General features: G+C 44.9%; 103 protein-coding genes, 1 tRNA gene and 4 pseudogenes (1 of these 108 running past the window's edge). 31 read left to right on the top strand and 77 right to left on the bottom strand.

The features are described 5' to 3' along the window. From pglX to D1155_RS07060, 6 genes and pseudogenes are all read right to left on the bottom strand, one after another. Positions 1 to 888: pseudogene (pglX, locus tag D1155_RS07085) on the bottom strand (BREX-1 system adenine-specific DNA-methyltransferase PglX); its annotated part reaches 663 nt to the left of the window's first position; the annotation flags it as partial. Positions 889 to 900: 12 nt separating this feature from the next. Further along, on the bottom strand, positions 901 to 1,752 hold the full coding sequence (locus D1155_RS07080; RefSeq protein WP_160201688.1) for a hypothetical protein: 852 nt from the start codon (positions 1,750 to 1,752) through the stop codon (positions 901 to 903). Further along, positions 1,712 to 2,032, bottom strand: coding sequence for a type II toxin-antitoxin system RelE/ParE family toxin (locus D1155_RS07075; protein ID WP_160201687.1), 321 nt, complete (start codon positions 2,030 to 2,032; stop codon positions 1,712 to 1,714). The genes D1155_RS07080 and D1155_RS07075 overlap by 41 nt, the downstream gene beginning before the upstream one ends. Positions 2,033 to 2,034: 2 nt before the next feature. Further along, entirely contained in the window at positions 2,035 to 2,301 is a 267-nt protein-coding gene (locus D1155_RS07070; RefSeq protein WP_160201686.1) for a type II toxin-antitoxin system Phd/YefM family antitoxin, read from the bottom strand. Positions 2,302 to 2,417: 116 nt separating this feature from the next. Continuing rightward, positions 2,418 to 2,561: a DUF2130 domain-containing protein gene (locus D1155_RS07065; RefSeq protein ID WP_160201685.1), complete on the bottom strand. Its 144-nt coding sequence runs from the start codon at positions 2,559 to 2,561 to the stop codon at positions 2,418 to 2,420. A 104-nt stretch (positions 2,562 to 2,665) separates the two neighbouring features. After that, on the bottom strand, positions 2,666 to 3,403 hold the full coding sequence (locus tag D1155_RS07060) for a hypothetical protein (protein WP_201759554.1): 738 nt from the start codon (positions 3,401 to 3,403) through the stop codon (positions 2,666 to 2,668). Here D1155_RS07060 and D1155_RS15960 point away from each other — a divergent pair. Further along, entirely contained in the window at positions 3,337 to 3,618 is a 282-nt protein-coding gene (locus tag D1155_RS15960; RefSeq protein WP_201759549.1) for a helix-turn-helix transcriptional regulator, read from the top strand. The genes D1155_RS07060 and D1155_RS15960 overlap by 67 nt on opposite strands. A gap of 115 nt (positions 3,619 to 3,733) precedes the next feature. On the opposite strand, the gene tyrS is transcribed toward D1155_RS15960, so the two are convergent. The 5 genes from tyrS to prfA all read right to left on the bottom strand — a co-directional run bounded on the left by tyrS (position 3,734) and on the right by prfA (position 8,586). Beyond that, complete coding sequence (gene tyrS / locus D1155_RS07050) at positions 3,734 to 5,062, bottom strand: tyrosine--tRNA ligase (RefSeq protein WP_160201683.1); 1,329 nt, start codon at positions 5,060 to 5,062, stop codon at positions 3,734 to 3,736. A gap of 56 nt (positions 5,063 to 5,118) precedes the next feature. Beyond that, positions 5,119 to 5,748 carry a uracil phosphoribosyltransferase gene (gene upp / locus D1155_RS07045; protein ID WP_160201682.1) on the bottom strand — a complete coding sequence of 210 codons (630 nt, stop codon included), beginning with the start codon at positions 5,746 to 5,748 and terminating at the stop codon, positions 5,119 to 5,121. 30 nt (positions 5,749 to 5,778) lie between these two features. Beyond that, entirely contained in the window at positions 5,779 to 6,210 is a 432-nt protein-coding gene (gene rpiB, locus D1155_RS07040) for a ribose 5-phosphate isomerase B (RefSeq protein ID WP_160201681.1), read from the bottom strand. A 5-nt stretch (positions 6,211 to 6,215) separates the two neighbouring features. Beyond that, a complete protein-coding gene (locus D1155_RS07035; protein ID WP_243151038.1) occupies positions 6,216 to 7,223 on the bottom strand; it encodes an L-threonylcarbamoyladenylate synthase in 1,008 nt (335 codons plus the stop codon). Positions 7,224 to 7,521: 298 nt separating this feature from the next. Continuing rightward, on the bottom strand, positions 7,522 to 8,586 hold the full coding sequence (prfA, locus tag D1155_RS07030) for a peptide chain release factor 1 (RefSeq protein ID WP_160201680.1): 1,065 nt from the start codon (positions 8,584 to 8,586) through the stop codon (positions 7,522 to 7,524). A gap of 209 nt (positions 8,587 to 8,795) precedes the next feature. Between prfA and D1155_RS07025 the strand changes: the two genes are divergently transcribed. After that, entirely contained in the window at positions 8,796 to 10,157 is a 1,362-nt protein-coding gene (locus tag D1155_RS07025) for an amidohydrolase family protein (protein WP_160201679.1), read from the top strand. A gap of 399 nt (positions 10,158 to 10,556) precedes the next feature. Here the strand turns inward: D1155_RS07025 and rpmE are convergent, their stop codons facing one another. The 3 genes from rpmE to D1155_RS07010 all read right to left on the bottom strand — a co-directional run bounded on the left by rpmE (position 10,557) and on the right by D1155_RS07010 (position 13,636). Further along, on the bottom strand, positions 10,557 to 10,754 hold the full coding sequence (gene rpmE / locus D1155_RS07020; RefSeq protein ID WP_160201678.1) for a 50S ribosomal protein L31: 198 nt from the start codon (positions 10,752 to 10,754) through the stop codon (positions 10,557 to 10,559). A gap of 133 nt (positions 10,755 to 10,887) precedes the next feature. Continuing rightward, on the bottom strand, positions 10,888 to 12,339 hold the full coding sequence (pepV, locus tag D1155_RS07015) for a dipeptidase PepV (protein ID WP_160201677.1): 1,452 nt from the start codon (positions 12,337 to 12,339) through the stop codon (positions 10,888 to 10,890). A gap of 16 nt (positions 12,340 to 12,355) precedes the next feature. Further along, positions 12,356 to 13,636: a cytosine permease gene (locus D1155_RS07010; RefSeq protein WP_160201676.1), complete on the bottom strand. Its 1,281-nt coding sequence runs from the start codon at positions 13,634 to 13,636 to the stop codon at positions 12,356 to 12,358. Between the two features lie 291 nt (positions 13,637 to 13,927). Here D1155_RS07010 and D1155_RS07005 point away from each other — a divergent pair, with 291 nt between their 5' ends. Beyond that, positions 13,928 to 14,959 carry an aminopeptidase gene (locus D1155_RS07005; RefSeq protein WP_160201675.1) on the top strand — a complete coding sequence of 344 codons (1,032 nt, stop codon included), beginning with the start codon at positions 13,928 to 13,930 and terminating at the stop codon, positions 14,957 to 14,959. Between the two features lie 91 nt (positions 14,960 to 15,050). Here D1155_RS07005 and D1155_RS07000 read toward each other — a convergent pair whose 3' ends face one another. From D1155_RS07000 to D1155_RS06960, 9 genes and pseudogenes are all read right to left on the bottom strand, one after another. Further along, a complete protein-coding gene (locus tag D1155_RS07000; RefSeq protein ID WP_160201674.1) occupies positions 15,051 to 16,211 on the bottom strand; it encodes a PucR family transcriptional regulator in 1,161 nt (386 codons plus the stop codon). 101 nt (positions 16,212 to 16,312) lie between these two features. Beyond that, a complete protein-coding gene (locus D1155_RS06995; protein WP_160201673.1) occupies positions 16,313 to 17,089 on the bottom strand; it encodes an enoyl-CoA hydratase/isomerase family protein in 777 nt (258 codons plus the stop codon). Then, positions 17,089 to 18,285 carry a CoA transferase gene (locus D1155_RS06990; RefSeq protein WP_201759548.1) on the bottom strand — a complete coding sequence of 399 codons (1,197 nt, stop codon included), beginning with the start codon at positions 18,283 to 18,285 and terminating at the stop codon, positions 17,089 to 17,091. Before D1155_RS06990 ends, D1155_RS06995 begins: the two co-directional genes overlap by 1 nt. A gap of 117 nt (positions 18,286 to 18,402) precedes the next feature. Continuing rightward, positions 18,403 to 19,802, bottom strand: a pseudogene (locus tag D1155_RS06985) (amino acid carrier protein). Positions 19,803 to 19,863: 61 nt separating this feature from the next. Then, positions 19,864 to 21,396: pseudogene (locus D1155_RS06980) on the bottom strand (amidohydrolase). Between the two features lie 90 nt (positions 21,397 to 21,486). Further along, positions 21,487 to 22,752 (bottom strand): hydroxymethylglutaryl-CoA reductase, degradative, encoded by a 1,266-nt coding sequence (locus D1155_RS06975; protein WP_160201671.1) that lies wholly within the window; start codon positions 22,750 to 22,752, stop codon positions 21,487 to 21,489. Between the two features lie 4 nt (positions 22,753 to 22,756). After that, a complete protein-coding gene (locus D1155_RS06970) occupies positions 22,757 to 23,737 on the bottom strand; it encodes a hydroxymethylglutaryl-CoA lyase (protein WP_160201670.1) in 981 nt (326 codons plus the stop codon). A gap of 192 nt (positions 23,738 to 23,929) precedes the next feature. Then, the gene (locus tag D1155_RS06965) at positions 23,930 to 25,081 is read right to left on the bottom strand and encodes a sigma 54-interacting transcriptional regulator (RefSeq protein ID WP_160201669.1); all 1,152 of its coding nucleotides are present in this window, start codon (positions 25,079 to 25,081) and stop codon (positions 23,930 to 23,932) included. Beyond that, complete coding sequence (locus D1155_RS06960) at positions 25,069 to 25,347, bottom strand: hypothetical protein (protein WP_160201668.1); 279 nt, start codon at positions 25,345 to 25,347, stop codon at positions 25,069 to 25,071. Before D1155_RS06960 ends, D1155_RS06965 begins: the two co-directional genes overlap by 13 nt. A gap of 546 nt (positions 25,348 to 25,893) precedes the next feature. On the opposite strand from D1155_RS06960, the gene D1155_RS06955 reads away from it, so the two are divergent. Next, complete coding sequence (locus D1155_RS06955; RefSeq protein ID WP_160201667.1) at positions 25,894 to 26,574, top strand: hypothetical protein; 681 nt, start codon at positions 25,894 to 25,896, stop codon at positions 26,572 to 26,574. A 61-nt stretch (positions 26,575 to 26,635) separates the two neighbouring features. On the opposite strand, the gene D1155_RS06950 is transcribed toward D1155_RS06955, so the two are convergent. From D1155_RS06950 to D1155_RS06930, 5 genes are all read right to left on the bottom strand, one after another. Further along, positions 26,636 to 27,862, bottom strand: coding sequence for a Fic family protein (locus tag D1155_RS06950; RefSeq protein ID WP_160201666.1), 1,227 nt, complete (start codon positions 27,860 to 27,862; stop codon positions 26,636 to 26,638). 129 nt (positions 27,863 to 27,991) lie between these two features. Beyond that, complete coding sequence (locus D1155_RS06945) at positions 27,992 to 28,888, bottom strand: ABC transporter permease (RefSeq protein ID WP_160201665.1); 897 nt, start codon at positions 28,886 to 28,888, stop codon at positions 27,992 to 27,994. Next, positions 28,885 to 29,799, bottom strand: a complete 915-nt coding sequence (locus D1155_RS06940) for an ABC transporter ATP-binding protein (RefSeq protein ID WP_160201664.1) — start codon at positions 29,797 to 29,799, stop codon at positions 28,885 to 28,887. Before D1155_RS06940 ends, D1155_RS06945 begins: the two co-directional genes overlap by 4 nt. Next, positions 29,783 to 30,229, bottom strand: a complete 447-nt coding sequence (locus D1155_RS06935) for a hypothetical protein (protein WP_160201663.1) — start codon at positions 30,227 to 30,229, stop codon at positions 29,783 to 29,785. The genes D1155_RS06940 and D1155_RS06935 overlap by 17 nt, the downstream gene beginning before the upstream one ends. A gap of 13 nt (positions 30,230 to 30,242) precedes the next feature. Continuing rightward, on the bottom strand, positions 30,243 to 30,680 hold the full coding sequence (locus D1155_RS06930) for a LytTR family DNA-binding domain-containing protein (RefSeq protein ID WP_160201662.1): 438 nt from the start codon (positions 30,678 to 30,680) through the stop codon (positions 30,243 to 30,245). A 231-nt stretch (positions 30,681 to 30,911) separates the two neighbouring features. Here D1155_RS06930 and D1155_RS06925 point away from each other — a divergent pair, with 231 nt between their 5' ends. Then, the gene (locus D1155_RS06925) at positions 30,912 to 32,141 is read left to right on the top strand and encodes an ATP-binding protein (protein WP_160201661.1); all 1,230 of its coding nucleotides are present in this window, start codon (positions 30,912 to 30,914) and stop codon (positions 32,139 to 32,141) included. A gap of 315 nt (positions 32,142 to 32,456) precedes the next feature. Here D1155_RS06925 and D1155_RS06920 read toward each other — a convergent pair whose 3' ends face one another. From D1155_RS06920 to hslO, 5 genes are all read right to left on the bottom strand, one after another. After that, on the bottom strand, positions 32,457 to 34,025 hold the full coding sequence (locus tag D1155_RS06920; protein ID WP_160201660.1) for a ClC family H(+)/Cl(-) exchange transporter: 1,569 nt from the start codon (positions 34,023 to 34,025) through the stop codon (positions 32,457 to 32,459). Position 34,026: 1 nt separating this feature from the next. Next, entirely contained in the window at positions 34,027 to 35,541 is a 1,515-nt protein-coding gene (locus tag D1155_RS06915) for a DUF1846 domain-containing protein (protein ID WP_160201659.1), read from the bottom strand. Positions 35,542 to 35,712: 171 nt separating this feature from the next. Then, the gene (locus D1155_RS06910; RefSeq protein ID WP_160201658.1) at positions 35,713 to 36,126 is read right to left on the bottom strand and encodes a DUF1934 domain-containing protein; all 414 of its coding nucleotides are present in this window, start codon (positions 36,124 to 36,126) and stop codon (positions 35,713 to 35,715) included. Beyond that, positions 36,095 to 37,138 carry a D-alanine--D-alanine ligase family protein gene (locus tag D1155_RS06905; protein WP_201759547.1) on the bottom strand — a complete coding sequence of 348 codons (1,044 nt, stop codon included), beginning with the start codon at positions 37,136 to 37,138 and terminating at the stop codon, positions 36,095 to 36,097. Before D1155_RS06905 ends, D1155_RS06910 begins: the two co-directional genes overlap by 32 nt. Positions 37,139 to 37,153: 15 nt before the next feature. Then, a complete protein-coding gene (hslO, locus tag D1155_RS06900) occupies positions 37,154 to 38,068 on the bottom strand; it encodes an Hsp33 family molecular chaperone HslO (protein ID WP_160201657.1) in 915 nt (304 codons plus the stop codon). A gap of 156 nt (positions 38,069 to 38,224) precedes the next feature. Here hslO and D1155_RS06895 point away from each other — a divergent pair, with 156 nt between their 5' ends. From D1155_RS06895 to D1155_RS06880, 4 genes are all read left to right on the top strand, one after another. Further along, positions 38,225 to 39,532 (top strand): trypsin-like peptidase domain-containing protein, encoded by a 1,308-nt coding sequence (locus tag D1155_RS06895; RefSeq protein WP_160201656.1) that lies wholly within the window; start codon positions 38,225 to 38,227, stop codon positions 39,530 to 39,532. Positions 39,533 to 40,036: 504 nt separating this feature from the next. Continuing rightward, positions 40,037 to 40,696, top strand: coding sequence for a TetR/AcrR family transcriptional regulator (locus D1155_RS06890; RefSeq protein WP_160201655.1), 660 nt, complete (start codon positions 40,037 to 40,039; stop codon positions 40,694 to 40,696). Between the two features lie 6 nt (positions 40,697 to 40,702). Beyond that, positions 40,703 to 41,953: an MFS transporter gene (locus D1155_RS06885; protein WP_160201654.1), complete on the top strand. Its 1,251-nt coding sequence runs from the start codon at positions 40,703 to 40,705 to the stop codon at positions 41,951 to 41,953. Positions 41,954 to 42,074: 121 nt separating this feature from the next. Further along, positions 42,075 to 42,782 (top strand): GntR family transcriptional regulator, encoded by a 708-nt coding sequence (locus tag D1155_RS06880; protein WP_160201653.1) that lies wholly within the window; start codon positions 42,075 to 42,077, stop codon positions 42,780 to 42,782. 581 nt (positions 42,783 to 43,363) lie between these two features. Here the strand turns inward: D1155_RS06880 and hypB are convergent. From hypB to D1155_RS06860, 4 genes are read right to left on the bottom strand one after another with little or no spacing between them, the layout of a single operon-like run. After that, the gene (gene hypB, locus D1155_RS06875; RefSeq protein ID WP_160201651.1) at positions 43,364 to 44,035 is read right to left on the bottom strand and encodes a hydrogenase nickel incorporation protein HypB; all 672 of its coding nucleotides are present in this window, start codon (positions 44,033 to 44,035) and stop codon (positions 43,364 to 43,366) included. A gap of 8 nt (positions 44,036 to 44,043) precedes the next feature. Beyond that, positions 44,044 to 45,093 (bottom strand): DUF5692 family protein, encoded by a 1,050-nt coding sequence (locus tag D1155_RS06870; protein WP_160201650.1) that lies wholly within the window; start codon positions 45,091 to 45,093, stop codon positions 44,044 to 44,046. A gap of 36 nt (positions 45,094 to 45,129) precedes the next feature. Beyond that, complete coding sequence (locus tag D1155_RS06865; RefSeq protein ID WP_160201649.1) at positions 45,130 to 45,474, bottom strand: hydrogenase maturation nickel metallochaperone HypA; 345 nt, start codon at positions 45,472 to 45,474, stop codon at positions 45,130 to 45,132. Position 45,475: 1 nt separating this feature from the next. Beyond that, positions 45,476 to 48,244, bottom strand: a complete 2,769-nt coding sequence (locus D1155_RS06860; RefSeq protein ID WP_160201648.1) for an FAD-dependent oxidoreductase — start codon at positions 48,242 to 48,244, stop codon at positions 45,476 to 45,478. A 567-nt stretch (positions 48,245 to 48,811) separates the two neighbouring features. On the opposite strand from D1155_RS06860, the gene vanR reads away from it, so the two are divergent. The 6 genes and pseudogenes from vanR to proC all read left to right on the top strand — a co-directional run bounded on the left by vanR (position 48,812) and on the right by proC (position 54,638). Then, on the top strand, positions 48,812 to 49,510 hold the full coding sequence (vanR, locus tag D1155_RS06855; RefSeq protein ID WP_160201647.1) for a VanR-ABDEGLN family response regulator transcription factor: 699 nt from the start codon (positions 48,812 to 48,814) through the stop codon (positions 49,508 to 49,510). Positions 49,511 to 49,817: 307 nt separating this feature from the next. Further along, positions 49,818 to 50,594: pseudogene (locus D1155_RS06850) on the top strand (HAMP domain-containing sensor histidine kinase); the annotation flags it as partial. A gap of 137 nt (positions 50,595 to 50,731) precedes the next feature. Further along, positions 50,732 to 51,553, top strand: coding sequence for a glycopeptide resistance accessory protein VanW (vanW, locus tag D1155_RS06845; RefSeq protein ID WP_160201646.1), 822 nt, complete (start codon positions 50,732 to 50,734; stop codon positions 51,551 to 51,553). Between the two features lie 3 nt (positions 51,554 to 51,556). Further along, a complete protein-coding gene (gene vanG / locus D1155_RS06840; protein ID WP_160201645.1) occupies positions 51,557 to 52,606 on the top strand; it encodes a D-alanine--D-serine ligase VanG in 1,050 nt (349 codons plus the stop codon). 18 nt (positions 52,607 to 52,624) lie between these two features. Beyond that, entirely contained in the window at positions 52,625 to 53,350 is a 726-nt protein-coding gene (locus tag D1155_RS06835; RefSeq protein WP_160201644.1) for a M15 family metallopeptidase, read from the top strand. Between the two features lie 493 nt (positions 53,351 to 53,843). Next, positions 53,844 to 54,638 carry a pyrroline-5-carboxylate reductase gene (gene proC, locus D1155_RS06830; RefSeq protein WP_160201643.1) on the top strand — a complete coding sequence of 265 codons (795 nt, stop codon included), beginning with the start codon at positions 53,844 to 53,846 and terminating at the stop codon, positions 54,636 to 54,638. 56 nt (positions 54,639 to 54,694) lie between these two features. On the opposite strand, the gene D1155_RS06825 is transcribed toward proC, so the two are convergent. From D1155_RS06825 to D1155_RS06790, 8 genes are all read right to left on the bottom strand, one after another. Beyond that, entirely contained in the window at positions 54,695 to 55,882 is a 1,188-nt protein-coding gene (locus tag D1155_RS06825) for an amidohydrolase family protein (RefSeq protein ID WP_160201642.1), read from the bottom strand. Between the two features lie 104 nt (positions 55,883 to 55,986). Then, positions 55,987 to 56,556: a stage II sporulation protein R gene (locus tag D1155_RS06820; protein WP_160201641.1), complete on the bottom strand. Its 570-nt coding sequence runs from the start codon at positions 56,554 to 56,556 to the stop codon at positions 55,987 to 55,989. A gap of 55 nt (positions 56,557 to 56,611) precedes the next feature. Then, on the bottom strand, positions 56,612 to 58,240 hold the full coding sequence (locus tag D1155_RS06815) for a LysM peptidoglycan-binding domain-containing protein (RefSeq protein ID WP_160201640.1): 1,629 nt from the start codon (positions 58,238 to 58,240) through the stop codon (positions 56,612 to 56,614). Positions 58,241 to 58,394: 154 nt separating this feature from the next. Next, complete coding sequence (locus tag D1155_RS06810; protein ID WP_160201639.1) at positions 58,395 to 59,063, bottom strand: GntR family transcriptional regulator; 669 nt, start codon at positions 59,061 to 59,063, stop codon at positions 58,395 to 58,397. 14 nt (positions 59,064 to 59,077) lie between these two features. Then, on the bottom strand, positions 59,078 to 60,022 hold the full coding sequence (gene ispE / locus D1155_RS06805; RefSeq protein WP_160201638.1) for a 4-(cytidine 5'-diphospho)-2-C-methyl-D-erythritol kinase: 945 nt from the start codon (positions 60,020 to 60,022) through the stop codon (positions 59,078 to 59,080). Positions 60,023 to 60,075: 53 nt separating this feature from the next. Further along, the gene (locus D1155_RS06800) at positions 60,076 to 60,954 is read right to left on the bottom strand and encodes an Ig-like domain-containing protein (RefSeq protein ID WP_160201637.1); all 879 of its coding nucleotides are present in this window, start codon (positions 60,952 to 60,954) and stop codon (positions 60,076 to 60,078) included. Beyond that, the gene (tadA, locus tag D1155_RS06795; RefSeq protein ID WP_201759546.1) at positions 60,951 to 61,427 is read right to left on the bottom strand and encodes a tRNA adenosine(34) deaminase TadA; all 477 of its coding nucleotides are present in this window, start codon (positions 61,425 to 61,427) and stop codon (positions 60,951 to 60,953) included. The genes D1155_RS06800 and tadA overlap by 4 nt, the downstream gene beginning before the upstream one ends. 138 nt (positions 61,428 to 61,565) lie before the next feature. After that, positions 61,566 to 62,408 carry a hypothetical protein gene (locus D1155_RS06790; protein WP_160201636.1) on the bottom strand — a complete coding sequence of 281 codons (843 nt, stop codon included), beginning with the start codon at positions 62,406 to 62,408 and terminating at the stop codon, positions 61,566 to 61,568. 777 nt (positions 62,409 to 63,185) lie between these two features. Here D1155_RS06790 and D1155_RS06780 point away from each other — a divergent pair. From D1155_RS06780 to D1155_RS06745, 8 genes are all read left to right on the top strand, one after another. Then, on the top strand, positions 63,186 to 63,842 hold the full coding sequence (locus D1155_RS06780; RefSeq protein WP_160201635.1) for a CvpA family protein: 657 nt from the start codon (positions 63,186 to 63,188) through the stop codon (positions 63,840 to 63,842). Between the two features lie 85 nt (positions 63,843 to 63,927). After that, positions 63,928 to 65,208 (top strand): dihydroorotase, encoded by a 1,281-nt coding sequence (locus D1155_RS06775; RefSeq protein WP_160201634.1) that lies wholly within the window; start codon positions 63,928 to 63,930, stop codon positions 65,206 to 65,208. Further along, entirely contained in the window at positions 65,189 to 65,917 is a 729-nt protein-coding gene (locus D1155_RS06770) for a dihydroorotate dehydrogenase electron transfer subunit (protein WP_160201633.1), read from the top strand. Before D1155_RS06775 ends, D1155_RS06770 begins: the two co-directional genes overlap by 20 nt. Beyond that, on the top strand, positions 65,911 to 66,822 hold the full coding sequence (locus D1155_RS06765; RefSeq protein WP_160201632.1) for a dihydroorotate dehydrogenase: 912 nt from the start codon (positions 65,911 to 65,913) through the stop codon (positions 66,820 to 66,822). The genes D1155_RS06770 and D1155_RS06765 overlap by 7 nt, the downstream gene beginning before the upstream one ends. 191 nt (positions 66,823 to 67,013) lie before the next feature. After that, entirely contained in the window at positions 67,014 to 67,712 is a 699-nt protein-coding gene (gene pyrF, locus D1155_RS06760; protein ID WP_160201631.1) for an orotidine-5'-phosphate decarboxylase, read from the top strand. Between the two features lie 34 nt (positions 67,713 to 67,746). Continuing rightward, on the top strand, positions 67,747 to 68,385 hold the full coding sequence (pyrE, locus tag D1155_RS06755; protein ID WP_160201630.1) for an orotate phosphoribosyltransferase: 639 nt from the start codon (positions 67,747 to 67,749) through the stop codon (positions 68,383 to 68,385). Positions 68,386 to 68,394: 9 nt separating this feature from the next. Continuing rightward, positions 68,395 to 69,315, top strand: coding sequence for an aspartate carbamoyltransferase (gene pyrB / locus D1155_RS06750; protein ID WP_347560977.1), 921 nt, complete (start codon positions 68,395 to 68,397; stop codon positions 69,313 to 69,315). Positions 69,316 to 69,346: 31 nt separating this feature from the next. Further along, positions 69,347 to 69,763 (top strand): aspartate carbamoyltransferase regulatory subunit, encoded by a 417-nt coding sequence (locus D1155_RS06745; protein ID WP_160201628.1) that lies wholly within the window; start codon positions 69,347 to 69,349, stop codon positions 69,761 to 69,763. 468 nt (positions 69,764 to 70,231) lie between these two features. Here the strand turns inward: D1155_RS06745 and D1155_RS06740 are convergent, their stop codons facing one another. The 6 genes from D1155_RS06740 to deoD all read right to left on the bottom strand — a co-directional run bounded on the left by D1155_RS06740 (position 70,232) and on the right by deoD (position 75,561). Then, positions 70,232 to 71,527, bottom strand: a complete 1,296-nt coding sequence (locus D1155_RS06740; RefSeq protein WP_160201627.1) for an ATP-binding protein — start codon at positions 71,525 to 71,527, stop codon at positions 70,232 to 70,234. 142 nt (positions 71,528 to 71,669) lie between these two features. Further along, entirely contained in the window at positions 71,670 to 72,440 is a 771-nt protein-coding gene (locus D1155_RS06735; protein ID WP_160201626.1) for an ABC transporter permease, read from the bottom strand. Further along, entirely contained in the window at positions 72,437 to 73,339 is a 903-nt protein-coding gene (locus D1155_RS06730; protein ID WP_160201625.1) for an ABC transporter ATP-binding protein, read from the bottom strand. The genes D1155_RS06735 and D1155_RS06730 overlap by 4 nt, the downstream gene beginning before the upstream one ends. Continuing rightward, entirely contained in the window at positions 73,339 to 73,539 is a 201-nt protein-coding gene (locus tag D1155_RS06725) for a PLDc N-terminal domain-containing protein (protein WP_160201624.1), read from the bottom strand. The genes D1155_RS06730 and D1155_RS06725 overlap by 1 nt, the downstream gene beginning before the upstream one ends. After that, the gene (locus D1155_RS06720) at positions 73,536 to 74,663 is read right to left on the bottom strand and encodes a helix-turn-helix transcriptional regulator (protein WP_160201623.1); all 1,128 of its coding nucleotides are present in this window, start codon (positions 74,661 to 74,663) and stop codon (positions 73,536 to 73,538) included. The genes D1155_RS06725 and D1155_RS06720 overlap by 4 nt, the downstream gene beginning before the upstream one ends. A 184-nt stretch (positions 74,664 to 74,847) precedes the next feature. Further along, positions 74,848 to 75,561 carry a purine-nucleoside phosphorylase gene (deoD, locus tag D1155_RS06715; RefSeq protein ID WP_160201622.1) on the bottom strand — a complete coding sequence of 238 codons (714 nt, stop codon included), beginning with the start codon at positions 75,559 to 75,561 and terminating at the stop codon, positions 74,848 to 74,850. 693 nt (positions 75,562 to 76,254) lie between these two features. On the opposite strand from deoD, the gene ansA reads away from it, so the two are divergent. Further along, entirely contained in the window at positions 76,255 to 77,268 is a 1,014-nt protein-coding gene (gene ansA, locus D1155_RS06710) for an asparaginase (protein ID WP_160201621.1), read from the top strand. Between the two features lie 117 nt (positions 77,269 to 77,385). Here ansA and D1155_RS06705 read toward each other — a convergent pair whose 3' ends face one another. From D1155_RS06705 to D1155_RS06640, 13 genes are all read right to left on the bottom strand, one after another. Continuing rightward, positions 77,386 to 78,681 carry an ATP-binding protein gene (locus tag D1155_RS06705; RefSeq protein WP_160201620.1) on the bottom strand — a complete coding sequence of 432 codons (1,296 nt, stop codon included), beginning with the start codon at positions 78,679 to 78,681 and terminating at the stop codon, positions 77,386 to 77,388. A 159-nt stretch (positions 78,682 to 78,840) separates the two neighbouring features. Further along, positions 78,841 to 79,995 carry a BTAD domain-containing putative transcriptional regulator gene (locus D1155_RS06700; protein WP_160201619.1) on the bottom strand — a complete coding sequence of 385 codons (1,155 nt, stop codon included), beginning with the start codon at positions 79,993 to 79,995 and terminating at the stop codon, positions 78,841 to 78,843. A gap of 43 nt (positions 79,996 to 80,038) precedes the next feature. Further along, positions 80,039 to 81,586 carry an amidohydrolase gene (locus tag D1155_RS06695; RefSeq protein ID WP_207709517.1) on the bottom strand — a complete coding sequence of 516 codons (1,548 nt, stop codon included), beginning with the start codon at positions 81,584 to 81,586 and terminating at the stop codon, positions 80,039 to 80,041. 16 nt (positions 81,587 to 81,602) lie between these two features. Next, positions 81,603 to 83,240 (bottom strand): amidohydrolase, encoded by a 1,638-nt coding sequence (locus D1155_RS06690; protein WP_160201617.1) that lies wholly within the window; start codon positions 83,238 to 83,240, stop codon positions 81,603 to 81,605. 20 nt (positions 83,241 to 83,260) lie between these two features. Continuing rightward, the gene (locus tag D1155_RS06685) at positions 83,261 to 84,439 is read right to left on the bottom strand and encodes a M20/M25/M40 family metallo-hydrolase (protein ID WP_160201616.1); all 1,179 of its coding nucleotides are present in this window, start codon (positions 84,437 to 84,439) and stop codon (positions 83,261 to 83,263) included. A gap of 5 nt (positions 84,440 to 84,444) precedes the next feature. After that, on the bottom strand, positions 84,445 to 85,887 hold the full coding sequence (nhaC, locus tag D1155_RS06680; RefSeq protein WP_160201615.1) for a Na+/H+ antiporter NhaC: 1,443 nt from the start codon (positions 85,885 to 85,887) through the stop codon (positions 84,445 to 84,447). A gap of 545 nt (positions 85,888 to 86,432) precedes the next feature. Continuing rightward, complete coding sequence (locus tag D1155_RS06670; RefSeq protein WP_160201613.1) at positions 86,433 to 86,570, bottom strand: hypothetical protein; 138 nt, start codon at positions 86,568 to 86,570, stop codon at positions 86,433 to 86,435. Positions 86,571 to 86,616: 46 nt separating this feature from the next. Beyond that, positions 86,617 to 86,692, bottom strand: a tRNA-Thr gene (locus D1155_RS06665). Positions 86,693 to 86,743: 51 nt separating this feature from the next. Further along, on the bottom strand, positions 86,744 to 90,067 hold the full coding sequence (locus tag D1155_RS06660) for a PD-(D/E)XK nuclease family protein (RefSeq protein WP_160201612.1): 3,324 nt from the start codon (positions 90,065 to 90,067) through the stop codon (positions 86,744 to 86,746). A 16-nt stretch (positions 90,068 to 90,083) separates the two neighbouring features. Next, positions 90,084 to 90,725 (bottom strand): HAD-IIIA family hydrolase, encoded by a 642-nt coding sequence (locus tag D1155_RS06655; RefSeq protein ID WP_160201611.1) that lies wholly within the window; start codon positions 90,723 to 90,725, stop codon positions 90,084 to 90,086. A gap of 15 nt (positions 90,726 to 90,740) precedes the next feature. Beyond that, positions 90,741 to 92,912, bottom strand: a complete 2,172-nt coding sequence (locus D1155_RS06650; RefSeq protein WP_160201610.1) for a Tex family protein — start codon at positions 92,910 to 92,912, stop codon at positions 90,741 to 90,743. Position 92,913: 1 nt separating this feature from the next. Continuing rightward, positions 92,914 to 94,021 (bottom strand): peptide chain release factor 2 gene (gene prfB, locus D1155_RS06645; protein WP_160201609.1). Its coding sequence is split into 2 segments (ribosomal slippage): positions 92,914 to 93,954 and positions 93,956 to 94,021, totalling 1,107 coding nucleotides; the frame shifts between segments, so codons are not numbered across the junction. 472 nt (positions 94,022 to 94,493) lie between these two features. Next, the gene (locus D1155_RS06640) at positions 94,494 to 94,880 is read right to left on the bottom strand and encodes a helix-turn-helix domain-containing protein (RefSeq protein ID WP_160201608.1); all 387 of its coding nucleotides are present in this window, start codon (positions 94,878 to 94,880) and stop codon (positions 94,494 to 94,496) included. Positions 94,881 to 95,043: 163 nt separating this feature from the next. Here D1155_RS06640 and D1155_RS06635 point away from each other — a divergent pair, with 163 nt between their 5' ends. Further along, positions 95,044 to 95,433 carry a pyridoxamine 5'-phosphate oxidase family protein gene (locus tag D1155_RS06635; RefSeq protein WP_160201607.1) on the top strand — a complete coding sequence of 130 codons (390 nt, stop codon included), beginning with the start codon at positions 95,044 to 95,046 and terminating at the stop codon, positions 95,431 to 95,433. 53 nt (positions 95,434 to 95,486) lie between these two features. Here the strand turns inward: D1155_RS06635 and D1155_RS06630 are convergent, their stop codons facing one another. The 3 genes from D1155_RS06630 to D1155_RS06620 form a co-directional block, all read right to left on the bottom strand. Beyond that, positions 95,487 to 96,047, bottom strand: a complete 561-nt coding sequence (locus D1155_RS06630) for a 5-formyltetrahydrofolate cyclo-ligase (protein WP_160201606.1) — start codon at positions 96,045 to 96,047, stop codon at positions 95,487 to 95,489. 496 nt (positions 96,048 to 96,543) lie between these two features. Then, positions 96,544 to 99,303, bottom strand: coding sequence for a preprotein translocase subunit SecA (gene secA, locus D1155_RS06625; protein WP_160201605.1), 2,760 nt, complete (start codon positions 99,301 to 99,303; stop codon positions 96,544 to 96,546). 8 nt (positions 99,304 to 99,311) lie between these two features. Further along, positions 99,312 to 100,598 carry a hemolysin family protein gene (locus D1155_RS06620; protein WP_160201604.1) on the bottom strand — a complete coding sequence of 429 codons (1,287 nt, stop codon included), beginning with the start codon at positions 100,596 to 100,598 and terminating at the stop codon, positions 99,312 to 99,314. Between the two features lie 168 nt (positions 100,599 to 100,766). Here D1155_RS06620 and D1155_RS06615 point away from each other — a divergent pair, with 168 nt between their 5' ends. After that, the gene (locus D1155_RS06615) at positions 100,767 to 101,741 is read left to right on the top strand and encodes a biotin--[acetyl-CoA-carboxylase] ligase (RefSeq protein WP_160201603.1); all 975 of its coding nucleotides are present in this window, start codon (positions 100,767 to 100,769) and stop codon (positions 101,739 to 101,741) included. 284 nt (positions 101,742 to 102,025) lie between these two features. Here the strand turns inward: D1155_RS06615 and D1155_RS06610 are convergent, their stop codons facing one another. The 5 genes from D1155_RS06610 to cobT are packed head-to-tail and all read right to left on the bottom strand — an operon-like array spanning position 102,026 to position 105,498. After that, positions 102,026 to 102,652, bottom strand: a complete 627-nt coding sequence (locus D1155_RS06610) for a histidine phosphatase family protein (RefSeq protein WP_160201602.1) — start codon at positions 102,650 to 102,652, stop codon at positions 102,026 to 102,028. A gap of 13 nt (positions 102,653 to 102,665) precedes the next feature. After that, positions 102,666 to 103,046: a bifunctional adenosylcobinamide kinase/adenosylcobinamide-phosphate guanylyltransferase gene (locus D1155_RS06605; RefSeq protein WP_207709516.1), complete on the bottom strand. Its 381-nt coding sequence runs from the start codon at positions 103,044 to 103,046 to the stop codon at positions 102,666 to 102,668. An 18-nt stretch (positions 103,047 to 103,064) separates the two neighbouring features. After that, positions 103,065 to 103,823 carry an adenosylcobinamide-GDP ribazoletransferase gene (locus D1155_RS06600; RefSeq protein WP_160201600.1) on the bottom strand — a complete coding sequence of 253 codons (759 nt, stop codon included), beginning with the start codon at positions 103,821 to 103,823 and terminating at the stop codon, positions 103,065 to 103,067. Further along, complete coding sequence (locus D1155_RS06595) at positions 103,820 to 104,365, bottom strand: bifunctional adenosylcobinamide kinase/adenosylcobinamide-phosphate guanylyltransferase (RefSeq protein ID WP_160201599.1); 546 nt, start codon at positions 104,363 to 104,365, stop codon at positions 103,820 to 103,822. Before D1155_RS06595 ends, D1155_RS06600 begins: the two co-directional genes overlap by 4 nt. Further along, a complete protein-coding gene (cobT, locus tag D1155_RS06590; protein WP_160201598.1) occupies positions 104,365 to 105,498 on the bottom strand; it encodes a nicotinate-nucleotide--dimethylbenzimidazole phosphoribosyltransferase in 1,134 nt (377 codons plus the stop codon). The genes D1155_RS06595 and cobT overlap by 1 nt, the downstream gene beginning before the upstream one ends. A 342-nt stretch (positions 105,499 to 105,840) precedes the next feature. On the opposite strand from cobT, the gene D1155_RS06585 reads away from it, so the two are divergent. From D1155_RS06585 to D1155_RS06575, 3 genes are all read left to right on the top strand, one after another. Further along, positions 105,841 to 106,767, top strand: coding sequence for a DMT family transporter (locus tag D1155_RS06585; protein WP_160201597.1), 927 nt, complete (start codon positions 105,841 to 105,843; stop codon positions 106,765 to 106,767). A 198-nt stretch (positions 106,768 to 106,965) separates the two neighbouring features. Continuing rightward, positions 106,966 to 107,535 (top strand): HDIG domain-containing metalloprotein, encoded by a 570-nt coding sequence (locus D1155_RS06580; RefSeq protein WP_201759545.1) that lies wholly within the window; start codon positions 106,966 to 106,968, stop codon positions 107,533 to 107,535. Positions 107,536 to 107,538: 3 nt separating this feature from the next. Beyond that, the gene (locus tag D1155_RS06575; protein ID WP_160201595.1) at positions 107,539 to 108,090 is read left to right on the top strand and encodes a phosphoribosyltransferase family protein; all 552 of its coding nucleotides are present in this window, start codon (positions 107,539 to 107,541) and stop codon (positions 108,088 to 108,090) included. A 50-nt stretch (positions 108,091 to 108,140) separates the two neighbouring features. Here the strand turns inward: D1155_RS06575 and D1155_RS06570 are convergent, their stop codons facing one another. After that, the gene (locus D1155_RS06570; protein WP_160201594.1) at positions 108,141 to 108,914 is read right to left on the bottom strand and encodes an arginine deiminase-related protein; all 774 of its coding nucleotides are present in this window, start codon (positions 108,912 to 108,914) and stop codon (positions 108,141 to 108,143) included. 170 nt (positions 108,915 to 109,084) lie between these two features. Beyond that, positions 109,085 to 109,843, bottom strand: coding sequence for a class B sortase (srtB, locus tag D1155_RS06565; protein WP_160201593.1), 759 nt, complete (start codon positions 109,841 to 109,843; stop codon positions 109,085 to 109,087). Between the two features lie 93 nt (positions 109,844 to 109,936). On the opposite strand from srtB, the gene D1155_RS06560 reads away from it, so the two are divergent. Both D1155_RS06560 and D1155_RS06555 read left to right on the top strand, forming a co-directional pair. Continuing rightward, positions 109,937 to 110,308: a hypothetical protein gene (locus tag D1155_RS06560; protein ID WP_160201592.1), complete on the top strand. Its 372-nt coding sequence runs from the start codon at positions 109,937 to 109,939 to the stop codon at positions 110,306 to 110,308. A gap of 22 nt (positions 110,309 to 110,330) precedes the next feature. Then, positions 110,331 to 111,857 (top strand): phosphomannomutase/phosphoglucomutase, encoded by a 1,527-nt coding sequence (locus D1155_RS06555; RefSeq protein WP_160201591.1) that lies wholly within the window; start codon positions 110,331 to 110,333, stop codon positions 111,855 to 111,857. 27 nt (positions 111,858 to 111,884) lie between these two features. Here the strand turns inward: D1155_RS06555 and D1155_RS06550 are convergent, their stop codons facing one another. The 3 genes from D1155_RS06550 to D1155_RS06540 all read right to left on the bottom strand — a co-directional run bounded on the left by D1155_RS06550 (position 111,885) and on the right by D1155_RS06540 (position 115,201). After that, on the bottom strand, positions 111,885 to 112,736 hold the full coding sequence (locus D1155_RS06550; protein ID WP_160201590.1) for a hypothetical protein: 852 nt from the start codon (positions 112,734 to 112,736) through the stop codon (positions 111,885 to 111,887). 539 nt (positions 112,737 to 113,275) lie between these two features. After that, complete coding sequence (gene buk / locus D1155_RS06545; protein ID WP_160201589.1) at positions 113,276 to 114,346, bottom strand: butyrate kinase; 1,071 nt, start codon at positions 114,344 to 114,346, stop codon at positions 113,276 to 113,278. A 3-nt stretch (positions 114,347 to 114,349) separates the two neighbouring features. Beyond that, positions 114,350 to 115,201, bottom strand: a complete 852-nt coding sequence (locus tag D1155_RS06540; RefSeq protein ID WP_243153692.1) for a deoxyribonuclease IV — start codon at positions 115,199 to 115,201, stop codon at positions 114,350 to 114,352. Positions 115,202 to 115,343: the final 142 nt, after the last annotated feature.

The following is a 115,343-nucleotide window of genomic DNA, read 5'->3' as shown; positions in this document are numbered from 1 at the left end:
CGCCACTGGGCTTCCCGGTATCTTGGCGAAGTTGGCTTGCTGGGATTCATAGCGATTTTCTCCCGCAAGAAACATATCTTCCTTCCCCTGCTGCGTCGTTGGCTCTATCAAACGGCAATAAGTGCCTTTGAATCCTTTAATCTGCCTTTTCTGCATAACAAAGCTGGTGGTCTGAACTACTTCTCCACCTATTTCCTCAAACGCTCTTGCTCCTAAGTGCGCCATATTAATCGTGTCAACATTTAATAGCTTTCCACGCAGTTTTTCATAGCTGGACAGGAACATCCACGCATGCTGTGTAATCATTGCCTGATATCTGTTCACCGCTGTCATTTCTTTGCACCGTTCTATAAACACCGCAAACAAATCGCTCTTACTATCCGGATAATGATCTTTCACATATTTACTCAGCCTTGCGTCCATACCGCTTCCACCCATATACGGCGGATTGGTAATTACCGCATCAAACTTTCCGGACAAAATTTCTGCCTGCATGATAATTGGTTTCAGATGCGACAGGGCCTGATCATGAACAAGCTGATCCAGCAGATTTTCCGGCACTACAGTTTCCAGTTCGGAAAGCCTACTGTAGATTCTAACAAAATCAAGGCTTTTTACAGTAAGAATACTTCCATATTCCTTCCCATCGTCAAATACCGTTTTTAGATAAGTCAAATCTTCCTGCAATGCTTTATCTCCATTTGCCACATAGGAAATCATCTCACCGGTCATAAACTTCGTTTCTTCAATTGCCATCACCTTTGGTTCAAGGTCGCCGTTTAAAGCTCTGCGGTTATACTTTCTTGCTTCCATCATCACGGAGAAATAAGCAAGCTGTCCTGCCCGGTCGTCAATGTCAAGTCCATAAAGATTATTTTCCACAATACTCTTTGCCGCATCTCATTCAGACCAGCCGCAGGAGGTATAGATTTTCATCAGCACGTCAAAAGCAGCGACCAATATATGCCCGCTTCCCATGCAAGGGTCTATCACCTTAATTTCTTCCGGCTTAATGTTCTGGTACTCCCTACGGATTTCCAAAAGCTGCGCCTCTACTTCCGGTTCCTGTTCTGCCTCTTCCAGATAATATTTCCACTCCGCTTTTAGGCTGTCATTTGGATGACCTTCCAGCCAAAGACGTCCCAGTGAATTTTCTACCATGTAGCGCACAATCCAGTTAGGCGTAAAGAGTTGGGTTGCCGCAGGAATTCTGTCCTTACTGATTTTTGTATTCTTTTTCAGCTTTGCAAAGGTATTATCTTTCAGCTCCGAATTATAATACTGATACAGCCACCCGATAATCTGCACCTGATCGGTCCAGTCCTCTTCCGGGATTTCCGAAATCATCCTGCCGATGACGCTGTCTGCTTTCAGAAGTCCGCTTGGAAACAGCAGCTCTGTATAGTTATCGATTTTCTCAAACATGTAAGGCAGGCACTTGTTCAAAGCATTGCACTGGGTCAACAGCAGATACTTATAAAGCTCCTCGTTGTTCTGCTCTTCCAGATAGCCATACACCTTCTCCCGATCCAGTCCGTCCAGCTCCAAATTCATCGCTTCCTTCAAAATCGCAGGACGAAACTCTCCGCTGTCATCTGTGAACACACGAACACGAGAAGGCAGATAACCGTTGACCTCCATAAAACGCAGTGCAATAAAACGATTGAACCAGATGAGGAGTTTTCTCCTCGCTTTGTACACTGCCTGTTCCTTATGATTGTGCCAGCCAACTATAATCTCTTCTGCAGTCAATCACATAATCCACATAGACACGATTGTCTTGAATCTGATAAAGTATCAAATACCATTTGTCCACAAACATTTTATGGTACTTATTCGGTGTAATATACGGTCCCTCAAAACAAGGAAACCGTTGGGGCATTTGTTCAAGAGAGCGCATCGCTGCAATCAGTTCTTTCCTTTTACTGCTTGCCGCTTCTCTGTTAACTTGGCCCATAAAACGAATATGCATTCCTATCATCTGTTTCGCTTTATCAGAAATGATGACTTGATATTTTGTTTCTTTACTCATATTTAAGCCTCTGAGATGATATCATCAAGATAAGAATCCAGTTCATCAAGAGTGCATCCTATTCTCCCTGCAATTCTATCTTCTTCTGCCGCTAACAATTCCTCTCTTAGCTTCAGCATCTTTTCTCGTCTATTGTATGTTTCTATATCCATAACGACTAAATCGCCTTCCCCATTCTTTGTAAGGAATACTGGCTCTGCTGTCTTTCTGCACATGTCAGCAATCTCGTTGTAATTTTGACGAATTGCTGCAGACGGACGAATATTCATAGTGGCGCCTCCTCTATTTTGATAGCTATATTCTAATCATATTATACTCATTTCATACAACGAAGTCAATGTGCTCTGAAAAATCTTCGTCGTTAAAATATACTTTAAAATCATCGTTATTCATGACTTTTCTCCAGCGAAATAAAATGCTGCGGTCTGATGACGTACATCTTCGGATAGCGATAGGAAACGTCCACAATGCCCTGATTATAAAAAGCACTGTCACTTTCAAGGAGCGAAACCAGCACCACAAATCTCACATTTTTCTATAGCACCATCATATTCTTTTCCACATACTTTACAAATTTTCATACTTAAACCTCTTTCCACTTTATCAACTTACCTGATCTATTGCTGTATATCCCTATTCATACTCCTTAAGCATTTTCTTGTACTTCTGAAACACTGCAAGCCAGTTCTTGCGCTCTCCATCAGAAAGCTTTCCCCAAATGTAATTGCCATCCTCGTAATGATAAATGCGCACCTTTACATTCTTCTGCTTAAAAATCTTAATTAGCTTATCAATCTGCGCATCTCTCCGTTTCGTATTGCTTGACAGCGTTGCACTCCAATAATTAGTTCGGAAATATAATCCTTTCTTGTAGCTGTAATATCCATGTGCATCATCATAGCCTATATCAAAAGTCGTAGTCCTGCTGCTGGTATAAAACCTGATTGAATCGTAATACAGATAATCACCCCAAAGATCTACATACTGTGCTGTTCCCTTTACACGAAGACTCAGCTTTGCTGTTTTTCCATCCTTCTGGATATCAATATATGGTTGAAAGGTAGTTCCCATTAAGCAATCCTCTGACTTTGCCAAACCTAGAGGAACTTCAACCCTCTTTCCATACAGTCTCGCATGCTCACCAATGTCTTCATTCTTATATTTGATATTCTTTGTCGCAAGGGATTTTGCCAGCGTTGTCATTTCCTTATAGGTCGGCTCTTTATAAATACTTCTGTAAGTATCCGCTCTGAAATGAAACCGAACTTTTGTCTGAGGCTTTACCATGATACGGTAGTCACCCTTTGGCAGTCCAGTCAGTTCAAAAGTTCTATGATAAGTATTCGTTCCATCGTCGGAAGTGTCCACCATATAGAATTTCTCATAATTTCCAAGAAGAAAAACAGTTGTCGCAGGAAGTTGTCAGCGGTTTTGCGGATATCGGAAGAACGCATCTATCCGCAATTGAAAGAGGTATCAGAAAACCTACGTTGGAAACACTTTTTCGCATTGCGGAAGCGTTAAAAGTTCCGCCCAGCGCGTTGGTAGCAGAAATCGAAGAAGCTGTCAAAAAGGCCGCGAACTAAGCCATCCATACTTTTCCATCCATCTTAAGTAACAGCACCCATGAAACACAAGGAGCCGCCCGCATAAACGAATCCTTTCGTTCACGCAGGCGGCTCACCGCACATCATCCTCTATTTATTTAATTACAACCTTATGGAATTTCTTCTTGCCCTTCTGAATCAGCAGTTCGCCGTCCTTAAACAGATCAGCCGTTACGTTCATCTTTGGATTGGTTACTTTTTCACCGTTTACGGAAAGTCCACCCTGTTCGATGGTTCTGAAGCCTTCACCATTGCTCGGCACAAGACCCAGCTCTTTAATCAGAGAAACCAGACCTTTACCATCACCGTCAAAATCAGCAGCAGCCATTTCTGTGGTCGGGATGTTAGCAGCATCACCGCCGCCTCCAAAGGCAGCTCTAGCGCCTTCCTGGGCTTTTCTGGCTTCCTCTTCGCCGTGTACCAGCTTGGTAACCTCGTAAGCCAGCACTTCCTTCGCCTTGTTGATTTCCGCGCCTTCCAAAGCTGACAGCCTGTTTACCTCTTCCATCGGCAGGAAGGTCAGGAAACGCAGACACTTGTTCACATCAGCATCGCCGACATTTCTCCAGTACTGATAGAACTCATATGGGGAAGTTCTCTCCGGTGACAGCCACAGCGCACCTTTCTGGGTTTTGCCCATTTTCTTACCCTCACTGTTAGTCAGCAGTGCAAATACCATACCTTCTACATCAACACCGCACCATTTTCTGGACAAGTCCTTACCTGCCAGAATGTTTGACCACTGGTCGTTGCCGCCGAACTGCATTTTCAGTCCGAAGTCTCTTGCCATAACGGTAAAGTCATAAGCCTGCATGAGCATGTAGTTCAGTTCAAAGAAAGTCAAACCGTCGCCGATTCTCTGCTTATAACAGTCTGCTCGCAGCATATTATTCACATTAAAGTGTGTTCCTACTTCTCTTACGAACTCAACATAGTTGAGCGGTCTCAGCCAATCTGCATTGTTAATGCTGATTGCCTTGCCCGGAAGCGGTTCTCTGTTCTGATGACCCGGCGCATATACACCGTTGTTGCCCTCGTATTTCCATTCATCGTCAAAATCAAGGAACTGATCAAACAGCTTTTTAAAAGCTGCGCAGTTATCATCAATAGTATTTACAGTCATCATCTGACGCATGTCCTGTCTGCCCGACGGGTCGCCTACCATACCGGTCCCGCCGCCCAGCAGTACAACCGGTGTATGTCCATATTTCTGCATGTACATCAAAATGATAACCTGCATAAAGTGTCCGATATGCAGACAGTCTGCAGTCGGGTCAAAACCGATATAGAATTTGATCTTTTCTTTGCCCAGTAACTCTCTAACTGCCTCTTCATCGGTTACCTGCTCAATGAAGCCTCTTTCTTTCAGTACATCGTAAACATTATCAAACTTGCTTACGGAATCAGGAATAAAATTTTTCATGGTAAATATCCTCTCTTCTTAGAATTTTGCCCTGGAATTTCATTAATAATCGCCCTTTATTTTGTGCCGAACAGTCTGTCGCCTGCATCCCCTAGCCCCGGAATAATGTAAGCGTGTTCGTTGAGTCTCTCGTCTTTCGCTGCGATGTAGATATCCACATCCGGATGTGCCTTTTGCAGTACCTCAATGCCCTCCGGTGCTGCAATCAAACACATGAATGTGATATTCTTCCCGCCTCTCTGCTTGATAAAATCAATAGCAGCTGCCGCACTTCCACCAGTTGCCAGCATAGGATCTACGACAAAAATCTGCCTTTTATCAATGTCAGTCGGCAACTTGCAGTAGTATTCCACCGGCTCATGGGTGTCAGGATCACGATAAAGACCCACATGTCCAACTTTCGCATTTGGAACAAGTGCCAGCATACCGTCTACAAAACCAAGACCTGCGCGAAGAATCGGTACGATAGCAATATCTTCCCCTTCCAGCATATTTACCTTAGTGCTGCAAAGCGGTGTTTCTATCTCTACTTCTTTCAGCGGCAAATTTCTGGTCGCCTCAAAACCCATCAGCATGGCGATTTCCTTTGCCAGTTCTCTGAAATCTTTGGTGCTGGTATCTGTCTTTCTCATCAGCGCAACCTTGTGCTGAATCAGTGGGTGGTCAAAAATATATACTTTGCTCATTCTCTTACCTCTCTTTCTGCTGCTTTGCGGTTACATCTCGTCCAGCATCGCTGTTCTTCTCTCGTGACGACCGCCTTCAAATTCAGTATCCAGCCATGCGTCAACAATCTCAACAGCGAGCTCCGGTGCAGTGGTTCTTCCGCCCAGCGCAAGGATGTTGGCATTGTTGTGCTGTTTGGTCAGCTTTGCCATCTCTACAGAAGTGCAAAGCCCGCAACGAATGCCCTTCACTTTATTGGCAGCGATGGAAATGCCTATGCCTGTCCCACAGACGACAATTCCAATATCCGCCTTTCCGGAAGCCACCGCTTCCCCGCATGCCTTTCCGTACACGGGATAATCCACGGACGCTTCGGAATCAGTTCCGAGGTCCACTACTTTAAATCCCCTTTCTAATAAATGTTTCTTTACAATATCTTTCAACGCGAACCCGCCATGGTCGCTGGCAACTGCAATAATCATATGTATTAAACCTTTCTAATATTATATCCTGCGGACTTCAGCATTCTATTCATGACAGAAAAGCCAATGCCCTCTTCCGGCAGCGCCGATGCCAAAATCATATCAGCGCCTTCTCTGTCCGCTTCTCTTAGCCGTGCAAAAAACTGGTGCGCCGCAGCTTTCTGGTCTTTTTCGTCAAAGGAAATGACGCAGACCTTCTTGCCCTCCGCTCTGTATTTTTCAGCCTCCCTGCAAATGACCTCCTGCACAGCCTGCGGGCTTCCTTCAAAGACCGTCATCTGTGCTTTCGGAGCATAGTGCTTATATTTCATGCCCGGTGCTCTGGGCTTAAAATCTTCATTATTAAATGTATCCGGTCGCTGATTCAAAGTCGGATCAAGTGCTACCGGCTTTTTCAGCGCTTCTTCAAAATCCTCTCTGGTAATAATGCCAGGTCTTAGAATCATAGGCTGTTCACCCGTCATATCGATGACAGTGGATTCAATTCCCACCTGGCAGTCGGTGCTTTCTATGATCGCATCCACTCTTCCATAGAGATCCTCTTTGACATCTTTTGCCGTCGTTGGACTGGGCTTTCCGGAGAGATTTGCGCTGGGCGCTGCAACAGGACACTGCGCTGCGCTAATCAAAGAAAGCGCCACGGGATGATCCGGCATACGAATCCCTACCGTATCAAGCCCGCCTGTAGTCGTATCAGGTATCAGGGAAAGCCTTGGCACAATCATGGTCATGGGACCCGGCCAGAAATGCTCCATCAAAAGCTGCATATCAGCGGTGACTTCAGGGGTCAGTGCAAGCAAATCGTCCTTTGACGATATGTGGACAATCATAGGATTGTCAGAAGGTCTACCCTTTGCCGCATACACCTTACCCACAGCTTCTGCATCGAGGGCATTGGCACCCAGTCCATAGACCGTTTCTGTAGGAAATGCAACCAGCCCTCCCGCTGCCAAAATATCCGCTGCCGCTGCAATATCTTCAGTTGTATCTTTTAGTAATTTTGTATTCATCATAGTTTCATGCCCGCATAGCTGACAACGCTGCGGGCGAATTTAGCAAGCCTGCAGACGCAGTGAAATTCGTTCGCAGCTAGGCGCCGGATTTGGTGAGGCTCGGAGCGTACAAATGGTACGTGAGAAATGAATCAAATTCGAGCAACAATGTTGCGGGTGGATTTAGTAAGTCTGCAGACGCAGTGAAATTCGTTCGCAGCTAGGCGCCGGATTTGATGAGGCTCGGAGCGTACAAATGGTACGTGAGAAATGAATCAAATTCGAGCAACAACGCTGCGGGCGGATTTAGCAAGTCTGATTAGAAGTTCTTCATTTTCTCTGCCTGATCACTAGTAATCAAGCCATCGATGATTTCATCTAAATCACCATCTAAAATTGCATCCAGTCTGTACAGAGTCAAACCAATTCTATGCTCGGATACTCTGCCCTGCTGGAAGTTAAAGGTTCTGATTCGCTCACTTCTGTCGCCGGAACCAACCTGGCTCTTTCTGGCCTCAGAAATCTCTTTGTTCTGTTCCTGTAGTTTCAGGTCATAGAGTCTTGCTTTCAAAACCTTGAAGGCTTTTTCTTTGTTCTTAATCTGGGACTTTTCATCCTGACAGGTTACTACAAGTCCAGTCGGCTCATGGGTCAGTCTGACTGCAGAATCTGTGGTATTTACGCACTGACCGCCGTTACCGGAAGCGCGGTACACATCCACTCTGACATCGTTTGGATTCAGATCCACTTCCACATCGTCGACTTCAGGCAGAACAGCTACCGTTGCTGCAGAAGTATGAACACGACCTGCAGACTCCGTTTCTGGCACGCGCTGCACTCTGTGTACGCCGCTCTCGTATTTCAGTCTGGAATATGCACCCTTACCCTTAATCAGAACTACGGCTTCCTTAATACCGCCGATTCCAGTGTCGTTAACATCCATCAGTTCTGTCTTCCATCTGTGGCGTTCTGCATATCGCATATACATTCTAAGAAGATCCTGTGCAAATAATGCGGCTTCGTCACCGCCAGTGCCTGCCCTGACTTCCAGAATTACGTTCTTTTCGTCGTTAGGGTCTTTTGGCAGCAACAGAACTTTCAGTTCTTCTTCGTTCTTTTCAATCTGTTCCTCTAAATCGTTGATTTCCATCTTTGCCAAATCACGCATCTCTTCATCTGTCTCGTTTTCAACGAGATCCTTGGCATCGCGGAGACCTTCTTTTGCTTTCTTGTACTCTTCGTACTTCTTAACAATCGGCTCCATCTCGCCCATTTCCTTGATGTATTTCTGCCAGACCGGCTGATCATTTATGACCTCCGGATCAGAAACCTTCAGGGACAATTCCTGATATTTCTCAACAATAAAGTCTAACTTATCAAACATATCTATCTCCTCAAAATAAAAATTTCCATATCTATCTAAACATATATTGTACCACAAACTGCAATTTCCTACAATTGAAAAATACCCAAAGCTGCCAATTATTTCTGTGCAGCCTTTGTCGATGTCTTTGCCATGATGCAAGCTATTTCCCCATTGACTTTCTCATATTACAAGAGTACAATGTTTGCAAACTGAAAGAGAGAGGCTTCATGATGATAAAAAGTACACTAATCAAAAGCGGAACGGTGGTCGACCCTGCGCAAGCAATCGAAAAAATCACCAATATATATATAGAAGATGGAAAAATCGTCGAACTTACAGATGAATCGCCAAATGCCGATTTAGTCATCGACGCTGCCGGCAAAATCGTCTGCCCCGGTTTTATCGACATTCACATGCACGAAGATGACTACGATCCAAAGACAGACACCACTGCCGTAAGCATGGCAGAATCAGCACTTCATATGGGAGTAACACTGGATATCGGCGGCAACTGCGGCAACAACGCCTGCGATCCGGATCACTATCTGGATATTACCGATCGAGACGGTGCGCCGGTAAATCTCGGTCTTTTAGCCGGTCATACCTATCTAAGGAGACGCAGCGGAAAGCAGGATAAGTATCGCTCCATTGACGAAAACATCTTAAAGGAAATGACTGCTGTATGCGAGGATTTTCTGGATAAAGGCTGCCTCGGGATTTCTTTCGGGGTAAAATACGTGCCAGGTACAACACCAGAAGAAATCGCTGCTCTTGCTAAACTCTGCCGCAAAGGTGATAAAATCGCAGCTTCCCATGTTCGTCAAGACGTCAACGAAGTATTTGCTGCAGCAGACGAGCTGGCTGCCATAGGCGAAAGCTGCGGGATTCGCGTACAATTTTCTCATATAGGCAGTATGGGCGGCTATGGACAAATGTCGCAGCTTCTTGAAAATATCAGAAATTACCGTGCAAAGGGAATTGACATGCTTTGCGACTGTTACCCTTACAGTGCTTTCAGTACTGGAATCGGCGAAACCACCTATGATGACGGATTCCTGGAACGTTACCACGCTGACTACGACAGTATTCTCATTGCCAGCGGAAAATATGCAGGCAAGCGCTGTACCAAAGAAATCTTTGATGAGCTGAGGGCAACTGCACCGGACACAGCTACAGTCGGCTATTTTATGCGAGAAGAAGATATCGAAATGGCGCTGACTTCACCGCTGATTATGCTGGGCAGCGACGGAATCAGAACCGATGGCATGGGACATCCCCGCGCTTCCGGCTCCTTCGCACGTTTCATTGCAAATTACATCCGTCCGGGAAAAATCAGTCTTTCTGAGGGAATCAGCAAAATGACAACCATGGCAGCAAATCGTCTACATCTGCCGAACAAGGGAAATTTCTTGCCGGGCAGCGACGCTGATATTACCATTTTTGATCTGGAAAAAGTGCAAGACTGCGCCACTTACGAAAACGGACAAATTCCATCCAAAGGATTTAGCTATGTCCTCATCGGTGGCGAAATTGCTCTGCAGAATGATAAAATCGTAAATAACCGATTAGGAAAAGCTGTAAGAAAATAAAGCCGGAACGAGGTCCTGCTGAATGTGCTATTCTATATAGGAACCAAACGAAACCCAAATCCGCTTTGCAGAAAAAAGCAAAAAATCTCCCCAAAAAAGCACTCCAAGCGTTTTGACGAACGCCTGTAGTGCAGTACCTTTTGTTTTTGGAGCAAAAATACGACTTAAAACGGATAATATGCAAAGAGAAGTTTAAGATTTAGGTGAAATGTTCCTCTTGTTGGCTTGTCACATGCCTTGCCGCCTGAAAGTTTTCCTTTTTTTGAAAGAAGAAAGGGTATAGTTCTGCAATGAAGAAATTCTTTTTATGTGTTCTATTTGATGCTAACACAGACATTCTAATGCATAAAACTAAAAAGCCGGAGACAAATCTCCGGCTTCTGGTTTTTCTGATTATATTTACAGGTTGTACTTGTTCTTGAACTTTTCAACACGTCCACCACGGTTGATGAACTTCTGCTGTCCTGTAAAGAACGGATGACATGCTGAGCAAACGTCAAGTCTCATTTCTTCTTTTACGGATTTCGTAACAAAAGAATTACCACATGCGCAAGTTACTTTACATTCCTTATAATCAGGATGGATTCCTTCCTTCATGCTTCTTACCTCTTTCCTGCTCAGGCAATGCCCGTGCATAATTTATCTGTATCTACTACAGCTTTTATACTATATCACACTTGTTTGCAGGATACAAGTAATTTTTGCAGAAAATTTCTCAGGAAATCGCAGATTATTTTATTGTCTTACAAAGCTCAAGCAAAGCATTTGCATAGATTTCCGTAATTCTCTCGTAATCAGCAACACTGTAGTGCTCATTGGCTTCGTGAGCAAGCTCCTCCTGATCCGGAAACACCGGTCCAAAAGCAATGGCGTTAGGAATTGCCCGCGCATAGGTTGCTCCGCCCAGAGAAATCGGCTGAGACTGCATATCTCCGGTCGCGTCCTGATATACCTTCATGAGCGTTTTTACAATCTCGCTGTCCTTTTCAAAATAGATTGGATCCATGCAGACGCCATATTCCAATTTTCCGTTCAACGCTCTGGTAAGCGGCTTCAGTTTCGCATCAACATCTTCAAAGGTTTTGGTTACCGGATAACGGATGTTCATCGTCAACGTCAACGCATCTTTTTCCATTTTCATCAAACCTACATTGACAGTCATCAAGCCGGAAGCCTCATCTTCCCACCCAATTCCCATCCTTTCTCCGTTATAGTCAAGACCTATATAAGTATGATACTTCTCAATCAAATTCTGCTGCACAAAAATGTAACGCTCTCCCTCACTCAGAAGATACAAAATTTCCATCAAAGCAGAAATCGCATTGACACCCTTTTCCGGTGTCATCGCATGGGCAGCTCTGCCCTTTACTTCAACAAAAACTTCGCCCTCTTTCGTCAAACAAACACCGGTTTCCGCCCCAAGCTTTTCTGCATGTGCGCTGATTTCTTCTATCAATTTTTCTGCCCGGATGCTCTCATCTGTCCATGAGATTTTACATCTTGCGCCAGTAGGCACTACGTTTGCACGTTCACCGCCGCAGAGCTCCTGCAGAGAAAGCGAAGCTTTAGCCGCACCGCCTTCATTTATAACCGGGTAAGATAAATCCGCATTGATCAGCCCTTTCTCACAGAAAATCACAGGAAAGTTAGCATCCGGAACAATGGATATTTCCGGCAGCTCCGGTTTCCCTTCCAGATATCTGGCGATGCTGTTCCACTCTACTTCCTCATCTGTACCAATTACCATTTTCAGTCTGAAATCAGGCGGAAGCAAATTGTTCTCCTTGATATACTTCATTGCGTACATACAGCAAACCATTGGTCCTTTATCGTCAATGGAGCCTCGTCCGTACATTTCTCCATCCTTGATGATTCCCTTAAAAGGCTCAGTTTCCCAGCCTTCACCGGCGTCCACTACATCGGCATGACAGAGAATTCCAATCAAATGATTCCCCTCTCCCAGCGTAATCTCCCCGATATAGTTGCCGATATTTTCAGTGTGAAGTCCCATTTCTTCACCACGCTGCAAAATCTTTGCAAGGCAATCTGCAACATCTTTTCCAAAAGGTGCACTGCAATCATCACTTTGGGTTGCAATGCTGGGAATCTCTATAAGTGCAGAAATATCTCCAAGCAAAGCCCCTCTATTTTCTTCGTAAAATTTTTCAAATTCTCGTTTCATCACAGCCTCCTGTTTCTTAGCTCAGCAGAGAAGCGTCTTTTTTAAGGGCTTTACAAAGAACATAGTACAGTAATCCGGATAAAGCGATGCTCTGTACCAGAACCAGTCCGTCTGTTACGAAAATGTTCATCACAAATCCTGCTAACCAGGAAATAATTCCATACCATACAAAGCCTTCGACCGGCTCCCATTTTGAAGCAGTACCTTTTCTCAGCAGCCAGTAGTCTGACAACATTACGCCGCCCATCGGAGCAAACGCAGCACCCAGCCATGTAATGAATCCCTCAAACTGGTTCATAATTCCAAGAACTGCTAAAATAGTTCCGATTGCACCGGCAATCAGCGTAACCATAGCTCTCTTTTCATCTTTCAGTTTCAAAATATTTACAAGGTTGATACCTGCAAGGTAAGCATTGCTTGTATTTGTAGTCCATGCCGCTAAAATCAGTACAACCATACCTAAAATCGGAAGACCTACATCGCATAAAACCTGACTGACATCATACTGACCCACAGCCTTAGCCATCAGAATTCCGATTACCAGCATGAGAATTCCCGCAGGAAGTACGCCAAATACGGTTGATTTCAGTGTATCTCCACGGTTTTTCTGATAACGGGAGAAGTCTGCAACTGTCATGGTCTGCATACTCATAAATCCTGTCGTCAATGTAATTCCTTGTACTAAAGTCATCGTCGTTTCTGTCTGCGCATTGAGATTTGCAGTACCGTTATTGCGCAGCGCCAAATAACAGCCTACTACACAAACAATCAACAGTGCCGGTACAGCCAGTGTGTTGATTTTTCCAATGGCGTTAATGCCGTATACTGCTGTAACCAGCATGATTGTTCCCCAGATTAAAATGGATACAACCTCCGGAACGTGAATTCCAAAAGAGTTTGCCATCAGATTTGTAAATGCACTGCCGCAAACTGCGGTATTAACGCCAAACCATCCGAGCATTGAAATGGTAAAGAAGAGGCTGTTTAAATATCTTGAGCCCGCTTTACCATAGCTGGACTGTAGTATCACACATGCCGGTACGCTGAGGTCGCTTCCCTCCATACCTCCCAAGCAAGTAAAAACAATAACTAAAGCATATCCGATGCAGCCTGCCAAAAGAGCCTGTGTCAGCGGCATTGCAGAAGCAAGTAATCCTCCAATCAGCATGCTCGGAACGCTAATCATAACGCCGGCATGTAAAAAAGCCATTTCAATCCAGCCCTTTTTCTCTTCCGGTGCAACTTGAGTTAGTGTGGTGGTTTCAACGCCACTACGTTTCTTTTCGTTTTCGTTCATAACTCATCCTCTTTTCTCGATAACAAATATACTTTAATGAATACCTTCCGCAATTCCGCCCCGCCCCTTGGCGGCTGATTAGATTTCAAAGAATGCACCTTTTAGCAGCGAAATGCGTGCACCTGTTACGGTGCTTTCATTTTATATAATATCTGTCTTTTCCGCATTAAAATATTTTAAATGAAAACTTAAAAATATTCAAATATTCTCAATGACAATTTTTCCTCTGTCCACTATACTTTTCCTCGAAGAATGCACTAAAACACTCACTGTAAACAAGGAGGTTATAAAATGTACGATTACGAATTACAAAAAGCTGCGGACACTTTAATTGGCGATCTTTTTAAGGTAAAGCCGGGCGAAACTGTTGTTATCACTTGCGATTCCCTTTCATGTATGAATGTGGTAAACGCTGTTATGTCCAGCGCTCACGCTGCAGGAGCTCTTCCTATGATGATTAAGTTTCCTGCACCGGACGGCATTGGACAGGCCGCAGACCCAAAACTGCCAATTGAGCCGTTAACTGCCGCCGTATCCAACTGCGACGTATGGATTGAATTCAACCAGAAATGGCTGCTCTATTCTACCCCATACCTGCGTGCAATTGAAGCAAACAAAAAAATGCGCTACATGTGCTTGGTAGAATATACCGAAGATGTTTTGATCCGTACTTTAAAAGATCTTAACAGCGAAAAGCTGGCAGCATTTATGAATAAGGTTGCTGATTTAAACAGAGCTGCAAAGGTGACTCGCATGACGACCCCTGCAGGGACTGACGTTACCTTTGAAACCAATCCGGAACACACAATTTTAGTAGATGCAGGTCTTGCTTCAAAGAGCGGTATCTACATGATGGCAGGTCAGCTCAACGTAGTACCTAAGTTTGGTTCTGTAAACGGAACCATCGTCTTCGACGGCACCGTTACTCCTCCTTTTGGAAGAAATCCTGATGTTCCTATCAGATTAACTGTAAAGAACAGCGAAATCGTAAAAGTTGAAGGCGGCGCAGACGCAAAAGCATACGAAAAATGGTTAAAGAGCTTTGACGATCCGGGCATGCTGAAGATGGCTCATGTCGCATACGGCTTCAATCCTGGCGCGCAGCTTTCAGGTAACGTTGTTGAAGACGAAAGAGTTTGGGGCGTTACGGAGTGGGGAATCGGTTATGTAAGCCCGATTATTGCTCCACCTGATGGTCAGCAGGCGATTTCTCATACTGACGGTATTTGTATCGATACTTCCGTATGGATTGACGGCGTTCAGATTATGGATAAGGGTAAAATGGTTGACCCTGAGCTGGAAGCAATGTATCCACACAACTAAGAAACCCATACCTTGCATAGTATCCTTTTGTATGATACTTCTGCCAAAAGGGCTTCGGATAATCCTCCGAAGCCCTTTTGGGATAAAGCTATTATAACATTCGATCTATCATCGTAAGCATGGTAATACAGGTATGAAACTGGACAATATCATCTTCAAATCCTAAAATCTGGCGCAATTTGTTAATACGATACCGAATTGTTGCTTCACTCTGCCCCATAAGATTCGCCGTCTCACGGTAAGAGCCTTTGCATTGTACAAACATTTTGCATGTATTAAACAAGGTCGAGTCATTTTCACTTCGATAGATAGAAATCAAAGATTTCAGGCTGTCATAGTAACTGTATAATTCACTGCTATCCTTCAACTTCATAATCAACGTCAAAATGGATTTGTTGTCATAGACAATTCTCTTTTCCTGGAGATAATAGGCGGTATCCAGGGCAAGAAGTCCCTCATCGAGGCAAAGATTCACTTCCTTCTTGGGGTGTACTGCACTGACCCCTGCCGTATAATTGGAAAAATACTGTTCCAAATAGTTACAAAAAATTGTTTGGATTTGATTAAGCTCCTCTTCACTGTCATGACTGATTAAAAAATAATGCAGATTATCGTGGAAAATATAGACGTCCTTCTGCCTTTTTAAAAAATACGCCATCAAATCATTCTCCATCATAGGTGAATGTAGATTTCCGCGAACAATAACTATTTGCAACAGTTTTTTAAATTTAGGATTAATACTCTCTAACACCCGTTTTTTCTCTGCATCGTTAAGCTTTCCTGTATGAATTTCATTTAATTTATTCCCATTGAAAATATGGTAATACTTCTGAATGATTATATTATTAATTGTCTCCATAATAGACGCATAAGAAACTGTCCAGCTCACCATAATCAATGGCAGCTTTCCTCTATTACACTGCTCTTTTATTTCTTCGGTAATCAGGTGCGCATTCTCATCTGTGATAATCAGCGCACTGCATTGAAAATTAACCAAGACCTGAATAAATTTCGTAAACTCCTGCGGCTGTGTTGCAAATTGATCGAGACCGGAGATATACAAATCTCCCTTTTTCACAATACTTTTGTCAAAGATGCCGGATTTCACCGAACAGTCATAGACAGAGGTTCGATTGACTACATTATCAAGATACTTTTTTCCTGCAAGAACCTTCGCATTTTCAAATAACGGCTGCTTTAAAATCAGTTCTATTGTGCACAACATAACCTTCCTGCCTACCTTTCTTTCCATTTTTCACAGTATACCACAGAAATCTCTGCGGTAGAAGTATCAAAAATTAACATAAGGGCTCCGCTCAATTCCTCAAATCATTGTAGCAGAACCCCCCTCTTTTACCATTTCCGAGAAGGAAACTCCGGTTTTCTCTTGTCATAAAATGAAGCAAGGCCTTCTTTTGCGTCTTCACTGGTGAAAGCTTTGTATCCAAGCAGTGCTTCCGTCTCAAAAGCCTGCTCCAGCGGGATTTCCCGCAGCTTCAGTACTGATTCTTTCGCAGTCTGCACTGCCGTCGTACTTAGAGTGCAAAATTTCTTTGCAATTTCCATTGCCTTATCCATCACGTCCTTCGGTGCAACAACATGGTTCAGCACCCCGTAGTCAAGAGCTGTTTTGGCGCTGATTTTCTCACCCATCAAAATCAGTTCCATCGCTCTGATGTAAGGAATCTGTCTTGCCAATCTCGCCAGAGTTCCTCCTGCCGGTACAATGCCTAAAGAAACCTCCGGAAGAGCAAATGTGGCTTCGCTGGACGCTACTCGGATGTCTGACGCCAGCATAATTTCAAAGCCTCCGCCCATACAGTGTCCATTGACTGCACAAATTACAGGTTTATACATATCCACATGCTTGAGATGGGCTGGATCCCATTCGTCAATATAATGACCCTGTCCTAAATAAGGAAGGGATTCTGTCAAATCCGCACCAACACAAAAGGCTTTCTCTCCTGCGCCGGTTAAAATACACGCCGCAACTTGATTATCTGCCTGCGCCTTTTTAAAGGCTTCTCCTAAATCCTCATACATCTGCAGGGTGAGAGAGTTCAATTTCTCCGGTCTGTTAAATTTTATAACGGCAATCCCGTCTTTCACTTCATAAGAGATATTTTTCATTACAGAACTCCTTTCTCACGCAATCTCTCAATCTCCGATCCAGAAAGCCCAAGGAATTCTTTATAAACCTCCTGATTGTGCTGTCCGATTTCCGGTGCTTTTCCCGATGTATCGCACGGCGTTTTGCTCAGTTTAATCGGCGTTCCGAATAATTTCCCCTGCGCACTGCCGTATGTATAATCGATAAACATCTCTCTGGCATTGAGCTGCGGATCCTCCAGCACCTGATCAATTGCATGAATTGCTGTAAGTGGTAACTTGTCGGCAAGGGCGTCCTGCAGCTCCTGACATGTATAATTAGAAAACCATTCATTTATTTTAGGCAAAACTCTTCTCTCGTACACCTCTTCGTCAAAACGTTTCGGCATGGTGTCAATTTCAGGGTCGGATAAAAGCTCCGGCTCGCCGAAGAATTCGCAGGTAGTTTTCCAAAATCTGTCTGTATAGCCACCGAAGAAAACTTCCCCGTCCTTGGCTTTAAATTTTCCGTAAGGTCTGCAAAGGGGATGATCATTGCCGAGAGGCGTCTGCACCTTGCCTCCAACAGTATAATTGGACACTGCATTTTCCGTCAGCGCCAAAGAGGAGTCCAGCTGGGCTACATCGACAAGCTGCCCCTCTCCGGTTTTTTGGGCATGAATATACGCTGACAGTGTTCCAATGGCGCCGAAAAAGGTGGCTGCCAAATCGCCGATGATCGTTCCAATTCTAGTCGGTTCCCCTGGCATACCGTTCATAGACCAAAGACCGCTGAGAGCCTGACCGCTGTTATCATAAGCAGGCCATGAGGAGTACGGTCCCGTCTGTCCAAATCCTGAAATCGCAGTATATACAATTTTAGGGTTATATTTCTTTAAATCTTCATAGCCGACGCCCAGTTTATCCATCACGCCTGCTCGATAATTTTCAATGACAATATCTGCCTTTTCAACCAGCTCTCTAAAAAGCTCCTTCCCCTTCTCCTCTTTGAGATTTAAGGTAATGGCCTGCTTATTTCGATTATACTGTGCAAAAAAGGCGCTCTGTTTTTTCTCGCCGTCTACAAGATACGGCTCAAAGTCGCGGGTATAATCCGGGTCCTTCGGATTCTCGATTTTAATGACCCGTGCGCCTAAATCTGATAAAATCATAGTCGCATAAGGGCCTGCTACTACTCTTGTTAAATCCAGTACTGTTACACCTTCTAATGGTTTCATACCTATTTCCTCCATGAATTCGTACCGAAAAACCGTAATTTCTTCGATTTTCCGGTACCTACCCAAAATAAGATTCATTACTTTACAGAATATATTTTTTGTTTAACAACATACTTTCTATTTCTTCGCTCTCTTTTCTTCCATGTCGGCAAGATAGTATTTGCCCGGTGTATGGAAGAATTCATCCTGCAGCTTAACAACCTGCGGCACCAGCCAGATAACAGCAACCATATTCGGTATGATAAACAACGCATTAAAGAAGTCATTGAGCTGATATACCACGGTCAATTCCATACCGAAGGTTACAATAATCATCGTTGCAATTGCAATAAATCTCCATGCAACACCGGCTTTTGGTGTTTTAAACAGGAACTCTGCCTGTCTTTCATCGTAGAAAATAACCACAGTAATCGTCGTAATTACAAACAGTAACACGCAAATCGCTACAAAGTAATCTCCAGCCACACCAAAGACAGTGTGAAATGCCGCCTGTCCTAAAGCGCCGGCATCAATACCGGGCATCTTCCAAACGCCTGTAGTCAGCACTGCAAGCGCTGTAGCCGTACAAACTAAAATCGTATCTACGCCTACTTCAAAAACACCCCACATTGCCTGTCTAATCGGGTGATCAACATCTGCAGCCGCATGAGCTGACGGAGCTGAACCAAATCCCGCTTCATTGGAGTACACACCCCTTGCAGAACCCCAACGCAGCGCCAGCGCTACAGTGGATCCTGCAAAGCCGCCAACGGCCGCATGCGGTGCAAAAGCATACACAAAGATGCTTCCCAGTGATGGAAGAATTTCACCAGCATTAAGTACCAGAATGATAATTACACCTAACAGGTACAACGCTGCCATAATCGGCACTGCTTTTTCCATAACCTTGGCAATTCTTTTAATTCCGCCGAAAACAATAACTGCAACAATTACTGCAACGATAATACCGAATACTGTTCCGTTAATACCAAAAACAGAAACCTGCGCACTGGCAGACAAAGTCTGAGACGCTACAGACGGAATACCTGCAATCATGGTGAAAAATGCACAGAAAATAGCGATTGCATGTCCTGCCTTTTTCCCTCCGCATAACTCCTTTACATAGCTGAAAGCGCCGCCGACCCATTCACCTTTTTCGTTTTTAGTCCTGTACTTCATACAAAGCGCAATTTCAACATACTTTGTACAGCCGCCTACAATCGCAATAATCCACATCCAGAAAATCGCTCCGGGACCGCCTAAAGCGATGGCTACCGGCACACCTACAATGTTGGAGGCTCCGATGGAGGAAGCCAAAGCAAAGCAGAGCATGCTGCTGCAAAAGAAGAAATTTTATCATCTTCCCCTTTGGCAAACATCTTTCCAAAAGTCTGTGAACAGATGTAACGGAGTTTTGTAATCTGAGGAAAACCTAAGCGAAAACTCATATACAGTCCACCGCCAACGATTAAAATCAAAATGGGGAGCCCCCAAAACCAGTTCGCACATGCGACACAAAAATTTATAATACCTTGCATAGTAAATCCTTTCTATGTATCAAAAAATATATCCTGTAAATTTAAATCTCGATCCTTATATCTATTGTTTTTTCATTTTATCATATACACAATCACCGTCTAAATAGGTTTTTTCTACAACGATTTCATCGATGCGTTGTGGATCTATTGTAAAAATATCCTCAGATATAACTGCAAAGCTGGCACGATAGCCGGCGGTCAGCTGTCCCAGATTTCTAAAACCTGCAATCTCCGCACCCTCTTTGGTATACATGCGAAGAGCAGTTTCTACATCTATGCAGTTTTCTCTGCCGCAGTCCGTTCCGTCATAGGCAGTTCTTGTTACTGCACATTTTATGTTTGGAAACGGATTTGACGGTTCTGCCCAGGATGTGGCCGGTGCGTCTGTGGACAAGGCTACTTTAACCCCACGGGCAAGCAAATGCTTAATCGGATAAGTTTCCTTTATTCACTCCATTCCCAGATTGTTCCGATAGCTTTCAATCTCCGCATACATGAAAATACTTTGGGTGGAAAATGCGATGTTTTCCCTCGCCGCCCTGTCGATGGCCTGCTCTGACGGATCAGTGATATGTTCCAGCCTTATAGACGGCTTATCTGAAAGCCACTGACCCTCTCTGCATGCAATTTCAGTCATACGGTCGATGGCACGTTTTCCCATCGTGTGTACCGAAAGCTGGCAATGATTCTTCTTACAAAAGGCTATCGCACTTTCTACTTCCTCATCGCTGCAGACTGAAATGCCGTACTCCGTATCGCTGCCCAAATAAGGTCTATCCATCCAGGCAGTCCTGCCGCCTACGCTTCCATCACCGATCAATTTGATTCCGGCTTTGCGGATTTGCCGCTTTGGCTCTGCAATTTCCTCGCTCCATTTAAACTCAGGATTTTTACGAATTAAATCCCAAATATAATACATGGCTACATCTTGCTTAAAGCCTCTCTTTGCGGCTTCCTCATAGTACTCAAAATAGTCCACAGAGTCCAGATTTCCCATATCCGTCACAGCTACAATGCCCTGTGAAAGCAGTAGTTCTCCCAAAGAAACAAGACTTTCGATGACCTGCTCTTTGGATTTTTCCGGCAAAATCTCCCCAACCAGATGTCTTGCATTTTCTTTTAAAATGCCTGTAGGCTCGCCGTTTTCATCTCTGTCGATTTCCCCGCCCGGCGGGTCAGGTGTATCCTTTGTAATTCCGGCAAGTTCCAGCGCTTTACTGTTCACACTGCGAATATGGGAGCAGGAACGAAGCAGCTCCACAGGATATTCTGTCGTCGCTTTGTCCAAATCCCATCTGTTTGGGCTGCGGTGCTCTGCAAATTTTTCTTCGTCATAGCCCCAGCCCTGAATCCATTGATTTGGTTTGCTATCGCTGCTTTTCTCTCTGATAACCTCCGTAAGCTCTTCTATAGAATGTACCTTTGGAGGCAGACAGGAAATTTTAGCGGCACAGTCCGCCAAAATGACGGGGTGCATATGGCTGTCCACTAGGCCCGGTATCACCCGCTTCCCGCCTAAATCCGTAACGGGATATCCTGTTTCCGGCAAGTCCTCCTGTTTTCCAATCCATGAAATAACGCCGTCCTCTACCACAAAGCATTCTTCAAAAGGCTCCTTTGTATCTGCGGTAAATACCTTACCGTTTATGAAAACTTGATTACTCACTTTGTTCGCTCCTTTTTATTATGCCTTTTGATAGCGGTCAAATAATTCCTGTGCGTACTCTAATCTGACGTTTTTCTCCGTCACCATTTTCGCTACGATCTTCTCTAAGATCTCGCCCTTTGCGCCTACTGTATTTGCCAGATTTCTAGCGTGCAGAGACATATGGCCTCTCTGAATACCTTCTGTTGCCAGAGCCTTCATCGCAGCCAGATTATTTGCAAGACCTGCTGAGGCGATAATCTGTCCCAGCTCTGCCGCTGTCTTAACGCCCAAGATTTTTACAGCTGTCTGTGCCGCAGGGTGAATCTTTGTCGCTCCGCCTACAAGACCTACTGCCATTGGCATTTCAATACAACCAACCAAATCACCGTTTTCATTTTTCTCCCATGTGGTCAAAGAAGTGTATTTTCCATTTCTTGCTGCATAGGAATGGGCACCTGATTCGATGGCTCTAGTATCGTTTCCTGTTGCCATTACTACCGGAATAATGCCGTTCATGATGCCTTTGTTGTGGGTAGCCGCTCTATATGGGTCTGCCGCGGCAAAGGCATATGCGTTGATAATCTTATCTGCAACTTCCTCACCGCCGATAGCTTCTTTCTTCCATACTGCTCTGGATCTGACGATTCTGTGGTCAGCCAGGTTGGATAAAATTCGCAGTTCTGCAACGCCGCCTGTTAATTTTTCAATATATGGAGATACCGCTTCAGCCATGGTATTTACGGCATTTGCACCCATTGCATCTAAAGTGTCAACTAAAAGGTGTACAATGACCATCGGTCCTACGATTGAGTCGATGACTCTAACCTCTACATCCTTTGCGCCGCCGCCGAACTTAACTAAAACCGGATCCTTTTCATTACAGATTTTGATAATCTCTTCCTTGTTTTCCAAAATAGCGCTCTTTGCAGCAAAAGGCGTCGCCACGTCAAGGATTTGAATCTGCGCAATCATAATATTTCCAGAAGTGCTTGCAACAAAGCCGCCTGCGCCTCTTGCCATTTTTGCGGCATTACTGCAGGCTGCAATAACAGAGGGCTCTTCTGTAACCATAGGAATCACCACATCCTTACCGTTGATGACAAAGTTGATTCCAACGCCCATAGGCAAAGCAAATTTTCCGATTACATTTTCCACCATATGATCTGCTTTATCCATATCTAAAGCGTCTGCATTCTTAAGAATCTCCTGCTCCTTGGCGGAAAGCGCTGCGAACTCCGCAACTTCTTTCATTCTTTCTTCTACGGATAATTTGAAAAATCCTGAATAACTGCTTGTTTTCATTTCTTTACTCTCCTAACTCTTTCATTGAGGCGGTAAAGGAGTCCAGGGTTCTTCCCAGAATTCTTTCCACCATCTGCTCAATTTGGTAACACTTCTTTTCATCAATCCCTGTTTCAATACCCATTGTATTTAACATAGATACGAAGTCGCATGTTTCCACAAGGCCTGTACGCTTTGTATCAAAGTAATATGAGCCAATCCCTTTCACCGGCACACGGTCTACAATATTTGCTACCTGACCGCCGATTCCGCCCAGGGTGCAGTCAAAGGTTTCAACGCCTGCTTCCATCGCCGCATAGTAGGACGCCATTCCCATTCCTCTCACATCGTGCACATGGAAAGAATGCATGGACGTATCCGGATAGGCTTTCATCACATGTGAAAAGTAGTTATAAACCCTCTCCGGATCTGCAATGCCGTCAGGATCGGAGTGTTCAATCTCGTCAAATCCGATATCAAAGGCTCTGTCTACAAATTCATATGCCCTTTCTATAGGGACTTCTCCCTGAATCGGACAGCCGAAAATGGTTCCGATATTCGCAAAGACTTTTTTAATTCCCAGGGAATGGAGAAATTTTACGTTCTTCTCCGCCTCAAGGAAAAGCTCTTCATGGGTTCTGTTCATATTCTTTCTGGCATAAGCCTCGCTGGTCGCCAGCTGTCCGCAGAGAACTCTATCTATCTGAACACCTTCTTCAAGAGCCTGCGCAACTCGCTCGCAAGCCTTTGTATTCAGCGCAAGAACCGTGTACTCCACATCCTCACGGTGAGGAAGACATTTCAGAACTTCTAAAATGTCTTTGAATTGGGGCACGTACTTGATATGACTGAACGTGCCGATTTCAATCCGCTTAAAGCCGGCATTCATCAGTCTTTCCGCAATCCAAAGCTTCGCCTCAGTTGGCACAAACAGCTCTTCATGCTGAAATCCGTCTCGAAGAGTTACATCAATTACATCAATCTGTTTTGGTAAATTCTTCTTCACACTTTCATCTCCTTCAATTCCTTTTTACGATTACCTATCGCAAAGGGTATGCCAACCGAGAATTCTAAAAAAAGCACAACAAAAAACGCTTGAATTTCAAGCGTTTCATTGATTTTACATATTTATTGCAGCTTGGTTCCATCCTGGAATATCTGTAAAAAAATATTTATTTATAAAAATATTTTTATAAATTCAAAATTTTTTATGGGATATGCCCAGCTTTTTTAAGCGATACTGCAGCTTTTGCGGCGAGATATCAAGGCGTGCTGCCACATCACTCAGTTTTTCTTCCTGCTCCATTATCATCTCTATAATTTCTTTCTCATAGGCTTTAAGCATATCCTCTAAGCTGTGCTGACTGCCCGGCTCTATTTTTTGAATTCCCAGCGGTGCAGGTTTATGCTCCGGTATTTTTACCTTCTGTTCATCACTGATTGTTTTTACAAGCTGCATTCTTCGAAACAAAGGATTTACACTTTCCAAACTAATTTGCGCCTTCTTCTCAAGATTAAATGCGCTTTCGATGATGTTTTTCAGTTCCCGCACATTACCCGGCCAATCCCATTGAACAAAAACCTGCTCAGTTAAAGAACTGATACCCTTAATGCTCCGATTCATCTTTTCATTATAATAAGCGATAAAATGCTCCGCCAAAAGAAGAATATCCTCTGGTCGCTGTCGCAAAGGCGGAATTTCAATCTGGAGAACGCAAATGCGATAATACAAGTCCTCACGAATCCGCTTTTCTCTCAAAAGTTTTTCCAAAGGCTCGTTGGTAGCACAAATCAGCCTCACATTAAACGGAATATCTTTGCTGCCCCCGATTCGTCTCACTTTTTGTTCTTCAATTGCTTTCAAAAGTTTTGCCTGCATCCCTAAGTCGAGGGAATTGATTTCATCAAGAAACAGTGTGCCGCCGCTTGCCATTTCAAAAAGCCCTTCTCTGGACTCTGCCCCGGTAAAGCCGCCCTTTTCCGTTCCGAAAAACATACTTTCCAAAAGATGTGGGGGAATCGCTGCACAGTTTTGTGCAATGAAATTCTTGGCTCTTCTCTTTCCCTCTGAATGGATTGATTCAGCAATCATCTCTTTCCCGGTGCCTGTTTCCCCGTAAATCATCACCGGAGAATCGCTGTTGCTGACTTCTAAAATCAACGCCTTGATTTCTTCCATTTTTTTATTCTGCGTAATAATATCGTCTGTTACATACAGCTTCTGCTTAATATACTCCGAAGTCTTTAAATTCTGCAAATAGAGAAGCTGCGCCACATTAGCAGCGCCTACAATCAAGCCATTTTCCACAATCGGATAGGTACTGCCTCGAAGTACCATCAATGCTTCCACGTTAAGACCTGAGGCTCGTCTATGGACATTTTTCCCGTCTTAAGAGTCTGCAATACAGTGCTTGTCTCTTCAGATAATTCTTCATAAAAATCCGTCAGGTGTTCGCCTATAATCGACCTCTCCCACTCCGGAATGACAGAATTAGACATTCTTCCAAACCATGTGCTGTATTCCACAATCCCATTCTTATTGACAATTAGAATACCATCATATTTGGTGTTATCAATCTGCATAATTTGATTCAGTTTGTTAATAAGTCCGCCCATGAAGAAATCTTCTTTTTCAGCGATTTACGTACCTAACGTTGATATTAGTATACCATGAGTAGAAGCCTATTTCCAATAAGGAATTTTGCTGGATACTTATTCTTCCATCTCTAAATTCAGGCGCTGTAAAATATCTCTAATAATGCCTTCGTCCTGAATAAAATTGATATCAAAACATTTTGCTGTAGCTCCACGTTGCTAATTTCCTCAAATAAATAAGCATTGCTTGTAATAAATCGCCGCATTTCTACAAAGCACGTATAATACCAATGCTTGCCAGCATCGCCTCACAACGATTTTGCCTTTTAAATTACAATCATACGATTAGCACATCTTGACGAAGTTTCCAGTAGTTTTGGTTATATTTTCTCAAAAAAATTTTACATTTTTTTATAAAAACCAATTTGACCCATTATTTTTCAACGATAACTATTTCATATTTCCATAAAATTTCTAACCGTTTTTATCTTCTCCTACTGGACAAACCGCCCTGTCTATGGTAAAATTTAGAAAATCATGTAAAATTAAAGAAAGGACAAGATTGCAATGAAAAAGAAAGTATTTCGTTTAATTGGACTGCTTTTAATCGTTATGATGGCAACCACATCACTGTCCTTTGCCGCCACGTCCAAGCAGACTCCAATCACCAAGCCTACCGTCACCGTAAAGAACATAGACGACAATTACCTGAAAGTTTCATGGAGCAAACGCACCAAGGCAGTCAAATACAATGTTTACCGCGCCACGTCCAAGAGCGGCACTTATAAAAAAATCGCTACTACTACCAGAACCTACTACAACGACAAAACCGTTGATAATAACAAGACCTACTACTATAAGGTTAAAGCACTCGGTAAGTCTTCCAAATATAACAGCAAAATGAGCATCCCTAAGTCCGGCAAAATCAGTTTCGCTGGAGAAATCCGGGTATCGAAAGAATACTTTAACCTGACGCCGGAAAATCCGTCCTTTAAGATTTATGTCAAAGGAATTAATACTGAGGACGATTTAACCTTAGCTTATGACGATTACTATATCGAACTAGAAATTGAGGATGCCAATGACACAGGCTGGTATCCGATCACCGTAACCTGTCTGCTTGCGCCAGAGGATTATTATTCCGGAGAGGAAACAGAAATCGAACTCTACTTTGAAAAGCACGAACGTCTTTATAAGAAAATCGTTACTGTTTACTTCTTCGAAAATGAAGGCGAACTCGCCGCATAAACATATGAATGACAACATTAAAAGGGACCGGCTCAAGATGAGTCAGTCCCTTTCTATTACTTTAGCTGCGCAGAAATTCTAAAAGTGACGCAGGTTCTAATTTATAAACCAGCTTGCGTCCCTCTTTTTCGATAGCGATAGGTACACCAGAGTTGATCAAATCCATAACATATGAGTGCGCAGCAGATACCCCAACCCGCAAAAGTCCGGCAAGCTGGCTTTTACCTAAAGGCTCGTTGGAAAAGATTGCATTCTGTATCAAAAACCATAAAACATCAATGGTTCTTCTGCGCTCGTTTTCATTACATCCGTCATATTTTATTTTCAGCGCTTTCCTATATGCATTCAGCATATCTCTTCCCTCTTCCAGCTTCTCTATGAGCGAATCAATTGACCTTTCTACAACTTCAGAAAAATAGATGAGAAAATAGGTCAGTTCTCCTCTGTTCAGCCCATTGTTACAAATATCAAAAGCTTTATAATACTCGCTTTTGTTCTCCTTAATAGTGTAGGCAAGGCGAAGAGCAGTCAGCGTGTTGAACTCTTTTTTCAAAAGATAACTGCTCAGGAATCTGCTCAATCTTCCGTTTCCGTCATAAAATGGATGCACGTAGCCAATCATGTAATGCAAAATAGCAACCTTATGAAGGTTCAGAATGTCCTGCCGCTTAAAAAGCGCCAGCGTCTGATCTATATATTCGATGATTTTCTGTTCTGGATAGACGCCTTTGTGTTTTACCTGCTGCGTACCAGAGATAACTTCCGCCAAATCTTTTCTGAAAATCTCTCCGTCCGGCCAGTTTGGCTTCTCAATCTCAGCAAGAACAATTTCGTCATACAGATTCCGAACATCCTGACTCGTCTCCAGGGCAATTTCATAAGGTGCACTCCCATTCTCCAGGAACATGTATTTTTCAACGAGTCCGGCGAACCGTCCTTTCTTGGGTGCATGCTCATCTGTCTCCATGACGCTGATAATTTCTTTGCGCGTACTTCTTATTCCTTCGATATCGTTAGTAATGATAATTTCATCGATCAGGCAGTTTCTCTCGTAAAACTTATATGCGACCCCAGGAAGCACAGCGCAGAGCTTTTCAAGCTGCGCAAATTTTTTATAAAGGCGTGCCATCTGCAACGCAAATTCCGGGTGATTCACATAAAAGGCCTCATAGTCACCAATCTGAAAACCCAGAGAAATCGTATCCGCTCGATTTTTTCGTGCAGCAAATTCAGTCTCAAAAATATCTTTATTTTTATAATAAACCTTACTCAGAAGTTTATAACTCATAAAAATACGTCCTTTCAGATAGTTTTCACTATATTTTATCATCTAACTCTCAAAAAATCAATATTTTCGAGAGTTAATTTTATTATATGCGATTTTCCTGGAACATATTCTTCTTTTTAGACTTTTCGCTTACGCTTTCTGCACTCTCCCCAGCACCACATATACGCCAATGAGAATCACCACAGCGCCGCCAAGCACCAGATACATCGCAGGCTCTGTGACCTCGTGTCCGCAAAATTCAAGATTACTGTCAAAAGCGCCGCGCAAACCGTCCACCGCCTGAGAAGGCAGCACCTCCTCCATGGCTTCATAAGTGCCGCGCATCAGGTGGCTGTGCAAAAGCGCAGTGCCATAAGTGCCGGGCAGAAATGAAATAAATTTTTGAATGCCTTCTGAAAACTGAGAAACCGGCATATAGGCGCCACAAATAAATCCGTATCCTGCACTGACGATTGTGCCGACCGCAGACATCTGACCCTGCGTTGAAAGAAAGTGGTTAATCACTGACGAAAGCGCCGTGCCAAACATGGTCAACAGCACCACATCCAGACAAGTCAAAAGCACATCTTCCCCTGACAAATACCATCCCAAACTCCTCAGATAAACAAGGCACGCGCCCAGCGCCACAACGCATATGATCAGCGTAGAGATTGCCGTGGAAATATAATATCCCATAGCAAGAGTGCCGTGACCAACCGGCGCCATGGTCAAATCGATCCTTGCACCCGTCACCTTATCCTGTACCATCAGCATGTTAGCACAAAAAGCCACAGTCACACAGCAAACCGCTAGAAGGGAGGAAAAAAGCCAGCCGCCAACAAATCCCTCGACCAAACTGCTATCCAGCTCTGTAACTCCAGGAATATCAGCAACAGTCGCATCCAGACTATCCCGGTACACATTGCCCAAAAACGTTACAAATAGCACCAGCAAAATCAGCGGTGTAATCAGCGATGTGAAGAACATTCCCTTATCCTTAAAAAACAACTTTGTGTTTCGCCACACTAGCGCATTTAATCCCTTCATTTTTCTTCCCCTCCTTGTAGAGCCTTGCCCGTTACCGCAAGAAATACATCATCCATTTTTCCCTTCGTAATCTCATAATCCGTAAAAAGCTTCGGCTTCGCTACAATAAAACTCGTTGCCGCCGCTGTATCCGCAACCGTCAGCCGGCAGCCACCAGGTACTTTTTCATACGGCACACCAAAACCTGCTGCTTGCTCCTCTGAGATACCATACATGATAATAAAGTCACCTGTATAAGCGTTCTTCAGTGCAAGTGGCGTTCCCTCCGCAGCAATTTTTCCGCTGTCCAAAATCACCACATAATCCGCTTCTGCCGCCTCCTCCATGTAGTGGGTTGTCAGAAATACCGTCATGTTCTCTTTGCGGCGAAGTTCGCGCACCACATCCCAAAGAAGTCTTCTCGTCTGCGGATCAAGTCCTGTCGTCGGCTCATCCAGCACTAGGATGCCAGGCTTATGTAAAAGCGCCCTGGCGATATCAATGCGCCGTCTCTGACCGCCTGAAAGCTTTCCCACGGTTCTCTTCAGCAGATCTCCGAAATCCAGCAGCTCTGCAAGCTCTGCGAGTCTTTCCTCAAAGGCTTTTCCGCAAATACCGTAAAGCGCCGCCCGGCTTTTCAGATTGTCGCGCACAGAAAGCGCTTTATCCAGCACCGAATTCTGAAACACTACGCCCAGCTCCTGCTTTACATCATTCATACTTTCATCGGTATTTTTGCCATCGACAAGTACCGTTCCGGCATCTTTCGAAAGCTGACCGCAAATAATGGAAATAGTCGTGCTCTTGCCTGCACCGTTGACACCCAGAAAAGCGAACAACTCCCCCTCTTTCACGTGAAAGCTCAAATCCTGTACCGCCTTCACATCACCAAAGCTTTTGCTCAGATGTTTGATCTCAATGATATGCTTCATCTCTTTCCCTCGTTTCCTTTAATTCTTTATTGATTGCGTCCGCAATTTTTTGATCGCCCAAATAGGTCAGCCACCGTACCAAACCATCAATGACTAACACTGTGATAAAAAAGAGAACACCTCCAATCAAATTCTCATACATGTTAATGATTCTGCCCGCCGTCATCAAAACCGCTAAAAGCAAAATCGTATGTGCAATGGTGCGATTCTTCCATTGTTTCGTGCTCAGTTCTTCTCCGCTGTAGTAAACAGCGCCCGGCAGAATTGCAAAAATAGAAAAAATTCCGCAATGCCAAAGATAATCAACTTCCAGCATCATAACCGGCGGCGTATTAACAAATCTACAGAAAAACAAGGTCGCCGCCATGGTGCATGTATAACATATGAAAAACTGCAGCAGCATCATTCGCACTAATTCTCGCATATTCATATCTATCGTCCTCCTATAGTCCCATTTTCTTTTTCAAAGCATTGACATACTGCCTTGAAACGATAACCTTTTCGCCGTTCAGCAGTGTCACTTCAAACCGTCCCGAAAGGGACGGCTTAATAAAGTCAATTTTATCCCCATTGAGTACCATGGATTTGGATGTTCTCAAAAATTTAGTTTCAGCGCTCAGCTTTTCAAACTCATAAAGCCTTAATTTACTTTCAAAGACGCAGTCTTTACAATATAGAAAGGACTTTCCGTCCACAACTTCAAAATAGTACACCTCATCAAAAGAAAGGCGATGAATTTCCCCATTGCGATAAGCTGTAAGACCGGACTGTAAATTTTCTATCTGATGCACCAGTCTCTGCAAATCATCGCTGACCTCATAACATCGGAGGATAATTTCTTCTTCCTGCCCTTTTGCTATTTGTTCTACCCTGATTCTCACATTCCACCTCCTGCACCAATCCTATCACATCCCTAAAAAGAAGTAAACAACGCAGCAATAAGCTGTAGAAAATCCGCCGTAAGTGGTAATACGCTCATAAAATCGTACAGCTTTTCGACTTCTTTGTCGAAAACTATATTTTTTGGTAAAGTTTCAGATTTGCAAGTCGTAAATTCTTGACCTTTCTGAGTTTTCAAGTATAATAAAGAAAAGAAAATTAGGAGGTATATCATGACCGAACTTATCAATCGTCCCGAGTATTTAAATCAGCTCGTTGAGCATAGAGATGTAGATTTAGTCAAAATCATTACCGGTATCCGCAGATGTGGGAAGTCATCTTTGTTAGATCTGTTCCATCAATATTTATCTGATAACGGAGTTTCGGAAAGAAACATTATTCATATGAACTTAGAGTCTCTTCGCTATCGTAATCTTACTAACTATCTGGCATTCTACGACTATGTCAGTGAGCAGCTTCCAAAAGACGGAAAAACTTATCTGATATTCGATGAACTACAAGTCGTGGAGCATTGGGAAAAGGCTATCGAATCTTTTCGTCTCGACTTTGATGTGGATATCTATATCACCGGTTCCAATGCTTACCTGCTTTCCACAGAATTTTCAACACTGCTTTCCGGTAGATATGTAGAGATCCGTATGCTGCCTCTGTCATTTAAGGAGTTTCTGAATTTTTACGAGTTTGCTCCATCGGTCACTGTAGAAGAAAAGTTTCAAAGATACCTACAGTTCGGCGGCATGCCAATTCTACGGGAATATCAATTTAACGAAGCAAGAATCAATCAGGCGCTGGAAGGCATTTATTCCACTGTAGCACTACGAGATATTCTACAGCGTAATAATCAGGCAGATCATGGCATGCTTCAAAAGATTATGCTATTCCTTTGTTCCAATATCGGCAGCATCACTTCCCCCAATAATATCGGAAATATCCTATCCAACGAGGGCGATATTCAAAACAGTAAAAAGAAAAATATTGCAGGTAAAACAGTAGATAAATATATTTCCATGCTGCGTAACGCTTTCATCTTTTACTCCGTCGGAAGATATGATGTAAAAGGCAAACAACTGCTGAAAACATTGGAAAAGAATTACATTATTGATATGGGATTCCGCAATATGCTACTCGGCTACCGAGATGTGGATCGAGGTCACATTATCGAAAATATCGTATTTTTGGAACTGATTCGCCGCGACTACCGTGTATATATCGGCAAAGTCGGAGAAACAGAGGTCGATTTTGTCGCCGAAAAGCCGAATGACAAATTATATATCCAGGTGACGGAAAGTATGCAATCGCAGGTAACGCGTGAACGGGAACTCCGGCCGCTGCGCATGATTCCCGACAACTACGAGAAAATCGTATTATCAATGGATAGAAGTTATATCAACTCTTACGACGGCATCAAGTCCTTATATTTAATCGATTGGCTGCTATCCTAATTCCGGTGACGTAAAAGCCCCTATGAGCAGCAAACACTGCCACTCATAGGGGGCTTTTGTAATTTCACTAAGATTCTTCTGCAAATCTTTTCACAAGGCGCAAAATCAATTCTACACACATCTCCATTTCCTGTACATTGGCAAACTCTGTGACTGCTCAGTATTACAGCAAATACATAAGCCAGCACGTAGTTACCCTCACCCCAGCAATTGCAAGCCATTACCCCATGATAGGGAATCAAAAACAGAATAAGGCTGCTTCTCAGGTTGTCGATATAGCGTATTCTCTCCATAAAACCTCACCGGTACGCAAAACTACATCTTAATCTTCCTGCAAATATTATCCAGCTTCTCCTCTACTTTCTGCACATCTCCCTGGGAACACAGCAAAATCAGTTTATCGCCGCCTCGCAGCACGGTGCTGCCGCTGGGCACAATTTCCTTATTCTCACGCTCCACAGAAACCACGAGACAGCCCGGCGGCAGCAGCATTTTTTCGATTTTTTCGCCGTCCATACGGCTGCCGATATAAACCTGCGCTTCCATCAGCACCTTGTGTCCGCGGGTTTCCTCTGTCGTACCATAGGATGCGCGCTTTGCCAGCATACGGGAAAGTAGCTGATCATAAATAGGTTTTCCGTGGAGCAAATCCGCAGCAATATAAGCAGCCAGCGCCACTGTCGCAACAGAAAGGAAATTTTTAAAGTCACCTGACATCTCCGTAATCAGAATGATACCGGTAACCGGCGCACGCACAATTGCAGAAAACAGTCCCGCCATGCCCAGGATTACAAAATTGGCAAGGTAAATATCCTCGAATCCGAAAATATTTCCGGCTCCCACTGTAAAGAGCCCGCCACTGATTGCGCCCAGTACCAAAAGAGGCAGAAATATACCGCCCGGCACGCCGGAGCCGAAGCTCATCATGGAAAAACAGAATTTCAGTATCAAAAGCACCGCCAGCATAGACAGTCCAAAGTTTCCGGCAGCAACTTCCGTTACCAGCCCATGACCGCTACCAAGGGCGTAAGGAAAAAATGCCGCCAGTCCTATAACGCAGACGAAAGGCACTGCAATGCGCATAGAGCGCCGCGGCAATCTGTCATAAGCATCCTGCACCTTTGCAGTGACCCAGTTATAAAATACGCCGAAGACGCCCAGCGCAATCCCCAGAAGAATAATCATCCAGTACCGGGACAGCGGCAGTTTTCCCTCTACAGACAAGCCGAATACCGGGCTAAGCCCAAAGATATAGGAAGAAACAAAATCGCTGGCAATGGACGCCGCCATGGTGGACAGCAGTATTTCCGTGGAAAAATTTTTATGCAGTTCTTCCAGAGAAAAGACCACGCCGGCAAGAGGTGCACCGAAAGCGCCGGCAAGACCTGCACCAGCGCCGCAGGTCATGAGCATTTTCTCCTCGGTGCGAAGTCTGCCCGACAGACGTGAAAAGCCCTTTCCAACCATAGCCCCCAGCTGAATGCTGGGGCCTTCACGACCGAGAGAAAGTCCTGCACCGATGGCACAAACACCGCCGATAAACTTGGCACAGATGACTTGCCACCAGTTTTGTTCCATCTGTCCCAGCAGCTCCCCTTTGACCTGGGGAATGCCGGAACCTGTGCACAGAGGCACCTTGCGGCTTGCGTACCAAACCACTATATAAGCGCAGATCAGCGCTGCCAATGCGCAAATAAGGCTGCTCACCCCACCAGTTTTCACTGCAAGAAGAACAGAGCCTCTGAGAGACTCTGCCTGTTCAAGACCCATGCGGAAAGAAGATACCAATAGCCCGGTCAAAAGACCGACCCCAATCCCCTCTACAATGAGCCTGTATTTTGAAGTTTCAAATCGTTCTAACGTAATTTTCGTCTTGTTCTTCATCTTAATTCGTATATAAGTTAGTGGTAACGTATTCCGGGTCGCAGGTTACATCAATGCCCAGAGCGCGCAGTGTCTGCTCGTCACGGTCACTCAAAATCGCAGTGCAGTGGGCACGGCAGCCTTTCAAAAGCGGCAGCTTGCTGACTGCAACGGATGCAAATGGATTCTGTGTGCCGGATACGGTCAATGCCATGAGAACCTCTTCGCAGTTCAGGCTTGTCCTGTCGTAATCCAGAATATCTGTCTTCAGCTTCTGGGTGGTTTCCAGCACCTGCGGTGTGATAATCAGCATGTCATCGGCAAGACCGGATAATTTCTTGATAGCGTTGAGGATTGCCGCCGCTGCTGCGACCATACGGCGGGAGCTTCTTCCCGTCACAATGGTGCCGTCCGGCATTTCGATTGCCATAACGACCACATTTTCGTAGCGCTTGTCGCAGTTTCTCTTTTTCTCAGCGTAATCTCTGGCAGGCTGCACCACCTTACGGTCGGACACGTCTTTGCCCACTTCTTTCATCAAAAGCTTCGCCCGTTCCAGGCAGCCCTCAGAAATAATCCCTTTCTTGTAATCAACCTCTGCCAAAAGATATCTTCTGATGATTTCCTGACAAGCGGCTTCACGACAGACTTCATCATCATTGATGACAAAACCGATTCTATTTACACCCATATCGGTCGGAGATTTATACTCGGCTTCCTCGCCTGTAATCTTTTCGATGATTCGCTTTACAACCGGAAAGACCTCTAAATCGCGGTTATAGTTGACTGCCGTTTCTCCATAGGCTTCCAAATGGAAAGAGTCAATCATGTTAACGTCCTTTAAATCCACTGTTGCTGCCTCGTAAGCAATATTTAGAGGATGCTTCAGCGGCAGATTCCAAATCGGAAAGGTTTCAAACTTAGCATATCTCGCCTTAGTTCCTCTGATAAAATCGTGATAAAGCTGGGAAAGACTGGTCGCCAGCTTACCGCTGCCGCCTCCAGGTCCTGTAATCACAACCAGCGGTTTGGACACCTCAATATATGGATTTGCACCGTAGCCCTCCGGGCTTACGATGGTGTCCACATCGGTCGGATATCCTTTTGTGAATCTGTGTTTGTAGGTTTTGATATTGCGGCGTTCCAGTTTGTTAATGAACGTATTGACAGCCGGCGCATCCTCGTATCTGGTTACAACGACGCTATTGATGGCAAGATCGTACTTTCTGAAGGTGTCGATGAGACGCAGAACCTCCAGGTCATATGTAATACCGAAATCCTGACGAGTCTTGCTGGTCATAATATCGCCTGCATAAATGCAGATAATAATCTCCGCCTGATCTTTCATATGCTGCAGAAGCTTAATCTTCGCATTTTCATCAAATCCCGGCAGCACGCGCATCGCATGCTTATCGTGAACCAGCTTGCCGCCGAACTCCAAATAAAGCCTTTCTGCATTACCGTGATTAATTCGCTCTAAAATATACTTCGACTGCTCTTCAATGTACTTTTCTGGATCAAAACCTTTTTTTAACATGAATTCCTCCGTTCTTTATCTATTTGTGTTACTTTATGAAAATTTTATATTGACAACTGCACTGCCCAAAGCACGGTTGTAACTATCATCGCAGCGATGATGAGCACCACCAGCACCTGTGCGATTCGTCTTCTTTTCTTATCCATCTTGTAAATCCCCTTTCCTGCTGTTTCACTGAGTTACTTCGATTTTCAGTTTGTTGCGCCCTTCCGCAATACCTCCAAGATTCACCTGATAGTCAATGCAGATATCTCCGAATCCGTCTTCCGACAGGTTATTTTCAACCTCATTGGTCAAAAGCTCCATCTCCAAATTTCCATAAGGCGTGTGATAACTGCTGCTAAAGCGCTTTCCTTTTTCAAATACCAGTTCCGTGCCAGCCCCTGCGCCGCTGCCAATTCTGCGCATACGAATGCAGTCATCGGTCAGCTTCAGGGTCGTCTTGCAACCCGGAAAGCCGGAAAATTCGCTCTCGTCATACATCAAATATCTTGCGCCGTCGCGCTCGTACAGTTTCCCCTCAGTAATGAACTCCATGCGGTCTTCGTCATTCTCAGAGAACTGTCTGCCTGTTATTTTTAGCATAATATCTCTCATAACCAAACTCCACAATCCTTTCAATCAATTCTGTAAATCCGACGCCCATTTCTTCCCACATCTTCGGAAACATGCTGTATTTGGTAAAGCCGGGTATCGTGTTAATCTCGTTTATGTAAACTTCTCCAGTTTTTTTATCTACAAAGAAATCAATTCTGGAAAATCCGCTGCAGTCACAAGCCCTATAAGCTTCCTTCGCCAGAGTACGGATTTTCTCGTAGGTCAGTTTAGGAAGCTGCGCCGGAATGGAAATCTCCGTACCCGAATCATCGGTGTACTTTGCGGTATAGTCATAAAAATCAAGCTTTGCAACGATTTCTCCCACTGCGGCAACCTGCGGCTTGTGATTTCCGATAACACCGGTTTCTACCTCTCTGCAGTCGATCCCCTCTTCAATAATAATACGCCTGTCATATTTTGCAGCAAGGAGAAGCGCCTGCCTCAGCTCATCTGCATTTCTTACCTTGGAAATGCCCACGCTGGAACCCATATTGGAAGGCTTGACAAACATGACATACGGCAATTCTGCTTCAATGTCCGCTATGATTTCCTCCATGTGTTCTGCAAGGTCTTCGCTGTACACCAGCTTGTATCTGCTGGTCGGAAGCCCTGCCTCTTCAAAGATTTTCTTTGCGGAAACTTTATCCATACACAGCGCCGATGCCAGCACCCCGCAGCCGGCATAAGGCATATCCAGCATTTCAAAGAGTCCCTGAATCGTGCCGTCCTCGCCGTAAGGTCCATGAAGCACCGGAAAGATAAAGTCTGCAAGGTCCTTTAGCTGAGATACTGTAATGTCCTCAGCTGTTTCCTCCCATGCTCCGGAAGGAATCTCCGAAAGCTCACCCAGGTACAGCTTCCACTGACCTTCTCTCGTAATTCCAATCATGACCACCTGATACTTATTTCTGTCGATGGCTTCGATGACTGAAGCTGCGGACAGCAGTGATACCTCGTGCTCGCCTGAACGGCCGCCAAAGATGACTCCTATTCTTTTCATAATAATCCCCCTACCTTACATTTGCTCATAAATACGCTCAAGATGCGCTTTGTCAAAGAAATATTTCTTCTCGCAGAACTGGCACACAAGCTCAGCCTGCCCGTCTTCATCGATAATCTCACGCAAATCCTTTCTGCCGATGGTCATAAGGATCTGTTCCAGCCTTTCTTCACTGCAGTCACACTCCCACCTGATTTCTCTGGTTTCTGTCTTGTCTGGCATAAGTTCTTCCGGCATATCTTTAAAAATCTCCTCCAGCAAGTCAAGTACAATACCTTCTTCGGTTTTTCCGGCGGAGCGAACCATGACTTTCTCAATGCTGGTTGTCATCGGCGGCATTTTACCAATCATGTCTTCCAGCGCTGTCACCGATTCCTCCAAAGCACCCGGCAGCATCTTGATAATCATACCGCCAGCGCAGAGCACCTTTCGCTCTCTGGAAATTTTAACCCCCAGCGCTACGGAAGCGTTCTGCTGCTCGGAAATATAGTGGTAGGCAGTCAGGTCATCTGCGATTTCACCGGAAACCAAAGCGATCGTTCCTACATATGGCTCCTTCATGCCCAAGTCTTTAATCACTGTCAGATCTCCAACACCAAGGCTTGCGCCTACATCCAGATGTCCGTCTGCGCGAAGAGGCAGCTCTACATCGGGATTAGAGATATACCCCTTAACTCTGCCGTCTCCATAGGCAGTTGCCAAAATCTGTCTGGCAGGTCCGTCTCCTTTAAACTGTACCGTCAGCTTATTTTCTTCGTTCTTAAGATCCAGGCTCATCAGTCCCGCACCGGTAAGAACTCTACCCAGCGCCGCTGTAGCAAGGGGCGTGGTATTATGGATTTTTCGGGCTTCTTCTACCATGTCGGTGGTGATAGTCAGGCTGACACTGTAAGAGCCGCTTTTGTCGATTGCTGTAATTACTTTGCTCATATTCTATGTTTAACCTCTCGTTTATTAATTCACACATTCAATCATATATTTTATCATACTCTTGACAATTTTAACACAAAAAAACCACATTTTTCAGCTATAATTTGGGTATATTAAGAGAAAAAGATTTTTTACATCAGAAAGGCAGGAATTCAAATGGATAACTGGGATAACAACAATGAACATAGAGAACCAAACTTCGTCATGGTAGGCGACTGTTCACCTAAGACTGAAACTGATTATTCGCCTGAGCCAGAGCCTGTACAGAAGCCCCTGTACGATCAGCCGCAGAGCGAGTATGCAGGACAGACGGGTTATACTTACTATCAACAAACACCGCCTGCCCCTCCGAAAAAGAAAAAAAAGGATCCAAAATACATTACCCGCAGGGCTTTTGTCATCACGCTAATCTGCTGCATGCTAGCAACCTCAGGTCTGACCATTGGCGGCTATACACTTCTGGCTGACTCCGGACTGGTAAGCGGCGGCGGAAAAACCGTATCTGCAACCAACTACACGCTGGCAAAAGCTACTGGAAGTGAGAAGTCCGTACAGGAAATCATTGCCCAGAACGAAAACGCAGTAGTTGAAATCAGAACAGAATCCGTCGCTATGGATAACTGGCTGCAAAACTACGTAACCCAAGGTGCAGGCAGTGGCGTCATCGTAGATACCAAAGGCTACATCCTAACCTGCAACCACGTTATCGACGGCGCTTCCAAAATTACGGTCACATTGAAAGACGGTACAGAACTGGATGCAAAAGTAGTCGGTAGCGATGCACAGAACGATATCGCAGTGTTGAAAGTCAATGCAAAGAATCTGACCGCTGCTTCTTACGGAGACAGTTCCCAGCTGTCGGTAGGTGATATGGTTGTGGCTATCGGAAATCCTCTGGGTCAGCTGGGAGGAAGCGCTTCCAGCGGTATCATCAGTGCACTGGACAGAACGATCACCGTAGAGGGCAGAGAAATGACCCTGCTGCAGACCGATACTTCCATCAATCCGGGCAACTCCGGCGGCGGACTCTTCGACCAGTATGGCAACTTAATCGGTATTGTCGTAGCTAAATCTTCCGGCTCCGATGTAGAAGGTCTGGGCTTTGCCATCCCAATCGCAAAAGCTGCTGAAATCGCCAAAGACCTCATCGAAAACGGTCACGTTACCAATCGTGCAGCAATCGGCATCTCCGTTCTGGATGCTTCCAGTGCAGAAGTTGCAATGCAGTATGGTCTGCGCATGACAGGTGTTTACATTCAGGAAGTCACCGGCAGCGAAGCACAGAAGGCCGGATTTAAAGCAGGCGACATGATTTACTACGTAGAGGACACCAAGATTGAAAATCAGGCAACTTTGGTCAGCGCACTGAACAAACACAAGCCTGGCGATAAAATCAAGGTCACCGTCATTCGTGACAACCAGACCGTTGAAATCACTACTACCCTGATAGAAGCAACTGAATAAACGTTTCATCTATATTGATGCACCGCTGTCAAAATTGTCAGCGGTGCTTTTCTTGCTGCAGTCATGGTTGCGGCTGCAGCTTAACCCAAATAAGGTTTTTTTCAAAAAAATGTATAAGCGATTCTCTAAATCTTAACCGAAAATCAAAAAATCGACAAAAAATGTATACGAACATCGGACTGCGATCGGGCTGCAGCCGACTGGCAGACCAATTTAAGTATAAAACTTGCATTTTACGTATTTTTTTAGAGTTTTTGCTGACATCTTGCACAATATGCAAGCCAAAACAGATTGCTGACCAGACCTTAGGCAGACCTAGACCAAATAGGTTATACATTTTTTTGAAAAAATCCCCATTTAGGTTAAGTTCCACTCCGTTTTCGCCGCATTCACGCTCGCTGTATGCCCTTGACAAACATACCGTTGGTATGTTATCTTTATATACATACCAACGGTATGTTTCATTTTCATACACGTACACCATACAAAAAGGAGGCTGCTATCATGAGCAGAAATAAACACCCTGAGGAAACAGTTCAAAAAATCCTGGACGCATCCACTCGGCTATTTATGGAAAGAGGATACGAAAACACCTCGATTCAGGATATCATCAATGAACTGAAAGGGCTCAGCAAGGGCGCTATCTATCACCACTTTGCATCAAAGGAGGATATTCTGGTTGCAGTGATCGACCGCCTAACATGTGACTCCAACAAAATGCTGGATGAAATCCGTGACCGCACAGATCTCAGCGGCAAAGATAAACTGAAAACTATTTTTAAATCGTCCATCTGCCGTCCGGTGCAAAACGATATTTTTAGAATTGCGCCGGATTTTAAGAAAAATCATAAACTCCTGTTTCTGCTAATCGATGATACGATTAACACGGTTGCACCCGATTACATTCTCCCCATTATCCAGCAGGGGATTTCTGACGGCACCATCAAGACAAGCTATCCTGCCCAGCTTGCTGAGTTGATTATTCTTGCTGCCAACGTTTGGACGAATCCAATGATATTTAACAACACCCCAGAGGAAACATGCAACAAATTTATGATTCTCAATCAAATGCTGCAGGGCTTCGGGCTGGATATTCTGGACGATGACATGCTGCAGCGTCTCCATGAACTAGCTACAATTTATAGCGATAGCAAGAAAGGATAAATTCACATGAGCAATACACTATTTACCAGGGATTTCACGCTGGTTATAACTGGACAGATTATTTCACTATTCGGTAACGCTATTATTAGATTTGCGCTACCTTTATACCTTCTGAATCAGACCGGATCTTCTGCGCTGTTTGGAACAGTAACAGCTCTTGCTTTTATTCCGTCCATTCTGCTTTCTCCTGTTGGAGGTATCATTGCTGACAGAATCAATAAGCGTACCATTATGGTAGTGCTGGACTTTTTCACGGCATTGATTATCGCAGCATTTGCGCTGCTTCTTAGTTCTGTGGATTTTGTCACACTGATTACAGTCACTTTAATGCTGCTGTACGGCATTGCCAGTGCATATCAGCCATCGGTATCCGCAAGCATTCCTGCGCTGGTAAAGCCGGATTACTATGTGCAGGCTAACTCTGTCATCAACACGATCAATTCCTTTTCTTCCCTAATCGGACCGATACTTGGCGGCATTCTCTACAGCTTTTACGGACTAATGCCGCTGCTTTGGATTTCCACTGCGTGTTTCTTCCTGTCAGCAGTAATGGAAATCTTTATTCACATGCCTCATACCAAACAGTCTGCTGGCGGCAGCATATGGCATATCGTAAAATGTGACTTTGGTGAAAGCTTTCACTTCATTCGCAGGGATAAGCCGATTATTATAAAAGTTCTGTTGGTAATCTGCGGAATCAACCTATTTTTGTCCGCTATGATTGTAGTTGCCACGCCATATCTGATTACGGAGGTGCTGGACTTTGAACCGGCGCTGGGCAACAGACTCTTCGGTTTTTCAGAAGGCGCTTTTGCGCTGGGCGGACTTGCAGGAGGTATCAGCGCAGGACTTTTTGCCAAAAAGCTTACACTGTCCAAAGCAGGCAATTTCCTGATTGCTTCTTCCCTTATGATTTATCCTATGGCATTTGGACTTATGTTAATCTCCTCACCATGGATTAATTACTTCATCATCACTGGCTGCTTCTTCTGCCTCATGATTTTTTCGACCCTGTTTTCCGTGCAGATGCTCGCCTTTGTGCAAGGGGAAACTCCACAACATTTAATCGGCAAAGTGCTTTCTGTCATTATGACCCTCTGCACCTGTGCACAGCCTTTGGGCACTTCCCTTTATGGACTGTTCTTTGACTTCTGCAGCGGTCGGGAGTACATTGTCATATTCTTTGCCGCCACGGTGTCTCTGCTGATTGCAATTTCTACAAGAAAAATCTTCAAAGGGCTCAGCAAAGACGCCTGAACTGTTGCCTGCAAGCCAGTTTTGATTTACTTACCGGCAAAGGCGTGTTATAATTATTTTGGTTATACCAATACCAAATCAAATTGAAATGGCACACGCAATTTCCAGTCAGGAGACCTTTATGGAATTTAAAAAAATCGCATCACCTTCGTTAAAGGAACTTTTCATAGAACAGCTGGAACACATGATTCTTTCCGGTAGTCTCTCCATCGGAGAGAAACTTCCTTCCGAGCGTCAGCTTGCAGAAACCATGCAGGTGAGTCGCGGCGTAGTCAACAGCGGTCTTGCCGAACTGGAAAAGAAGGGTTTTCTGGAAGTTCACCCTCGAAGCGGCACTTATGTCTCTGACTATCGCAACAAAGGTACGCTGGAAACTCTAATCTCCATCATGAACTATAACGGCGGAAAACTGCGTCGTGATGAAGTCCGCTCTATTCTGGAAGTCCGCATCGCGCTGGATACGTTGGCTGTTAACCTGTGCATCGACCGAATCACCGAGGAAGAAATTCTGCAGCTTCACAATCACGTAGAAAAAATTCGCACCGCCTCCTCCATAGAAGAAGCAGTGAATGGCGCTTATGCCTTTCAGAATGCCCTTGCGTTTTTCTCAGGGAACACCTTGATTCCGTTGATATTTCATTCCTTTCGGGCACCGGTTTCCACCATGTGGGAGCGTTTTTGCATGCTCTACGGTATCCATGCCCTTTATGAAAACAACTTCGGTCTTTGGGAACACATCAAGAATCGCGACAAAGAAGGCGCTGTCGCCTGGATTAATACTTCCATCGGCGAAAGCATCCACGGAAGCAGAGAAATTTACTTTGAATAACTGCAATAGAGCTGTCTCAAAATGAAATGAGACAGCTTTTTTTCGACTTTCGACCAACGCGCCCGCTTGAAACAGTTAGTCTGGCAGGTTCGTGTACGGGAGTAAGATTAACAGCAAGAGAATGAAGACATGCCGTACCTGTGATTTGCCCCGTGCCACGTTTGGGATTGATTTCTGTATACATGGCGGAGACCTGTGAAAAAGCGCCACATATAAAAGTGTTTTAAGAAAAAATGGCGGCTGCAGAAAGAAATACCGACAGAAAGTCGGAGAAACTTTAGCATCCTACAGTAAAATATCAAAAAAGTGGGTATCAGGCAGCAGGCGCGCGCCAGCTTTTTAGAAAATGAATCCAAATATGGCGTTTGGCAGATGGCTGGCGCCATGTATACAAAAAAACGCTTTGAATATGGCGTTTTCCAGGAGGTGAGCGCCAGATATCCAAAAAAATCTTGAGATTATGGCGCGCCGTTTTCTCAGCAGCATAAGCTGCCGCATACCTATCATAAAATCAAATAGAATGTCAAAAAAACTGCTATGCAGTCAGATGAACTTTTTGCATAGCAGTTTTCCTTATGAGCTTACGCCTGTTTCCACGTCGCTACTTCATCTCTCAGCCACTGGCACCATGCTTCCACGCCTTCCCCTGTCTTTGCAGAAACCGGGAAGATTTTCAAATCAGGGTTTCTCATGTGCGCATACTCCTCCACCTTCTCCATGTCGAAGTCAAAGTACGGCAGCACATCTGTTTTATTGATGATGAGCACGTCACAGACCCGAAAAATCAGCGGATACTTCAGCGGCTTATCGTGACCCTCAGGAACAGAGAGAATCATAGCGTTCTTTACCGCTCCGGTGTCAAATTCTGCAGGGCATACCAGATTTCCTACATTTTCCAGAATCACCAGATCAAGTTCGCCCGTTTCCAGCTCACGCAGTCCCTGCCGAGTCATATCTGCGTCCAAATGGCACATGCCTCCTGTGTGCAGCTGAATAGACTTTACACCGGTCTCTGCAATGGCAGCAGCATCCACATCAGAATCAATGTCGGCTTCCATGACGCCTATCGCCATCCCACTTTGCAGTGCTTTGACAGTCTGCTTCAGCAGGGTAGTCTTTCCTGCTCCCGGCGAAGACATCAGGTTCAGCAGAAAAGTCCCCTGCGCCTTCAGTTCCTCTCGCAGCGTCTTAGCATCAGCATCATTACTGGCAAAAACACTTTCCTTTACTTCTATCACCTTATACTTATCCATATTTTCACCTATTTGATCACAGCTCTTGCAGCCGCATCCTTGTAATATTTAAAGTCAGTGAAGACTTCGCCCTTATACGGATTGGTCTTTGTCCTCATGGATTTTCTCACGATGTAAAGCAGTGCAATAATATTGGTAATCAATGCCAGCGCACTGACAACGGTCATTGCTGTCGGGTCTGCATTGACTGCATTTCCTGCCATGATACCGTTCATCGTTCCGTCAGCATACTGGGTTGAGATGGTCGCCCACGCAAATCTGCTGCTTCCGTCTGCAAAAGTCTCCTGGAACAATGGGAATACCTGTGCAAACATGCACCAAATACAGAGAGTATTTGCACGGTTCATAATCCAGCCGCCTTTGTTCCACAGAAGCGCTGCGATGGTCGGTGCCAGCAGCAGTGCCACGCCGCAGAACCAGGAATGGGTCGGCAAACAGTTGTAGGTATAAGCAAAATTCCAGATATCGTACACGATGATATACACCCAAATCATATCAGGCCAAATCATATCCTTTCCATCTTTGGAAGAATAAACTGCCCACCAGCCGGTCATACAGAAGATGTTCAGAATACCTGCAATACCGTTCATCACATTGTGCCAGCCTCCATAAAGCCATACGCCCTCAGAAGACAACCACCAGGAGCCCCATCCGTTGATAGCGGACTCAAAATCGCTGGCCACGGCGATCAGAATATTGATGGCTACGATGGCAAATGGAAAAGCCTTGAACCAGTGCTTTTTACCAATTCCCCATTCATATTTAATCATCATAAATCCGATACAGCCTGCCAAAGATGCGTATAACTTCGCGTAGTGGAACCAGCCGTTCATATACAGATAAGTCTGGTTATTCAGCGCCCACTCAGCACCTGAACCCGCTGCTACAGCGATAACTACAAAGTATACCGTCAGCGCTGCTGGTAATACGCCGAACATCAGAAGACCTCCAGTCTTGGTTCTTCTGGCAAATTCATTGAGCAAAATCAGTCCAACAAGAACCGCAAGCATTGCAATCCATTTCGCTGCCGCGCCTGCTCCATAAACATGAAATAACATAAACAATCAACTCCTTTTCTTCTTTCTTAAATTAGCCTAACAGCCTTCTATCTCTTTAATCATGACTTGATTTCCCTGCAGCAGCCAGGTTTTCTCGCTGCCGCAATGGGGACAAATTTTCCCGTACTCCACTGTGCCATAGGTTTTCTCACAGTTTTCGCAGTAGGTCACCGCAGGAATCTCCTCAATCAAAAGCTCCGCTTCCCGAGTCAGGTCATTTTTGTCTGCCGCCCATCTCCAGCAGTCGGTCAGATAGTGAGGTATCACCGAAGATACCTCCCCCAGCTCCACCGTAACAGAAGCAACCTTCGTCAGTCCGTTTTCTTCTGCTGTTTTCTCCACGCCTTTGATGATGTGAAATACAATCCCAAGCTCGTGCATTTTACTTCTTCCCCTTTTTTGAGAACTTCACTTTAATCGCCTGCTTTGCACCATATGGCAAAATGTATTTCAACTTGTCTTCGCTTGGCACCATTTTGCTGGCCTCTGGGAAGTCACGGTACAGATGGATTGCATCAAATTCGCATTTGGTTGTACAAACGCCGCAGCCAATACACTTATTCTCATCCACGACAGATGCGCCACAGCCTAAACATCTCGCCGTCTCGACTTTCACCTGTTCTTCTGTCAGCGGCAGAGAAGGGTCGCGGAAAGACCTCTTGTGATTCACTACAGAATCTCTGCCGGGAACCTGACGACTGGAATTGTCGTAGCTTTCTATGTAAATATTTTCCTTATCCAGCTCTATGAACTGGCGGCGATTTCTGCCAATGGTCATGCTGGAATGAGGCTGTACGAAACGATGAATAGAGATAGCGCCTTCCTTTCCAGCTGCGATAGCGTCAATGGCAAATTTCGGTCCGGTATAAACGTCTCCTCCTACAAAGATATCCGGCTCTGCAGTCTGATAGGTCAGGCTGTCTGCCACAGCCGCCTGCCCTCTTCCCAGTTCCACTTTGCTGTCTTTCAGCAGGTCGCCCCACTGAATACTCTGACCGATACTCATGAAAATCCGGCTGCACGGCACTGTGATGGTTTCATTTTCATCGTAAACCGGCGCAAAACGTTTTTCCTCATCAAAGACAGACAGGCACTTTTTCAGGACAATGCCGGTGACTTTTCCATTTTCTGTGAGAATCTCCTTCGGACCCCATCCGCAGCTAATCGTTACATCTTCTTCCTCTGCTTCTGCGATTTCCTCTTCTGACGCCGGCATGATATCCCGACTTTCCAGACAGTACATGGAAACTTCTGATGCGCCGCATCTGCCGGCGGTTCTTGCTGCGTCGATGGCAACATTGCCGCCGCCGATGACTACCGCTTTGCCGTCAACGTTATAGGACGAATCCTCACTGACGATTCGCAGCAAATCTACCGCAGTCATAACGCCCTCTGCATCCTCTCCGGGCACACCTGCCAGCCTGCCGCCCTGACAGCCTATTGCAATATAGAATGCCTTATAGCCTTCTTTTCTCAAATCTTCTATGGTGATATCTCTTCCTACCTCCACACCGGTACGAATTTCAACGCCCATAGCCTCGATAATATCAATTTCCGCCTGAACCACGTCTTTCTCCAGCTTAAACGAAGGAATTCCGTATACCAGCATGCCGCCGGCCTTTGGATTCTTTTCAAAGATGGTCGGTGCATAACCTTTTTCTGCCAGATAAAACGCACAGGAAAGACCTGCCGGACCTCCGCCGATGATGGCGATTTTTTCCGGGAAAAAGCCTTTCAGGGCAGGCACTACTTTCTTCGGAATAAACCTGGTCTCTGCTCTCAGGTCTTGCTCTGCGATGAATCTCTTTACTTCATCGATAGCAATCGCCTCATCAATGCTGCCTCTGGTACAGGCATCTTCACACCGCCTGTTGCAAATACGACCGCAAATAGCTGGAAGAGGATTTTCTTTCTTAATCAGCGCTAATGCTTCGGTGTATCTGCCCTGCGCCGCCATTTTCAAATATCCCTGCACTGCGATATGTGCAGGACAAGCCGTCTTGCAAGGTGCTGTTCCCGTATCGTAGCAGTTGATTCTGTTGTTGTCCCTGTAATCTTCGTCCCACATGTGCGGTCCCCAAGGCTGCTGGCTTGGAAGCGGAATCTTTGGATATTCCACTTTGCTTCCGTCTTTCTGACAAAGCTTCTGCCCCAGCTTTACAGCACCCGCCGGGCAATACTCCACACATCTGCCACAGGCCACGCAGTTGTCTGTTTTGACACGAGCGCGGTATGCAGAAGCCGACATATTCGGTGTATTGAACAGCTGCGACGTCCTAAGGGCATAGCAAACGTTAACATTGCAGTTACAGATTGCAAAAATTTTGTCTTCACCATCAATATTAGTAATCTGATGGACAAAGCCGTTTTCTTCAGCCTGTCTGAAGATATCCAGCGCCTCTTCTTTGGTTACATATCTGCCGCCTTTGTTGGTTTCTACTACATAATCAGCCATATCTCCCATGGCCACGCACCAACCTTCCGGATCATCAGCACAGCCTTCGTCATAGGTCTGTCTGGAATATCTGCAGGAACAAGGGCTTGCCGCATATTTACCTTCATACTTATCCAGCCAATAGGAAATATGCTCTAAAGATATAGATTCGTTCTCCATTTCTATGGCTTTTTCTACAGGAATGACATGCATGCCGATGCCTGCTCCTCCCGGCGGCACCATAGGCGTAATCTTCTCCAAAGGCAGCCTGCTCATTCTCTCAAAAAATCTTCCGACCTCTGGATGTGCCTGCAGCATCTGAAGGTTCATATTGCTGAACTCTGCATTGCCCGGCACGAACATCGGCAGCACATACTGCTTCACATGCTCCGGATTTTCCCAGTTATATTCCAGCACTCCGTTTACAGCCATCTGCTCCAGCAATTCTTCCAGATGGTCTCTATCCATTTTGGTAAGCTCCACCATCTGATCCAGCGTTTTCGGCTTTCGCACGCCCATTTTCAGCGCTACCTCTGCCATTTCGTCGGTGCACATCGCCGCCAGTCCCCAATATTCTGGGTCGTATTTTGTAATCTTCTTGATGCCCAATTTCTGAGGAACACGATCTGTAATCATTTTCGCCAGCTTGACAATTGGCTCCCGCTCAACTTCGTTCTCTATGTACTCCGGTACATATCCCGCCAAATGATCTGCCATAGGAAATCTCCTTTCTGTTCTTTCTCCCTGCGCAAACTTGTTTTTCGTTCAACCTCATCTGGTCATACCAGATTTCGTTATTTGTTTAACATTATAAATTTATATGTCGAATTTGTCAAGAAATTACGCTATTCTAGTCGATTTTTTCAGATTGGCATCTGGTCGAACCACTACCTGCGAGCACACGACAAACCCATGAAAAGTTGCGAACATTAAAGTTTAGTACCTAATCCGTATTTTTACAAAAAAGGTATCAAAAATTAGGAGTTACTTTATACTAACTAAAAGGTTTTACGAAATAGAAATGAAATTCTTCGTTCTTTTTTGTTTTCTAAGGGTCTATTTTCATACAAGTCTTCCATTATACAAAAGTTTATTCCTTGTTTTCCATATAATGGATAAAACGTTTTGGATATTTTAGTACCTTTTTTGCCAAATACTCTTAAAAGTACTAATGATGTGTTTCATGGGTTTGCCGTGCCTGCAAGCAGTCTGTGTCTTGCCAATTTTCCCCCAATATGGTAAAGTGAAAACAAGACTTACAAAATGGGAAAAGGAGAGATTGCTATGAACGAACACATTCTCGTTGTAGACGACGAAAAGGAGATTGCCGACTTAATCGAACTCTATCTGAAAAGCGACGGCTACAATGTACATAAATTTTACAATGGACAGGACGCTCTTTCCTGTATCGCCTCACAGCCCCTTGATATGGCTGTTCTGGACGTTATGCTGCCGGATATTGACGGCTTTAAAATCCTGCAGACAATTCGTGAAAACCACTTTTTTCCAGTTATCATGCTGACTGCAAAGGTAGAGGATATGGACAAAATCATGGGACTAACTCTAGGCGCTGACGATTACATTACCAAACCTTTTAATCCGCTGGAGGTGGCAGCGCGTGTTAAGACGCAGCTGCGCAGATACAAAAGCTATAATCAGGCTGTCAGCCAACCTGCTGCCAACATGCACGACATTAGAGGGCTTGTTATCAGCAAAGATACTCACACCTGTACCCTTTACGGCAAGGAGGTCAGTCTGACGCCGCTGGAGTTCTCCATTTTATGGTATCTCTGCGAGCAGAAGGGCAAAGTGGTCTCCTCCGAGGAGCTTTTTGAAAAGGTCTGGGGAGAAAAATATCTGGACAACAGCAATAACACTGTGATGGCACACATCGGACGCTTGCGGGAAAAACTAAAGGAACCTGCAAAGCATCCGAAATTCATCAAGACAGTGTGGGGAGTGGGGTACAAAATTGAAAACTAATTCACTGAGCCGCAAACTGGCATGGACCTTGTTTGCAAAAATGATTGCTGCCGCAATCCTTCTGCTTTTCAGCGGAATCGGCATTTACATTCTGTCCACCTTTGCCTTTGCTATGTTTACATGGCAGGGAGATGAGCCTCTTTACAGACTGGCTATGAACCTGCAGCAGCATCTGCTTCTCGTTGCGTTTGCCTACTATGGCATTGGGCTTGTCGTGATATTCTTCCACTACTGGTTTAAGCCATTCCGATTTTTTCAGGAACTGGTCGATGCAGCTGAGACGGTCAACCGGCAGGACGATAGTCTGGTGGAGCTTTCACCCCAGCTTTCCGAACTTGAAGGTCAGCTGAACCAACTGAAACTCTCTTCCATGAACAATCAGCGAGCCGCCAGAGAGGCCGAGCAGAGAAAGAACGATCTGGTCACCTATCTGGCTCACGATTTGAAGACACCCATTACATCTGTCATCGGCTACCTAACCCTGCTTCGAGATGAGCCGCAGATTTCCGAGGAAATGAGAGAGCGCTACATGGATATCGCACTGAATAAAGCGGAACGACTGGACGACTTAATTAACGAATTTTTTGATATTACCAGATTTAATCTGTCTCATATCTCTTTAGAAAAAAGACAGATTAACCTGTCTCTCATGCTGAATCAGTTGATTTATGAGTTTCAGCCTATGCTGGATGCCAAACATCTGACAACGCAGCTGCAGTCAGAAGACAGTATCATGCTTCGCTGCGACCCTGACAAGCTGCAGCGGGTTTTCGATAATCTGCTAAGAAACGCAGTCAACTACAGCTTTGAGAACAGCCCAATCCGCATTACTGCAAAGGTAGAAAAACTACCGGCTCCCCATGTGCTTCTCACCTTTGAGAATTATGGCGACACGATTTCCGAAGAAAAGCTGACGCGACTTTTCGAGCAGTTCTACCGGCTGGATACCTCCCGTTCAACAAGAAGCGGCGGCGCCGGTCTGGGGCTTGCTATCGCAAAAGAAATCGTAGAGCTCCACGGCGGCACCATCACCGCATTCAGCGAAAACGATATCATTCGCTTTGAGGTAGCCCTGCCTCTGTGAGAAATTTGTAAGAAAATCGTTTAAAAATGGTTAGTCACTCATCAGAAGGTCTATAAGATTCAAAACCACAATCCTGTTATGATTGAATCGTAACAAAGGATTGTGGTTTTTTCATGAGTTTTTATGAGGAGGTTACCATGGCAAGAAAACGACTGACAGAAGCTTTTCCGTGGCTGCTGCCCTTGCGTCAGTATCAGCGAAAGCTGTTTTTTTACACGGGAATGCGTCTATCAAGAAATATTTATACAAGAACGCAGCAGAAAAAGCAGCTGCCCTATGAAATTTTCAAAAGCCGTGCAATGATGATCAACACGCGCAGCGGCTACGATATTCAGTACCAATATAATAAGGTGCACAACCTGAAGTTAGCTGCAGCCAAGGTGGACGGTATTGTCATTAAGCCGGGAGAATGCTTTTCTCTCTGCTACGCTATCAAAGATGCCGACAAAGACGAGCCTTATCTGGAGGGTCTCAGCCTGTCCAACGGAAAAACCACCGGTGAGTACGGCGGCGGTCTTTGTCAGCTGAGCAACCTGCTCTATTGGGTCTTTCTTCACACGCCTCTGACCGTAACGGAGCGGCACGGCCACGGCACCGAGTCCATTCCACCGGCTGATCCAAATGAACTTGCCGGAATCGACGCTACCATCGCCGAAGGCTGGCTGGACTTAAAGGTAAAAAATGATACCTGCCATGCTTTTCAAATCTCCGTTACCTTTGAAGGTGACGACATCATAGGCGCAGTGCGAAGCGAAAGTGAAAAGTGCTACGACTACAAGGTCTACAACACTTCCTGCGACTATATCCGAAAAGGCGGTGTTCTCTATCAGGAAGCGGATGTAGCGAGAAAAAAACGCAGCTGCTTTACGGGGTGCGAGTCAGAGGAAATTCTTTACCATAATCACTGCGTCATCGGCTATCCGCTGCCGCAGCACATCGAAATCAAGGAAGGGGTTTAATATATGAAAAAGAATATTGCAGTTTTATTCGGAGGCTGTTCTCCGGAGTATCCAGTATCGCTGAAATCCGCTTATGCTGTTTTGAATCACATCAATACCAATCAGTATCAGGTCATCGCCGTGGGAATCACAAAGGACGGCAAATGGCTTCGCTATCTTGGGGAATACGAAGCCATTTTGAACGATACCTGGTATGAACACGAAAGCCAGTGCCGAAGCGCTTTTATTTCACCGGACCGGAAAGTCCACGGTCTTTGCGAAGTGGACAAAGATGGCATTTCTACGATTTATCTTGACGCAGTGTTTCCTGTACTTCATGGTCGTAACGGAGAAGACGGCAGCGTGCAGGGTCTAGCGCAGCTCGCCGGGATCCCTGTAGTTGGCTGCGATATCATGTCCTCTGCGCTCTGCATGGATAAACACCGTGCCCATCTGCTTGCTGAGGCTGCCGGCGTAAAAGTTCCAAAGGCCGCCTATTTCTACGAAAAACCATCTACAGCAGAACTTGCCGCAGCCGTTTCGACTCTAACCTATCCCCTCTTCGTAAAACCGCTGCGTGCCGGTTCTTCCTTCGGTATCACCAAGGTCGAATCGCCGTCCGCTCTGGCTGACGCTGCGGAACTGGCATTTTCCTATGACAGTGAAATCATCATCGAAGAAAATATCGATGGTTTTGAAGTAGGCTGCGCGGTGCTGGGCGATTCCCACCTGACCTTAGGGCGGGTCGATGAAATTGAACTTTCCGGCGGATTCTTTGATTACACCGAAAAATACACCCAGCAAACTTCCACTATCTATATGCCTGCTCGCATTGATTCTGCTACAGAACTGCGAATTCAGGAGGCTGCCGCTGCCGTCTACAGAGCTTTAGGCTGCAGCGGCTTTGCCAGAGTGGATATGTTCCTCACACCGGAGGGTGAAATTGTATTCAATGAAGTTAACACCATTCCCGGCTTCACCGCAATGAGTCGCTATCCAAATATGCTAAAAGGCGTGGGGCTTTCCTATACCGATATCGTGCAGCAGCTGATTTCACTGGCGCTGCAGGTGTAAAAGCAGGAGGTGTTTATTATGACAGAAAGAATGCAAGCCTTTGGCGGCAACCTGATTTTAGTCAATCACGACCACCCGCTGCAGCAAAGCGCGCAGCCCTGCTGCGTTCCAATTCTGGAAAATTATCCTGCCGTTACCATGGAGCGCCGCGCTGCTGCCTGCCTTTTACAGCTGCTTCGGGCAATCGGCGCAGGTGATGAAATCGTCCCGGTCAGCGGCTACAGACCCTATTCTGAGCAAATGCAGATTTACCAAGATTCCCTTGCAGAAAACGGCGCTGCCTTCACCGCAAAGTACGTAGCAAAGCCGGGCTGCAGTGAGCACCAGAGCGGTCTTGCCATCGACCTCGCAAAAAAAGCGCCGAAAATTGATTTTATTTGTCCGGATTTTCCTGACATCGGAATCTGCGCTGAATTCCGCAAGGCTGCCAGCCGATACGGCTTTATCCAGCGGTACACCGCCGAAAAAGAGCATATCACCGGTATTGCCTGCGAGCCTTGGCATTTCCGCTACGTGGGATATCCTCACTCAGAAATCATGGAGGAAATGAATTTCTGTCTGGAAGAATATATCGATTATCTGCACCGATTCACTTATTGTCATCCTATGCTTCTGCGACGCGGAGACAAAGAAATATCAGTTTTCTTTAGTGAGACAAACGAGGCTAGCCATGAGACCGCCGGCATCATTACCGAAATTTCTGGAAACAATGTGGATGGTTGTATCATGACTGTATGGGAGTAGGCGCCCTTTCGATTGGCGGCTTCGGTGCGATGTGCATATTTTTCATGAGAATGCCACAAATATGCACAATGTCGTGCATATTTTCCAGAAAATCTCTAATTATATGCAGAAAAGGCAGTTATAATCGACTTTTCTCTTCGATTTAACTGCCCTTTTCAGACTAAATCTACATATTTTGCGAAAAAGCTCTAAAAATATGCACATTTTTTCAAGATGCTGTGCATATTTTCAGGGTTTTTTCTAAATTTATGCACTACACACATGAGCTTCCATTCTGCCGCAAAGCTTGTTTTTTCTCTGATTCTATGATAAAGTATTATCTAACACAAGGGAAGTATAATGATTCTGTAGCCCGTTATCCAAAGATGGTAGAGTTTATGAAAGATAATGACCTGAAATAATCGACAATACAAATAAGCAAACCCTGATTGACTGGCTCAACACTGCAGATGGTTCCTATCATGGCTTGATTTGACAAAGGAGACAATAGAGTATGCTAACACAGAACAAAATCAACTTAGGTTTTATCGGTTTTGGGAATATGGCGCAAGCCATCACCGACGGATTTTTATATAAAGGAGCGCTGCGGCCAGACCAGATTTGTGCCTGCGGCGGCAGCTACGAAAAGCTGTGCTGCAACGCTAGAAAAAGAGGCATTTCCCCTTGCCACAGTGCAGAGGAAGTAGCTGAAAAAAGTGATATCATTTTTATTGCAGTAAAGCCAAATATGGTTGAACCAGTCACTGCTCCCATTTGCAAAAAGCTGCAGGGCAAAATTCTGATTTCAGTTGCCGCAGGTATGCTCAGTGATGATTATGAAAAATTTCTGCCGGGTACTCATCATCTGAGTACCATTCCAAATACACCGGTTTCCACCGGCGAAGGCATTTTTATCGCAGAAAATGCCCACACTTTAACCGAAGATGAATTTGCTTTTGTCAAGACACTTTTAGAAACCATCAGTCTGGTAAAATCCGTTGCGCCATCTCAGTTCAGTATTGCAGGTACCATTGCGGGCTGTGGCCCTGCGCTAACCGCCTTGTTTGTTGAGGCTCTTGGGGACGCAGGTGTGCTTCATGGACTGTCCCGCGATCTTGCTTATCAGCTGGCAAGTCAGATGATTGTCGGAACCGGAAAAATGCTGGTTTCCTCCAGCATGCACCCTGGCGTACTGAAAGACGGCGTTTGCTCTCCGGGTGGCACCACCATCGTCGGCGTTACTGCTTTGGAGCGCAGGGGACTTCGCAGCGCAGTTATTGACGCGGTAGACGCAATCGAAACTTTATAACACTTCAAAAAAAGCAGGCGGTTTCGTTTTACTTTGAAACCGCCTTTTTCTTTGCTTTATAAATTTACAATTTCTCCTGCCTTGATTACCATTGACACTTTATCGAGGACTTCGATATCCTCATCAGGATTTCCATCGAAGACAACCAGATTTGCACGCTTTCCGCACTTAATTGTGCCGACTTTATCGTCAATCATCAAAATCTCAGCGTTATTCTTAGTCGCCTGAATCAAGGTCTCAAGCGGTGTAAAACCTGCCATATTGACTCTGACGCGGAACTCATAAAGACCATTGCCGTGGCTGCCTGTATAAACACCTGCATCAGTCGCCCAGCCAATCTTAATGTTATTCTTCTTATATGCGTTGGCACCATGCAGCAGGGTTTCGAGCAATCTTTCAGCTTTCTCGACGTAGTGCTTTGGCTTTCCTTCCGGAAACTCCAGGAAGTTTACCATCGGTGACAAGGTCGGCATCGGGAAAGAGCGATTAGTCTTCGTGTACATTTCGATACATTCATCGTCCATGATAGAGGAATGTTCTACAGTTCTTACGCCACAGCGAATGCACATCTTGATGGCTTCAGTTCCGTGACAGTGTACTGCAACAGGAAGACCCACATAGTCAGCTGCTCTGCAGGCTGCTGCAAGTTCTTCCTCGTAAATAATCGGCATGCCAGGTTCCCCTCCCGGATTCATTACTGCCCCGGTACCCATAATCTTAATCCAGTCAGCGCCAAGCTGATACTGGCGGCGAACTGCCTTTGTAAATTCCGCAGGAGAATCACATTCGGCATACATGGTGCCGAAAAATTCATTGCCTCTTTCTGTTGGGGAAATTATCACACCGCTGGTCAAAATATCCGGACCTACCACCATGCCTTCGTTTACAGCTCTTGCAAGACCGATTGTAATATTATTTCTATCGCCTACATCGCGCACTGTGGTGTACCCTTTTCTTAAGTTGTCCTGTGCCAGCTGCAAACAGCGCATAACGCGGTAAGAATCCGGTTCTACGTTTTCTTCAAAAGTATTCTTCCCGCAAAGGTCAAGGTGCAGATGTCCTTCAATGAGACCAGGCATCAGAGTCTTTCCTTTCAGGTCAATGACTTTGTCCTCTGCTGCACTGACGCTGCCTGCCGGCTTGATGTCTAAAATTTCAGTGCCGTCAATGACAACGTCTGCACATTTGTCGTCATACCCCTCTGTCAGTTCAGGAATCAGACGCGCATTTTTTAATACTAACATAAGTTCGTACCTCCGATATCTCTTATACTGATTTTATTTTAGCACAAAAACGGAAACAAGTCTATCAGCATTCTATCCTCTTCTCCGTTAAAGCAAAAGCTACCTCACCTTTCGGTTTCAGTAGCTTTCATAATCTCTTTTACTTTTGATTTCAGAACTAGCTTTTCAGTCCCATTTTCCTCACCAACCAGACATAGCTGCGGAAAGATCACACACCACCAGTTCTGACCGTCTCCTCTGCCAAGAGTTACCTTCAGTGCTTCATAATTTCCTGCAGGCAAAGTCAAATCCTCATAGCTTTTTTCTGGAATAAAAGTTACTTTTAAGTTTGCGCGTGCAGGGTAATCAAACCCATTTGCTGCGATAACCTCCTCAGCAATCTCTTCAATGGTATCCAGATTTGCATTCAGATACGCTCTGGCATCATCAAGTGTCTCCTGACCGTCCATAAACTTCAGGATTTCATTTCTTACTTTTAGCTTCAGCGCCTGATCCGCTTTTGAATCGCTATTGGCTACCACGTGAAGGCGAATCATCCCCGGGTGTTCATTGGGCGTATGATTTATGTAGTAAATCCCCACCCCAGTACAGATTAAAAGCAGCGCCAGCAAAAGCAAAATCTCCTGCTGCAGTCGTGTCAACCTTAAATTCAGTATTGATTTCATTCTTTCCATCCTATTTACCTCCGTTCTATCTTCGAGTATGGACAGAAATCTGAAATCTAAACATTTATTTGATAATTAACAGCCTTTTTCCTTCTGTCGGCTCTTCTTCCAGCTGATTTGCGTCTCTGATATGAGCCTGCGTAGTTTTGTAACGTTTTGCTAAATCCCACAGAGTTTCATCTTTTTTTAATGTTACAATGACCATCGGATATTGCTTTTCTGTTGACTTCTCCATAAAACATGGCTGATTGAGAAGTGCCATTTCATCATCGTCATAGAGGGCTGCGCAAAGAGAAACAGTACAATTGATTTCAATCTGCTTTTCATTAATCAGTTCCACCCATGCGCTTTTTACCACCGGTCTGCAGCTGGCTTTTTGCGTAACCTGCGCTTTTTCCATATCCATTGTACCGCGAAAGTCTGCGATAACTTTCGTACTGCGGTAATCTCCGTCCTGATCTTTCCATAGCGCACAGCAGGTGATACTTCCTGTCGCTATAATTCTGCCCCGTTCCAGACTGCAGCTGCACTCCTGCACAGTGCCGGTGCAGTATACTGTCTCCGCAGCTTTTATTCCTTCTGGCAGGCTGATAATCTCCCGGACTTCTGTTTCCGCCATCGCTTCTCCGGCAAGATTAGACACCTGCTCCTTAGCCTTTTGAAACTGGAAATTTTTATCCAAATGATAGGCATCTACAATGATATCCTTTTGCCGCATTTCATAAAGTTCTACTCGTGTCTGTACATCTCCCTTGATTCTAAACTGTGCCTCATCTTCTCCCTCTTCTCCACGGTCAATGGAAACAGTCAGGTTCTTACCTGAAAAAGAAGTCTTTACCGCAGTCCAGTTCTTTCCTCTTTGCTCTTTATCAATTGCCACAAACTGTGTGAATTCAATTCGCTGATTATGCTGACAAATCACAGAGCCGCTGCCCTCTTCTTCGCTTTGCGCGCAATACAGCAGACTGCAGAAAATAAATCCATTGATAACAACTTTCTCTGTCGTTACCTGACGGTAGTTTTCCGTAATAGCAAAGTCCTGCTTCAAGATGTATTCCGGACGCAGTGAACTGTCTTTCCCCTTAAAGGTTTCATCAATGGTGACTTCATCTTTCTTTGTCAGTTCCAGACAGGTCATGGAAACCTGAGTCCGTTTTGTTTCCAGCGATTCATCCTTCAGCCCGTCAAAAAACTGAAACTCTCTCTGACAAAACAGCTGCCCAGTAAATTCCAGCGTAATTTTTACACGAAACTTTCTCTCGTTGACAATCATGTAATCCAGATTTTTTACCTGACAACCAAACACACCTTCTGCCTGCGCCATCGGGTTCAGGCTCCACTGGTATTTGTACGGTACTTTTGAGGTAATAGAAATGGGTTCTTTTTCCTCTGACTCTGCAGCATATATGGTCTGAATTGTAAGCGTTCCTGTAATATTCAGAAGGTCATCGGTCTTGGGAGATACTTTTTTCTCAGTAGGCATAATGTCACATCCTGCGTCCATCAAAAGTATTTCCCGCATATCCGGTTTCGTATCCGGCACTAAAATGTCCTCTTCAAACTCATAAGTAACCGTTTGCTCCTCCGCCGGATAGGTAATTTTCTGTGTATGATAGATGGCTTCTGCCGGAACGGTTTTCGGCGCTTTTGCCGGCTGCAGGGCGTATTCCGGTATATCCTTTTCGTAAGTCATAGTTCTTCTCCCTTCAAAATGATTCCTGCTAAAACTCTATGCTGACCGGAAGAAAAAAAGAACTGCCCGATTAGAAGAATTACTCCAGCGAAAAAGAGCCGGATTACTCCGACTCTTCTGAGTCTCTCAAGTATAAAGGCTCTGGAAGCCGTCATTATTTGAATTCCTCTTCGCCCTCGCGAATGACGAATTCTTTTAGTTTCCTTACGTGAACATCGGCAACGTTTCTGGCTTCCTCTACATTATGGCTGGAAATTGCGTCGATAATGCGCTGGTGTTCTACCGGCATAAATTCATATCTGGAAAAATCATCATAGTAAAGATATCTGAAACGCAGCGCCAATTCCTGCACCGTTCCGCTAATCTGCAGCAGAGTTTTGTTTCCGCTGCAGGCTACAATATATCTATGAAACTGTTCATCATAGCTAATCATCTTTTCAGTTTCACTGTTTCTCACCGCTTCTTTGTATTTCTTAGAAATCTCTGTCAGCTCCTGAATCTGTTCGTCAGTCATCCGCTCTGCCGCCAGCGCCGCAGCTAATCCTTCCAAATCCTCACGAACTTCCAGTGTGTCTACCATATCTCTTAGGGAAATATCCGAGGCATAGGCTCCCTTTCTGGGTTCAATCGTTACCAGCCCTTCCTTTTCCAGTTTCCGGATGGCTTCTCTTACCGGCGTTCTGCTGACACCCATTTCGTCAGCCAGCTCAACCTCCATCATCCGGGTTCCTGGTACAATTTTACCGCGCAAAATCTGCATTTTCAGCTGCTCATAAACGATTTCTCTTAATGGTCTATGGTTCTGTAAATCAAAATTTAACATATCTTTCTCCTACTTCACTTGATTGTCTTTGTCCAGTAAGCCTCATAACCCTCTTGACGCAAATTCTCACACACCACCTTGGCATCCGCAATGGTTCTGCACATAGCAAATACGGTCGGCCCGCTGCCGCTCATCAGCGCCAATTCAACACGGGAATCTGCCTGCAATATATCCTTTAACTCCTGCACCTTGGGATAAGCCCGCAGTGTGTAGTTTTCCAAAACGTTGATACAGTTGGCATAAATCTGTCCGCAGTCTTTCTGCTTAAGAGCTGTCGTCAGTGCATCGTTATCGGGTCTTTTCTCAATCCTGCAGCCGTCAATGCCGCCATACACTTCCTTTGTTGAAACACCGATAGGTGGTTTTGCAATAACCAGGGCTTTCCGAATTCCTGGCAGCGGTACAATCTCTGTTCCGGTTCCCGTTGCCCTGCCGCAGGTTGCCGCCAAAGGACTTCTCCTAACTTTCTTCGGTATATCGAAGTTCATTGCCGCCTGCCCCATGACACAAAATGGCACATCCGAGCCCAGCGTTGCTCCAAGTTCACAAAGCCTTTCCAAAGAAAGCCCCAGCTTCCAAAGCTGGTTCAGACCATGTAAAACAGCAGCTCCATTTCCGCTGCCTCCTGCAAGCCCTGCAGCTACCGGAATTCGCTTAAAAATATGGACTTCCACTCTCCCGCCAGGCACCCGTCTGCCATAGACCTCCATCATCACCTGTACCGCTTTATATGCCAGATTTCTTTCGTCGGTGGGGATATAGTAGCGGTTAGTCGAAACACGAATGTCAAACTCTCCACGCCGCTTTTTCTTCATCGGCGCATACTTAACTACTACATCGTCGTGAAAAGAAAGCTGGTGCATAATCATGTCCACCTGATGCATACCGCTTTCCAAAACACCAGTAATATCAATGGACAGATTGATTTTTGCAAAAGAACGTATCTTTATTTCTCTCATATCTATTTCCAATGCGCAAAATGAGCGGAATTCCGCTCATTTCGTATTCGCAGTTATTTCTTTTTCTTCTTTTTGCTGTTGGCAGCTCTTCTCTTTGCAAGTCTCTCTTCTTCTGCAAGTCTTTCCTCTGCCAAAGCTTTCCTTCCGGTAACATAGCTACTGCCGCCTGCGGAAATCGGTCTAGGCCCTTTTACCTTATAGTTGCCGCTCTCTTCTTCGTAGTAGTCATCTTCGTCTTCGTCACTTGCGGCTCTCTTCGCTTTCTTTGCTGCCTTAGCTTCTCTCTTTGCTACCTCTTTCTCGTGAGCAGCGATAACTTCCTGTACGGATTTACCGGTCTTCTTTGCTTCCTTGTATGGGTTAAACGGTTCTTCTCTTCCGACCTCTTCTTCCTGTTTTGCCATCTGTCTCTTCGCCTGTCTGGACGTAAAGAAGAACATGCCCCCGAACATGATAACCATCATTATCATGTAAACTTTCGTGTTCTGACCCTGATTCAGTGTGGTGAAAGACACCGTCTGATCTGTTCCGAGCGCATTTCCATCGTTATCTGTTACATCTCCTGAAATATGCAAAGTGTATTTGGTATTGTCCTTCAGTCTCTGTCCGTTATCGTTCAGTTTTACTGTATCTGCCAGTACCATAACTTCTTTGGAATCTTTTGGGTTATAAAAGATTCTGATTGGAATCTGTTTACCCTCATCATCTGTAATGCTGAAAGCTTTTGCGTTAGCCTTTGCAGAGGCTTCATTACCCATCTCGCTGTTAAAGTGCAGCTTCACACTCATATTCTCAATACTGGTGTTCTTCTGCCCGTCTTCCGGATACATGTCCACAATCTCCAGCTTCTGTGACTGTGCTCCGAAGCATACGGAAGCAGTCATCATTATCGTCAATGCTGCAAGGCATACAATTGCGCCTATTCTTTTCATGTTTGTTCCTCCGATTTGTTCTTTTTCTTTCTATGTCTAAGCTGGCTGAAAAACTGTCGCAAAAGCTGTGCGCACTGGTCTTCCATAATGCCTGTTTCTACATGAATTCTGTGATTCAGCCGCGTTTCTGCCGGTACATTGAAAACCGAACCGCAAGCTCCCGCCTTTGGATCCATGGTACCGATGTACAGATTCTCTATACGCGCCCAAATCATGGCGCCCGCACACATAGTACAAGGCTCAGCTGTAACGTAAAGGCTGCAGCCAAGAAGCCTCCAGCCGCCCAGCGCCTCTGCCGCCCGGCGAATTGCAATCATCTCCGCATGGGCTGTAGGATCCTTGCTGGTTTCCGTTAAATTGTGACCTCTTGCAATAACCTGCTCATCTTTTACAATGACCGCCCCGATGGGCACTTCCCCCAGCTCAAAGGCTTTCTGCGCCTCCTTTAGGGCCTCTCTCATAAACTTATTCATATACCTTTCAATGTTACCACAATTCCATACAGTATTCAACAGTTTTTTGTATTGATTTGCGTGCATGTATGAATGTATATTAAAAAGCGCCTCTGCCAAACAGGTTATATCGGCAAAAAGCGCATTCCTTTTTCAAAATCACAGCGGCAAAACCTCGCCGCTCTCTTTATCAATACCTCCAATCCAGTATCCGAAGATTTCCTCCTGCAGCTTTCCTGTCAGTTCTGATAAGTCGCTAAAGTACTTTTCGCCGCCGCGAATAGGCTGCCACAACAGAAAACATCCCTGCTCTCTGCAAGGCTGCTCTTTTTGCAAGAATCTGCCCGGCACGCCGACAAACCAGCGGTCTTCACATTTTCCAATTGTATAGTGTCCATAGCGCTCAATGCAGTCGCTGCAGGCAGCAAGCGACTGAGGCAGCTGGTCAATTTTACTGATTCTGCACCACCTTGCGCCTGTTTCATCTCTCTGTCTGTCGAAGATTTCCACAGCATCCTCTTCACAAAAACAAGAAAAAATACTTTCCCAGCCTTGTTCGCTCCCATCACAATCCTCTATAGGTGCTTCTGTGCTCACATCTGCTGCCGGCTGATAAAATGGCATAGTTCCGCTGAAAATCGTCTCTGTAGAGCCGTCCTCTTTAGATAGGGTTACAAGAAGGCAATGGGTGTAGCACTCAATGGAGGGTCCCGTAAACTTCTTAAAAAGGCTTCCCTCTCCCGCAGAATTTACATGAAATACCCCAAAGTCTTTATGGATCAGTTCGCCCTCATCTACACCGATCAGAAGCAAATGATATTCCTTATTGTACTCTCGCATGAGCACATCCGACGGAAGCAGGTTAGAAACCGCAAAATAAACAGACCGCTTGTTTTTGTAAGTTTCTACGATGCAGTTCGCAGCATCCATCCCTCTTTTCCATAATCTAAAACCCCTATGTGCCCGTCTTACTTCTATGATAAATTTTCTGTAATCTGACATAGCATTACTCCCCTGCTTCTACTTTCTTACCACTAAATATATGCGGAAGGTTTCTCTTCATACCTAACCCAACGCAAAATATACGAAAACGGAAAAGGGCCGCATAAATATGCAAGCCCAGTTCAAGTTTCCTATTTTCTTTTTACACTATTTCCACATGAAATATCCAATACTGATTAGAAGCAGCGACCAAGGAACTGGCAGAAATACTTTCTCTGTCTCCAACTACGGTTTCACTTCATCTGAAACAGCTGAAAGAAGGTGGTTTTGTCACAACACAAAAGGTTAGGAAATACGTTTACTACCAACTGCGAAAAGACAAATTCTATGGGATAGAGCAACGGCTTTTACGATATCTTAATTACTGAGTTTCCACGGTAACCAAAAAAACAAAGAACCTTGTCCGTAGGGACAAGGCATGGTATAATCAAATAGTCAAGAGGACGAACTAAGAAAGCGGTTGACCTTCCGTTGCTGCTACATATACGGTGAAAAATCCGAATTGTACAAATGGGAGGTGATACTATTTCATCCTATGAAATTCTAGTAATCATCTTAATGGTAATTACATTGATAGAAATGATTCGAGGAAATAAAAAATAACCGCCGATAGTTTCGCAGACTCAAGCGGTTATCTTTTAACCCCGGTCAACCGTTTTCAACGGTTTCCTCTTGACATCAATATACCACGAAACAAGAGATTATGCAATAGTCAAATTTACGCTCCCACGGTGAGCACAAAAAACAAGATAAAATTTTCACGGGGAAAAGGATATTATGTCAACAGGTTCAGGACTTATTATAGATATTATCGCACTGGGAATTATCGTACTCTCAACAGCGCTTGGCGCCCGCAGAGGTTTTGCACTGACCGTGGTCAGCTTTATGCAGTGGTTTGTATGCGTGATTCTCGGATTTATTCTGTGTGGCACAGCGAAAAGCTTTCTCATGGATTACACAGAACTGGATGATATCATTCACGATGGTATTCTTTCCCATATCCAAACTACGGTCAATGAAAGCAGTGCTTACCTGGCGCTGCCGGATTTATTCCATGACTGGATTGATGACGGTACTGCGGCTCTTGCAGAGGATACCGCCGCATCTATCACTTCATCGCTGATGACAGTCATCGGCTTCCTCTCTGTGGTATTCCTCATCAAGCTAATCTGCTTTGGGCTGGTACGGCTTTTGTCCCGCAGATACAACGAAGGAATCACTGGATTTCTTGATGGATTTCTCGGCTTTCTCTTCGGTATCGCAAGAGGACTGATTCTGCTGCTTCTAGGCTTTGCAGTGCTGGTGCCAGTGCTGAGTCTGATGGTACCCGACCTTTCAGAAACCATCTCAAAGGCCATGGAAAGTTCCTATGCAGCGAACATACTCTACGACGATAATATGCTGCTGATTTTAGTGCGAGATTTTTTCTCTTAGCCCATTGACAGTATTCTGATTCTATGCTAATATATTGAAGATTTGAGCAAAAATAAGGATTTATATTGAGAAAAGGAGCAAATACATGACGACTTTGTTAAAAAATGGTATGGTTTTGACACCCCTCGGTTTTGAAAAAAAAGACGTTTTTGTTTCCAATGGAAAAGTTTTTGTCAGCTCCACAGATACTTTCGATACAGACCACGCAAGCAGTATCATTGACTGCACAGACCGTATTATCATTCCGGGTTTCACCGATGTACATGTACATTTACGCGAACCCGGATTTTTTTATAAGGAAACGATCGCAAGCGGTACGGCGGCGGCAGCAAAAGGCGGTTATACCTGTGTCTGCCCAATGCCGAACCTAAAGCCGGTTCCCTCTGATATGGAGTCTCTGCAGACGCAGCTTTCTATTATCGAAAAAGACGCAAAAGTGAAAACCATTCCTTACGGAACCATTACCCAGAATCAGGACGGGCGCAGCGCTCTTTCTGATATGGAAGCCATGGCGCCTTATGTCTGCGCTTTTTCCGATGACGGCAAAGGCGTGCAGACCAGTGATTTGATGGAAGAAGCCATGGAAAAAGCCAAAGAGCTGGGCAAGCTGATTGTCGCCCACTGCGAAGACGAAAGCCTGCTCCACGGCGGCTACATTCACGACGGCGAATATGCCAAGGCTCACAATCACAAGGGGATCTGCTCCGAAAGCGAATGGGGTCAAGTGAAACGCGACGTGCAGCTGGCAGAAAAGACCGGCGCATCTTATCACGTCTGCCATATTTCCACAAAGGAAACCGTTGACATCATCAGGCAGGCAAAGGCCCGCGGCGTGGATGTGACCTGTGAAACAGGTCCCCACTATCTGGTCCTTTGTGACGCAGACTTACAGGAGGATGGACGCTTCAAGATGAATCCGCCCCTGCGCGCTGCGGCCGATCGGGACGCTCTGATTGAAGGCCTTTGCGACGGTACGATTGACATGATTGCCACCGACCATGCACCCCACAGCGAAGAAGAAAAATCTAAGGGACTGGCAGGCAGCGCCTTCGGTATCGTAGGTCTTGAAACCAGCTTTCCGATTTTATATACACATCTGGTAAAGAAAGGCATCATTTCCCTGGAAAAACTCATCGAGGTGATGAGCATAAATCCAAGAAGACGCTTCGGCTTTGAAGGCGGAGTAATCGAAGACGGCGCACCTGCCGACCTTACCGTAATAGATTTAAACAGACACTTTTCCATCGATCCGAGCGACTTCGTCAGCATGGGCAAAGCAACCCCGTTTACGGACTGGAAGGTCTATGGAAAAGTAGTGATGACCCTGGTGGAAGGAGAAATCGTATATGATGAGACAAACGCTTAAAGTAAGCAGTATCAGCCAAATTCAAAACGACATTTATGTTATGACCTTAACCGGTGACTGCAGTAAAATCACTATGCCGGGACAATTTCTCAATATCAAGCTGGACGGCTTTTATCTTCGGAGACCAATTTCTATCTGCTGCTGGGATAAAACTTCTGTCACCATCATTTTCAAGGTGGTCGGTCAGGGAACCAAAGCTTTGGCCCAGTCTGCAGCAGGTGACGAATTTGACGTGCTGCTGCCTCTTGGCAACGGATTTGACACTTCCTACTGCAAACAACAACCCCTTCTGGTGGGCGGTGGTATCGGCGTGCCGCCTCTTTACGGACTTGCCGCAAGCCTGGCAAAACAAGGTGTTACCCCAAAGGTTGTGATTGGTTTCAACACAGAGAGCGATATCATCCTGACAGAAGAGTTCCGCAAACTGGGAATCGAGCCTATCATCACCACAGCAGACGGCTCTTTCGGCATCAAAGGCTTTGTCACAGATGCCATGAAAAATCTGGAGTTTGATTATGTATATACCTGCGGTCCTGAGCCGATGTTAAAGGCGGTTTACGACCAGGCGCCAGACGGACAATTCAGCTTTGAAGCGAGAATGGCTTGCGGATTCGGTGCCTGCATGGGCTGTACCTGCGAAACAAAGTACGGCTACAAGCGCATTTGCAAAGACGGACCGATTTTATATAAGGAGGAAATCAAATGGTAGACTTAAAAGTAACCTTAAGCGGTATCACCCTTGATAATCCTGTCATTCCTGCCAGCGGTACCTTCGGCTACGGCAAGGAGTTTGCGGAGCTTTACGACCTTGATATCCTTGGCTCTATTTCCTTTAAAGGCACCACCAAAGACGCCCGCCTCGGCAATCCCCTGCCCCGCATTGCGGAGTGTCCTTCCGGTCTGATCAACTCAGTTGGTCTGCAAAATCCGGGACTTGATGCGGTGTGCGAAAAGGAATTGCCGGAGCTTGCCAAACTCTATCACAAACCCCTAATCGCCAACATCAGCGGATTTTCTCTGGACGAATATGTAGCATGTGCTAAAGCCATGGACAAACAGCCGCAGGTTGGCATCATCGAAGTCAACGTCAGCTGCCCTAATGTCCACAACGGCGGCATGGCATACGGAGTTTTGCCTGAAAGCGCTGCGGAAGTAACCCGAGCCGTGAAAGCTGTCACAACCAAACCGGTCTACATTAAATTGAGTCCAAATGTAACCGACATCGTATCCATCGCAAAGGCCTGCGAAGCCGCAGGAGCAGACGGCATCAGCCTGATCAACACGCTGCTTGGCATGCGTATCGATATCAATAGAAGAAAACCTGTTATCGCCAACAAAATGGGCGGTTTTTCCGGTCCGGCAATCTTTCCGGTTGCAGTTCGCATGGTCTATCAGGTTGCAAATGCAGTCAATATTCCGGTCATCGGCATGGGCGGCGTAAGCTCTGCCCGTGATGTCATCGAAATGATGATGGCTGGAGCGACGGCAGTTCAGGTCGGCGCGGCAAACCTTGTCAATCCGTTTGCCTGCAAAGAAATCATCGAAGAGCTGCCTTCTGTCTGCGAGGAACTGGGCATTGAGCGGCTTGCAGATATTATAGGCTGTGTCAAATAAGACGAATATAGAATTTTAACTTATATCGCAAATAACTTGAATTTATGTATAACAAAAACGCGAAAAGTTAACCGAAATCAAGATTTTCTCAATAAAATGTATAAAATTCAGCTGAAACGGGACTAAAACAGACGAAAATTTATACATAAAATCAACTTTTTTCAGATTTCGGTTAAGATAGGAGGAATATTATGGGTAAAGATGTAATCATCGCTTGCGACTTTCCGTCAAAGGAAGATACGCTGTCATTTTTAGACAAGTTCACAGGCAGAAAGCCTTATGTAAAGATCGGCATGGAACTTTTCTACAGCGAAGGGCCTGCCATCGTAAAGGAAATCAAGGATAGAGGGCATCAGATTTTTCTGGATCTGAAGCTGCACGACATTCCAAATACTGTGGAGAAAGCTATGGCAGCTTTATCCAAGCTGGATGTAGACATGTGTAACCTGCACGCTGCCGGCACTAAAGACATGATGGAAGCTGCGCTCCGTGGCTTAACCAGAGAAGACGGCAGTCGCCCATTGCTCATCGCAGTGACGCAGCTGACTTCCACCAGCCAGGAAAGAATGCAAAAGGAGCTGCTCATCGATGCGCCCCTTGACGAAGTGGTAACCAAATATGCACAAAACGCAAAAGAAGCTGGTCTTGACGGCGTTGTCTGCTCTCCTTTGGAATCCGGCAAAATTCATCAGGCTTGCAGGGAATCTTTTCTCACCGTAACCCCGGGCGTGCGCTTTGCCGATGGTGATAAAGGCGATCAGGTCAGAGTCACCACACCGGAAAAGGCAAAGGAACTGGGAAGCGACTATATCGTCGTAGGAAGACCCATTACCAAGGCAGATGATCCAGTAGCGGCTTACGAACGCGTATGCAGAGAATTTATAGGCTAATACATTTTTTATATATAGATTGGAGGAACTTTTTATGAAAACAGATATCGCAAAAGGGCTTCTGTCCATCGAGGCAGTTTTCCTAAGACCAGAAGAACCTTTCACCTGGGCAAGCGGCATTAAGAGTCCGATTTACTGTGACAACAGACTGACCCTGACCGCACCAGAGGTAAGAATTAAGGTAGAAGAAGGACTGGTTGCCACCATCAAAGAGCACTTTTCCGAGTGCGAAGTTGTCATGGGCACCAGCACCGCAGGCATTGCCCACGCTGCAATCGTCGGTCACCTGATGAACATTCCTATGGGCTATGTCAGAGGTTCCGCCAAGGACCACGGAAGAACCAACCAGATTGAAGGAAAACTCCTTCCGGGTCAGAAAGTTGTTGTCGTGGAAGATCTGGTCTCCACAGGCGGCTCTGCAATAGATACTGTAGAAGTCCTTCGTGCTGCAGGCGCTGATGTTCTGGGTATTGCCAGCATTTTCACCTACGGCATGAAAAAGGGTCTGGACAGATTTGCGGAGCACAACGTAAAAAACGTAAGCTTATGTGACCTTGACGCTTTGGTAGAAGTCGCTGCTGACACAGGCTATATCAAGGCTTCTGATAAAGAGAGAATCTTAAAGTTTAGAGACAATCCTTCTGATGAAGGTTGGATGAAGGGAGACAAATAAATGAACAAAATTAAAAATCTTATCAACATTACCGACTTCACCATCGAAGAAATCGATGAGCTAATTCGTGTGGCTGATGACATTGTGGAAAACCATGCTGCATACGAAGACATCTGCGCACACAAGAAACTGGCGACCTTGTTCTTTGAACCGAGCACCAGAACCAGGCTCAGCTTTGAAGCTGCAATGCTTGAACTGGGCGGCAGCGTGCTAGGATTCTCTGAAGCAAGCTCCAGCTCCGCAGCAAAGGGCGAAAGCGTAAGCGACACTATCAGAACTGTCGGCTGCTATGCAGACATCATCGCAATGCGCCATCCAAAAGAAGGTGCGCCGATTGTAGCTGCACAGAGAACTACCGTACCTATCATCAACGGCGGCGACGGTGGTCACTTCCATCCGACCCAGACCCTGACCGACCTTTTGACCATCAAGAGAAAAAAAGGCAGACTGGGCAACATGACGGTAGGTCTTTGCGGCGACTTAAAATTCGGAAGAACCGTACACTCCCTCATCGAAGCAATGCTGAGATACGAAAACGTCAGCTTCGTTCTCATCTCCCCGCAGGAACTGCAGGTACCTGACTACGTGAAGGAATCCATGGACAAAGCCGGCGCAAAATGGAAAGAAGTTGAAAGACTGGAAGACGCTATGGAAGAGCTAGACATTCTGTACATGACCCGTGTACAGAGAGAACGTTTCTTCAACGAAGAAGACTATATCAGATTGAAGGACAGCTACATTCTGGATTTAGAAAAACTGCAGGCTGCAAAAGAAGATTTGACCATCATGCACCCACTGCCAAGGGTCAATGAAATCTCTGTAGAAGTGGATGACGACCCGAGAGCCGCTTACTTCTTCCAGGCACTGTGCGGCAAGCACATTAGAATGGCTCTGATTCTTTACTTACTGGGAATTAAGAGAGAAGCATAATTAAAGCAATAAAGAAAGAGAGGAATTACTTATGAATATAGATGGCGTAAGCACTGGTATCGTACTGGACCATATCAAAGCAGGAAAGAGCATGCAGATTTACGAGCTGCTCAGACTGGACAAAATTAATAACTGTGTTGCAATCATTCAGAATGCAGACAGCTCCAAATACGGCAAAAAGGACATCATCAAAATCGACCAGCTAATCGATCTGGATTTTGATGTTCTGGGTTATGTTGACGACAACATCACCGTCAACATCGTAAAAGACGGTAAACTGTTCGAGAAGAAACATCTGGAACTGCCGGAAACTCTGACCGATGTAATCAAGTGTAAAAACCCTAGATGTATCACTTCCATTGAGCAGGAAATCGTACATAAATTTAAACTGGTCGACAAAGAAAAGCAGGTTTACAGATGCGTATACTGCGATGCAGAAAGTAAATAACCAAAAATTATAGATTGAGTAGGAGAAAATTTCTCTAATTGAGAAATTTCCGGCCTTTCACACCACCGTGCGTACCATTCGGTACACGTCGGTTCAACCAACTTAACGTGTAACACACCTTGCGGTGTAATAGTCCAGCATAGAGATTAGCCCATATTCGGCTAATCTCTTGTTGCTTATTGCCTTTTGTATCTAGCTGTTATGGCACCCTCAGGTTTTGGTATCTCCACCCTGCGGACTGGCGGCGGTTTATATTTTCTTGTCCGTCGGACCAAGGGTTTGCCTACAGCTTCCTTCAGATTCCATCTCACGATGGACACCCTTGCTGTTCAGCTATACACTTCCTCGTTGCCTAGGCGTGTTCGGGTCTTTCACCCGTTAGAGCGCGCCCATGGCGCGCAAACCAAAACAGCAGCCAAAAGAATTTCCCTGGCTGCTGTTTTTTCACCTAGCACATCCTATTTTAAATCAAATGCAAAATGCTGCATAAAGCGGCACCGTCTTTTTTCCATCCTCAAAGCCAAAATTCTTCGCAGAAAGCTTGATTGCATAAGCCGGCTTATAAGTCTCCATGTAGACCTTTAAACTTTTCGCTTTCGTATTATCAGCAGACTTGACCTCAACAGGAATCAGCTTGCCATCACGCTGAATGACAAAGTCAATTTCTGCGCCTCTTTCGGACATCCAATAATACGTATTATATCCATTTATTGCAAGCTGTACATTGACATAATTTTCGGTCATGCCGCCTTTAAAGTCATTAATTTCTGATGTCATGTAGAGAATATCATCCGCGGTTAAATCTTTTTTCGCACAAAGCAGTCCCAAGTCCGACACATATATTTTGAACGAGTCAATGTCGCGATAATTCTCAAGGGGCTTTTTAATCTGCTCTACCTTGTAAATCCGTGACACGATACCTGACAGACAAAGCCACTCAATAGCATTTTCAAACTCTGAAGCGCGCCCGCCTTTTTTTACGAGCTTATACTGAAAACGAGTATTTTTCTTTGAAAGCTGCACAGTAATATTGTCATAGGCAAGCCTCGTTTTTTTTATTTCATTTAGATTGTTATATTTGCTCATGTCATTCAGATAACTTGCAAGAATTGTATCCTGTATATGACGAACAAGGACATAGTCCCTTGTGTTTGCAAACTGCATCACACATTCTGGCATACCACCTACAACCAGATACTGGCGATAGAGTTTCATCGCCGTATCATGAAATGCTGACGGCAGTGGCGTATCAGAAGCAAAGGACTTCTTAATTTGCTCTACAAGTGAATCCTCGCCCATAGCAAGCATAAATTCCTCCATATCCATCGGATACAAGGTTTTCATATCCACCTTGCCAACAGGAAAAGAAAAGCTGGCTTTATTGACCGCTACGCCCAGCAGACTACCTGCCACAATGATATGATAATCTGGTGCATCCTCGCAAAAGTACTTCAGTGAAGTCAACGCCCTTTCGCAAAGCTGCACCTCATCAAAAACAATCAGCGTTTTCTCTCTGATAATCGTCTGACCTGCAATATGAGATAATATCGGTATAAGATAATCAGGACTGATATTCTCTTCAAAAGTCTTATTCAACGCAGGATTCGTTTCAAAGTTAAAATACACCACATTCTCATAGTAAGTACGACCAAACTCTAAAATCGAATAGGTCTTACCAACCTGCCTTGCCCCCTGTAAAATAAGAGGTTTGCGGTGTTGGCTTTCCTTCCACTCCTCCAAAAATTTCGTAATCTTTCTATCCATAGAATAACCCTCCCTTAGAGTGTTACCTATAGCATATCAGATATTCATGTTCATTTCAACAATTTTTATCGAATGATTCGCGTTAAATTACACGAATATTTCATTGATTCCAACTCTATTTGATACGAACCTTCCATATTTTCTAAACCGTCCGCCGTGCAAACAGGATAAAAGCACTTACCAAACTTGCAACACTTATGGCAATGGTTATCAAAATCACAGGCACAAAATCCGCCGGCTCTGCTGCGGAAGCAAGTAACGTCTGGGCATTGAACAAAAAGCCCGGCAGATATTCTTTAATTGCGGGGAGAAATCCTAGCAAATATACCGCAGCAAAACTGCAAACCACAGCGGCAAGGGCGGCTCCGCCGGTTTTGAAAATTGCCGACATAAGTAAAACCAATGTAATCAGCCATAATCCCAGCAAATAGTAGCACCCGCCAGCAGCAAAAACGTACGCTGCACTATCGTCATTCCAGAAAAAACGGTTATAACCCCATGTAATGGCAAAACTCATCCAATAACCTGCTGTCCAAAGGATTCCCGTAACCAGCCCCTTTGCCGCAAGGATTTTCCAGCGCGCCAAACCTTTTGCCAGCATCATAGTCAGCGTTCCCTTTTCGTATTCGGTGGTCAATATACCAGAAAAAAGTAAAAGAAACACAATCATAGCCAGAGGAATATTTTTGCAAAACTGATTCCACGAAGTCAGTCCATTAACAGTAGTCGCCACTATATGAAAACCGCTGTCTGCCAGATCTCCCGCTAATGTCTCCATCAGCCACGGTGTCATTTTAGCGATTGCAGGATTCATGACGCCAAAGAGGACAAAGAGAATCATCAAAAACATCAGCTTTCCCGTCCGCGCTGCCCACAAAAATTCTTTCCATGTAAATGCTCGCAGTTCCATCATTTTCCCATCACCTCCATAAATAAATCTTCCAGCGCTGGCTCCTTCTGTTCTACTCGCTGAACTGCAAGACCGCTGTGCGATAAATCCTCTAAAATAGCGGGCATATCGTCCACTCCTTTATCATCAAAATGCAGTCTGCAGCTTCCTGTCCTTCTGACCTGCGGATATCGCTCCGCAAATAACGCAGCGTCTGCCGCAGTGTCAAATTCGACTTCTATCCCATTACTGCCACGCAGCTTTCTCATCTGCTCCATAGTTCCCCAGGCAGCAAGCTTTCCACCGTGAAGAAACGCAAATTCATCACAGATTCGCTCTACATCAGACAGGATGTGCGTCGAGAACAGAACCGTCGTCTGAGATTTCACCTCCGATAAAATGTCCAGAATTTCACGTCTGCCCGCCGGATCAAGGGCTGAAGTAGGCTCATCACAAATCAAAAGCTTCGGCTGTGTAAGCAGTGCCTGTGCAATACCAAGTCGTTGTTTCATTCCCCTAGAAAAGCCATGAATACGTTTATTCTTTCCCGCCAGCCCTACCATCACCAGCAGGTCTTTAACTCTATGTTCACATTCCGCCTTCGGTATTTTGGATATTTTTCCGCATAAGTTCAGATATTCCATTGGTGTTAAAAAATCATAAAACTCTGGTACATCAGGCAGATACCCTATGTTTCGATTGGTCCGGCTGCTGCCAAACAGGACTTTTTCCCCCTGCACACGAATTTCCCCACTATCAGGCTGCATCAGACCTAAAATAAGCTTCATGGTAGTGGTCTTCCCTGCACCATTCTCTCCAATAAATCCGAAAATACTATTCTCTGGAACAGAAAAATTCAAATCATTCAACACACTGTTTGCGCCAAAGCGCTTTGAAACATTGCGAAGCTCCAGTACATTCATCAGTTATCCTCCTTCCCCAGTAAAAAATATAGCACCGGGCCAATAAACTGCATACCAGCAATGGCTACAATGATCCAAATCGTCCGGTTTCCCCTTTTATACCTGTCATGGGTCAATATATGCCACATGGTAAACGCCAGCAGCGCAATCTCCGCAATTGCCAGTGGAATGAGAAACGGCATTAATTCTCGCAAACTCATCTTTCCTGCCCTCCTATGGTCTCTAATAAACGCTTTATTGCTAAAAAACGCGGTTCTTTCTGTATAGGCGCAAACGCCGGATGCTGAAAAATCTGCGCAGCACTTTCCAAAATCACTTTCTTACTGCGCGGCGCTCCTCCGCCCTGCACCAGCGTCTCAAACCAATCCCCCATTTTATCAAAATAGCTGTCGCCGCAAAGCCGAAATCCGTTTTCTTCACAGCTTCCGATACATTTTACGTAGCGTTCCAAACGGTTCAAAGCCTCTTCATGCATGGAATAACACATATAAACAACGGCTGCCTGCATATGATATATGGCCTCGTTGGGATGCGTCATCTCCTTATTCCAGTCTTCCAAAAGGCTATCCACGCGCCTGATGGTTTCCATGCAAAAATTCCGGTCATCCTTCCTTAACGACATGCGCCAAACTGCATCAGACATCAATATGATTAGATGTATATACATGCTTACCTGCGCAAAGCTATCCGCCTGCTCATTTTCTCCTAGCATCTGATATGCCTGAATCAAAAGCCCGTCGCTCTGTACCGCTAAACGATATGGACTCAATGTTTCTTCCAAACACTCTACAACGTCCGCAGCTTTTCCCAACTGTAACAGTGCTGTAGCACGCATCATCTGCGCATCACCGCAAAGACCTACATCCCCACTCTGAGAACTGATATGATCAAAGAGGGCTATCGCATCTTCCAAAATCGTTTCCTGCTGCTTCCTGCTCTCCGCCAGCATAAAATGATTGATCCACAGCGAACCTATATAGAACAAAAAACGATAACAGCTGTAGTATTGCTTCACTAGCTTCCTGCTCCGACTCATGGTCTGTTCAAACCGTTCCCGTATCGCAAATTCCTCCGACAATTCCTCATAAATCCCCTGTATCTGTTCTTTACTCAACTGCGGCTCATATCCCACCAGTTGATCGATTGTTACATCAAAGAAAGCAGCAAGTTTAGGCAGCATCAATATATCCGGCAGCGACTGTTTCGTCTCCCACTTAGATATAGACGCCTTAGTTACGCCAAGAAAATCCGCCAGCTGTTCCTGGGTCATTCCCCGTTCCCTGCGCAAACAAGTGATGTTCTCTGAAAAACTCAAAATATTCATCCTTACACCTCCTACAGTTATTATATCCAGCCCGCTCACTCTGCTCAATAGAGATGCACGATATTTCGCGAAGATAAATCAACCGGCAGGAAACTTTTTCTCTGGAAAAGATACCATAACAGACAAAAAACAGGGCTGACCATCATCGGTTCACCCTGTTTTCTCTGTTCTATTAAATTTGATCTTATCTAATTGCTGTTTCCAGCGCAATTTCCATCATCGTAGTAAATGCGGTCTGCCTTTCGTCTGAGCTGCAGGATTCCCCTGTAACCATGTGATCGGATACGGTGCAGATGCACAGCGCATTTTTTCCGGCTTTTGCAGCCTGCATGTACAGCGCTGCCGCTTCCATCTCTACGCCCAACACGCCCATGCTTCTCCACTTGTCGTAATCTCTGGTGCTGTCATAGAATACATCTGATGAAAAAATCGTGCCAATATGCGGTTTAACGCCTAAATCAGCAGCCGCTTGCTCAGCCTTTTTCAAAAGATCATAGGAGCACACAGCAGGAAGCACCGCATTGATTTCATACTGAGCAGCCCAGTTGGAGTTGGTCATGCAAGCCATACCCATGATGATATCTTTGACTTTAACTTCCTCGCGAAGTCCGCCGGCAGTGCCGACTCTGATGATATTCTTTACATCATAAAAGTTGAACAGCTCATAAGAATAAATCCCGATAGCAGGCATTCCCATACCGGAAGCCATGACGGATACTTTCCTGCCCTTATATGTACCAGTGTATCCTTGTACACCTCTTACATTGTTGACAAGTTCAGCGCCTTCCAGAAAATTCTCCGCAATAAACTTAGAGCGCAGCGGATCGCCCGGCATAAGTACGGTTTCTGCAAAATCGCCCAGCTTCGCTGAAATATGTGGGGTAGGTATATTAGACATATCAATCATCTCCTTTTCATTTCTCTTTCGTTTATTTTATTATATCAATATAGTTTCTCTTGCACCAGTATAATTTATAAAATATTTACAAGCCGCACGAAAGACTCTCCATCTCATTATCATCTTCAATACCGAAGATTTTGCTTAGCGGTAATCACTTTTTTGACACTTTATATAAAAAATAAAGGTAAAGTGTCATTTTTAAAATTCGTGTTTTTGAAGAAATGACACTATTATTGGATTTTGACTAGCACAGTGTCAGAATTCAGCTAGAAATATTATGTAATAGAACAAATTACAAGTTCCCCTTTCTTGCATTTTTATAAATGAAAGGAAATTTTTCAGTTTTTTACATCATCTGAACCGGAGGTTTCACAGCGCCTAAGCGTATGATGCTGTCTGGCATTGGAGAAAATGACACTTTTATTTAAATTTAGGCGCCACTGTGTCAAATATCCAAAAACCAAAAACTGAGGACTGACACTTTCCACCCCAAAAACACTGATTGTGTCAAAACTTCCGTAACACGATAAAATTGAACTCTTCATGGCGCCAAAGCAACATATCTAAGCAAGTGGCTTTATATTTGGCTACATTACTTTCATTTCTAAAGATTTCCCTGGGAAATTTTTTATTTATTTTATTGGGCTTTGTGCTAAAATAAAATTAACTAACAGAATCGGAGGTTTTAATATGAAGAAAAAAATCTGCATTTTATATACAGGCGGCACTATCGGCATGGTTCCCACAGACAAAGGCTATGCGCCAAAGAAGGGTTATTTTCACGATGCAATATCGTCTATCGACGATTTAAAAGGAGAGGGCATGCCAGACTGGGACATGATTGAATTTGAACCGCTGCTGGACTCTTCCAACATCGCAGTAGAACAGTGGAATCAGATCGGCAGGGCAATTCGTGACAATTACGACACTTATGATGGTTTTGTCGTGCTTCACGGCACCGACACTATGGCATACACCGCTTCAGCCCTATCCTTTATGCTGGAAGGATTGAACAAACCTGTAGTTGTCACCGGCTCACAGATTCCGCTCTGTCAGCTCAGAAGTGACGCTAGAGACAATCTGATTACCTCCGTTTTCATCGCCGGACAAGGTATCGTACGTGAGGTCAGTCTTTATTTCGGCGGCAGACTTCTGCGCGGAAATCGCTCAACCAAAGCCTCCGCTGACGGGCTCATCGCTTTCGATTCTCCCAACTATCACCCGCTGGCGGAAGCCGGAATCGACATCAAATACAATACGGCGGAACTCTTTGAGCCTGCATCAGATGCAGTTTTCTCGCTAACCGAATTTAGCCAGACCTCCATCGGTGTATTAAAAGTATTTCCAGGCATTCAGTTCAGTCTCTTTGAATCCATTATGACGGAGAGTCTGAAAGGCATCGTGCTGGAAACCTTCGGCGCAGGCAATATTCCAAGCTACGATAATGCGCTGCTGCCGATTATCAAAAAAGCTTTTGAACACGGCACCATCATCACCGTCTGCTCCCAGTGCCAGCAGGGCACCGTCAAGCTGGGCGCCTATGAAACCAGTTCTGCACTGACAAGAGCCGGCGCCGTCAGCGGCTACAACATGACTACAGAAGCTGCTGTTGCCAAGCTATATTACCTGTTCAGTCTCAATCTTCCAAAAGAAGAAATCAAGGCAAAGATGGAAGAAGATTTGCGTGGGGAATTAACGAAATAACAACCCCACCCTTCCTCGAAGCACAGCTTCGGGTGGGTCCCAGGAGCCTGCTTGTCAGCAGACAATAACTATAGATGCAAGACGAAGAAAAGGTATACTTACTTCGTCTTTTTTCGTCTATTTTTCAATACAAGTAGGATCCATCAGAAAATCATAGATATTTACAGTCAGAATACCGAATTCATCATAATGGGCAGGTACGACGTCCCCAGTAATGACAATTTTCTTGAAAGAATCATCAATCCTGCGGAATGGTCTGATCTCTTGATTTCGTTTTTCTTCATCAGGCAGAGAATATGCCGACTGAATATAGTACCGAGCGGAGCCAAGATTGCAGACAAAATCCACCTCCAGCTGCTTTCGAACTACCTTTCCGTCCTTGTTCTTTTCTGCAATCGGAATCACTCCCACATCTACGCTGTAACCTCGCATGCGAAGTTCATTATAAATCACATTTTCCATGGAATGCGTTTGTTCAAACTGCCGGAAGTTGATTCTCGCATTACGCAGTCCCAAATCTGAAAAATAGTATTTCTTTGGCGTTTCGATATATGATTTGCCTTTAATGTCATACCGCTGCGCGGATTCAATTAGAAAAGAATCCTCAAAACACGCAAGATATTTTTTAATCGTCGCGGAAGTGATTCGGGATTTTTTTACAGTTTTGAAAGTATTCCTAAGCTTCTCCGGATTGGTCAGAGAGCCGATAGCGGAGGAAAGAATATTCAGCAGATCCTCCAGTTCCCCGTGATTACGAATACGGTTGCGTTTATAAATATCCTGCATATAGATTTCGTTAAACAAATTCTGCAAGACCGCCGCTTTATCTCCAGCGCCGTCCCGAAGAACCACCAATGGGATACCGCCATAAAGCATATATTCAGACAGTCCCTGATACTTGTCGCCTTGATAAACAGTCATAAACTCCGCAAAGCTCAAAGGATACATATGGATTTCATCACCTCTGCCTGCAAACTCAGTGATAATATCTTTAGAGAGAAATTTTGCATTGCTTCCGGTTACAAACACATCTATATTTTCTTTTCTTAGATAGCTGTTCAGTACAGCCTCAAAGCAATCCATCAGCTGCACTTCATCCAGAAGCAGATAATACATTTCATCGTCTACAATCTGCGTTCTAATATATGCCATGAATTTTTCAGGATTCACGCCTCTTTTTTCTTTTTCAATTTGAATTAGGCTTTCGCCAATCAGGAACAAATCATCTGCAGAGTCAAAGGCAAAACGGATAATATGACTCTTGTCCACACCGCTCTCCAAAAGATGATGATAAAAGATAGTATTCAGCAAATAAGACTTTCCGCATCTGCGAATACCTGTGATGACTTTAATCAGTCCATTATTTTTTCTTTTTATCAATTTATCCAGATAAAAATCTCTTCGGATTTCCATAGCAAATCCTCCTTTGGAATAGATTTTTGCAACTTTTAACACTTTTCTATTCTATTGTAGCAATTAAACCTACGGAAATCAATATATTAACCGCATTTAGAATAGATTTTTGCAATCTTTAACACTTTTCTATTCTATTATGCCCATCATTTCCTGTCATTATTTCTCAAAAAATACAATTTTCAGTCCCTGCTCTTCAGCGGTTGCTTTCATATATCGCACAAAAGCTCTGGAAGCTTGGTCCATATATTCACCCTGCCTGGTTTCTATAATCAAACTGCGGCGGCTTGCTACCGCACTCAGTGCTTTCACACAAGCATTCATAATATTTACATCTTTCAGTGTGCTGCTGTCACGACCAGCCAGTTCACTCTTCCAAAACTCCTGCTGGATGCTGCCAAGGCAGAATACATCACGCTCGTTCAAAGCTTTATAGAGCAAATCTCCGTGCAGTTCTTTAAGATCTTTCAAAAGTGCAGACAGCCAAAAGTATGGAATACCCTCCATGCAGGTAATACAAACTCTCTCCTCTGTAGAAACCACTGCAGAATCTTTTACTTTCCGCTCTCCTCGAACAAATGCCTCATACTGAGCACCATCCTGTATCTGCCTGTATTTCTCAGTCAATACTTCTCCGGGTGCAATATTAATACTGAATGCCAGCGTATTACTAAAGGTTCTGTAAAAATTGACTGCTTCCGCTCTTTTTCCAATTTTACAGTAAGCGTCCATCACCAGACCAGCAATTTCTTCATTATAAGGGTCAATCTTGAGAATCTCCTGCAACACTTCAATCTCACCCTCATAGTTTTCTTCCTGCGCAAGCAGTTCAGCCATCGACTCCATGACCTGTACTTTCAGCTTTTCAAACTCAATTCTGCGATATAGAATCAGATTGTTGAGTTCCTCACACCCCTTGAAGAAAGCACCCTCATAGAGTTCCCCGGAAAACAGACTGCGAAAGTGCAAAAGCTCTGCCATAGTGTACTCTTTCTTCCGGTCAAAGCAAGCCGCCTCTATAAAATCGCATCCATATGCATAGTTCTCATTGATTTTGCAGGCATTGTTATCCGACAGCAAAAACAAATTCCCATCTGCATCTTCTTTGATGATTTTCTTGATTTCCCACAAGTTATAGCGAAGATTATATCTGGCTGCCTCCTCCTTGCTGTCCGGCCACAAATAAGCGATGATTTTTTCCCGGGAAAGACCTTTCCCCTTACTTTCCATGAGCAGAAAAATTAGTGCGCATGCCTTGCTTCCCAGCTGCGTCGTAATATCCTTTCCACGATATAAAATTTTTAAATTTCCCAAAAAGAACAATTCCAACATTTCTTTACTCCCCGATGTGCCGCAGTTAAAAACGTTCGTAAATAATATCCCCCGACTTCATCGTCATCGTCACTTTGATATCTTTCAGTCTCTCTTTTTCTACCTCAAAGATATCGCAGTCCAGCACGATGATATCCGCCAGTTTTCCTTTTTTCAATGTTCCTTTATTCTCTTCCTCAAAAATAGCGTAGGCTCCTTCGCAGGTAAACATTCTGAGGGCATCGTACACGTCAATACGATGCTCTTCCACCGGATGATTCACAGCCGCGCTAATACCCAGCAAAGGATTTGCTTCCGTAACGTCACTATCTGAACCACCGCAAATCCTGACTCCTTTTTCCATGATTTCACGAAATGCGTTTGTCAGTCTGTATCTGCTTCCCAGTCTTCTCTCATAAATCCCGCCCTTTCCGCCGCAATCCAGCTCGTAAGACGGCTGCATGGAGAAGATGAGATTCAGCCTTTTCGCCCGCTCAACCTGCTCCTCCGTTGCCAGTTCCACATGTTCAAGACGATGACGCAGTGCAGTTGTCCCCACCTGATACATCGCCTGCACATGCGCAGTAAGCGCCGCTTCGATGGCTCTGTCACCGATGGTATAAAGCGCCAGCTGAATTTCATTTTCGTAGCATTCCAGCACAAAATCGTTGAGCTGTTGCTGGCTTAGACACAGCGTTCCCATAGTACCTGGGCAGTCCTCATATTCAAAAGAAAGTGCTGCCGTTCTGTTTTCAATGGTTCCATCGATATAAAGGCTCCCGCCGATTCGTTTCAGCCCCTTCTTTTTTACCTTCTCGATATCCATGGTTTGATAAAACAGCACCATATCAATGGGAAAATCCTTCCCATGGTGGTAAATAAACTCGGCATCCTTATCACTGTAACAAGTCCCGCCCTCCATGGCATTAATCGTAGTAATTCCTTTTTCCAGCAGTGTCGGCATCAGCTGATTGACTGTATCAAATCTAAATTCATCGGAAAAACTGTCCAAAATATTAGTTCTAAGCAGCGAATTGGCATTTCTTCTAAAAACACCGGTAGGCATTGACCTTTCATCCAGTTCAATGCCTACAGTTGTAAATGGAATTTTAAAGTAAAGAAGCGCATAGGTGTTTAAAATGCTTACCTGGTATTCTTTAGAATTAATCCAGACAGGAACGTCATCACAGCATTGATCCAGCATATTGCGAGTCAGCTGTTTATCTTCCCTAAGGCCATCAAGCGACAATCCATAGCCTCGAATCATCTCGCCGGGATGGGCAATCGCTGCTTCTTTTATCCGGGTACTGATTTCTGCAAGACTTTTCACATCGCTCAAATTCAAACTCACTGCATTAAAGGCAGTTTGAATGACGTGGAAATGACTGTCGATGAAGCCCGGCAAAACGGTGTGTCCTTCTGCGTCTACAATGACAGTATCTTCCGACAAATAGCTTTCAAAATCTTCTCCATATCCTAAATCTAGAATACGCTGATTCCTAACAGCAACCCAGTCGAAGCACTGACCTGCCTCCTCCATAGTCACACATTTTCCGTTTTTAATGATAACGTCCGCTAGCATAATATCCTCCATGCTGATTTGATTTTTCTTATTTCAAATCCCCATAGACGAGGTTGCCTGCAACAAAAGTATGGGTTACCTTTGTCGTCAGAATTTCCTCTTCCGGGATTTCAAAAATATCTTTATCAAGTACCGCAAGGTCAGCAAAATATCCTTCCTGTAAAAGTCCCAGAACATCTTCCTGTCCAGTTGCATAATGCGGGTTTCTTGTATATAATGCTACAGCATCAAAACGGCTCAGTTTCTGCTCTGGGTGGTATCCGCCCTTAGGCGCCCCGTCCAGTCCGCAGCGTGAAACCGCAGCATAAATACCCGGCATCGGGCTGTAGCTTTCTACTGGGCAATCCGAACTTCCTGTCAGACGCAGCCCTGCCTGCTGTAGTGTATTCCATGCATAAGCGCCATCCATTCTGTCAGGACCCAATCTATCCTCAATCCAGTTCCAGTCAGTAGCAAGGAAAATCGGCTGAATGTCCAGCACCACTGGCAGTGCCTTCATCCGCGTAAGAAGTTCTTCGTTGATTATCTGCACATGAATAATTCTGAAAGGCAAACGTTTTGCCAGTTCTTCTTCGGTTGCACCGCATTCCTTTTCCTTTGCCATGGCAGTTTCTATTGCTGTCAAAGTTGCATCAAGCGCTACATCACCAATTGCGTGAATGGCAGGCTGCAAACCTTTGTGATATGCTGTAAAAATCTTTTCGTTCAGGTCTTCCTGACTGCAGGTCATAAACCCGCTGTTTCCCGGATCATCTGCATAAGGCTCTTTCAATGCTGCAGAGCGAGAACCCAGTGATCCATCGGTAAACAGCTTGTATCCTCCCTGCTGAACTAAACGATACGGATTGTTGTATTCTTCTTCAGTCACAGGCTCTTTGTCAAACAACTCATCCAGATAAACTGTAATTCTGACGCCAAGCCCTTCTTTTTCAGCTAATTCTTTGTAGTAGTCTATGTCCTCTGCATAGTTCCAAATCTGTGCAGCATAGGTATGTATATTGGTAATTCCTTTTGCATGCATATCCTGCAGTACAGTCTGATATACCTCATCCTTTACACTTTTATCAGACAGCGGATCTGGAATGATAAAGTCAAAGATCTTTGTAGCCTGTTCACGGAAAACGCCATTTGGCATCCCGCTTCCATCCTTTTCCACAATACCGCCTGTTGGCTGCGGATAGTTCTCATCCACCCCTGCAAGTTCCAGCGCCTTGCTGTTGACAACTGCAGCATGCAGACAAACCCTGCGGATTAAAATCGGATGTTTGGTGCTGATCTTATCGAGATCCTCTCTGGTCGGCATTCTATTTTCTGCCAGCTTATTCTGGTCAAAAGCTACGCCCTTAATCCAGGTTCCTTCCGGCGTTTTTTCTGCTTTCTCTCTCATGAGGCTGCATAGTTCATCCATGGTTTTCGCATGTTCCAGATTTACAAAGGTCTGATTCTGACAATAAGCATACATATGCATATGCGCATCAGATAGTCCTGGAATCACGGTTGCACCTTTCAGGTCATATTTTATACGGCTGTCGTATGCTTTTGCATCTTCGCTGCTTCCTGCAAATACGATCTTGCCGTCTTGTATTCCAATTGCTTCTACTGTATCTCCGACAGCCTCCATGGTGTAAATTCTGCCGTTATATAACAGTGTATCTAAGTTTTCCATACGCAAAGCGATTCCTCCCTTTAGTTTACCATAGTTTTTTCAAGAAAACGATATAAAATCTCTGCAGTTTGCACCACAGTATCCATCTGTACATATTCATCAGCGCTGTGGTAATTTTCTCCATCTGGTCCAAAGATCAGCGCCGGTGCGCCCAGTCTGGTTCCCAGATAGTTAAAATCTCCAATGCTCTGAAAATAGGATATATTTGCCTCCTTTCCCGTCACATCGCGTACTGCCTGTGCAAAATCACGGGTATACAGGTTATTTTCTTCTGTCACATATGGCATGAATCCTTTTGAGCCCTCTGATGGCGCTTCCCGAAAACAAATTTCGTATCTGCACTTAACCGCTGCTCTATCAAGGGCTTTCTTAATTTCTGCTTCGATGGTTTGCGGAGATTCTCCTCTGACAATATGCCAAAACAGTTTCACTACAGCTTTATCAGGCACACTGCAGGCACCACCGTCGCAATCTATTGCAACAACACAAGCTGCCCCTTTCCCAAGCTTATCATCTTCCACATAGTTAATGTTTTCCAGTTCTGCAACAAACTTTGAAGCATCTAAAGCCGCACTAATTCCTTTCTGCGGATCTGCCGCATGGGCAGATTTTCCGTAAAACTCGACTGTAAGACCGTAGCCGCCTCGCGCACCCAGGCACATGGTTGGGAAAGCGTTTCCTGTAAATCCTGCACTAGGTTCTGTAATAATGGAATAGTCAATATCCGCAAGCAGTCCGTCTTCTATCATAGCATTTGTCCCCATGCCATAAGGACCTTCTTCCACAGATACTAAGGATAGCAGCAATCTTCCTTTAAATGCTTTATAGGTTTTCAAAAATTTTTGCACTGCCGCTATTGCGGCGGCGCATCCGGACTTCATGTCCAGTGCGCCTACGCCATAAAAGCGGTCTTCAATCATCTCACCGCAGGGGTTTTTACTCCATCCGTCGCAGAGCTTAACGGTATCCAGATGTCCATTGATATGAATGGTCGGACCTTCCTTTCCGCAGCTTGCTTCAATGAGTAAATTCTTCCCATGAAATCCGGTGATTTTTTCTTCGTAATAAGCATGCACCTTAACAGGTATATTTTGTTCTTCGAATATCTGGCAGACATATTCCATGACATCCTCTTCTTCAAAGTAAGGACTGTCAATTGCAACCAGATTTTCCAGAAGCTTGATTACTTCATTACACATTTTTCTTACGCATTAGCCTCGTTTTCTTTTGCAACTGCTGCAGCTTCTTCAGGTGTCTTTTCCCACAAGAACATTTTGAAGCAGGTGCAAAGGATTGCAATAATCGGTGTCAGGTAGCACAGGAATGTGTATGGTGCATAATCCCATGCAGATACGCCCAGTGCGCCTAAGTAAAATACACCGCAAAGTCCCCAAGGTACTAACTGAGAAGTTACTGTACCAGAGTCTTCACAAGTTCTGGATGCCAGTCTTCTCTGCAGGTTCAGCTTGTCGTATGCAGGCAGGTACATTCTTCCTGGAATGATGATTGCTACATACTGAGAACCGGATAAGAAGTTAACGACAACGGAAGTAATATTGTGAGTGATAACCAGACCTCTCGGTGTACGGGTCAGTCTTTCCATCTTGTCCAGGATTGCTTCCATTACCAGACATTTTTCTAAGATACCGCCATAGGACAGACCCAAGTAACCAAGGGACAGCGTCCACATCATGGACTGAATACCACCGCGGTTTACCAAAGAGTCTACGATATCAGAACCAGTTTCCATGGAGAAGCCATTATTCATGTATACCATCAAGTCATACAGGTTATAACCCTGTGTAATTACTGCAATCAACATTGCAAACAGCGATCCTACAACCATAATTGCCAGTGCACTGACCTGCTTAGCAGCAAGTACAACGATCAGAACCAGCGGCAGCAGACTGATGATGACATGCAGTGCATCAATATCGAAGTTTGCCTCAATTGCGCCTAAAATTTCATTTACACTCTCCATATCCATGTTGGATGCAGAGTATTTGCTTCCGATAATAGCATATAATACTAAGCTGATTACGTATGCAGGAACAGTAGTGTAAACCATTGCTCTAACATGGTCAAACAGGTTTGCTTCACAAACACCTGCAGCCAGGTTGGTGGAGTCGGACATCGGAGACAGTTTGTCACCAAGTACTGCACCGGAAATTACTGCACCGGCAGTAATAGGAGCTGGAATACCAAGACCTACGCTGATACCCATGAACGCAACACCAAAGGTAGCCGCTGTAGTCCAGCTGGAACCGATACAGATTGCGGATACGGAACATACCACACAAGCGGTTACCAGGAAAACAGACGGGCTGATAATTTTAAGTCCATAATAAATGAGGGACGGAATGGTTCCACAAGCAATCAGCATCGGAATCAACAGACCGATGAACATCAGAATGAGCATCGGTACGGTAGCGATTTTGCAGCCGTGAAGAATACCCTCCTCAATCTGTGCCCACTTTGTGCCAGTGGCCATCAACAGGATTACTGCAAAGGCAATGGAAAATACCAGAGTCAGATGAATCTCCGGAGAATATCCCAGTACCAGCTGTGCAATAATCACCACAAACAAAAATGCAATAATAACGACGGAAATACCGAACGACGGTTTTTTTAATGTTTTTTCGTTCATTTTCCTTTTGGGTTGTTATACTTTACAACCGCTCTCCTTTCTTTCTTTTTTTGCATTATATACGGGCTCAGTTTTACTTTGTGTTTTATATTTTGTTTTATACCATGTTTATCGGCGGAGAAAACAAACATTTTTCTTAATTCGTCTTCCTGACTGTTTGTGCTATCATACCTTGCTCCTTTTTGAATTAAATTTAGTTTCTTCTGCACAATTTATCGCATATTTGACTTAAATGGTGCATATACAAAAAGACCGCCAAAATAAAAAGCCCTGCGGAGTGCAGGGTAAATTGACTATTGCAAAATCTTTTTAATCGTGGTATATTGGAGTCAAGAAGGAAGCCTTAGCGAACCTTCTGATAAGCTTTAAAATGTATTCAAAACCGTCTCAGGTGGCAGCCCGAGGCGGTTTTACTTTCGGTGGTTATCCCATCTGACAATCCCAATAATCATCAATACGATGACTAGGATTTCATAGTCAGACATTCAGGCTCCTTTCCGAAGATTCGCCGCCATAAGACTTCCATATTTTCTTGACTATACGTATTATACCACGCCTTGTTTCTGCGGACAAGGTTCCTTATTTTTCATCAACTTCCGGCAGTCATATTTGACTTGTATGCGCGTCAGTATCGCATAAAACGCCCCATCAAAACCCACCTTTGCTACCGGGTTAAATTCCATAGAAACAGAAAATGCAGGCTATAACAACCTGCATTTTTCAATATTCTGGAGCTCCCGGCCGGGATCGAACCGGCGACCTGCGCGTTACGAATGCGCTGCTCTGCCAACTGAGCCACGGAAGCAAATCCAGCGGGCGGCGGCTTTTATCATACGCCGCCCGGCATCTATCATATTTATTTAATGACCTCGTAATTACAACCCGGAAAACTCAGGTCAAACCTGCAGATACCCTTATAGTCACAGTAAGTACAAGGGGACTGTTTCTCCGTTTTCTTCGGGTGGATGGCGATTCTGCCATCAGAAAGCTGTCTGCACAGCTTCTCAATCTGTACATCTACATCTGCCTGTAGCTGCTCAAATTGTTCATCACTGAGAAGAAACCCCTCAGAAGTTGCGGAAACCTCACCAGCAGTGTTTCTTCGCAGAGGCAGAATATCCGAAAATCCGCTGAACTCGCCAGCGATATCTTCGATAACCGCACCACTATCTACCATTATACCACTTAATCGGAAAAATTTCCTCATTTCTTTTGAAATTTTTTCAAAAAATTTTTCCCGCTCTGTTCCCGTCAAGTCCACTCGCTGGTCTGCAATATGAAAATAGAATACTCCGGCAGGCCTTCGCACCTTTTCCTGCGCCGCTTTGAGATACAGCATAAGCTGCAAACGGTATCCGGCTCTGGCTTCCTTTTCGTTGAAGGTTTCCTTACCGGTCTTGTAATCTACAATTTTAACCCGGTCGCCTTCTAAAATATCCAATCTGTCAATTTTGCCTTCGATATAAACCGTACTGCTCCCTAGATTCACTTCAATAGGCGCTATACTGCGTTCTCTTCCAAAAGGCACCTCGTAAAGACTTTTCTTGATATTTCCTGCCCGCACCTGCTCCACAAGCGCCCAGCAGACATGAAAACATGTATCCTCAATACGCCTGGTCTTGTAACGTTCTTCATTGCCGAAATCAAAAATTCCTTCCCGGTAATTTGCAGCTTCCAGCTTTGCAATATCGCTGACAAAACTGCGGCATTCATCCTCCGAAATACTGTCCCATCGATCCTCTGCCGTCAGCTTTCGTGAAACTTCCATTAAACACCGATGGTAAATATCCCCGATTTCTCTACTCGATGCCTCATAAATCCGCCGCTCCTGCGGTCTCAGCCCATATGCAATAAAATGGGAAAAGGGACAACGACTGAACTTCTCCAGTCTGGACGGGCTCAGAGTCATCGGCAAATTCATTTCCTTTTTATACAGCAGCGACGCCAGTTCTGGCGAAATATCCTTCTGCGCATTGGTAAAGGACAGCCCCTCGGAAACCCGCTGCAGGCTTTCCGGTTCATGACACTGGTACCAATGTATGACAGCCTTCCACCTGCTGTCGATCTTTTCCCCCCGCCTTACAGAAAGCAGCGCTTCCGTCAAATGGCGCAAGGTATTGACCCTGCCACCTACTACTGCATCGAGATCGCCGCTGCTGACTACATCTGTCTGCACGGTGAGATTTGGAAACAGCCTGCGCAGTGTATCGATGATTTCAGACGGGCGACTTTCCTTGCCGTCTCCGTCGCTGGCAGAATAGCTAATCCACAGGTAATCCGACGCCTTTGACAGGTTCCTGTAAATCGCCAGCTGTTCTTCCATGACACGAATTTTTTCTACTTTACAGATTTCTTTTCCTTCCTCTGCGAAAAATTCCAGTTCTTCCATACTGAAAAGCCCCTCAGAAGAAGCATTTGCAGGAAGCAGACCTTCGTTAGCGCCGATGATAACCACCGCTTTCACCTGACCGCTTCTGGTTCTCTGCATGGTTCCCATGAGAATATCGTCCGCAGTCGGCGGCAACACGCCAATTTCAAGCTGAGACAGTCCGGCAATCAAGAGCTCTACGAAATCCTTCCGTCTAAACTGCTCTTCCCCGGCAAGCTCTGCAATCTGATCCAAAAGTCCAACCATCTGCCCCCAAATCTGTGCAGTCTCCTCCGCCAGATCAAAAAGACCCTGCTCCTCCTGTACGCGAAACAACTCCGCAATCCGCACGCCTAGCCCGCAGTCCTCTATCAAAAAATCATAGTATCGGCAGACAAAATCGCCCATAGATACCGTCTCATCGCAAATCATTTTAAGCCCGGCAAACAGCTCCATCGCCTTTTCTCTTATGGCGTTAAGTTCCTCAAGACCGTCATCTCCGTACTCCATCTGCCCCTTAACAAAAGGCGCCAGCCACATGTTCCCCTTGATCCTGTACTGAATGGAGTAGTTCTCAAGGCGCTCAATTTCTTCATCAGAAAGACTGGAAAACCCAGTTTTCAGCACTTTGAAAATATCGCTGCTCCGATAGTTATACACTACCGTTTCCAACAGTCCCACCGCAAAAATTGCAATAGGCGAACTCAAGACAGACCGCTTTTTGTCATCAAAAACAGGTAAACCCCATTCTTCAAAAACTCTTCCTATAATAGAGCCACGCACGGTCTGATCATTGCAAATTACTACGATATCCCGATAGCGAAGCCCTTTGTCCCTGATTAAATGCAAAATATAGGACGCTGCTGACTCTGCCTCGCTGTACATGTTGGCAGCCTGCACCAAAACGACCGGCGCGTCTTGCTCCTTTAGCAACGGAAAATCGCCGGTTCGTTGCCCCACCGCATAAAACTCTTTTTCAATATGGGAGATAGCTGGATTTCTCACCGCGTCAAAGCCAGTCCCTTCAGTAACCTGCTGCATCCTGCATTCCATATCATAGGCTTCCGCTTGTTTCCGTAAATTCTTCATGACAATTTCCGGCAGCAGAAACAGTTCTTCATCTCTGCAGCCCTTGTCGCAGGTCAAAAATACGCTGACTTCCTTTGCAGTTGCTATGAGATTTCCCAGCACATCCAGAGCTTTCGGTGCAAAACTGTCAAAGCCATATACCCAAATCCTGCTCTCAGAAATCCACGCGGATGAGCGAATTTTACTCATGTACAGGTCGATATAATCCTCAGAGTCAGTATATCTATCCTTAATTTTCTTCTGATATTCACTGAAAATCAGCACAAGATCAGCAAGTTTCGCCCGCAGAACGCTTTCTTCAGAAAGCGCCTGGCTTAGCTGCGCCAAGTCCTGCGGATTCACGTTATACTGCTTCATCTCCGAAATAAAGTTATTCGTCATCTCGATAAATGCCGGTTTTCTGAGACTGCCTTTAAACACTTGCAGCTTGTCCTCGCATTTTCCGGCAATCTGGGTCAGCAGCATATGTCTGCCGTATTTATCGATAAAGGTTTTGCTGCCGCCCCCCTGCTGCGAAAGCAATCTGCTTCCAAGGCGCGACATGCCGATAATCTCCACATCCATCATGCTTTCTGCATGCAAAAACAAGAAAGCCTGCTTCTCTGCTTCCAGCGTGTACTGATCCGGCACGATGACAATCGTCCTGCCTGGATTTTTCTGAATATCCTCGTAGATGAACTTTTCCTTTTCGATACTTTCTCTTCCGTAAAAGATTTGCAGCATAGTGATTCCCCAAATTCTAAAGAATGTCGTACAGATCTTCAGCTTTTGTGATACAGTACTCCGGTCTGTCAGGACCAGTCAAATCAGCTTCCGTAATAGCTTCTGCCCACCCCACCATAACCGCCTTCATGCCGGCATTGTGGGCACATTTAATATCGAACATGCTGTCGCCTACCATCAGCGTTTCCTCTGCCTTTGCACAAAGCCGCTCAAGGGCAATCAGCGCAGGCTCAGGATCCGGCTTATGTTTGTCCGTATCTTCACAAGTTACGATGCAGTCGATCACTTCCATGATACCAAACTTTCTAAGCCCGATCATCGTGGAGTTGCGCAGTCTGGAAGTTACAATGCCCACCTGATACCCCTTTTCCTTAAGACCCTGCAAAAGCTCTATCATGCCAGGGAAGGGCTCTATCATGTCCTCATAAATATCCTTCTGATGGCTCCTGTACATGTCGATGGCATCTTCCGAATTCATATCCGGAAAGTTCTTCACCATACTAATGCCCAAAGGCTCTCCGAAGGTCGCCTTAATATCTGCTTCATCGGCTTCTTTTCCATGAACCGTCCGAAAAACATGCTGCCAGGAATCAATAATCAGTCTATTGGTATTTGCAACCGTTCCGTCAAAATCAAATAAAATCGTCTTTATTGCCATGACAGGCTCCTTTTTCTAGAATTTCATCGTCAGCGCAATCTTTTTCTTCTCCGGATCTACGCTGAGAATTTTTACTTTCACAGTATCTCCCACGGACACCACGTCCATCGGGTGCTTGATAAACTTGTTAGAAAGCTGAGACACGTGCACCAGTCCGTCCTGCTTGACGCCGATATCCACAAAAGCTCCGAAGTCCACCACGTTGCGGACGGTTCCAGTTAGCTCCATGTCCACCTTCAAATCCTCAAAACTCCTAACGTCGTTTCTGAAAATCACCGGTGGCGCGTCCTCACGAGGGTCCCTTGCCGGTTTTTTCATTTCTGCGATGATATCACTTAGAGTCATTTCACCGATACCCAGATCCTCTGCCATTTTCTTTACACTTTCCGAAGGTTTTTTCGCAGGGTACGCCTCCCAAATTTTCTCATCGATATTCTTAGCGCCGCCGCATAAGATTTCCTCCTTGGTAATGCCGATTTTGTTCATCATTTCCTCGGCAGCTTTGTAAGATTCAGGATGTACAGAGGTACTGTCAAGAGGCTCGCTGCCGTCTGCAATTCGCATAAAACCTGCACACTGCTTAAACGCCTTTTCTCCCAGCTTGGAAACTTTCATCAGTTCTTTTCTGTTTTTGAATCTGCCGTTTTCTTCTCTATATGCCACGATGTTCTTGGCGATACCCATGTTGACACCTGCGATATAGGAAAGAAGGGACGGAGAAGCGGTGTTCAAATCTACACCGACTCTGTTTACGCAGTCCTCAACCACATTAGTCAGCGCTGTATCAAGCTGCTTCTGGTTGATATCGTGCTGATACTGTCCTACGCCGATGTGCTTTGGATCAATTTTTACCAGCTCTGCCAGTGGATCCTGCAGACGTCTGCCCAACGACATAGCGCCTCTGGTGGTAACATCAAGGTCAGGATACTCTTCTGTTGCCAGCTTGGAAGCCGAATAAACGGAAGCTCCCGCTTCGTTGACGATGGTGTACTGAATATCGTAATCGTGCTTTTTCAGGAAGTTTGCAACTACCTCTTCGGTTTCTCTGGAAGCAGTGCCGTTTCCGATTACGATGATATCCGTACCGAATTTATTGATAATCTTTTCCAAAGTTCTCTCCGTTCCAGCTACATCATTTTTTGGCTCGGTCGGATAGATGGTGGTGTAGGCTTTCAGCTTTCCTGTCTCGTCCAGCACCGCAACTTTACAACCAGTTCTGTAGCCTGGGTCAATGGAAATTATTTTCTTTCCCTTGACAGGCGGCACCATCAAAAGCTTTTCTGTATTCTTTGCAAAGACCTTTACCGCCTCAGTTTCCGCCCGTTCAGTCAAAATATTGCGCATTTCACGCTCGATGGACGGCGCAATGAGACGCTTGTAAGAATCGGCAATAGTCTCTTCCAAAAGACCTGTAAAGATAGATTTTCCGCGAATGACCTGCTTTGCGATAAGTCCTGTAATTTCTTCACTGTCGATAGCGACTTTTACTTTCAATTTCTTTTCTTTTTCACCGCGATTGACCGCAAGAACTCTGTGGTTCGGCATTTTAGCAATCGCTTCGCTGCTGCCGTAATACATTTCGTAGACAGTCTTCTCCTCCGGATCCGTTGCCTCTGTAGCAATCTGTCCTTTGGCAAAGGTCTTTTCTCTGATTGCCTTGGTCAAATCTGCGTCATCGGCAATCATCTCTGCAATGATGTCCATAGCGCCCTGCACAGCGTCTTCCGCTGTTTCCACTTCTTTATCCGGATTAATAAAATCTGCTGCAAAGTCCAGGGGATTACCTTCTTTCTTCTGCTGCGCATAAAAGATCATTGCCAGAGGCTCCAGTCCTCTTTCTTTTGCTTTGGATGCTCTCGTTGCCTTTTTCTGTTTATATGGCTTATACAGGTCTTCTACTCGCTGCAAAACCTCCGCTTTTTGGATTTCGACTTTCAGCTCTTCGGTCAGTTTGCCCTGTTCTTCAATGAGACGGAGCACTTCTTCCTTTCGGCTCTCCAGGTTGCGCAAGTACTGCAGTCTCTCGTCCATATCGCGAAGAGTCACGTCAGTCAGACCGCCGGTCACTTCCTTTCTGTAACGAGCGATAAAGGGAATCGTATTTCCCTCATCGATGAGCGCAACTGTGCTTTCCACCTGCGCTGTTTTGACTTTAAATTCACTTGCTAATTTTTCAATAATGTTCATATTAATCTTCGTCCCTCTGTTTCAGTTTTTCATTAATAAAGTAGTCGATATCTCCGTCCATCACTGCGCCTACATTGCCGACTTCTGCACCGGTACGGTGATCTTTTACCATGGTGTATGGCTGGAAAACGTAGGAGCGAATCTGGGAACCCCAGGTAATCAGGGAAAAGTCACCTTTCAGTTCCTTTAAGTTTTCCTTGTGCTCCTGCTCTTTCAGTTCCATCAGCTTGGATGCCAGAATCTTCATCGCCATCTCCTTGTTCTGGTGCTGACTTCTCTCGTTCTGGCAAGTTACTACAATGTGGGTCGGCAGATGTGTGATTCGGATCGCCGAATCGGTCTTGTTGACATGCTGACCCCCTGCCCCACTGCTCCTGTAGGTGTCAATGCGCAGATCCTCTGGGTCAATTTCTACAGACATATCGTCTTCGATTTCCGGCATAACTTCCAGCGCCGCAAAAGAAGTCTGTCTCTTTCCTGCAGAGTTAAACGGAGAAATTCTGACTAGACGGTGCACACCTTTTTCGTTCTTCAAATAACCGTAAGCATTTTCACCCTCTACAATTAAAGTTGCGCTCTTAATGCCCGCCTCGGTATCATCCTGCATGTCAACCAAAGTCACTTTATATCCTTTCTTCTCCGACCACCGGACGTACATTCTGTAAAGCATCTGCGCCCAGTCCATAGCATCTACGCCGCCTGTTCCCGCATGTACGGAAATAATAGCGTTGTTATGGTCGTATTTTCCAGATAACAAAGTGTCCAGTTTCAGTGTCTCCAGCTGCTGCTGCAGATTTCCGAAGGCTTCTACGATGGAGTCAGCTTCTTCCTCGTCTTCCATTTCTTCTGCCAGTTCCATCAGTTCTTCCATATCGTCAAGGCCTTTTTCCAGAGATTCATATTTTTCAAGTCTGGTTTCCAGGCTCTTCTTTTTCTTTAAAATGTTCTGTGCCGTGTCGGGATTGTTCCAGAATTCCGGATCCTCCGTCTGCACGCTGAGTTCTTCTAATTGCTTCCTAAGACCCGCAAGGTCAAAGGGACTCACCTACCTCTTTGAGATTCGCCTTTGCAATCGGCAGGTCAGATTTCATCTGATCGAATTGAATCATTTTCTCACATCCTTTACTGTTAAATTCATATTTTATTATTTTATCATAAAAATTCCGGCTTTACATCTGTTTTACACCGGTTTTCTAAAAAAACTGTGCCAGTGCGCCATGGCTTCGATGACTTTCACTGCGAGTCTGTTATTCACAAAATCTCCTCACCGAAAAATCTTAACTCACTTCCCGACTTTCTTCAAAAAATGTATAAAAAGAATCTCCCCACACCTCGCAGAACTTACATTTCACGCAAGATGTTATCTGTAAGGCATTGAATTCTACATAAAATGTAAGTTTTCTCGCGGAAATCCCCGAATTATATATGCAGAACACTATACACGGCTGAAATATTCTCTTGGGCTTATACATTTTTTGAAGATTCCATAGTTTTCGGTTAAGATTCGAGACTTCTCTTATACACTTTTATTGAAAAAACCGGATATAAGTTAAGATATCAAGCTGCGAACGCCGCACTTTGCTAAAATTTCTTCTGCACACCGCAATGCTGGCAGGTCCTTTCTTCTGCAGCCTTCGCATGATTCTCAAAATAGGGCTCTGCCCACTTTGCAATATCGATCAGCACCGGCAATACAGTCCTGCCCTTTTCTGTCAAACCATATTCCACCCGCGGTGGAATTTCATCGTAGGATCTTCGCAGTACAATTCCCTCTTTAATTAAATCCTTCAAATTTGCCGCCAGAACTGCGTCAGTTATATTGCGCATTTCTTTGCGAATTTCGCTATAACGCACCGGTTCTTTCCCCGCTAGTACACAAATAATACGGGATTTCCATTTTCCACCAAAGACTTCCAGTCCATATTCCAAAGGGCAGCGAATGTCCTTCTCCAGTTTTGCCTGATACATGCTTATCCTCCTTTTCCGTCAGTTTGCATTATATCAATTTTACTATTTTTTTACAAGTCACTATTCTTTTTAATAGTTACTAATAAATATAATCATATCTTATTTTTTAGTAGCGAATTTGTTATAATATGGTCAAACATACATTATTAGGAGGAATATTTCGATGTTAAGTGAAGCTGTAAAAAATTTACTCAATGAACAGTTGTGGTACATTGCCACCTTTTCCGACGAACCCAACGCTGTACCGGTAGGATTTAAGATGGTATCAGACGATGAAAAGCTGATTGTCGGAGATGTTTTCATGGAAACCACTGCAAAAAATATTCAGGCAACCGGCAAAGCTGCAGTTTCTGTATGCAACCCGGCTACTTCCGAGGGCTATCAAATCAAGGGTTCCGCCGAATACCTGAGCGAAGGTCCGGTAGTAGACATGCTTAAAAAGGTTGCCGCCGAAAAATTTGGCGGTGCGCTGGCCGCAAAAGGTGCAGTTGTTATCACCCCCGAAAAAGTGATTGTAACCACACCGGGACCGGATAACAAAAAAGAGCTGTAAGCTTGGACGCGAAAGAAATCCGCACATCTTCAAAAATGAACCGTGCGGATTTTTTAATATGTTCTCTCTTCCGTGAAAACCCGTTCCATCGAGTAGTCCCACTCATCTACAGGCAGTCTTTCTACCTTCTGCACTTCAAAAGCAGCAGCGATGACAACCGCATTTGCACACTGCGGCAGAAATCTATCATAGTAGCCAGCTCCCATACCCATGCGGTTCCCCTTTTCATCAAAGGCAGTACATGGACAAATCACCAGATCAATATCCTCCGGCGACACAACAATGGAATGCTTTCGCACTGGCTCCATGATGCCGTAGGCACCTTTTTCCCATGCACCTTCTTCTTTCTTTGGTTCCAGCGCAATCATCTCTCCCGGGCCTGTGCATAGCGGATAAACAAGCCGCTTACCGGCATGTTCTGCAATCTGTTCCAGCTTTTCAAGGCGCACTTCACCCCGCACACCCTTATATAACATGATGATTTCAGCCTCTTGAAACTCCGCCGAGACTGCGATGTGCTCCGATATTTTTGCGGACAACTCCTGCCTCTGTACACCGCCCAGGCAATCCCTTGCAGAAATTGCACTTTTGCGAATTTGCTCCCTATCGTTCAATTTTTCTCTCCTTACGTGATAACCAGCACAAGTTGTGCAAATTTACATGTTTACATCTTCCATGCACAACTCCAATCATCGTAAGTTGTGCAAGCGCTAGCAAAACCAAGATCCCTACACAACTCTAATAGCAAAATGCTTATATGTCCTCGATATTCGGCTTCGCCTCCGATTCAGGTTATGTGTCAGCGATAAAACAGCTCAAATTTACACAACCTTTCCCACCAAATCTTAAAGAAAATCAAAAAGTTGTGCAGAGGCATGATAAAAAAGCCAATCTGCACAACTGATAACTCTATGGGGTTTGCATCAAGCCTAAAAACGCTCAATTTTGCACAACTTTACTCCTCTTTCGCCTCCGCCGTCTTTGGCGGCATCAGCTCAGATAATTGGGCAACGTTTCGCTATCGCTTCACTCCTCCGGTCTCCAGTCTACAATCGACTGGCTCCCTTCGCTGTCCGATTTTCCATTCCCACTGAAGTGGGGGAAAATCAGCTAGGATCTCCCACAGCAGTTCTTATATTTCTTACCACTGCCGCATGGGCATGGATCATTTCTGCCGACTTTCGGCTGATCGCGTCTGTAGGTTTCCGGCTTGTTTTCCCGCTCCGGCACCTGCGCACCTTCTGGAAGCTGCCCTTCGCCCTGCATTGCTCGAACGGTATCGTCCTCAACAAAGTCTGATTTCGTTGCTTTTTCCGCTTCCATGATAGCACGGCGCTCTGTCTTCGTTTCAACAGTTACGTTATAGCAGTACTTCACCGTGTCTTCCTGAATTGCGCTGATCATCTGCTCAAACATGTCAAAGCCTTCTTTTGCGTAAGCTGCAGCAGGATCCTGCTGCCCCAAAGCACGCAGACCGATACCGGATTTCAGCTGATCCATAGCGTCGATGTGATCCATCCACAGATTATCTACGACACGAAGAAGAATCATGCGCTCAACTTCTCGCATCTGCTCCGCACCGATTTCAGCTTCCTTCAACTCATACAGTTTTTCAAACTCAGCGATAACCGACTCACGCAAAGACTCTTCTGTCATATCGCGAAGTTCTTCTGCTGTATGGGAACTCTTTCCGCGATAATTTGCGGTAATCTTGCGCAGGTTCTTGTTCATCGTCTCAAAATCCCATTCCTCAGGGAATTTGGAATCTACTACAATCGGATCGATGATTGCATTTACAATCGTCTTCATCATATTGATGATATACTCTCGCAAATCTTCACCAAAGAGCACCTTGCGGCGTTCTTCGTAGATGATTTCTCTCTGCTTGTTCATGACATTGTCATACTGCAATACATATTTTCTGATGCCGAAGTTCTTGCCTTCCACCTTTTTCTGTGCACCTTCGATGGCACGGGAAAGCATGCCTGCTTCAATCGCTTCATCCTCTTCAAGCCCCATTCTGTCAACCAGCTTCTGCATTCTCTCGCCGCCAAAGAGGCGAAGCAGTTCATCTTCCAATGAGATAAAGAACTGAGTCTGACCAGGGTCGCCCTGACGACCGGAACGACCTCGCAACTGGTTATCAATACGTCTGGATTCGTGGCGTTCAGTACCGATGATGCAAAGCCCGCCAAGTTCCACAACTTTCTGCTGTTCTTCTTTTCTCTCTTCCTTAAACTGCTGATGCAGCTGATTAAATTTTTCTCTGGCTTCATTGAGCGCCGGATCATCAGATTTGATAAAGCTGGATGCGAAGGAAATCTCTTCGTCAGAATAGCCCTGCTTCTTCATTTCCCGTTTCGCTTCAAATTCCGGATTGCCACCCAGGATAATATCGGTACCACGACCTGCCATATTAGTCGCAATGGTTACCATGCCAAGGCGACCTGCTTCTGCAACGATTTCGGCTTCCTTATCATGCTGCTTCGCATTGAGCACGTTGTGTTTTACACCGCGCTTTTTTAGCATATCGCTGATCATCTCGGATTTTTCAATAGAAATGGTACCTACCAACACTGGCTGTCCAGTTTCGTGCACCTGGGCAACTCTATTTGCGATAGCTTTGACTTTACCCCGCTCTGTCTGGTAAACGGAATCGTCCAAATCTTTTCTGGCGATTTCGCGGTTGGTTGGAATCACCACGACATCCATATTGTAGATGTCGCGGAATTCCTCTTCCTCAGTCTTCGCCGTACCGGTCATGCCTGCCAGCTTGTTGTACATTCTGAAATAATTCTGCAAAGTGATGGTTGCCAGCGTCTTAGATTCTGAGCGAACCGCTACTCTTTCCTTTGCTTCGATTGCCTGATGCAGACCGTTGGAGAATCTTCTTCCGAACATAAGACGACCGGTGAACTCGTCAACGATGATGATTTCTCCATCTTTTACGATATAGTCTACATCTCGCTCCATCAGATTACGCGCCTTCAGAGCCTGCAGCACGTGATGGTTGATCTCCATATTCTCAGGGTCGCCATAGTTATCCACCTTAAAGAAGGCTTCCGCCTTGGCAACGCCTTCATCCGTCAGCGCTACCTGCTGGTCTTTTTCTTCTACCGTAAAGTCCGTTTCCTTAGTCAGCGTCGTAACAAAGCGGTCCGCAGTTTTATATAAATCCGTAGATTTTGCACCTTTGCCGGAAATAATCAGCGGCGTTCTAGCTTCATCTACTAAAATGGAGTCGACTTCGTCAATGATGGCAAAGTTCAGGTCGCGCTGCATGAGTTCTTCCTGATAAATTACCATATTGTCTCTCAAATAATCGAAGCCGAATTCGTTATTGGTTCCGTAAGTGATATCCGCCATATAAGCAGCTTTTCTCTCTTCGCCGGAGATTCCGTGAATAACACAGCCCACGGAGAGCCCCAGGAAGGAATAGAGTTTACCCATCCATTCTGCGTCACGCTTTGCCAGATAGTCGTTGACTGTAATCACATGCACCCCCTTGCCTTCTAAGGCATTGAGGTATGCTGCCAGCGTTGCCACCAAGGTCTTACCTTCACCAGTTTTCATTTCGGAAATTCTTCCCTGATGTAAAACCACCCCGCCTATCAGCTGTACGCGGAAATGTTTCATGCCCAGGCTTCGCACCGCCCCTTCACGGCAGACCGCAAAAGCCTCTGGTAAAATGTCATCCAGTGTTTCACCATTTGCAAGCCTCTCCTTCAGTTTTGGCGTCATTGCCTGCAGTTCCTCATCGGATAACTTCTGCATATCCTCGTCTAGTGCCTCAACCTGATCTACTATTTTAGATATTTTCTTAATTTCTTTTTCATTTAGATCACCAAAGATCTTTTCCATCAGTCCCATAGTCTGTATTAATTCCCCTTTCTGTTCGTCTGCTCTTCTTCAGGTTTTTCCGTAACTCTTAAATTAATTTCAATTGCTTTGCGTTCGTCAGCCTTGATAACCCGACCTTCAAATAATTTATTTCCTACTTCATATTCAAAAGTATCTCCCGCCTTCGGCAGTTTATCAAGCTGCAGTACAACCCAGCCGTTGACGGTAGTTGCATCTAGCTCTACCTCTTCATCAAAGTAATCAAACATTTTCTCTACGTTAGTACTGCACAGGACTCTATAGCTTCCATCCTGCAGCTGCGTAATCTCCTGAGATTCCACTTCGTCATGCTCGTCGTAAATATCACCGACCAGCTCTTCAATAATATCCTCCATCGTGACAAGCCCCGCCGTCCCGCCGTATTCATCGACGATAATAGCGATATGGGTTTTGTTCACCTGCAGCTTTTTTAAAAGATCTGCCGCTTTCATAGAACCTGCTACGTAAACTACAGGTTTTACATAGTCAGAGATTGTCTTCTTAGAACCAGAAATGTAATTGTGAAAATCCTTCTGATTGAGAACTCCCAATATCTTATCCAAATCATCCTCATAAACCGGCAATCTCGAATAGCCGGTTTCCATAAACATCTTCGCTACATCTTTCTTCGTAGAATCAATTTCGATTGCCTTAATATCTACACGGGGTGTCAGCACATCCCACGCTTCAAGTTCATTAAATTCGATAGCATTCTGAATCAGCTCGCTTTGCTCTGCCGCCAGATTCCCTTCCGTTTCAGCTTCCTCCACAATAGTCAAAAGCTCGTCTTCCGTAATTCCCCTGTTATCTACCACCTTAAAAATCTTCGCAAGAAGTTTCTTCCATTGGCTAAAAACGAAGTTGATTGGCGTTAAAATCACCATCAGCACATTGATAAAACCTGATGAAAACATAGCAAAACTTTCTGGACTCTCCTTCGCCAGGCTCTTTGGAGAAATCTCACCAAAAATCAATACGACGACGGTGACAACTACAGTTGAAAGTGTTGCCCCATATTGCGGCGTTAATTCCAGAAATAAAGCTGTCGCAACTGCGGTCATCCCTATATTTACAATATTGTTTCCGATTAAAATCGTCGAAAGTAAATTATCGTATTTGCTTTCTAACTCCAATACTCGTTTTGCTCGTTTATCCCCATCTCCTGCCAGATTCTTCAGTCTGATCCGGTTAAGCGATGTGAACGCCGTTTCTGTTGCCGAAAAATACGCCGACAAAACCACAAAAATAACAATAATCCCGATAGAATACCCTATATGACTATCCATATATTTCCTGTTTTCCTCCTCATATTTTGAATTAAAAAAAGGTACTTGTAACATAGTATTTTACCACATATATCAAAAAAAATAAAGGATTTCACACAAACTCCAACTTTTTTCTGATAGGAATTCGTGCTATACTAAGCATATAAACAAAATACGGAGGAATACGACATGTCCACAAAAACCGAACTTTTAAAACTGCTCAGTGAAAATACAGGAATCTTTCTTTCCGGTCAGAAAATCGGAGAAGAATTACAGGTTTCCAGAAACGCCATCTGGAAAGCTATGAAGCAGCTTAAAGATGAAGGTTATCATATAGAAAGCAAGCCCAGCGTCGGCTATCGTCTAAAAACAAAGAGCAACATTCTCACCGATGCCTCTGTCGTCGGCGATCTTCGCTACCCCTGTGATCTGCGCGTCTTTGACACCGTGGATTCCACCAACAATGTAGCGAAGGAAATCACCGTTGGAAATAAACCCGTTATGGTGATTGCCAACAAGCAGGAAGCCGGCAGGGGTCGTCTGGGCAGAATGTTTGCTTCACCCTCAGGAACTGGACTGTACATGACCATTGCCCTGCGACCAACCTTTGATTTGAATAAATCCCTCTACGTTACTATGGCCGTAGCTGTGGCAGTCTGCCGCGCCTTGGAAAAAGTAGCCGGCGTCAAAGTAAAAATCAAATGGGTCAATGACCTTTTTTATAAGAACAAAAAAATCTGCGGCATCCTCACAGAGGCGCAGACCAATTTTGAATCAGGAAAAATTGACAGCCTGATCATTGGGATCGGTGTCAACTGTTTCCCCGGCAGCTTTCCAGAAGATCTGAAAGATATCGTCGGCTGTGTATCCGACAAGAAGAACGCCTTCTCCCGCGGAAAGCTGGCAGCTGAAATCTATAATCAGACTCTAGAAATACTGGAAAATCTAGAAAGCAAGTCTTTCCTCATCGAATACCGCACAAAGTGTTTTCTCTTAGGCAAAAATATCCGTATTCATGCCAATCTTAATGAAACATCCATTAAAGCCAGAGCCATCGATATCGACGATAATGGCGGACTGGTAGTGGAATACATGGAAGGTCCTAAAATGCGTCAGATTGAAACCCTCACCACGGGGGAGGTATCCGTGCGACTAGAAGAATAGCTGCTTCTGCCCTGTGGAAAAATACATATTTTCAAAGAAAATCCCGAAAATGTGCATATTAGTCTGCATATTTTCGGGATTTTTGCGTTATATATGCACATTCGCCGCACCGAACCGACAATCCGGCTGCTATTTCAGAGGTTTTTATTGAAAAAAATGCATATCAGGAGAAGAAACATCAAAAATATGCAGATTTCCTCAAGAGTTTATGCATATTTTAGGCTCTTTTCCCGGATATATGTACAAGTAGTAAAAAACCTTTTGATTTTTATATATTTATTGGATTATTTAATTTCCTCAAAGGAAGCCGGCTCGCCATCTTTAAATTCCACTGCATAGCCGAATCCTGGCTCCGGCATCCAGTCCCACATGCTGCCCTTTGCTGCCGGAAAAAGTTCCTGCATAACGGCAGAAATTACACCGCCGTGACAGATTACGACTGTGATTGCGTCCTTGCCGTCGTGGCGATGAGAAAGTTCTTTCAAACGGTGATAACCGACAAGTTCCCTAAGGCCGGCAGAAATTCTGGCTGCAAAGGCATTTTTCGTCTCGCCGCCAGTCAAAACCGCCTCACCGGTCTCGTCCCAGCACCAAGCAGAAAATTCCTCATTATCCTTTAGCTCCTCGTAGGATTTGCACTCGTGATCTCCAAACTCCATCTCCCGCAAATTGCGAATCACACCATGATTACGCTCTCCAAAAATCAGCTCAAAGGTTTGCTCCGTGCGCAAAAGTCCTGTCGTATAGCAGTCTGCGTCCTCCGGAATTTGCGGATATATGCCGCCAGAAGCAGCTTTCTCCAGTGCCGCGATACCTTCATCCGCCAACGGTAAGTCCGCCGCACCGTAAAACCATTTCTTCTGATTTCCCTCCGTAATTCCATGTCTGATCAGGTAAATTTTTGATACCATTGTCTCACCTTAATTATTTAATCTTGCTGCCGATTCCGCAGAAAATACGAATCACTTCGTCTGCCTCCTGCCCCAAATAGGTCATACACCTGCTGGTAGCCTCTCTCCATGCCCGTTCGGTCTTGTCCATAGGCACCACTCCCTGAGAAATATCATCGCAGATAATAATTTTGTCCCGCAGCTTATCAATATTGTCTTCCAGACACTCCTTCGCATTGACATCTTCCTTAATGCATGCCAGCACAAAACGGTCCAGATTATCAATAACCTTTCTATCAAAGTTCAGCACCATGGACTCCATATCGCAATGGTGTACATCTTTTTCCGTCAAGTCGTAGTTCTTTAGCGCATAATCCAATTTTCCCTGATACGCACCACCGAAAATAAAAATCATTTCTTTTCCCATCCTTTCCTAAAGCACCGCCAGCGCAAAAATGCCTGCCAGTTCACCGATACAAATGGTATACCCCGCAATATCGCCGCTCATACCACCTAATTGTTTCCTCGCATAAAGACATGCGATAAAGCCGACAACAGCAATCACTGCGCTGCAAATCAGCATCTTAATCCATCCTGCGCCTAGAAGCACAGAAAGCCCCATTACAAGCCCTGTTTGCAGCAGCACGGAAAGCCGATACTTCCATCTGCCCGGAGCTTTGTAGTCTTCCACATACTGGCTGTGCCCAATAGGCTGATACACAAGCACCGCAAGTCCGCTAATCGCCCGGCTTACCACAGGTAAAGTCAAAAGATCTGCATAGCTAATTCTATAAATCGCCGTCGACATAGCTGCAAACCATGCAAGAAGCAGAAACGCTACCGTCACCACCGCAAAAGCACCGACTGTGGAATCCTTTAGAATCCTCTGCCGATCTTCTAACGGACGTCTGGACATAATTGCATCGTTGCAGTCCATAAAGCCGTCCATATGCATAAACCCGCATATGGCAAAAATATAAAACATCATAAGGAAGCTGATCAAAAGCGGTGATAATTCTATCCGCAGCATGATCCAAAACAGTCCCATCCAAAGTAAACCGATCACCAGCCCGATGGATGGCAGAAATGCCAGCATCATGTTTTTTAACTGGCTGTCCCACCGTTTATACGGACAGGGAAGCGTAATAAAATTTCCCCATGCCATAAAAAAACCAATTATAAATTTCTTCATTTATCTTCCTCACAGTATTCGTATATATGTCCAAAAGCCACTTCGATGACTTTGTCACAGGTCTTCGCAAGGGTCCTGTCGATGAGCGCCAGCGCCTTTCTATAGCTTTCCGTATAAGAATCAAATATTCTACCATCTGAATAAATATAGTCCGATACGAACACTGTATTTCCCGTCTTTTCTGCAAAGCGCACCAGTTCTTTGCAAACCCGCTCGCCTGCACCAAGGTCAATAGTTCCATCCTGCCTGAACATCTCGTTGGAAAGCAGCGCCGTCACACTGTCAAGAAGAAAGGCTCCACCTGCGTCCACTTCTCCATCCAAAGCTTTTTCAATCTGGATTCCCTGTTCAATGGTCTCAAAGCCCCATCCCTCCCGGTCACCGATGTGTCGGGTAATTCGCTCTCTATCTTCATCGTCGGTAGGAATCATGGTTGCCAGATAATACAAAGGAACTCCTTCCTCCTGAGACATTCTCTTTGCAATCCGCTGGGCATACATGGACTTCCCATTCTTGCAGCCGCCGCTGATAAATACATTCATTAGAATAATTTTTCCCTTCTAATTTCTTCTAAGTAATCGCCGTCAATAGACGCTTCTTCCAAGGTCTTCATGATATTCATGGATGCAATGGCAGTTTCGATAATTTTAAATGCAATCGGGCAGCCGCTTCCTTCTCCAAGACGCATGCCAAGATCAAACATCGGCGCAAGACCCAGTCGATCCATTGCAATCACATAACCGATTTCGTAGGATTTGTGGGAAGCAAACATATAATCCACCACCCTCGGATTCAGTTCCTTGGCAACACAAGCCGCAACAACGGAAATAAAACCGTCAATTATAACCGGAATCCTGTAAATACCTGCACCCAAAAATGCACCTACCATAGCACAGATATCGTAGCCTCCAACTTTTGCCAGCTTCTCTATAGGATCGCTCATGCACCAGCTGTTGACTGCATCGTCTACGATTTTCAGCTTCTTAGCAAGTCCCTCATCGTTAAGTCCGCCGCCTCTGCCAACTACGTCCTTTGCAGGTGCGCCGGTCAATGCGCTCAAAACTGCAGAACTGGTAGTCGTATTTCCGATACCCATTTCACCGACGCCCATAAGCTGTACGCCAGCTTTTTTTGCCGCCTCCGCTGCTTCAATCCCGATGAGGATAGCTCTTACCGCTTCCTCTCTGGTCATAGCGGCTTCCTTTGCCAGATTCCGCGTACCGTTTGCAATTCTTCTATTTACAATCTTGACAGGAATCTTTCCCTCTTCTGTCAGCATAGCATCCGTATAAAGTTCCTGCGGAATTTCCATGGCAACGCCCACATCAGTTACTAAAAGATCAATGCCATAATACTTTGCCATGGAGCTGACTCCGGTATATCTTCTGGTAAAATTGATAGTCTGGGACAAAGTAACAGACTGCGGTGCAGACGCGACGCCCTCTGCAACGACACCATTATCTGAAGACATGATGACAACACACTGCTTCGACACATCATTTCCTACAGCTTTTCCGGTAATCCCTGCAATTTTTATGGAGATATCCTCAAGCTTACCTAAACTTCCCGGCGGTTTTGCCAGGTAATCCTGCCGCTGTTTTGCTGCTGCCATTGCCCCTTCATCCAAGGTTTCTATTTTTCCAATTAGCTCAAATAATTTTTTTTCGTTGCTCATCTTTTGTAACCTTTCTTCTACATCTCTCTTTCATTCACAATAAATCTATTTTACCACAATTCCAAACGAGGGAAAAGCACGGATTTTTCATTGAAGCCTATAAACACATCAGCATATAGGACGGCAGATAAACTGTTTGGCCTTCTTTTCTGTAATTTCTATGTCGCTTCAGTCAGTTTTTGCGCCACTGTATTTTCAAAAAACATGCCTTCATTTGTACAAAATACAACTACCCCTTTGCTTTTTTGTATGAAAAAAAATGTTCTCCGCTTGTAATGTTTTCCTTTTTTTAATATAATTGAGATACGAAATAATTCTGATTAATAAAGAGGATTTAATTTTATGAGTAAAAAAATGCGCAGTAACATCTTACTGCTGATTACAGCAGTCATCTGGGGTTCCGCCTTTGTTGCCCAAAAAGCGGGCGCTTCATTGGAGCCTTTCACATACAACGGAATTCGTATGTTTATCGGCGGGCTTGTGCTGATTCCCGTCATTTACGTGTTTAAAGCACTGAGCAAGGACAAAGAGGAAGCACCTAAAACAGAAGCGGAGCTTGCCGCTGAGAGAAAAACCCTCATCGTCGGGGGTATCTCCTGCGGTGTCGTCCTATGTATCGCTTCTACCCTGCAGCAGTTCGGACTATATTTTGAAACTAGTGCCGGAAAGGCTGGATTCATCACATCCCTTTACATCGTCATCGTACCGGTACTGGGTTTATTCCTGCGACAAAAGGTAAAACCTATTGTCTGGGGCTGCATTGTCATGGGCGCATTCGGATTCTATCTGCTGACCATGGCAGGAAAAGGAGAAGGCTTTACCATTCATACCGGTGAACTGTTTGTTCTGATTTGTGCAGTCGCTTTTTCTTGTCACATTCTGGTAGTTGATCACTTTTCTCCAAAATGCGACGGTATCAAGCTTTCCTGCATCCAGTTCCTGACCGCCGGTATAATCGGAATCACATGTATGTTCATCTTTGAAACACCGATACTTGCAGATATTTTAGACTGTTGGCTGCCGATTCTGTACTGCGGCGTCATCTCCTCAGGTGTTGCCTATACTTGTCAGGTTTTAGGTCAAAAAGACGCAGAGCCTGCTGCGGCCTCTTTGATTCTAAGTCTGGAATCTGTATTCTCTGTGCTCTTCGGCGCACTGATTCTAGGCGAACGGCTCACACTGCTGGAGGGGCTGGGCTGCATTGTCATCTTCATTGCAGTTATAATACCACAGCTTCCATCCAAAGAAGAGCGCTTACAGGCAAAATAACAATAATAAGCACACCACTTCCAAAAGTATAATAAGAAACGCGAAATTGGGTCAGTTCCACTGTGCCCCTTTTCGCGTTTTCTGAAGAAATCACCAACCAAAGCAAACGCGCAGGTCTTGCAAGACTGCGCGTTTTGTCGTATACTGAAAGTATCAAATTGGAAATACCAAAACTTAACAGAACAGGAAGTGATACCAATGATTAATCGAAAGGAAGCTTTGGAACTTTTGAAAAAATATAACAAGGAGGAGTTTCACATCCATCACGGCATTACACTGGAATGTGTCATGCGCTACATGGCGAAAAAACAGGGATTTGACGAGGATGCGGAATTCTGGGCAATTTGCGGATTGCTGCACGACATCGATTTTGAGATGTGGCCGGAAGAGCACTGCAAAAAAGCGCCGGAACTCCTGCGTGAAGCCGGTGTGGACGAAGCGATTATCCATGCGGTTTGTTCCCACGGCTACGGTCTATGTTCTGACGTAGAACCGACCCACCTGATGGAAAAAATCCTATTTGCGGCAGACGAACTGACCGGACTCATCGGCGCTGCTGTTATTTTGCGCCCTTCCAAAAGCTGCAAGGATATGGATTTAAAATCTTTAAAGAAAAAATTTAAGGACAAGCGCTTTGCTGCAGGCTGTGACAGAGATGTCATCAGAACCGGCGCTGAACAGCTGGGCTGGGAACTGGAAACACTCATGGCTGAGGTCCTCGAAGCCATGCAGGCTTGCGAAGACGAAATCGCAGAATTGGAGAAATAAATCATGTTTTACGAAATGACCATTGCAGGCTGCAAGCGCCAGCTGCCTCTTTGCAAAATCAACGATGAACTTTATATCGGCGCATTCATCATGTTCAGCGATGTAGAAATTACTCGCGCCAGCGCCGCTGCGCTGCTTGAAAAAGCACCGGAATTTGACGTGATTATTACTGCGGAATCTAAGGGTATTCCCCTTGCTTATGAAATGGCAAGACAAGCTGGCATCAACGATTATATCGTTGCCAGAAAGGGACCGAAACTCTATATGCAGAATGTCATCACCACAGAGGTGGACTCTATCACTACCGACCACATTCAGACACTGTGCCTGGGTCAGACGGAAATTGATAAAATGAAAGGCAAAAAAGTGCTTATCATCGACGACGTCATCAGTACCGGCGAATCTCTGCTTTCTATAGAAACCCTGCTGAAACAGGTCGGCTGCGAAATCGCAGGCAGAATGGCAGTCCTTGCAGAAGGCGAGGCTGCAGACCGAGACGATATTATTTTCCTGGAAAAACTTCCTCTTTTCAACGCAGATGGAACAGTAAAATAGCATACAAAAAGCTGCCAAGGGGAAACCCACAGGCAGCTTTTTTCACAATTTTAGAATCTCAACGACAGGCAAGTCAGACTTCCGTCAATCTTTCTAAATTCTCCGGTGTCCACCAGTACAATCGGGTATCCTAAATCCTCGATGATTTTCTGTGTCTTAGGATAGCCTTCCGGTACAAGTACTGTGCCATTGATGTTCATACTGTTGATTGCATAAAGCTCGTCTGTATCGACGACAAACCGGTTAAAATCCTTGAACGCAGGCATCTCATTCATAACAGGCGTAACCAGCATGTTGTTATTTTCAAGATAGATGACAAAGTCCTTCAAATGCAGCCCCTCTGTTACAGGAACAGTTGAAGAAGTGTAACCGAATTTCGTCACGATATCATTAAACTGCTTTGCGCCCTCTTCATTAGTACGGTCAGACAGACCAACATAGAAGTGATCCCCAACTCTCATGACATCGCCGCCTTCCATGGTTCCCGGTGCTTCGATGTAGAAAATCTGAGAATCGTCGTAAAACTTTTTGATTGCTCCGATAATCTCGTGTTTCTCCCCGTTTCTTGAATCCGTCGCCGGATTGGTAATCACTGCGCAGCGCTCCATCACGACCGCAGGGTCCTCTACAAAACAGGAATCCGGAAATCTTTCATCTGCCGGAAGTTCTGTAACCTCAAGTCCCAGACTGCGAAGCACCTCCACATAGTGGTCATGCTGCTTTACCGCATTCTCATAATCTGGCGTACCGTCACAGAACTGCGCAGTAGAAATCCCGTCAATTAATGCCTTACATGGCTTTCTTGTAATCGCCCTTGTAAACATACACTTCCTCCTCAAAATTTATCTTTTTCTTAAAGTTCTTAACTATATTTTTACTATACCGCAAACCGAAAGATTTTAAAAGCGCATATTTATCATAGATTCCATGATTTTAGCACATAAAAAGACACCCAATCCTCATGGATTGAGTGTCTATCTTCCTATATGTTATTCTATTTTTCTGTCTCGTCGTCTTTTTCTACCAGCTTGCCATATACCACAAGTCTGGCGTCTTCAAACTCATAAGTGCAGGTACTGAGCATCACAATCCGATCTTCTGCGCTTACCTCCACCTCATCAATATTGATCAGGCTGTTCTTCTTGATCTGTGCCAGATAGTTGGCTTTTTCCTCGTAGCTGTCAAACTGACATTTGTACATCGGGCTGTCCGCCGGTATACGAATCACACCGAAAATCTCAACATCATACTCGTGTTTCGGTGTAATCAGCTGCATCACCGGATGCTTGTCATAATATCGCTTGCTCTCATATTCTGTCAAAGAGTGGAACATGCTACCGTCTTTCATGCGGTGTCCATAAATTATCGTATTAAAGTCTCTGAAAGGCTTTTCCACGCGGTAATCGATAAACAGTGAGCCTTTTCCATTCCACTCTCCGTTTACCATGCGGTACAAATAGTAGCTGTTATCGTCGCCCTGCACTACCGGATAATTGATAACCGTACCTTCTGAATAAAGCCATGCTTTCACATCCTTGTTCTGCTTCCGCAATGCTTTGAAATTGATGTTCTCTATATCCTCCATATCTTCTATGCCAGCAAGAAGCTGCAGCTGTTCATAAGCTTTGGTTCCCTCGTGATACTCGCTTAAAATTCCCACGATTTTATAGATACAGACACCGATAATAATCAAAAGCACAAGGATGATAATTTTATATATAATTTTACCTTTCTTTTTCTCCTGCTTCTCCATAAATCTCATCTCCTTTGTCCTTATTGTATCATAAAATAATTTCCATTTCATTGTTTTGCGCATAATTTTTTCTCAGGGTCAAATATTAAATCCATGGAATTGATAGTATTTATTTTAGGCGGCGTTTTTTATGGTCTTACGGAAATTCTTTATCGTGGATACACGCATTGGTCCATGGTACTGACTGGCGGTGCCGTCGCCTTCACTTTTTATTTGCTGACACCGTTTCTCCTTCATACGAACATTTTCTTTGCCGCAGCGGTCGGCGCTCTCATCGTAACATTTTACGAATTTTCTATGGGCGTTGTCGTAAACCTGTGGCTGCAGTGGGATGTCTGGGATTACTCTGCACTGCCCGGCAATATTTTAGGACAGGTCTGCCCAAAATATACAACCTACTGGTTTGTATTATGCCTTGCCTTCTTCGCATTGATAAAATATAATAAAGGTATATTTCTATACTGAAAATGCGACAGGAGATTTCATTATGCCAAGATATGATTACGGTAAGCTGCAAAACGGCAGTGATATAAGAGGAATTGCTTTAGAAGGCGTAGAAGGTGAACATGTGAACCTGGACACTGAAGCCGCAGGAAGAATCGCCAGAGGATTTTTATTCTGGCTGCACCATACCACTGGTAAAGAAGCAGCACAGCTGACGGTTTCTATCGGCAGAGATCCGAGACTTTCCGGCGAAGCTATAGTAAAAGCATTCTGCGATGCCCTCGCGCCATACGGCTGCAAAATTTTAGACGCAGGACTGGCTTCCACGCCCGCCATGTTTATGTCCACTATCTTTGAAGAGTATCAGTGTGACGGTGCAGTTATGGTAACCGCCAGCCATCTTCCCTGGAACCGCAACGGCATGAAGTTTTTCAGCAAAGAAGGCGGACTTAACAAAGGCGATATCGCTGACATTATTACCTTTGCAGAGTCCGACTCAGTACTTAATTCAATCAGACCCGGCGCGCCATCGGAAATAAAAGAAATTCCGCTGCTGGATACTTATGCTGCCCATCTGCGCAAACTGATTACAGACGGCGCTGCCGCCGGCGACACGCCGCTTTCCGGCATGAAGATTACCGTAGACGCAGGTAATGGCTCCGGCGGATTTTACGCGGAAAAGGTACTAGCGCCACTGGGTGCGGACGTTTCTTCCAGTCAGTTCCTTGAACCGGACGGACATTTTCCAAACCATGCACCGAATCCGGAGGACAAAAAAGCCATGGCGGCGATATGTCAGCAGGTTCGTACCTGCGGTGCCGATTTGGGGCTGATTTTTGATACGGATGTGGACCGTTCCTCTGCGGTCGATGAGCACGGCAACGAAATCAACCGAAACGGCATTGTTGCAATGGCTGCGGCTCTGATTGCAGATCAGTACCCGGGTACAACCGTTGTTACAGACAGCATTACCAGCAAGCAGCTGACTGCTTTCCTTAAAGATACGCTCGGTCTTTCTCATCTGCGGTTTAAGCGCGGCTACAAAAATGTGATTAACAAATCCATAGAACTCTGCGAATCCGGCGTAGACAGTCAGCTCGCCATCGAAACCAGCGGTCACGCAGCATACAAAGAAAATTATTTTCTCGACGACGGCGCTTACCTCGCCACAAAAATTGTCATCAAAGCAGCGCTGCTGTTTCGTGAGGGGCGCGGCATCTCCAGTCTAATTTCCGAGATGAAAATGCCAGCAGAATCCATCGAAGTTCGTTTTCCGATTCTGGCAGAGGACTTTGCCTCCTACGGTGACCAAATTCTAAAAGATTTGGAAATACTGGCAGACTCCGGTCAAATCAAAGGCGCTTCGCTGGTAACACCAAACTACGAAGGGGTTCGCATCGACTTTGCCCAGCCGTCTTGCACTGGCTGGCTCCTTCTTCGCAAATCTCTGCACGATCCAATCATGCCACTGAATATCGAATCCGATGTGGAAGGTGGTACCGATGAAATCCGCAGAATGCTGAAGCCTCTGCTGGCAGGCTACGATAAACTGGATATCAGTAAGTTATAAAATTAGTCAATGCACGCTGTCGCAGTCTCATATTGCGGCAGCGGTTCTTTTCTCCGCAATTCCGCCCTTTGCGAAGTGCGGCAAAATCTGCGTTTCAATAATATGATTAATAAGAACGCTGCTCACATTCTGGTTGCTGTCGTCCATAGTTAGAATCAGATTTTTACCAATTGTATATCCGTTTTGCTGATAGATATTTAGTTTTTCTGCAGTCCTCTGACAGTACCCTAAATCCGAGAGCAATCCCAAATGCTCCCAAATTATTACATTCCCATCTGGAAGCAGAATTGTGAAATCCGGATAAATCACACTGCCTACGCCTTTCCGATAAACGAAAATCTCCTCATAGTGAAACGGAATCCCATAGGCATAAAGCGCATTGGCTATCAGCTGCTCTGATTTAGAGCGCACCAACTCTCCATAATCCGTTTCGTGTTTGTGGCTCAGCGAATTAAAAGGGGCTTTTTTATAGGGCTGATTTAGCCGGGCTTCAAGAGTCTTCTTCTCTCGTAACTTGATGATTTCACAATAAGTTTCCGGGAGTTGCCGTAAAATATCATTAATATCTACTGCTTTATAATATCTTCGCAATTTGCGTAAAAACCGTAAGTTCGATTCACATCTCTGAGAAATTTTCTTTGCTAGTTGTTTTTCAACTAACTGCAAAACAAAACCCTTATTGTCTGTAATGTTCTTTTGTACCTGCTTTTTATTCTCCCCTCGACCATCTTCTCGATTCCAATAATAGCTGGTAATAAACTTGCGTTTTCTCGCGGAGATATACCCCTTGGGTGCAGACTCTAATTTACTATTCCATTGTTTCAAAAGCTGCTCTTCTCTTCGAATTTCTTGCTCTATTAATTGAAAAAAATTTCCCATCCTTCTCCCCTTATTATTCTCAGTTTTTTCCATTTTTATTATAAAATAACATATTCCCTTGCGTTCTGTCAATATATTTTCCGTTTTTTGATATTATTAACAATAATTTCCTTAGCTCTCCAGATGGTGAATTGTTACGCACGCCACTTTTAAGTCGTTTCTTCTGTATTATAGCGTTGGTCTCTAATAAACTGCCACATTCCTGCATATTTTCTTTTAAACTTGCACGAAACACGAACTTAGACTACTTTAGGTCTCTTCTCTCCTGTGATTCTCCGCCATAACAACAATATCTTCTTTAAAAACATGGCAGGAGACTCCGATTTTCTGCCATCATCTCCATAAATGCCTATAAAACATGGCGTTTCTTTGGCGATAAACGCCATGCATTCGAAATCGAATTAAGAATATGGCACTTTCCAGGTAGTTAATGCCATATTCTCAAAATTCTATCAAGAATATGGCACGGCAGCGAAGGTGCAAAACCTTTGCAAAACAAAACCCCATGGTTTCCCATAGGGCAGTTCACGTTACTACTATTAATATTCTTTCGCTTCCTCTTCACCCTGCAGCATGCGCAGCGCACCGGCAGCGAGGGCTTCCATTTCACTTTCACCAGCCATGACGACAATTTCTCCGATATGTCCGCAGTAGTCCGCAATCATGCCAGTCAACTTAGAAGAGTGAGCAATTCCACCAGTTAAAATGATGAAGTCCACCTTTCCTTTCAACGTGCAGGACAGCCCTGCAATAGCTTTTCCGACTTGCAGCGCCATCGCTTCATAAACAAGTGCAGCGTAATCGTCACCGGCAGCAATTCTTCGCTCAACTTCCCTGCAATCCTTTGTTCCAAGGTAGGAATAAAGGCCTCCGCGGCCACTGATGAGCGCCTCTATATCTGCCTCCGTATGCTGCCCGTCAAAGCAAAGCTTTTTCATCAGCAGAAGCGGCACGCCTCCGGAACGCTCCGGCGCCATAGGTCCGTCATCATAGGAGGCGACATCGATTACCTTTCCGTCTTTCCAGGCATTCACTGTAATACCGCCTCCCATGTGGCAGACGATGAACTGCATTTTATGGTAATCACCGCCCAGTGATGTCGCATGTTTAATCGCCTGAGCCCTAGAGTTAAGCAGATGAGTGGCACCATACTTCTCCACCTCAGCGATACCTGTAATTTTCACAGTTTCCAAAAGATCGCATCCCATAGTCGAATCGTAAATATACGATGGGGTCTCCAGTGGCTCTGCAATAGCAAATGCAAGGAGTGCACCTAGACTAGAAGCGTGCTGCGGAATATCCGCACTTGCCATTCGCGCACAGAGTTTTTCGTTGACCTGATAGCCGCCGCCTGAAAGCTCATACACCATACCACCGCGACCAACTACTGCAGACAAATTCTTTAAATCATACCCTTCTCCCTGCAAAAACTCCAAAATCATATCCTTCCGATAATCCTTCTGCGCTGCCACGCAGGAAAAAGCATTAATTGCCTCATCATCATGGACAATGTTTTTTTCCAGCAATCTCTGCTGCTCTTCTCCCCTGTAAACAGCAATTTTCGTAGAAGTCGAGCCGGGATTAATTACCAAAATATCCTTTACTTCCATCCTTTATTCTCCTTCCTCCCGCAGCATTGCAATTTCTCTGCCATAGCCCGCAAGGTCAGGCTGCGGCGTTTCCAAAATACACGGTAGTCCCAGCAGTTTCGGGTGGTTAATCACACGCAAAATAGCGGCTTTGCCGATTTTTCCTTCCCCAATACAAGCATGTCGGTCCTTGCGTGCTCCTACTTCATTCTGACTGTCATTGATATGAAGCGCCTTTAGCTTACCCAGTCCGATGATCCGATCAAATTCCGCCAGCACTCCTTCCAAATCCGTAATGATATCATAGCCGCCGTCGCTAATATGACACGTATCCAAGCATACACCTATTTTCTCTTCACATTTTACACGGTCAATAATCGCTGCCAGCTCTTCAAAACGACCGCCGATTTCACTGCCCTTACCTGCCATAGTTTCCAGTAAAATTGTGGTAGACTGCTGCGGTGTAATAATATCGTTGAGCAGGTCAGCAATCATTTCGATTCCTTTTTCTGCGCCCTGACCAACGTGGCTGCCTGGATGAAAATTATAATAATTTCCCGGTAAATACTCCATTCTTTTCATATCCTCAGACATTACCATATGCGCAAACTCCCTGGTTTTCGCAGTCGCAGAACACGGATTCAGCGTATAAGGTGCATGTGCCACCAGCTTGCCGAAATTATATTCCTCCATGATAGCAAGCAGATTTTCTGCATCTTTCGGATCGATCTCCTTCGCTTTTCCACCTCTGGGATTTCTCGTAAAGAATGCAAATGTATTGGCGCCTATGCTGCAAGCGTCTTTTCCCATGGCTGCAAAACCCTTCGAACTAGAAAGGTGACAGCCGATATATTTTTCCTGATTCATCTTATTCATAAAGTCCATTATACTCGCCCCGGTTCTTCTTGTCAAAAGAATCGCCACAGTATAAAGTTATAAACTTGAAGGTTTGTCAAACATATGTTACACCGTCATGCAAAAAATTAAATAAAGTATCTTTAGGAGAAAGCCACTTTAA

The organism is Anaerotruncus sp. 80 (assembly GCF_009936115.1).
Classification (GTDB): Bacteria; Bacillota; Clostridia; order Peptostreptococcales; family Anaerovoracaceae; genus Senimuribacter; species Senimuribacter intestinalis.
The sequence above is the reverse complement of the archived record's forward strand: the minus strand, read 5'-3'. Positions and strand labels throughout refer to the sequence as shown.

Excerpts from the sequence above, each read along its gene's own strand:
- D1155_RS06720 (WP_160201623.1), bottom strand. The coding sequence starts at position 74,663 with ATGAATATTTTGAGTTTTTCAGAGAACATCACTTGTTTGCGCAGGGAA.
- pyrE (WP_160201630.1), top strand. The coding sequence starts at position 67,747 with ATGAAAACAGATATCGCAAAAGGGCTTCTGTCCATCGAGGCAGTTTTC.
- D1155_RS06725 (WP_160201624.1), bottom strand. The coding sequence starts at position 73,539 with ATGAGTTTGCGAGAATTAATGCCGTTTCTCATTCCACTGGCAATTGCG.
- D1155_RS06635 (WP_160201607.1), top strand. The coding sequence starts at position 95,044 with ATGTTAAGTGAAGCTGTAAAAAATTTACTCAATGAACAGTTGTGGTAC.
- ansA (WP_160201621.1), top strand. The coding sequence starts at position 76,255 with ATGAAGAAAAAAATCTGCATTTTATATACAGGCGGCACTATCGGCATG.
- hslO (WP_160201657.1), bottom strand. The coding sequence starts at position 38,068 with ATGAGCAAAGTAATTACAGCAATCGACAAAAGCGGCTCTTACAGTGTC.
- D1155_RS06740 (WP_160201627.1), bottom strand. The coding sequence starts at position 71,527 with ATGGATAGAAAGATTACGAAATTTTTGGAGGAGTGGAAGGAAAGCCAA.
- pyrF (WP_160201631.1), top strand. The coding sequence starts at position 67,014 with ATGGGTAAAGATGTAATCATCGCTTGCGACTTTCCGTCAAAGGAAGAT.
- D1155_RS06790 (WP_160201636.1), bottom strand. The coding sequence starts at position 62,408 with ATGTCAGATTACAGAAAATTTATCATAGAAGTAAGACGGGCACATAGG.
- D1155_RS06870 (WP_160201650.1), bottom strand. The coding sequence starts at position 45,093 with ATGTTATTTCATGTTTATGGAGCAGGCGCGGCAGCGAAATGGATTGCA.
- cobT (WP_160201598.1), bottom strand. The coding sequence starts at position 105,498 with ATGAGCAACGAAAAAAAATTATTTGAGCTAATTGGAAAAATAGAAACC.
- upp (WP_160201682.1), bottom strand. The coding sequence starts at position 5,748 with ATGAGCAAAGTATATATTTTTGACCACCCACTGATTCAGCACAAGGTT.
- D1155_RS06975 (WP_160201671.1), bottom strand. The coding sequence starts at position 22,752 with ATGAAAACAAGCAGTTATTCAGGATTTTTCAAATTATCCGTAGAAGAA.
- D1155_RS06925 (WP_160201661.1), top strand. The coding sequence starts at position 30,912 with ATGACCGAACTTATCAATCGTCCCGAGTATTTAAATCAGCTCGTTGAG.
- D1155_RS06885 (WP_160201654.1), top strand. The coding sequence starts at position 40,703 with ATGAGCAATACACTATTTACCAGGGATTTCACGCTGGTTATAACTGGA.
- ispE (WP_160201638.1), bottom strand. The coding sequence starts at position 60,022 with ATGAGAGAAATAAAGATACGTTCTTTTGCAAAAATCAATCTGTCCATT.
- D1155_RS06540 (WP_243153692.1), bottom strand. The coding sequence starts at position 115,201 with ATGAATAAGATGAATCAGGAAAAATATATCGGCTGTCACCTTTCTAGT.
- D1155_RS06610 (WP_160201602.1), bottom strand. The coding sequence starts at position 102,652 with ATGGTATCAAAAATTTACCTGATCAGACATGGAATTACGGAGGGAAAT.
- vanG (WP_160201645.1), top strand. The coding sequence starts at position 51,557 with ATGAAAAAGAATATTGCAGTTTTATTCGGAGGCTGTTCTCCGGAGTAT.
- D1155_RS06880 (WP_160201653.1), top strand. The coding sequence starts at position 42,075 with ATGGAATTTAAAAAAATCGCATCACCTTCGTTAAAGGAACTTTTCATA.
- pepV (WP_160201677.1), bottom strand. The coding sequence starts at position 12,339 with ATGAAACGAGAATTTGAAAAATTTTACGAAGAAAATAGAGGGGCTTTG.
- D1155_RS06640 (WP_160201608.1), bottom strand. The coding sequence starts at position 94,880 with ATGTATCAGGCAAAACTGGAGAAGGACATTCGCTGCCCTTTGGAATAT.
- D1155_RS06735 (WP_160201626.1), bottom strand. The coding sequence starts at position 72,440 with ATGATGGAACTGCGAGCATTTACATGGAAAGAATTTTTGTGGGCAGCG.
- D1155_RS06825 (WP_160201642.1), bottom strand. The coding sequence starts at position 55,882 with ATGTTAGTATTAAAAAATGCGCGTCTGATTCCTGAACTGACAGAGGGG.
- D1155_RS06780 (WP_160201635.1), top strand. The coding sequence starts at position 63,186 with ATGTCAACAGGTTCAGGACTTATTATAGATATTATCGCACTGGGAATT.
- D1155_RS07005 (WP_160201675.1), top strand. The coding sequence starts at position 13,928 with ATGTACGATTACGAATTACAAAAAGCTGCGGACACTTTAATTGGCGAT.
- D1155_RS06820 (WP_160201641.1), bottom strand. The coding sequence starts at position 56,556 with ATGGAAAGAATGAAATCAATACTGAATTTAAGGTTGACACGACTGCAG.
- rpiB (WP_160201681.1), bottom strand. The coding sequence starts at position 6,210 with ATGATTATTGCAGTTGCCAGCGACCATGGCGGGTTCGCGTTGAAAGAT.
- D1155_RS07010 (WP_160201676.1), bottom strand. The coding sequence starts at position 13,636 with ATGAACGAAAACGAAAAGAAACGTAGTGGCGTTGAAACCACCACACTA.
- D1155_RS06650 (WP_160201610.1), bottom strand. The coding sequence starts at position 92,912 with ATGAACATTATTGAAAAATTAGCAAGTGAATTTAAAGTCAAAACAGCG.
- D1155_RS06690 (WP_160201617.1), bottom strand. The coding sequence starts at position 83,240 with ATGGAAAACTTAGATACACTGTTATATAACGGCAGAATTTACACCATG.
- D1155_RS06685 (WP_160201616.1), bottom strand. The coding sequence starts at position 84,439 with ATGTGTAATGAAGTAATCAAGCTTCTGGAAAATCTGGTTGCAATTGAC.
- D1155_RS06890 (WP_160201655.1), top strand. The coding sequence starts at position 40,037 with ATGAGCAGAAATAAACACCCTGAGGAAACAGTTCAAAAAATCCTGGAC.
- D1155_RS06555 (WP_160201591.1), top strand. The coding sequence starts at position 110,331 with ATGCCAAGATATGATTACGGTAAGCTGCAAAACGGCAGTGATATAAGA.
- D1155_RS06765 (WP_160201632.1), top strand. The coding sequence starts at position 65,911 with ATGGTAGACTTAAAAGTAACCTTAAGCGGTATCACCCTTGATAATCCT.
- D1155_RS06585 (WP_160201597.1), top strand. The coding sequence starts at position 105,841 with ATGAGTAAAAAAATGCGCAGTAACATCTTACTGCTGATTACAGCAGTC.
- D1155_RS06950 (WP_160201666.1), bottom strand. The coding sequence starts at position 27,862 with ATGAGTTATAAACTTCTGAGTAAGGTTTATTATAAAAATAAAGATATT.
- D1155_RS06600 (WP_160201600.1), bottom strand. The coding sequence starts at position 103,823 with ATGAAGAAATTTATAATTGGTTTTTTTATGGCATGGGGAAATTTTATT.
- D1155_RS07035 (WP_243151038.1), bottom strand. The coding sequence starts at position 7,223 with ATGATGAATACAAAATTACTAAAAGATACAACTGAAGATATTGCAGCG.
- D1155_RS06620 (WP_160201604.1), bottom strand. The coding sequence starts at position 100,598 with ATGGATAGTCATATAGGGTATTCTATCGGGATTATTGTTATTTTTGTG.
- D1155_RS07025 (WP_160201679.1), top strand. The coding sequence starts at position 8,796 with ATGATGATAAAAAGTACACTAATCAAAAGCGGAACGGTGGTCGACCCT.
- D1155_RS06605 (WP_207709516.1), bottom strand. The coding sequence starts at position 103,046 with ATGATTTTTATTTTCGGTGGTGCGTATCAGGGAAAATTGGATTATGCG.
- D1155_RS06990 (WP_201759548.1), bottom strand. The coding sequence starts at position 18,285 with ATGAAACCATTAGAAGGTGTAACAGTACTGGATTTAACAAGAGTAGTA.
- D1155_RS06745 (WP_160201628.1), top strand. The coding sequence starts at position 69,347 with ATGAATATAGATGGCGTAAGCACTGGTATCGTACTGGACCATATCAAA.
- D1155_RS06945 (WP_160201665.1), bottom strand. The coding sequence starts at position 28,888 with ATGAAGGGATTAAATGCGCTAGTGTGGCGAAACACAAAGTTGTTTTTT.
- D1155_RS06560 (WP_160201592.1), top strand. The coding sequence starts at position 109,937 with ATGGAATTGATAGTATTTATTTTAGGCGGCGTTTTTTATGGTCTTACG.
- D1155_RS06865 (WP_160201649.1), bottom strand. The coding sequence starts at position 45,474 with ATGCACGAGCTTGGGATTGTATTTCACATCATCAAAGGCGTGGAGAAA.
- deoD (WP_160201622.1), bottom strand. The coding sequence starts at position 75,561 with ATGTCTAATATACCTACCCCACATATTTCAGCGAAGCTGGGCGATTTT.
- tyrS (WP_160201683.1), bottom strand. The coding sequence starts at position 5,062 with ATGAAAAATTTTATTCCTGATTCCGTAAGCAAGTTTGATAATGTTTAC.
- vanW (WP_160201646.1), top strand. The coding sequence starts at position 50,732 with ATGGCAAGAAAACGACTGACAGAAGCTTTTCCGTGGCTGCTGCCCTTG.
- proC (WP_160201643.1), top strand. The coding sequence starts at position 53,844 with ATGCTAACACAGAACAAAATCAACTTAGGTTTTATCGGTTTTGGGAAT.
- D1155_RS06770 (WP_160201633.1), top strand. The coding sequence starts at position 65,189 with ATGATGAGACAAACGCTTAAAGTAAGCAGTATCAGCCAAATTCAAAAC.
- D1155_RS06705 (WP_160201620.1), bottom strand. The coding sequence starts at position 78,681 with ATGGAAATCCGAAGAGATTTTTATCTGGATAAATTGATAAAAAGAAAA.
- D1155_RS06860 (WP_160201648.1), bottom strand. The coding sequence starts at position 48,244 with ATGGCAGATCATTTGGCGGGATATGTACCGGAGTACATAGAGAACGAA.
- D1155_RS06920 (WP_160201660.1), bottom strand. The coding sequence starts at position 34,025 with ATGAAGAACAAGACGAAAATTACGTTAGAACGATTTGAAACTTCAAAA.
- D1155_RS06810 (WP_160201639.1), bottom strand. The coding sequence starts at position 59,063 with ATGTTAAATTTTGATTTACAGAACCATAGACCATTAAGAGAAATCGTT.
- nhaC (WP_160201615.1), bottom strand. The coding sequence starts at position 85,887 with ATGAACGAAAAAACATTAAAAAAACCGTCGTTCGGTATTTCCGTCGTT.
- D1155_RS06570 (WP_160201594.1), bottom strand. The coding sequence starts at position 108,914 with ATGTTTACAAGGGCGATTACAAGAAAGCCATGTAAGGCATTAATTGAC.
- D1155_RS06655 (WP_160201611.1), bottom strand. The coding sequence starts at position 90,725 with ATGGCAATAAAGACGATTTTATTTGATTTTGACGGAACGGTTGCAAAT.
- D1155_RS06895 (WP_160201656.1), top strand. The coding sequence starts at position 38,225 with ATGGATAACTGGGATAACAACAATGAACATAGAGAACCAAACTTCGTC.
- D1155_RS06905 (WP_201759547.1), bottom strand. The coding sequence starts at position 37,138 with ATGAAAAGAATAGGAGTCATCTTTGGCGGCCGTTCAGGCGAGCACGAG.
- D1155_RS06575 (WP_160201595.1), top strand. The coding sequence starts at position 107,539 with ATGTTTTACGAAATGACCATTGCAGGCTGCAAGCGCCAGCTGCCTCTT.
- D1155_RS07060 (WP_201759554.1), bottom strand. The coding sequence starts at position 3,403 with ATGGTGGACACTTCCGACGATGGAACGAATACTTATCATAGAACTTTT.
- D1155_RS07075 (WP_160201687.1), bottom strand. The coding sequence starts at position 2,032 with ATGAGTAAAGAAACAAAATATCAAGTCATCATTTCTGATAAAGCGAAA.
- D1155_RS06615 (WP_160201603.1), top strand. The coding sequence starts at position 100,767 with ATGTCCACAAAAACCGAACTTTTAAAACTGCTCAGTGAAAATACAGGA.
- D1155_RS06695 (WP_207709517.1), bottom strand. The coding sequence starts at position 81,586 with ATGGAGGATATTATGCTAGCGGACGTTATCATTAAAAACGGAAAATGT.
- D1155_RS07070 (WP_160201686.1), bottom strand. The coding sequence starts at position 2,301 with ATGAATATTCGTCCGTCTGCAGCAATTCGTCAAAATTACAACGAGATT.
- D1155_RS06960 (WP_160201668.1), bottom strand. The coding sequence starts at position 25,347 with ATGGGCGGACTTATTAACAAACTGAATCAAATTATGCAGATTGATAAC.
- prfA (WP_160201680.1), bottom strand. The coding sequence starts at position 8,586 with ATGTTTGATAAGTTAGACTTTATTGTTGAGAAATATCAGGAATTGTCC.
- srtB (WP_160201593.1), bottom strand. The coding sequence starts at position 109,843 with ATGGAGAAGCAGGAGAAAAAGAAAGGTAAAATTATATATAAAATTATC.
- hypB (WP_160201651.1), bottom strand. The coding sequence starts at position 44,035 with ATGGATAAGTATAAGGTGATAGAAGTAAAGGAAAGTGTTTTTGCCAGT.
- buk (WP_160201589.1), bottom strand. The coding sequence starts at position 114,346 with ATGGAAGTAAAGGATATTTTGGTAATTAATCCCGGCTCGACTTCTACG.
- D1155_RS06730 (WP_160201625.1), bottom strand. The coding sequence starts at position 73,339 with ATGAATGTACTGGAGCTTCGCAATGTTTCAAAGCGCTTTGGCGCAAAC.
- D1155_RS06935 (WP_160201663.1), bottom strand. The coding sequence starts at position 30,229 with ATGAATATGCGAGAATTAGTGCGAATGATGCTGCTGCAGTTTTTCATA.
- D1155_RS06940 (WP_160201664.1), bottom strand. The coding sequence starts at position 29,799 with ATGAAGCATATCATTGAGATCAAACATCTGAGCAAAAGCTTTGGTGAT.
- D1155_RS06580 (WP_201759545.1), top strand. The coding sequence starts at position 106,966 with ATGATTAATCGAAAGGAAGCTTTGGAACTTTTGAAAAAATATAACAAG.
- D1155_RS06775 (WP_160201634.1), top strand. The coding sequence starts at position 63,928 with ATGACGACTTTGTTAAAAAATGGTATGGTTTTGACACCCCTCGGTTTT.
- D1155_RS06660 (WP_160201612.1), bottom strand. The coding sequence starts at position 90,067 with ATGCTGCAAATCTTTTACGGAAGAGAAAGTATCGAAAAGGAAAAGTTC.
- D1155_RS06955 (WP_160201667.1), top strand. The coding sequence starts at position 25,894 with ATGAAAAAGAAAGTATTTCGTTTAATTGGACTGCTTTTAATCGTTATG.
- D1155_RS06595 (WP_160201599.1), bottom strand. The coding sequence starts at position 104,365 with ATGAATGTATTTATCAGCGGCGGCTGCAAGAATGGGAAGTCCATGTAT.
- D1155_RS06670 (WP_160201613.1), bottom strand. The coding sequence starts at position 86,570 with ATGGAATTTAACCCGGTAGCAAAGGTGGGTTTTGATGGGGCGTTTTAT.
- rpmE (WP_160201678.1), bottom strand. The coding sequence starts at position 10,754 with ATGAAGGAAGGAATCCATCCTGATTATAAGGAATGTAAAGTAACTTGC.
- secA (WP_160201605.1), bottom strand. The coding sequence starts at position 99,303 with ATGGGACTGATGGAAAAGATCTTTGGTGATCTAAATGAAAAAGAAATT.
- D1155_RS07000 (WP_160201674.1), bottom strand. The coding sequence starts at position 16,211 with ATGGAAAGAAAGGTAGGCAGGAAGGTTATGTTGTGCACAATAGAACTG.
- D1155_RS06835 (WP_160201644.1), top strand. The coding sequence starts at position 52,625 with ATGACAGAAAGAATGCAAGCCTTTGGCGGCAACCTGATTTTAGTCAAT.
- D1155_RS06910 (WP_160201658.1), bottom strand. The coding sequence starts at position 36,126 with ATGCTAAAAATAACAGGCAGACAGTTCTCTGAGAATGACGAAGACCGC.
- D1155_RS06550 (WP_160201590.1), bottom strand. The coding sequence starts at position 112,736 with ATGGGAAATTTTTTTCAATTAATAGAGCAAGAAATTCGAAGAGAAGAG.
- D1155_RS06915 (WP_160201659.1), bottom strand. The coding sequence starts at position 35,541 with ATGTTAAAAAAAGGTTTTGATCCAGAAAAGTACATTGAAGAGCAGTCG.
- D1155_RS06815 (WP_160201640.1), bottom strand. The coding sequence starts at position 58,240 with ATGACTTACGAAAAGGATATACCGGAATACGCCCTGCAGCCGGCAAAA.
- D1155_RS06800 (WP_160201637.1), bottom strand. The coding sequence starts at position 60,954 with ATGAAAAGAATAGGCGCAATTGTATGCCTTGCAGCATTGACGATAATG.
- D1155_RS06995 (WP_160201673.1), bottom strand. The coding sequence starts at position 17,089 with ATGAAAAATATCTCTTATGAAGTGAAAGACGGGATTGCCGTTATAAAA.
- vanR (WP_160201647.1), top strand. The coding sequence starts at position 48,812 with ATGAACGAACACATTCTCGTTGTAGACGACGAAAAGGAGATTGCCGAC.
- tadA (WP_201759546.1), bottom strand. The coding sequence starts at position 61,427 with ATGAATAAGTTTATGAGAGAGGCCCTAAAGGAGGCGCAGAAAGCCTTT.